Source organism: Rahnella sp. PD12R, from assembly GCF_019200965.1.
GTDB classification, from domain to species: Bacteria; Pseudomonadota; Gammaproteobacteria; order Enterobacterales; family Enterobacteriaceae; genus Rahnella; species Rahnella laticis.
In genome coordinates, this window is record NZ_JAHTMS010000001.1 from 576,716 (window position 1) to 692,058 (window position 115,343).

The 115,343-nt window shown below is 54.3% G+C and carries 109 protein-coding genes, 1 tRNA gene and 1 pseudogene (1 of these 111 cut by a window edge); 42 read left to right on the forward strand and 69 right to left on the reverse strand.

What is annotated here, in order from left to right:
- Positions 1-166: 166 nt before the first annotated feature.
- Positions 167-1,111, reverse strand: a complete 945-nt coding sequence (lrhA, locus tag KWG64_RS02585; protein ID WP_218520828.1) for a transcriptional regulator LrhA — start codon at positions 1,109-1,111, stop codon at positions 167-169.
- A 986-nt stretch (positions 1,112-2,097) separates the two neighbouring features.
- Between lrhA and KWG64_RS02590 the strand changes: the two genes are divergently transcribed.
- Together KWG64_RS02590 and yfbR are read left to right on the forward strand one after the other, a co-directional pair.
- Complete coding sequence (locus KWG64_RS02590; RefSeq protein WP_152324370.1) at positions 2,098-3,312, forward strand: pyridoxal phosphate-dependent aminotransferase; 1,215 nt, start codon at positions 2,098-2,100, stop codon at positions 3,310-3,312.
- A gap of 113 nt (positions 3,313-3,425) precedes the next feature.
- Positions 3,426-4,025: a 5'-deoxynucleotidase gene (gene yfbR, locus KWG64_RS02595; RefSeq protein WP_218520829.1), complete on the forward strand. Its 600-nt coding sequence runs from the start codon at positions 3,426-3,428 to the stop codon at positions 4,023-4,025.
- Between the two features lie 14 nt (positions 4,026-4,039).
- Here the strand turns inward: yfbR and KWG64_RS02600 are convergent, their stop codons facing one another.
- The 4 genes from KWG64_RS02600 to yfbV form a co-directional block, all read right to left on the reverse strand.
- Positions 4,040-5,872, reverse strand: coding sequence for an SLC13 family permease (locus KWG64_RS02600; protein ID WP_195825130.1), 1,833 nt, complete (start codon positions 5,870-5,872; stop codon positions 4,040-4,042).
- A 243-nt stretch (positions 5,873-6,115) separates the two neighbouring features.
- On the reverse strand, positions 6,116-6,769 hold the full coding sequence (locus KWG64_RS02605; protein ID WP_218520830.1) for a sugar phosphatase: 654 nt from the start codon (positions 6,767-6,769) through the stop codon (positions 6,116-6,118).
- A 27-nt stretch (positions 6,770-6,796) separates the two neighbouring features.
- Positions 6,797-7,291, reverse strand: coding sequence for a YfbU family protein (locus tag KWG64_RS02610; RefSeq protein WP_165058299.1), 495 nt, complete (start codon positions 7,289-7,291; stop codon positions 6,797-6,799).
- Positions 7,292-7,469: 178 nt separating this feature from the next.
- A complete protein-coding gene (yfbV, locus tag KWG64_RS02615; protein WP_104921265.1) occupies positions 7,470-7,925 on the reverse strand; it encodes a terminus macrodomain insulation protein YfbV in 456 nt (151 codons plus the stop codon).
- 519 nt (positions 7,926-8,444) lie between these two features.
- Here yfbV and ackA point away from each other — a divergent pair.
- Positions 8,445-9,647 (forward strand): acetate kinase, encoded by a 1,203-nt coding sequence (gene ackA / locus KWG64_RS02620; RefSeq protein WP_195816370.1) that lies wholly within the window; start codon positions 8,445-8,447, stop codon positions 9,645-9,647.
- A gap of 189 nt (positions 9,648-9,836) precedes the next feature.
- Positions 9,837-11,981 carry a phosphate acetyltransferase gene (pta, locus tag KWG64_RS02625; RefSeq protein WP_218520987.1) on the forward strand — a complete coding sequence of 715 codons (2,145 nt, stop codon included), beginning with the start codon at positions 9,837-9,839 and terminating at the stop codon, positions 11,979-11,981.
- Positions 11,982-12,045: 64 nt separating this feature from the next.
- Here pta and KWG64_RS02630 read toward each other — a convergent pair whose 3' ends face one another.
- The 5 genes from KWG64_RS02630 to KWG64_RS02650 all read right to left on the reverse strand — a co-directional run bounded on the left by KWG64_RS02630 (position 12,046) and on the right by KWG64_RS02650 (position 16,221).
- Positions 12,046-12,999, reverse strand: a complete 954-nt coding sequence (locus tag KWG64_RS02630) for a transketolase family protein (RefSeq protein ID WP_195825132.1) — start codon at positions 12,997-12,999, stop codon at positions 12,046-12,048.
- Positions 12,992-13,825 (reverse strand): transketolase, encoded by an 834-nt coding sequence (locus tag KWG64_RS02635; protein WP_218520831.1) that lies wholly within the window; start codon positions 13,823-13,825, stop codon positions 12,992-12,994. The genes KWG64_RS02630 and KWG64_RS02635 overlap by 8 nt, the downstream gene beginning before the upstream one ends.
- A 104-nt stretch (positions 13,826-13,929) precedes the next feature.
- Positions 13,930-15,306 carry a PTS ascorbate transporter subunit IIC gene (locus KWG64_RS02640; protein ID WP_165058307.1) on the reverse strand — a complete coding sequence of 459 codons (1,377 nt, stop codon included), beginning with the start codon at positions 15,304-15,306 and terminating at the stop codon, positions 13,930-13,932.
- Positions 15,307-15,356: 50 nt separating this feature from the next.
- Complete coding sequence (locus tag KWG64_RS02645) at positions 15,357-15,638, reverse strand: PTS sugar transporter subunit IIB (protein WP_013574575.1); 282 nt, start codon at positions 15,636-15,638, stop codon at positions 15,357-15,359.
- Positions 15,639-15,777: 139 nt separating this feature from the next.
- Positions 15,778-16,221, reverse strand: coding sequence for a PTS sugar transporter subunit IIA (locus KWG64_RS02650; RefSeq protein WP_218520832.1), 444 nt, complete (start codon positions 16,219-16,221; stop codon positions 15,778-15,780).
- A 351-nt stretch (positions 16,222-16,572) separates the two neighbouring features.
- On the opposite strand from KWG64_RS02650, the gene KWG64_RS02655 reads away from it, so the two are divergent.
- Positions 16,573-17,589, forward strand: a complete 1,017-nt coding sequence (locus KWG64_RS02655) for a LacI family DNA-binding transcriptional regulator (protein ID WP_152324381.1) — start codon at positions 16,573-16,575, stop codon at positions 17,587-17,589.
- A gap of 38 nt (positions 17,590-17,627) precedes the next feature.
- Here KWG64_RS02655 and yfcD read toward each other — a convergent pair whose 3' ends face one another.
- A complete protein-coding gene (gene yfcD / locus KWG64_RS02660) occupies positions 17,628-18,245 on the reverse strand; it encodes an NUDIX hydrolase YfcD (protein WP_218520833.1) in 618 nt (205 codons plus the stop codon).
- A gap of 315 nt (positions 18,246-18,560) precedes the next feature.
- Between yfcD and yfcG the strand changes: the two genes are divergently transcribed.
- Complete coding sequence (gene yfcG, locus KWG64_RS02665) at positions 18,561-19,190, forward strand: GSH-dependent disulfide bond oxidoreductase (protein ID WP_218520834.1); 630 nt, start codon at positions 18,561-18,563, stop codon at positions 19,188-19,190.
- Between the two features lie 150 nt (positions 19,191-19,340).
- Positions 19,341-20,237 carry a TIGR01777 family oxidoreductase gene (locus KWG64_RS02670; RefSeq protein WP_195825134.1) on the forward strand — a complete coding sequence of 299 codons (897 nt, stop codon included), beginning with the start codon at positions 19,341-19,343 and terminating at the stop codon, positions 20,235-20,237.
- Positions 20,238-20,928: 691 nt separating this feature from the next.
- On the opposite strand, the gene KWG64_RS02675 is transcribed toward KWG64_RS02670, so the two are convergent.
- Positions 20,929-22,524 carry an ABC transporter substrate-binding protein gene (locus tag KWG64_RS02675; protein WP_218520835.1) on the reverse strand — a complete coding sequence of 532 codons (1,596 nt, stop codon included), beginning with the start codon at positions 22,522-22,524 and terminating at the stop codon, positions 20,929-20,931.
- 159 nt (positions 22,525-22,683) lie between these two features.
- Here KWG64_RS02675 and pepT point away from each other — a divergent pair, with 159 nt between their 5' ends.
- The gene (gene pepT, locus KWG64_RS02680; RefSeq protein ID WP_218520836.1) at positions 22,684-23,916 is read left to right on the forward strand and encodes a peptidase T; all 1,233 of its coding nucleotides are present in this window, start codon (positions 22,684-22,686) and stop codon (positions 23,914-23,916) included.
- A gap of 69 nt (positions 23,917-23,985) precedes the next feature.
- On the opposite strand, the gene hisP is transcribed toward pepT, so the two are convergent.
- The 15 genes from hisP to KWG64_RS02755 all read right to left on the reverse strand — a co-directional run bounded on the left by hisP (position 23,986) and on the right by KWG64_RS02755 (position 38,668).
- Positions 23,986-24,759: a histidine ABC transporter ATP-binding protein HisP gene (hisP, locus tag KWG64_RS02685; RefSeq protein WP_152324387.1), complete on the reverse strand. Its 774-nt coding sequence runs from the start codon at positions 24,757-24,759 to the stop codon at positions 23,986-23,988.
- A 28-nt stretch (positions 24,760-24,787) separates the two neighbouring features.
- Entirely contained in the window at positions 24,788-25,504 is a 717-nt protein-coding gene (locus KWG64_RS02690) for an ABC transporter permease (RefSeq protein ID WP_218520837.1), read from the reverse strand.
- Complete coding sequence (locus tag KWG64_RS02695) at positions 25,501-26,187, reverse strand: histidine ABC transporter permease HisQ (RefSeq protein ID WP_152324389.1); 687 nt, start codon at positions 26,185-26,187, stop codon at positions 25,501-25,503. Before KWG64_RS02695 ends, KWG64_RS02690 begins: the two co-directional genes overlap by 4 nt.
- A 105-nt stretch (positions 26,188-26,292) precedes the next feature.
- A complete protein-coding gene (gene argT / locus KWG64_RS02700; RefSeq protein WP_101076128.1) occupies positions 26,293-27,075 on the reverse strand; it encodes a lysine/arginine/ornithine ABC transporter substrate-binding protein ArgT in 783 nt (260 codons plus the stop codon).
- Between the two features lie 322 nt (positions 27,076-27,397).
- Entirely contained in the window at positions 27,398-27,970 is a 573-nt protein-coding gene (locus tag KWG64_RS02705) for a UbiX family flavin prenyltransferase (protein ID WP_218520838.1), read from the reverse strand.
- Between the two features lie 214 nt (positions 27,971-28,184).
- Entirely contained in the window at positions 28,185-29,702 is a 1,518-nt protein-coding gene (purF, locus tag KWG64_RS02710) for an amidophosphoribosyltransferase (protein WP_152324391.1), read from the reverse strand.
- Positions 29,703-29,732: 30 nt separating this feature from the next.
- The gene (cvpA, locus tag KWG64_RS02715; protein ID WP_104921249.1) at positions 29,733-30,224 is read right to left on the reverse strand and encodes a colicin V production protein; all 492 of its coding nucleotides are present in this window, start codon (positions 30,222-30,224) and stop codon (positions 29,733-29,735) included.
- A 271-nt stretch (positions 30,225-30,495) separates the two neighbouring features.
- The gene (dedD, locus tag KWG64_RS02720) at positions 30,496-31,317 is read right to left on the reverse strand and encodes a cell division protein DedD (RefSeq protein ID WP_195825138.1); all 822 of its coding nucleotides are present in this window, start codon (positions 31,315-31,317) and stop codon (positions 30,496-30,498) included.
- Positions 31,307-32,593: a bifunctional tetrahydrofolate synthase/dihydrofolate synthase gene (gene folC / locus KWG64_RS02725; RefSeq protein ID WP_218520840.1), complete on the reverse strand. Its 1,287-nt coding sequence runs from the start codon at positions 32,591-32,593 to the stop codon at positions 31,307-31,309. Before folC ends, dedD begins: the two co-directional genes overlap by 11 nt.
- 172 nt (positions 32,594-32,765) lie before the next feature.
- The gene (accD, locus tag KWG64_RS02730; protein WP_195816383.1) at positions 32,766-33,683 is read right to left on the reverse strand and encodes an acetyl-CoA carboxylase, carboxyltransferase subunit beta; all 918 of its coding nucleotides are present in this window, start codon (positions 33,681-33,683) and stop codon (positions 32,766-32,768) included.
- Positions 33,684-33,945: 262 nt separating this feature from the next.
- Positions 33,946-34,614: a DedA family protein gene (locus KWG64_RS02735; protein WP_195816384.1), complete on the reverse strand. Its 669-nt coding sequence runs from the start codon at positions 34,612-34,614 to the stop codon at positions 33,946-33,948.
- A gap of 59 nt (positions 34,615-34,673) precedes the next feature.
- A complete protein-coding gene (truA, locus tag KWG64_RS02740) occupies positions 34,674-35,504 on the reverse strand; it encodes a tRNA pseudouridine(38-40) synthase TruA (protein WP_195825142.1) in 831 nt (276 codons plus the stop codon).
- A 2-nt stretch (positions 35,505-35,506) separates the two neighbouring features.
- On the reverse strand, positions 35,507-36,517 hold the full coding sequence (locus tag KWG64_RS02745; protein ID WP_195816386.1) for an aspartate-semialdehyde dehydrogenase: 1,011 nt from the start codon (positions 36,515-36,517) through the stop codon (positions 35,507-35,509).
- Between the two features lie 127 nt (positions 36,518-36,644).
- The gene (gene pdxB / locus KWG64_RS02750; RefSeq protein WP_218520841.1) at positions 36,645-37,772 is read right to left on the reverse strand and encodes a 4-phosphoerythronate dehydrogenase PdxB; all 1,128 of its coding nucleotides are present in this window, start codon (positions 37,770-37,772) and stop codon (positions 36,645-36,647) included.
- Between the two features lie 89 nt (positions 37,773-37,861).
- Positions 37,862-38,668: a helix-turn-helix domain-containing protein gene (locus KWG64_RS02755; protein WP_218520842.1), complete on the reverse strand. Its 807-nt coding sequence runs from the start codon at positions 38,666-38,668 to the stop codon at positions 37,862-37,864.
- A gap of 128 nt (positions 38,669-38,796) precedes the next feature.
- Between KWG64_RS02755 and KWG64_RS02760 the strand changes: the two genes are divergently transcribed.
- Positions 38,797-39,702: a DMT family transporter gene (locus KWG64_RS02760; protein ID WP_218520843.1), complete on the forward strand. Its 906-nt coding sequence runs from the start codon at positions 38,797-38,799 to the stop codon at positions 39,700-39,702.
- A 231-nt stretch (positions 39,703-39,933) separates the two neighbouring features.
- Positions 39,934-40,983 (forward strand): flagella biosynthesis regulator Flk, encoded by a 1,050-nt coding sequence (gene flk / locus KWG64_RS02765; RefSeq protein ID WP_195825146.1) that lies wholly within the window; start codon positions 39,934-39,936, stop codon positions 40,981-40,983.
- 8 nt (positions 40,984-40,991) lie between these two features.
- Here the strand turns inward: flk and KWG64_RS02770 are convergent, their stop codons facing one another.
- Positions 40,992-41,447, reverse strand: a complete 456-nt coding sequence (locus tag KWG64_RS02770) for a rhodanese-like domain-containing protein (protein WP_218520844.1) — start codon at positions 41,445-41,447, stop codon at positions 40,992-40,994.
- Between the two features lie 100 nt (positions 41,448-41,547).
- Between KWG64_RS02770 and KWG64_RS02775 the strand changes: the two genes are divergently transcribed.
- A complete protein-coding gene (locus KWG64_RS02775) occupies positions 41,548-43,023 on the forward strand; it encodes a PLP-dependent aminotransferase family protein (protein ID WP_218520845.1) in 1,476 nt (491 codons plus the stop codon).
- Here the strand turns inward: KWG64_RS02775 and KWG64_RS02780 are convergent.
- The 4 genes from KWG64_RS02780 to fabB form a co-directional block, all read right to left on the reverse strand.
- Positions 43,016-44,140 (reverse strand): SLC13 family permease, encoded by a 1,125-nt coding sequence (locus tag KWG64_RS02780; protein WP_218520846.1) that lies wholly within the window; start codon positions 44,138-44,140, stop codon positions 43,016-43,018. The two genes, KWG64_RS02775 and KWG64_RS02780, sit on opposite strands and share 8 nt — an antisense overlap.
- 166 nt (positions 44,141-44,306) lie before the next feature.
- Entirely contained in the window at positions 44,307-45,785 is a 1,479-nt protein-coding gene (locus tag KWG64_RS02785; RefSeq protein WP_218520847.1) for a PepSY domain-containing protein, read from the reverse strand.
- An 88-nt stretch (positions 45,786-45,873) separates the two neighbouring features.
- Positions 45,874-46,347 carry a DUF2946 domain-containing protein gene (locus tag KWG64_RS02790; RefSeq protein WP_218520848.1) on the reverse strand — a complete coding sequence of 158 codons (474 nt, stop codon included), beginning with the start codon at positions 46,345-46,347 and terminating at the stop codon, positions 45,874-45,876.
- A gap of 228 nt (positions 46,348-46,575) precedes the next feature.
- A complete protein-coding gene (gene fabB, locus KWG64_RS02795) occupies positions 46,576-47,796 on the reverse strand; it encodes a beta-ketoacyl-ACP synthase I (protein ID WP_101076146.1) in 1,221 nt (406 codons plus the stop codon).
- Between the two features lie 169 nt (positions 47,797-47,965).
- Here fabB and mnmC point away from each other — a divergent pair, with 169 nt between their 5' ends.
- Positions 47,966-49,996 (forward strand): bifunctional tRNA (5-methylaminomethyl-2-thiouridine)(34)-methyltransferase MnmD/FAD-dependent 5-carboxymethylaminomethyl-2-thiouridine(34) oxidoreductase MnmC, encoded by a 2,031-nt coding sequence (gene mnmC, locus KWG64_RS02800; protein WP_218520849.1) that lies wholly within the window; start codon positions 47,966-47,968, stop codon positions 49,994-49,996.
- Positions 49,997-50,066: 70 nt separating this feature from the next.
- On the opposite strand, the gene KWG64_RS02805 is transcribed toward mnmC, so the two are convergent.
- From KWG64_RS02805 to prmB, 6 genes are all read right to left on the reverse strand, one after another.
- Positions 50,067-50,345 carry a YfcL family protein gene (locus KWG64_RS02805; RefSeq protein WP_101076148.1) on the reverse strand — a complete coding sequence of 93 codons (279 nt, stop codon included), beginning with the start codon at positions 50,343-50,345 and terminating at the stop codon, positions 50,067-50,069.
- A gap of 30 nt (positions 50,346-50,375) precedes the next feature.
- Positions 50,376-50,933: an elongation factor P hydroxylase gene (locus KWG64_RS02810; RefSeq protein WP_195824727.1), complete on the reverse strand. Its 558-nt coding sequence runs from the start codon at positions 50,931-50,933 to the stop codon at positions 50,376-50,378.
- 94 nt (positions 50,934-51,027) lie between these two features.
- A complete protein-coding gene (locus tag KWG64_RS02815; protein ID WP_195816399.1) occupies positions 51,028-51,828 on the reverse strand; it encodes a sulfite exporter TauE/SafE family protein in 801 nt (266 codons plus the stop codon).
- Positions 51,829-51,875: 47 nt separating this feature from the next.
- Positions 51,876-52,649: a penicillin-insensitive murein endopeptidase gene (mepA, locus tag KWG64_RS02820; RefSeq protein WP_218520988.1), complete on the reverse strand. Its 774-nt coding sequence runs from the start codon at positions 52,647-52,649 to the stop codon at positions 51,876-51,878.
- An 85-nt stretch (positions 52,650-52,734) separates the two neighbouring features.
- Positions 52,735-53,820, reverse strand: coding sequence for a chorismate synthase (gene aroC, locus KWG64_RS02825; protein ID WP_195816400.1), 1,086 nt, complete (start codon positions 53,818-53,820; stop codon positions 52,735-52,737).
- A gap of 74 nt (positions 53,821-53,894) precedes the next feature.
- Positions 53,895-54,827: a 50S ribosomal protein L3 N(5)-glutamine methyltransferase gene (prmB, locus tag KWG64_RS02830; protein WP_152324412.1), complete on the reverse strand. Its 933-nt coding sequence runs from the start codon at positions 54,825-54,827 to the stop codon at positions 53,895-53,897.
- Between the two features lie 202 nt (positions 54,828-55,029).
- Here prmB and smrB point away from each other — a divergent pair, with 202 nt between their 5' ends.
- Entirely contained in the window at positions 55,030-55,569 is a 540-nt protein-coding gene (gene smrB, locus KWG64_RS02835) for an endonuclease SmrB (RefSeq protein ID WP_104924666.1), read from the forward strand.
- An 87-nt stretch (positions 55,570-55,656) separates the two neighbouring features.
- Here the strand turns inward: smrB and sixA are convergent, their stop codons facing one another.
- From sixA to KWG64_RS02855, 4 genes are all read right to left on the reverse strand, one after another.
- Positions 55,657-56,145 carry a phosphohistidine phosphatase SixA gene (gene sixA, locus KWG64_RS02840; protein WP_218520850.1) on the reverse strand — a complete coding sequence of 163 codons (489 nt, stop codon included), beginning with the start codon at positions 56,143-56,145 and terminating at the stop codon, positions 55,657-55,659.
- Between the two features lie 447 nt (positions 56,146-56,592).
- Positions 56,593-58,761 (reverse strand): fatty acid oxidation complex subunit alpha FadJ, encoded by a 2,169-nt coding sequence (gene fadJ / locus KWG64_RS02845; protein ID WP_218520851.1) that lies wholly within the window; start codon positions 58,759-58,761, stop codon positions 56,593-56,595.
- The gene (gene fadI, locus KWG64_RS02850) at positions 58,758-60,071 is read right to left on the reverse strand and encodes an acetyl-CoA C-acyltransferase FadI (protein WP_195816403.1); all 1,314 of its coding nucleotides are present in this window, start codon (positions 60,069-60,071) and stop codon (positions 58,758-58,760) included. The genes fadJ and fadI overlap by 4 nt, the downstream gene beginning before the upstream one ends.
- A gap of 203 nt (positions 60,072-60,274) precedes the next feature.
- The gene (locus KWG64_RS02855; protein ID WP_101076468.1) at positions 60,275-60,607 is read right to left on the reverse strand and encodes a YfcZ/YiiS family protein; all 333 of its coding nucleotides are present in this window, start codon (positions 60,605-60,607) and stop codon (positions 60,275-60,277) included.
- Between the two features lie 416 nt (positions 60,608-61,023).
- On the opposite strand from KWG64_RS02855, the gene fadL reads away from it, so the two are divergent.
- Positions 61,024-62,301, forward strand: a complete 1,278-nt coding sequence (gene fadL, locus KWG64_RS02860; protein WP_195816405.1) for a long-chain fatty acid transporter FadL — start codon at positions 61,024-61,026, stop codon at positions 62,299-62,301.
- A 77-nt stretch (positions 62,302-62,378) separates the two neighbouring features.
- On the opposite strand, the gene mlaA is transcribed toward fadL, so the two are convergent.
- The 10 genes from mlaA to ccmA all read right to left on the reverse strand — a co-directional run bounded on the left by mlaA (position 62,379) and on the right by ccmA (position 70,530).
- Positions 62,379-63,146 (reverse strand): phospholipid-binding lipoprotein MlaA, encoded by a 768-nt coding sequence (gene mlaA / locus KWG64_RS02865; protein WP_218520852.1) that lies wholly within the window; start codon positions 63,144-63,146, stop codon positions 62,379-62,381.
- Between the two features lie 34 nt (positions 63,147-63,180).
- Positions 63,181-64,395, reverse strand: coding sequence for a c-type cytochrome biogenesis protein CcmI (gene ccmI / locus KWG64_RS02870; RefSeq protein WP_218520853.1), 1,215 nt, complete (start codon positions 64,393-64,395; stop codon positions 63,181-63,183).
- Positions 64,392-64,877, reverse strand: coding sequence for a cytochrome c-type biogenesis protein (locus KWG64_RS02875; RefSeq protein ID WP_218520854.1), 486 nt, complete (start codon positions 64,875-64,877; stop codon positions 64,392-64,394). Before KWG64_RS02875 ends, ccmI begins: the two co-directional genes overlap by 4 nt.
- Positions 64,874-65,425 (reverse strand): DsbE family thiol:disulfide interchange protein, encoded by a 552-nt coding sequence (locus KWG64_RS02880; RefSeq protein WP_195816410.1) that lies wholly within the window; start codon positions 65,423-65,425, stop codon positions 64,874-64,876. The genes KWG64_RS02875 and KWG64_RS02880 overlap by 4 nt, the downstream gene beginning before the upstream one ends.
- On the reverse strand, positions 65,422-67,392 hold the full coding sequence (locus KWG64_RS02885; RefSeq protein WP_218520855.1) for a heme lyase CcmF/NrfE family subunit: 1,971 nt from the start codon (positions 67,390-67,392) through the stop codon (positions 65,422-65,424). The genes KWG64_RS02880 and KWG64_RS02885 overlap by 4 nt, the downstream gene beginning before the upstream one ends.
- Positions 67,389-67,883, reverse strand: coding sequence for a cytochrome c maturation protein CcmE (gene ccmE, locus KWG64_RS02890; RefSeq protein ID WP_101076162.1), 495 nt, complete (start codon positions 67,881-67,883; stop codon positions 67,389-67,391). The genes KWG64_RS02885 and ccmE overlap by 4 nt, the downstream gene beginning before the upstream one ends.
- A complete protein-coding gene (gene ccmD / locus KWG64_RS02895; protein WP_218520856.1) occupies positions 67,880-68,140 on the reverse strand; it encodes a heme exporter protein CcmD in 261 nt (86 codons plus the stop codon). The genes ccmE and ccmD overlap by 4 nt, the downstream gene beginning before the upstream one ends.
- Positions 68,137-68,874, reverse strand: a complete 738-nt coding sequence (locus KWG64_RS02900; protein ID WP_195816412.1) for a heme ABC transporter permease — start codon at positions 68,872-68,874, stop codon at positions 68,137-68,139. The genes ccmD and KWG64_RS02900 overlap by 4 nt, the downstream gene beginning before the upstream one ends.
- A 333-nt stretch (positions 68,875-69,207) precedes the next feature.
- Positions 69,208-69,867 carry a heme exporter protein CcmB gene (ccmB, locus tag KWG64_RS02905; RefSeq protein WP_101076165.1) on the reverse strand — a complete coding sequence of 220 codons (660 nt, stop codon included), beginning with the start codon at positions 69,865-69,867 and terminating at the stop codon, positions 69,208-69,210.
- 21 nt (positions 69,868-69,888) lie between these two features.
- Positions 69,889-70,530 (reverse strand): cytochrome c biogenesis heme-transporting ATPase CcmA, encoded by a 642-nt coding sequence (ccmA, locus tag KWG64_RS02910; RefSeq protein WP_218520857.1) that lies wholly within the window; start codon positions 70,528-70,530, stop codon positions 69,889-69,891.
- Between the two features lie 260 nt (positions 70,531-70,790).
- Here ccmA and KWG64_RS02915 point away from each other — a divergent pair, with 260 nt between their 5' ends.
- Together KWG64_RS02915 and KWG64_RS02920 are read left to right on the forward strand one after the other, a co-directional pair.
- Entirely contained in the window at positions 70,791-71,708 is a 918-nt protein-coding gene (locus KWG64_RS02915; protein WP_218520858.1) for a formate/nitrite transporter family protein, read from the forward strand.
- Between the two features lie 110 nt (positions 71,709-71,818).
- Positions 71,819-71,893: transfer RNA gene (locus KWG64_RS02920), tRNA-Arg, on the forward strand.
- 183 nt (positions 71,894-72,076) lie between these two features.
- On the opposite strand, the pseudogene KWG64_RS02925 reads toward KWG64_RS02920, so the two are convergent.
- The 3 genes and pseudogenes from KWG64_RS02925 to KWG64_RS02935 form a co-directional block, all read right to left on the reverse strand.
- Positions 72,077-72,389: pseudogene (locus KWG64_RS02925) on the reverse strand (IS1-like element transposase); the annotation flags it as partial.
- 184 nt (positions 72,390-72,573) lie between these two features.
- A complete protein-coding gene (locus KWG64_RS02930; protein ID WP_218520999.1) occupies positions 72,574-72,969 on the reverse strand; it encodes a hypothetical protein in 396 nt (131 codons plus the stop codon).
- Entirely contained in the window at positions 72,966-74,357 is a 1,392-nt protein-coding gene (locus KWG64_RS02935) for a PAAR domain-containing protein (protein ID WP_218520859.1), read from the reverse strand. The genes KWG64_RS02930 and KWG64_RS02935 overlap by 4 nt, the downstream gene beginning before the upstream one ends.
- A gap of 476 nt (positions 74,358-74,833) precedes the next feature.
- On the opposite strand from KWG64_RS02935, the gene phoC reads away from it, so the two are divergent.
- The gene (gene phoC, locus KWG64_RS02940) at positions 74,834-75,574 is read left to right on the forward strand and encodes an acid phosphatase PhoC (RefSeq protein WP_101076177.1); all 741 of its coding nucleotides are present in this window, start codon (positions 74,834-74,836) and stop codon (positions 75,572-75,574) included.
- A 91-nt stretch (positions 75,575-75,665) separates the two neighbouring features.
- On the opposite strand, the gene nlpA is transcribed toward phoC, so the two are convergent.
- On the reverse strand, positions 75,666-76,484 hold the full coding sequence (gene nlpA / locus KWG64_RS02945; protein ID WP_218520860.1) for a lipoprotein NlpA: 819 nt from the start codon (positions 76,482-76,484) through the stop codon (positions 75,666-75,668).
- 195 nt (positions 76,485-76,679) lie between these two features.
- On the opposite strand from nlpA, the gene KWG64_RS02950 reads away from it, so the two are divergent.
- Entirely contained in the window at positions 76,680-77,198 is a 519-nt protein-coding gene (locus tag KWG64_RS02950; RefSeq protein WP_218520861.1) for a GNAT family N-acetyltransferase, read from the forward strand.
- A 6-nt stretch (positions 77,199-77,204) separates the two neighbouring features.
- On the opposite strand, the gene KWG64_RS02955 is transcribed toward KWG64_RS02950, so the two are convergent.
- From KWG64_RS02955 to KWG64_RS02970, 4 genes are read right to left on the reverse strand one after another with little or no spacing between them, the layout of a single operon-like run.
- Positions 77,205-78,764 (reverse strand): MFS transporter, encoded by a 1,560-nt coding sequence (locus KWG64_RS02955; protein WP_218520862.1) that lies wholly within the window; start codon positions 78,762-78,764, stop codon positions 77,205-77,207.
- Between the two features lie 36 nt (positions 78,765-78,800).
- Positions 78,801-79,844: a Gfo/Idh/MocA family protein gene (locus KWG64_RS02960; RefSeq protein WP_218520989.1), complete on the reverse strand. Its 1,044-nt coding sequence runs from the start codon at positions 79,842-79,844 to the stop codon at positions 78,801-78,803.
- Positions 79,845-79,857: 13 nt separating this feature from the next.
- Entirely contained in the window at positions 79,858-80,925 is a 1,068-nt protein-coding gene (locus tag KWG64_RS02965; protein ID WP_218520863.1) for a Gfo/Idh/MocA family protein, read from the reverse strand.
- A gap of 2 nt (positions 80,926-80,927) precedes the next feature.
- Entirely contained in the window at positions 80,928-82,103 is a 1,176-nt protein-coding gene (locus KWG64_RS02970; RefSeq protein ID WP_218520864.1) for a Gfo/Idh/MocA family protein, read from the reverse strand.
- A 259-nt stretch (positions 82,104-82,362) separates the two neighbouring features.
- On the opposite strand from KWG64_RS02970, the gene KWG64_RS02975 reads away from it, so the two are divergent.
- The 10 genes from KWG64_RS02975 (at position 82,363) to KWG64_RS03020 (ending at position 93,756) form a co-directional block, all read left to right on the forward strand.
- Entirely contained in the window at positions 82,363-83,430 is a 1,068-nt protein-coding gene (locus KWG64_RS02975) for a LacI family DNA-binding transcriptional regulator (protein ID WP_195816423.1), read from the forward strand.
- A gap of 823 nt (positions 83,431-84,253) precedes the next feature.
- Positions 84,254-84,985 carry a FadR/GntR family transcriptional regulator gene (locus KWG64_RS02980; RefSeq protein ID WP_218520865.1) on the forward strand — a complete coding sequence of 244 codons (732 nt, stop codon included), beginning with the start codon at positions 84,254-84,256 and terminating at the stop codon, positions 84,983-84,985.
- 108 nt (positions 84,986-85,093) lie between these two features.
- On the forward strand, positions 85,094-85,999 hold the full coding sequence (locus KWG64_RS02985) for a 2-dehydro-3-deoxygalactonokinase (RefSeq protein ID WP_218520866.1): 906 nt from the start codon (positions 85,094-85,096) through the stop codon (positions 85,997-85,999).
- Positions 85,996-86,646: a 2-dehydro-3-deoxy-6-phosphogalactonate aldolase gene (locus KWG64_RS02990; RefSeq protein WP_218520867.1), complete on the forward strand. Its 651-nt coding sequence runs from the start codon at positions 85,996-85,998 to the stop codon at positions 86,644-86,646. The genes KWG64_RS02985 and KWG64_RS02990 overlap by 4 nt, the downstream gene beginning before the upstream one ends.
- Positions 86,643-87,530: an SMP-30/gluconolactonase/LRE family protein gene (locus KWG64_RS02995; RefSeq protein WP_218520868.1), complete on the forward strand. Its 888-nt coding sequence runs from the start codon at positions 86,643-86,645 to the stop codon at positions 87,528-87,530. The genes KWG64_RS02990 and KWG64_RS02995 overlap by 4 nt, the downstream gene beginning before the upstream one ends.
- 37 nt (positions 87,531-87,567) lie before the next feature.
- Complete coding sequence (locus tag KWG64_RS03000) at positions 87,568-88,968, forward strand: sugar porter family MFS transporter (RefSeq protein WP_218520869.1); 1,401 nt, start codon at positions 87,568-87,570, stop codon at positions 88,966-88,968.
- A 27-nt stretch (positions 88,969-88,995) separates the two neighbouring features.
- The gene (locus tag KWG64_RS03005; protein ID WP_218520870.1) at positions 88,996-90,366 is read left to right on the forward strand and encodes an MFS transporter; all 1,371 of its coding nucleotides are present in this window, start codon (positions 88,996-88,998) and stop codon (positions 90,364-90,366) included.
- Entirely contained in the window at positions 90,363-92,081 is a 1,719-nt protein-coding gene (ilvD, locus tag KWG64_RS03010; protein WP_218520871.1) for a dihydroxy-acid dehydratase, read from the forward strand. The genes KWG64_RS03005 and ilvD overlap by 4 nt, the downstream gene beginning before the upstream one ends.
- A gap of 2 nt (positions 92,082-92,083) precedes the next feature.
- Positions 92,084-92,986 carry a dihydrodipicolinate synthase family protein gene (locus tag KWG64_RS03015; protein ID WP_218520872.1) on the forward strand — a complete coding sequence of 301 codons (903 nt, stop codon included), beginning with the start codon at positions 92,084-92,086 and terminating at the stop codon, positions 92,984-92,986.
- Positions 92,983-93,756 carry an SDR family NAD(P)-dependent oxidoreductase gene (locus KWG64_RS03020; protein WP_218520873.1) on the forward strand — a complete coding sequence of 258 codons (774 nt, stop codon included), beginning with the start codon at positions 92,983-92,985 and terminating at the stop codon, positions 93,754-93,756. Before KWG64_RS03015 ends, KWG64_RS03020 begins: the two co-directional genes overlap by 4 nt.
- A gap of 748 nt (positions 93,757-94,504) precedes the next feature.
- Here KWG64_RS03020 and KWG64_RS03025 read toward each other — a convergent pair.
- On the reverse strand, positions 94,505-95,278 hold the full coding sequence (locus KWG64_RS03025; protein WP_218520874.1) for an SDR family NAD(P)-dependent oxidoreductase: 774 nt from the start codon (positions 95,276-95,278) through the stop codon (positions 94,505-94,507).
- Between the two features lie 174 nt (positions 95,279-95,452).
- On the opposite strand from KWG64_RS03025, the gene KWG64_RS03030 reads away from it, so the two are divergent.
- Both KWG64_RS03030 and yghU read left to right on the forward strand, forming a co-directional pair.
- Positions 95,453-96,394, forward strand: coding sequence for a LysR substrate-binding domain-containing protein (locus KWG64_RS03030; protein WP_218520875.1), 942 nt, complete (start codon positions 95,453-95,455; stop codon positions 96,392-96,394).
- 815 nt (positions 96,395-97,209) lie between these two features.
- Positions 97,210-98,061, forward strand: a complete 852-nt coding sequence (gene yghU / locus KWG64_RS03035; protein WP_218520876.1) for a glutathione-dependent disulfide-bond oxidoreductase — start codon at positions 97,210-97,212, stop codon at positions 98,059-98,061.
- 57 nt (positions 98,062-98,118) lie between these two features.
- Here the strand turns inward: yghU and yghX are convergent, their stop codons facing one another.
- Positions 98,119-99,024 carry a YghX family hydrolase gene (yghX, locus tag KWG64_RS03040; protein ID WP_218520990.1) on the reverse strand — a complete coding sequence of 302 codons (906 nt, stop codon included), beginning with the start codon at positions 99,022-99,024 and terminating at the stop codon, positions 98,119-98,121.
- A gap of 154 nt (positions 99,025-99,178) precedes the next feature.
- Here yghX and KWG64_RS03045 point away from each other — a divergent pair, with 154 nt between their 5' ends.
- Positions 99,179-99,379, forward strand: a complete 201-nt coding sequence (locus KWG64_RS03045; protein WP_195816264.1) for a DNA polymerase III subunit theta — start codon at positions 99,179-99,181, stop codon at positions 99,377-99,379.
- Positions 99,380-99,385: 6 nt separating this feature from the next.
- Here KWG64_RS03045 and KWG64_RS03050 read toward each other — a convergent pair whose 3' ends face one another.
- Positions 99,386-100,267 (reverse strand): LysR substrate-binding domain-containing protein, encoded by an 882-nt coding sequence (locus KWG64_RS03050; RefSeq protein WP_218520877.1) that lies wholly within the window; start codon positions 100,265-100,267, stop codon positions 99,386-99,388.
- A 105-nt stretch (positions 100,268-100,372) separates the two neighbouring features.
- On the opposite strand from KWG64_RS03050, the gene KWG64_RS03055 reads away from it, so the two are divergent.
- Both KWG64_RS03055 and KWG64_RS03060 read left to right on the forward strand, forming a co-directional pair.
- Positions 100,373-100,699, forward strand: coding sequence for a carboxymuconolactone decarboxylase family protein (locus tag KWG64_RS03055; RefSeq protein ID WP_218520878.1), 327 nt, complete (start codon positions 100,373-100,375; stop codon positions 100,697-100,699).
- Between the two features lie 15 nt (positions 100,700-100,714).
- Positions 100,715-101,113, forward strand: coding sequence for a tautomerase family protein (locus tag KWG64_RS03060; RefSeq protein ID WP_218520879.1), 399 nt, complete (start codon positions 100,715-100,717; stop codon positions 101,111-101,113).
- A gap of 96 nt (positions 101,114-101,209) precedes the next feature.
- Here the strand turns inward: KWG64_RS03060 and flhA are convergent, their stop codons facing one another.
- The 6 genes from flhA to hypA all read right to left on the reverse strand — a co-directional run bounded on the left by flhA (position 101,210) and on the right by hypA (position 107,011).
- The gene (gene flhA, locus KWG64_RS03065; protein WP_370628596.1) at positions 101,210-103,288 is read right to left on the reverse strand and encodes a formate hydrogenlyase transcriptional activator FlhA; all 2,079 of its coding nucleotides are present in this window, start codon (positions 103,286-103,288) and stop codon (positions 101,210-101,212) included.
- Between the two features lie 103 nt (positions 103,289-103,391).
- Positions 103,392-104,414, reverse strand: coding sequence for a hydrogenase expression/formation protein HypE (gene hypE, locus KWG64_RS03070; protein WP_218520881.1), 1,023 nt, complete (start codon positions 104,412-104,414; stop codon positions 103,392-103,394).
- Positions 104,411-105,571 (reverse strand): hydrogenase formation protein HypD, encoded by a 1,161-nt coding sequence (hypD, locus tag KWG64_RS03075; RefSeq protein ID WP_218520882.1) that lies wholly within the window; start codon positions 105,569-105,571, stop codon positions 104,411-104,413. The genes hypE and hypD overlap by 4 nt, the downstream gene beginning before the upstream one ends.
- On the reverse strand, positions 105,571-105,855 hold the full coding sequence (locus KWG64_RS03080; protein WP_104921178.1) for a HypC/HybG/HupF family hydrogenase formation chaperone: 285 nt from the start codon (positions 105,853-105,855) through the stop codon (positions 105,571-105,573). Before KWG64_RS03080 ends, hypD begins: the two co-directional genes overlap by 1 nt.
- Positions 105,846-106,637 (reverse strand): hydrogenase nickel incorporation protein HypB, encoded by a 792-nt coding sequence (gene hypB, locus KWG64_RS03085; RefSeq protein WP_218520883.1) that lies wholly within the window; start codon positions 106,635-106,637, stop codon positions 105,846-105,848. The genes KWG64_RS03080 and hypB overlap by 10 nt, the downstream gene beginning before the upstream one ends.
- A gap of 29 nt (positions 106,638-106,666) precedes the next feature.
- Positions 106,667-107,011, reverse strand: coding sequence for a hydrogenase maturation nickel metallochaperone HypA (gene hypA / locus KWG64_RS03090; RefSeq protein WP_218520884.1), 345 nt, complete (start codon positions 107,009-107,011; stop codon positions 106,667-106,669).
- Positions 107,012-107,337: 326 nt separating this feature from the next.
- On the opposite strand from hypA, the gene hycA reads away from it, so the two are divergent.
- The 9 genes from hycA to hycI all read left to right on the forward strand — a co-directional run.
- Positions 107,338-107,805 carry a formate hydrogenlyase regulator HycA gene (gene hycA / locus KWG64_RS03095; protein ID WP_195816255.1) on the forward strand — a complete coding sequence of 156 codons (468 nt, stop codon included), beginning with the start codon at positions 107,338-107,340 and terminating at the stop codon, positions 107,803-107,805.
- 175 nt (positions 107,806-107,980) lie between these two features.
- Positions 107,981-108,589 (forward strand): 4Fe-4S dicluster domain-containing protein, encoded by a 609-nt coding sequence (locus tag KWG64_RS03100; protein ID WP_195816271.1) that lies wholly within the window; start codon positions 107,981-107,983, stop codon positions 108,587-108,589.
- Positions 108,589-110,496, forward strand: a complete 1,908-nt coding sequence (locus KWG64_RS03105) for a proton-conducting transporter membrane subunit (protein WP_218520885.1) — start codon at positions 108,589-108,591, stop codon at positions 110,494-110,496. Before KWG64_RS03100 ends, KWG64_RS03105 begins: the two co-directional genes overlap by 1 nt.
- 10 nt (positions 110,497-110,506) lie before the next feature.
- Positions 110,507-111,460, forward strand: coding sequence for a respiratory chain complex I subunit 1 family protein (locus tag KWG64_RS03110; protein WP_218520886.1), 954 nt, complete (start codon positions 110,507-110,509; stop codon positions 111,458-111,460).
- Between the two features lie 44 nt (positions 111,461-111,504).
- Positions 111,505-113,229 (forward strand): NADH-quinone oxidoreductase subunit C, encoded by a 1,725-nt coding sequence (locus KWG64_RS03115; protein WP_195816252.1) that lies wholly within the window; start codon positions 111,505-111,507, stop codon positions 113,227-113,229.
- A 15-nt stretch (positions 113,230-113,244) separates the two neighbouring features.
- Positions 113,245-113,802 (forward strand): formate hydrogenlyase complex iron-sulfur subunit, encoded by a 558-nt coding sequence (locus KWG64_RS03120; protein WP_195816251.1) that lies wholly within the window; start codon positions 113,245-113,247, stop codon positions 113,800-113,802.
- A complete protein-coding gene (locus KWG64_RS03125) occupies positions 113,799-114,596 on the forward strand; it encodes an NADH-quinone oxidoreductase subunit B family protein (RefSeq protein WP_218520887.1) in 798 nt (265 codons plus the stop codon). The genes KWG64_RS03120 and KWG64_RS03125 overlap by 4 nt, the downstream gene beginning before the upstream one ends.
- A complete protein-coding gene (locus tag KWG64_RS03130) occupies positions 114,596-115,075 on the forward strand; it encodes a formate hydrogenlyase maturation HycH family protein (RefSeq protein WP_152324725.1) in 480 nt (159 codons plus the stop codon). The genes KWG64_RS03125 and KWG64_RS03130 overlap by 1 nt, the downstream gene beginning before the upstream one ends.
- Positions 115,068-115,343 carry the 5' portion of a hydrogenase maturation peptidase HycI gene (gene hycI / locus KWG64_RS03135; protein WP_218520888.1) on the forward strand. 210 nt of this gene lie beyond the right edge of the window, so the window shows 276 of its 486 coding nt (coding positions 1-276); the start codon lies at positions 115,068-115,070; the stop codon falls past the right edge of the window. Before KWG64_RS03130 ends, hycI begins: the two co-directional genes overlap by 8 nt.

The following is a 115,343-nucleotide window of genomic DNA, read 5'->3' on the forward strand; positions in this document are numbered from 1 at the left end:
ATGACAGTCGTAGCGGGAAAGGAAAGGGGTTAATGCAGAAAAAATCAGGTTTGGATGGAGTTATTAAAGTAAACCGGTAAAAAAACAACTTTTGCACCTCTAAAGAGGTAGAAACCTTTACCCCCGCCCCGATGATCGGAGGCGGAAGGTAAAGCCGGGGTTATTTCTAACTTTGAGAGTCTGTCAGGAACTCATGATCGTCATCCACAACCGGACGCGGACCATAGGCACTGAGAGAATAAGGATCATTCCCTTGCTCAACAGCGTTGAAAATCGCCATCGCCAGTTCATTTTCGCAACGGGCGTTTTTGTACAGCACGTACTGAGTATCCGGCAAGCGTGGCAGACCATCCTGCTCACCCAAAACACGCAGTTCAGGGCTCATCATTTCAATCGGCCGCGCAGTTACGCCCAAACCGGCACGAACCGCAGCACGAATAGCAGACAATGTTGATGCCACATACGCAATACGCCACGGGATCCCCGCCTGGTTGAGATGCTCTATCGCCATCATGCGATACGGGCTGGGTTCATCCAGCACCACCAGCGGCACACTGTCCCCTGACGGATAGGCGAAATCAGCCGAGCAATACCATAATGTTGGCGAAGTTCGCAGGACGATATGCGGATGATCGGTGTTGGTCATCGTCGTGATGGCCAAATCGACTTCCTCACTTTCCAGCATCGACAACATAAACGGGCTGCGTTTCACGCGAACATCAATAGACAACTTTGGATATACCGAAGTCACGCGGCTGAGCAGGAAAGGTAAGATGGTGTCAGCCGTATCGTCTGACGCACCAATCGTTATCCCGCCCTGGACGTTGCTGTACATCAAAGAGGTGCACGCTTCGTCGTTAAAACGAAGAATTTTTCGTGCGTACCCCAATAACTGAATACCGTGTTCAGTTAATAATTTATTGCGTCCATGTCTGGCAAACAGTTCTTTTCCAACGAGTTGTTCTAGACGTTGCATTTGTTGGCTGACCGCCGACTGAGTACGACACACGGCAGCAGCAGCCGCAGCGAACGTATTTAAATCGGCAACAGCGACAAATGTCCTCAACAGGTCAAGGTCGAGATTGAGGATTGGACGATTTGCTATTGTCATAGTTTTTCTTCACTTTATAGAATCTAATAACAAGCTACCCTGATGGTGCGTCAAAGTACCCGCAAAAAGCAGAATACCAGATATGGCAGATACTCACTCATTTGATAAGTGAAATTGAGAAATATTTGTGCACGAAAGTTTTCCACTTTGTGAGCATTGAACCATTAAAAGCACGCACAGTAATTCCGCACAAAGCAGGAATGATTAGAGCGTCTTAATTAATATAGTCCGTCCCGTGAAACCCTTCCACATGCCTTACATACCGGCCTGCTGCTGACAAAACCCTGACAATCGCCAATCTGCCGGAGAAAAAACATAAGTTAAATTAACTAATAAAAGTAACGCATGGAAATATAACCCATTAAATTCATTGGCTCAAATGAATAACCATTTAATGCCACTGGTCATTAGTTAATGGATCATTAAGATTTTTCTTGTTTCATCAAATTTTGTTTATAGTGATTTTTATTATATATATGCCAGTAAAGCATTCACTTATTCAAAAAAGAATAGGTTTCAGATATTGCCCCGACATGATCATTTATCCAGCACTCACTATTAATCATTAGATAAATAAAACTAATTCTCATCAGACATTTTTCCTTGTTTATCATCCGCACACGATTTTTTTTCAGAATTTGTCGAGCTTTGGTAAGTTTTCATGATGTTCTGCCCAAAAAGAACACAGCCGCAAAACCGGAGCGGCGATCGTAGTGCAGCAAAAACAGTGAAATTACCGGTTATAAAACCACCATTTACAAAATAAAAAATCACATAAAATCCAATCATAAGAATTAAAAACCATTTAGTGTCCTGCAAGCCATGGGAAAGAACCACCTCCGGCCGCATTACCGCTGTTTTTCACCAAAACGGTGCACAGCCCTTCTCACACCCGCTCCGGGGGAGTAAATTGACCCCTTCGCACTGTTCTACGGTCGCCTGGCGCCAGGGAAGAACAGGCTTTACTGCAAAAGGCTCCTATTTACATGTCCCCGATTGAAAAATCCCACAAACTGGACAACGTCTGTTATGACATTCGCGGCCCGGTGCTTAAAGAAGCAAAACGTCTTGAAGAAGAAGGCAACAAAGTCCTCAAACTGAACATCGGCAACCCTGCCCCGTTCGGTTTCGACGCGCCGGATGAAATCCTGATCGACGTAATCCGCAATTTGCCGACTTCACAGGGCTACTGTGATTCAAAAGGCCTGTTTTCTGCACGTAAAGCGATCATGCAGCATTATCAGGCGCGCGATATGCGCGACATCACGGTTGAAGACATTTACATCGGTAACGGTGTTTCTGAGCTGATCGTTCAGTCAATGCAGGCATTGCTGAACACGGGCGATGAAATGCTGGTGCCTGCGCCCGATTATCCGTTGTGGACCGCCGCAGTTTCCCTGTCTGGCGGTAACGCGGTGCATTACCTGTGTGATGAAGGTGCTGACTGGTTCCCGGATATCGCCGATATTCGTGACAAAATCACGCCGCGCACCCGTGGCATTGTGATCATCAACCCGAACAATCCAACCGGCGCGGTGTACAGCAAGGAATTGCTGATGCAGATCGTCGAGATTGCGCGTGAACACAATCTGATCATCTTTGCCGACGAAATCTACGACAAGATCCTGTACGACGAAGCTCAGCACATTTCCATTGCGTCGCTGGCGCCAGATCTTCTGACCGTAACCTTCAATGGTCTGTCAAAAACCTACCGCGTTGCCGGTTTCCGTCAGGGCTGGATGGTCCTGAACGGCCCGAAAAAGCACGCCAAAGGTTATATAGAAGGTCTGGAAATGCTGGCCTCTATGCGTTTGTGCGCCAACGTTCCGATGCAGCACGCCATTCAGACAGCGCTGGGCGGTTACCAGAGTATCAGCGAATTCATTCAGCCGGGCGGGCGCCTGGTCGAACAGCGTGACCGCGCGTGGGAACTGATTAATCAGATCCCGGGCGTGTCCTGCGTGAAGCCGAAAGGTGCGCTGTATATGTTCCCGCGAATCGATGCCAAGCGTTTCAATATTCAGGATGACCAGAAAATGGTGCTCGATTTGCTGTTACAGCAAAAAGTCCTGCTGGTTCAGGGCTCCGCCTTTAACTGGCCTTATCCTGACCACGTCCGTATCGTGACGCTCCCGCGCGTAGACGAACTGGAAATGGCAGTGAACAAGTTCGGTCGTTTCCTCGAAACCTACCGTCAGTAATGATCAGGGCGCAGACATCTGCGCCCTTTTTTCTTTCTGCGCATTCCGCATTTGCATAACGGTTTCGCACTGCTCACAATGGACTCTCATTCACCGTTGTTATTGAGAGTGCTATGATTCAGAGCCATTTTTTCGCCCACCTTTCCCGTCTTAAACTGATCAGCCGCTGGCCGCTGATGCGCAACGTCCGCACCGAGAATGTGTCCGAACACAGCCTCCAGGTCGCCTTCGTGGCTCATGCCCTGGCCGTGATCAAAAACCGCAAATTTAACGGCAATCTTAGCGCCGAACGCGTCGCCCTTCTGGCGATGTATCACGACGCCAGCGAAGTGCTGACCGGCGATATGCCGACGCCCATCAAGTATTACAATCCGCAGATTGCCCATGAATACAAAAAAATCGAGAAAATTGCTCAGCAAAAACTGATCGAAATGCTGCCGAAAGAATTGCAGGAGGATTTCCGTCCGCTGATTGACGAACACTATTATACGGAAGATGAAAAACTGACGGTAAAACAGGCCGATGCCTTATGCGCGTACCTGAAATGTCTGGAAGAATTGTCCGCGGGGAATAACGAATTTACGCTGGCAAAAGCGCGTCTGGAAAAGACGCTGGCCGACAGAAAAAGCCCGGAAATGGACTACTTCATGGAAGTCTTTATCCCAAGCTTCAGTCTGTCACTGGATGAAATCAGCCTCGATTCTCCGCTCTGATCGCCTGCTGTGCGTCAGAACGGGAAAAGTACCGGCACCAGAAAAATGCTGACGACCATCACCAGCAGCGTAAAAGGCACGCCAATACGGATGAAATCGCCAAACTTGTAGTTGCCGGGCACCATCACAAGCGTATTCACCGGTGATGAAACCGGCGTCATGAACGCCGCCGAGGCCGCAATTGCGATAATCATGGTAAACGGGTAAGGCGAAACGCCCATCTGATGCGCCGCCGCAATGGCGATCGGCGCCATCAGTACGGCCGTTGCAGTATTGGAAATAAATAACCCGATACCGGCGCAGAGCACAAACAAACTCAGCAGCATCATGTACGGGCCGTATCCTCCGCTCACTTCCATCAGGCCTTTCACAATCAGCGCCACGCCGCCGGTTTTTTGCAGTGCCAGCGCGAAAGGCATCATCCCGACGATCAGTAGCAGACTCGGCCAGTGAATGGCCTTATACGCGCCTTCCATCGTGATGCAGCGGAACTTGCCCATCAGCATGCAGGCAATAATGGCCGCGATGGCATTCGGCACGTCGTCGGTAAGCATTAACGCGACCATCAGCGCCAGGCAAAACAGCGCATGGGGAGCCTGGCTGAGTGCGGGCGCGACTTCATCCACTTCTGCGGGCAGATTCAGCACAATGAAATCATGCATCTGCTGTTGTAGCTGGCGGATGAGTTTCCAGTCGCCAATCACCAGCAACATATCGCCCAGCTGTAAAACTTCATCAACCAGCTTGCCGTCGAGCGCTTCGCCCTGCCGGCGAATGCCGACCACGTTCAGGCCGTAAGTTGAGCGGAACGCCACGTCGCGCAGCGTTTTACCCAGCAGCTCGGAGTCTGGGATCAGCGACACTTCCGCCATTCCGACATCCCGTGACTGCTCGGAAAAATACTCACCGCGTAAAACCATCGGCTCAAGCATTTCATCGGTACAAAACTGGCGGACAGAAACGTCAGGATCAGCCATATCCAGCAGCAGCACATCGCGGGCACACAGCTCGGTGTTCCCGGTTGCACTGACCATCACACGACGAAATTTGCGCCAGCGTTCAATACCCACCACGTTTGCGCCATAGCGGGAACGCAGATGCAAATCGTCCAGCGTGCGGCCGACCAGCGGAGATCCGGGACGTACCGTCATCCGCCGCGCACGACCGGTCAGGTGATAATCGCGGATAAGATCACGAAAAGTACGACGCTTCCAGCGCTGTTTATCCTGTAAGGCATCATCGGAAGACAGCCAGCGGCGGGCAAGCAGCATATATCCTACGCCCATTACCAGCACGACCAGCCCCACCGGCGTCACGCCGAAGAAACCAAAACCGTCAAACCCTTCACGGAGTAATTCGCTGTTAACCACCATATTGGGTGGCGTGGCGACCAGCGTCATCATCCCGCTGATAAGCCCGGCAAAACTCAGTGGCATCATCAGGCGGGCGGGAGACGTTTTCATGCGGGCAGAAACGCTGATAACAACGGGGATGAAAATCGCCACTACGCCGGTCGAACTCATAAACGCGCCCAGCCCGGCGACGGTCAGCATCAGTAAAACCAGCATACGGGTTTCGCTGTTACCCGCGACTTTCATCAGCCAGTCGCCCACCTGATAAGCCACGCCGGTTCTGACCAGCCCGTGCCCGACAACAAACAGTGCGGCAATCAGAATCACGTTCGGGTCGCTGAATCCGGCCAGCGCTTCATTGATGGTCAGCGTTCCGCTCAGCACGAAAGCAATGATGACAAGTAACGCCACGATATCCATCCGCAGCGTATTGCGCGCGAACAACACCATGGCGATCACAAGCAGTATCACTACCCAGATTAATTCACCGGTCAAAACAAACTCCTTTTGCGTTGAGATGGCAGGCATAAACTCAGTGAATACCCCAAATAATTCAAATTGCATCAAGGCGGCAACGGAATAAATCTCGGGAGCTTACAAGAGTAAGTGACCGGGATCTGTGAAGGCGGCCAACACAGAGGCAGTTTGAAGTATGACGGGTATTAGGATGGCATAAAAAAACCCCGCTGCTGCGGGGTTTATATCAATTAAAAGGCGTTAATTGTACTTTTTATGCGCTTAGCGCAGGCTGATGGTCACGCCGTTATCGGAAGGATTAAGCAGTAAATCTTTCAGCGAGGAAAGATCGAAATCTACATCTTCGATTCCCGGTGTGTCAGACGGCGCGTTAACCGCAATCACTTTGCAACCGGCCGCAAGACCGGCCATTACGCCCGCCGCGGCATCTTCCACCACGACACAATCTTCCGGCGCCAGGCCCAGACGTTCTGCACCCAGCAGATAAGCATCCGGCTTAGGCTTGCCGTGTTTAACCTGTTCTGCGGTGATGAACACCTCCGGCTCAGGCAAATTCGCAGCTTTATGACGCGCGCTGGCCACCGGCATGGAACCCGAGGTCACAATCGCCCACGGAATGTTCATGCGGTTGAGTTCACTCAGAATAAGATGAGCGCCCGGCAGTGCCGTAACCCCTTCAGTATCAGTGGCTTCGATCTTTTCCAGTTTATCGAACTCTTCCTGAATCTTTTCTTCGCTTGCGCCTTCCATGAAATGACGTAAAGAAGTGATTGCCTGTTTGCCATGAATAAAGGCCAGAACATCCTGCGGGTTAGCCCCCCAGCTGAGTGCCCAGTTAATCCAGGAGCGTTCTACGGCGGGCAGTGAATCCACTAACGTTCCATCAAGGTCGAACAAGAAACCTTTGCACTCCACAGGCAATTCCTCTTTAGTTATCTCAATTTAGGCATTTATGATTTGCGCTATCTCGACGGCGCTCAAATGGTACTGACGAGGACAAGATTGCCAGACGGCCAGCATGCGCTGGTATTTATCCCACATTTTGGTCTGTGCGTTAAAGCCGTGCGTCCCCGCATCAAAATCAGTGTAACGTCCTTCGGTGTTCACCATAAAGCGGACATAGCTTAAATAGCGAGATTCTGTTGCAGCATCAAAACCGAGGAAATCAATACGGCGGCGATCCAAATCCTGAGTGTCTTTCAGGTTAGTCCATGAAACCTGCATCGCATGATGCATTTCCATAATGTTAATTACGGTGCGGCAGGTTTCTTCCGGCAATTCGCCAAAGTCCCTGTCCAGCTCGCGCATTTGCAAACCAAAACCACGTTCGATCACCGTTTGTAACCGGCGATAACGCTCCGCGTTATCGGGGTCCAGCATGGTCATCATTTTATATTGATTCGACAAAATCAGGCGTTGAGCGTTCGTCATTTCCATCGTGAAAATCCTCATGTCTGCATAATGAGCAAAGCATGGCATAGCGCAAAGTTCTGCGAAATCGCAAGCACACCATTCTTTGATTTGGGTCTGGATCTCATCTGAAATAATCACCGGAGGAGACGTTCCTCCGGTCAAAATGCGGTGTAAAACGATGTTAATGACGGGACGGGCAGAATTACAGATCGTCTAAAAAGGTTTTATCAAGCTGCTTGAAAGCCCGCTTGAGAACATCCGCCAGCGACTGATACGTCGGCGTGCCTTCAATCGGGGCTAATGCCTGCCCGGCTTCAACGAGTTTATTGCGCACATCGTGGAACCAGCTCATCAGCGTCGGCGGCAACGGCGTCAGGGAACGACGGCCAAGCCACCACAACCCTTGCATCGGCAGGCTACAGGCAAAAATAGCGGTCGCCACGGCCGGGCCCAGTTGTCCGCCCATGGCAATTTGCCAGCTCAGCGTGAAAACGGCCACGGCGGGCATAACGCGTACGGCAAATCGGGTGGCACTGGAAATCCGGTTCTCAGGAAATACCGGAGCCAGACGCTTATCTGACGGCCATGTCTTCATGTAGTGCTGCCCGCGCTGGAAAACCTGGAACCAGCCTACGGAGCCTGTTGGCTTACTCGTCATAGATGCACCTCAACTTCACGTATAAAATTTAAAAAATATTTGTAAAACACAAACTGGAGTTTACCACGATAAAATATATTTTGTTTTTGCTGGCACCTGTCGGTATTCTATCGCAGCCTTGCATACCTCTCAGCCGACAAGGTTAATATAAAGTTGGGGCGGAAACGCGAAATTGCAATGTTTTCTCCCTACATTAAGCATAGTGCCTTGCGTCGGGTGGTTTTGTAATTAGTTATTGTATTTTTTGTTAGTGTTTTTACTTATTAGCAACATTCTGAAGAAGCATAACAGGAACGTTTTCGTCTGCAAGACGGACGTTTCACCGTTATCCGGGAGATTAAAAAATCTGTTCCCCGCGATTCTTCAGCTTTTTCATCGTCATGCCTGTTATGGCTCTCTGGCATGATGTTAATCATAATTGTCGCCGCCATTATGCGCTACGCTTGATGTCAGACTGACGATTTATTAACCACGTGTATTGTTTTTTTTAAACAGCACCAACAATAAATAGGTACTTCCATGTCGAGTAAGCTTGTACTGGTTCTTAACTGTGGTAGTTCTTCCCTTAAGTTTGCCATCATTGATGCAGCAAACGGTGAAGAACACATTTCAGGTTTAGCCGAATGTTTCCATCTGCCAGAAGCACGCATTAAATGGAAAATGGACGGTGGCAAAGAAGAAGCCGCTTTAGGTGCGGGTGCCGCACACAGCGAAGCGCTGAAATTCATCGTTAACAATATTCTGAGCAAAAAACCTGAACTGTCTGCTGAGCTGGTAGCAATCGGCCACCGCATCGTTCATGGCGGCGAGAAGCTGACTAAATCCATGCTGATCAACGACGCGGTGATCGAAGGTATCAAAGAATCTATCCCGTTTGCACCGCTGCATAACCCGGCTCACCTGATTGGTATCGATGAAGCACTGAAATCTTTCCCTAAACTGGCTGACAAAAACGTTGCTGTCTTCGACACCGCGTTCCATCAGACCATGCCTGAAGAATCTTACCTCTACGCGCTGCCGTACAGCCTGTATAAAGATCACCACATCCGTCGTTACGGCGCACACGGCACCAGCCACTTCTATGTGACTCAGGAAGCCGCGAAAATGCTGAACAAACCAGTGGAAGAAGTGAACCTAATCACTTGCCACCTGGGTAACGGCGGCTCTGTCAGCGCAATCCGTAACGGTAAATGTGTTGATACTTCTATGGGTCTGACCCCGCTGGAAGGTCTGGTCATGGGGACCCGCAGCGGTGACATCGACCCGGCAATCATCTTCCACCTGCATGATTCTCTGGGTATGAGCGTTGATCAAATCAACAAAATGCTGACCAAAGAATCCGGCCTGCTGGGCCTGACTGAAGTCACCAGCGACTGCCGTTATGTTGAAGATAACTACGCCACCAAAGCTGACGCTAAACGTGCAATGGACGTGTTCTGCCACCGTCTGGCGAAATACATCGGTGCATATACTTCACTGATGGAAGGCCGTCTGGACGCTATCGTGTTCACCGGTGGTATCGGCGAAAACGCGGCAATGGTTCGCGAACTGTCTCTGGACAAACTGGCTCTGCTGGGCTTTGAAGTTGACCACGAGCGCAACCTGGCTGCACGCTTTGGCAAATCCGGTGCTATCAACAAAGAAGGCACCCGTACCGCTCTGGTTATCCCAACCAATGAAGAGCTGGTCATTGCACAAGACGCCGCGCGCCTGACCGCATAAAACGACCCTAAACTGCCAGCGAAAGCTGGCAGTCATTTTTCTACTATCATCAAAGGCAAACGCCGCCCGTTTGGACGCACCGCGCAGGATAATCATCGCGCTTATGCTGATCATTATCCCCTCTGCACAGACCTGCGAATGTTCTTGCCTGGCAACCGTCAAAGAGGTTTAGCCGTGTCCCGTACAATTATGTTGATCCCAACAGGCACCAGCGTAGGTCTGACCAGCGTCAGCCTGGGTGTGATCCGTGCAATGGAACAAAAAGGCGTCAGCCTGAGCATCTTCAAGCCTATCGCGCAACCGCGCACCGGCGGTGATGCACCAGATCAGACCACCACCATCATTCGTGCTAACTCCACCGTGACCGCAGCGGAACCGCTGAAAATGAGCCACGTTGAAACCTTGCTGAGTTCAAACCAGCAAGACGTGCTGATGGAAGAAATCATCGCGCGTTACCACGAAAACACCAAAGACGCTGAAGTCGTTCTGGTTGAAGGCCTGGTGCCTACGCGTAAGCACCAGTTCGCGAATGCCCTGAACTATGAAATCGCCAAAACCCTGAACGCAGAAATCGTCTTCGTTCTGGCGCTGGGTAACGATTCTCCGGCACAGCTGAAAGAGCGCATCGAACTGGCGCGCAGCAGCTTCGGCGGCAGCAAAAACAAAAACATCACCGGCGTTATCATCAACAAACTGAACGCACCGGTTGACGATCAGGGCCGTACACGTCCAGACCTGTCTGAAATCTTTGATGATTCCACCAAAGCCAGCGTTGCCAACGTTGACCCGACTCAGCTGTTCGCCAACAGCCCGCTGCCGGTTCTGGGTTGCATTCCGTGGAGCTTCGAGCTGATTGCCACCCGCGCAATCGACATGGCGAAACACCTGAATGCCCGCATCATCAACGAAGGTGATGTCAAAACCCGCCGCGTAAAATCCGTGACTTTCTGCGCACGCAGCATTCCTCATATGCTGGAGCATTTCCGTCCGGGTTCACTGCTGGTGACTTCCGCAGACCGTCCTGATGTGCTGGTTTCAGCCTGTCTGGCCGCGATGAACGGCGTTGAGATTGGCGCAATCCTGCTGACCGGCGGTTATGAAATTGATGACCGCATCAACAAGCTGTGCGAACGTGCTTTCCAGACTGGCCTGCCGGTCTTCATGGTAGACACCAACACCTGGCAGACGTCCCTGAGCCTGCAAAGCTTCAATCTGGAAGTGCCTGCGGACGACCATCAGCGCGTTGAGAAACTGCAACAATACGTGGCTTCTCACATCAACGCTGACTGGATTAACTCCCTGAGCGCGCACTCCGAGCGTTCACGTCGTCTGTCTCCTCCGGCCTTCCGTTATCAGCTGACCGAACTGGCCCGCAAAGCCGGCAAACGTATCGTTCTGCCAGAAGGCGACGAGCCACGTACCGTGAAAGCCGCAGCGCTGTGTGCTGAACGTGGTATCGCGGAATGCGTTCTGTTGGGTAACCCTGACGAGATCAAACGCGTTGCAGCCGCTCAGGGCGTAACGCTGGGTAAAGGCATCGAAATCGTTGATCCAGTTGCTGTACGTGAAGAATACGTTGCCCGTCTGGTTGAGCTGCGTAAAAGCAAAGGCATGACCGAAGTGGTTGCCCGCGAACAGCTGGAAGACAATGTGGTTCTGGGCACACTGATGCTCGAACAGGGTAACGTTGACGGCCTGGTTTCCGGTGCTGTCCACACCACCGCAAACACCATCCGTCCACCGCTACAGCTGATCAAAACTGCACCGGGCAGCTCACTGGTTTCTTCCGTGTTCTTCATGCTGTTGCCTGACCAGGTTCTGGTTTACGGTGACTGCGCGATCAACCCGGATCCAACCGCTGAACAGCTGTCAGAAATCGCAATCCAGTCTGCGGATTCCGCGGCTGCATTCGGTATCGAGCCGCGCGTTGCGATGATCTCCTACTCCACCGGCAACTCCGGTGCAGGCAGCGACGTTGAGAAAGTGCGTGAAGCGACCCGTCTGGCGCAGGAAAAACGTCCTGACCTGATCATCGATGGCCCGCTGCAATACGACGCCGCTATCATGGCTGACGTAGCGAAATCCAAAGCACCAAACTCACCGGTTGCAGGTAAAGCTACCGTGTTCATCTTCCCTGACCTGAACACCGGTAACACCACGTATAAAGCGGTTCAGCGTTCTGCGGACCTGGTCTCTATCGGGCCGATGTTGCAGGGTATGCGCAAACCGGTTAACGACCTGTCCCGTGGCGCACTGGTTGACGATATCGTCTACACCGTTGCCCTGACGGCGATTCAGTCTGCTCAGGCAGAAGCGGCGGTTCCGGCTAAATAAGCCAGCCCCTCTGAACGCAAAACGCCGGTCTTGATGACCGGCGTTTTTTTTGGCGCAAAGGAAATTACAGCAACGCTTTTGCGGCTTCCAGAATATGCTCCGCCGTCAGGCCATATTCCTGCTGTAAAAATTCCTGTGTTCCCACCTGACCGTAACGCTCTTTCACGCCGACACGGCGCATCGGTACAGGGTGATTCTCTACCAGCACTTCAGCTACCGCCGATCCCAGACCGTTATGAATACTGTGGTTCTCACAGGTCACGATTTTGCCCGTTTTCGCGGCGTACTTAATGATGATGTCTTTATCGATAGGTTTGAGTGTAAACATGTCGATCACCGCGGCGCTGACACCTTCGCGCTCCAGCATTTCTGCCGCCTTCAGCGCTTCCGCCACCATAATACCGTTGGCAATCAGCGTTACATCGCTGCCGTCGCGCAGCAGATTCGCCTTACCAATGGTGAATGTGGAACCTTCCTTGTAAACCTGCGTGGCCTGTTTGCGGATAGTCCGCACCCAGTAAAAACCTTTCAGATCCATCAGCTGCAACAGGATATTGCGGAACATCACCGCGTCGGTCACTTCCATCACCACCGAGCTTGCCAGCCCGCGCACAATGCCCATATCTTCAAAAGACATATGCGTGCCGCCGTTGTGACAGGCGCTGACGCCCGCATCCGAGGCGATGATTTTGACGTTATTCTTCTGGTAATCCAGCGACATAAACAGCTGGTCGAAACAGCGGCGGCTGGCAAAAGCGGTAAACGTATGCACAAACGGCACGCGTCCGGTCAGCGATAAACCGGCCGCCACGCCAATCACGTTGGCTTCCATGATGCCGCAGTTAATCACGTGTTCCGGGTGGTCTTTATGCACGCCGTCCATTGCCATCGAGCTCATCAGATCCGCTTCCAGCGCGATAATCGGCGTGTTCTCGACAATCTTCTCGCGCACGGTATTGGCATAGACTTTGCGCATCTCAACCGCATCTTTCTGCAATTCCAGCGTGACTTCAAACATGGGCGGCCTCCAGCTTAGCAATAGCGTTTTCAATTTCCAGTTTTACATCAGGCGTTAAGCGCAGGTGATGGGAGTTCGCCAGTTGTTCGAGATACTTCACGCCCTGCCCTTTTATGCTGTCGAGGATCACCACCAGCGGACGCTGTTCTGCATGGCGAACCGGCGTAACGGCTTCACTGATAGCCTCCACGTCATCACCTTTAATGGTCTGAACATCAAATCCAAATGCACTGAATTTTCCTGCCAGATCAAACGGCTTAATCACTTCGTCCAGCGTGCCGTCGAGTTGCTGTTTGTTGTAATCGATGAACAGCGTCAGGTTGTGCAGATTGTGGTGAGCAATAAACTGGAAGGCTTCCCAGCACTGCCCTTCATTGAGTTCGCCATCGCCAAGGATGCAGAAAACGCGGTTGGAACGGCCTGCCAGTTTATGGGACAGCGCCATGCCCGCCGCGATGGAAACGCCCTGCCCGAGTGATCCGGTTGTGGCATCCACACCCGTGGTGCGCAGACGATCCGGATGGCTCGGCAAACGGGTGCCGTTTTGGTTCAGCGTTTGCAACTCACTGACCGGGAAATAACCTTTCAGCGCCAGCGTGGCGTACAAAGCCGGGCCCGCGTGGCCTTTGGAAAGCACGAAATAATCGCGCTCCTGCCAGTCCGGTTTGTTCGGGTCGATACGCATCACATCACCGTACAAAACAGCCAGCGTTTCCACCACTGACATACTGCCGCCGTAGTGCCCGAACCCCAGACCGGTCAGCATTTTCAGCGTCTCGATGCGGATATGGCGGGCCAGTTCACGAACCTCCTGGACATCTTTCATCTTGATGGGTCCTTATTTTAGTGAGCACTTATCCTGGCCTGTTATTGCTAACAGGCAGGACAGTGTTTCCCGGATGGATTTAAGAAACGTATTGATGCAGGGAATTACTTCTCAGTGACTTCTTTATCAGCCACCGGTTTTTTGCCGAGATAGTTCCAGGCAACCAGTACCGCGAAGATGCCGACAATCAGCGCCATGATGCCTTCCTTCGACATGAAGCGGGCCAGATTACCCAGCAGAATGCCGATAACACCGAAGTCCGCATCAGAGAAGGTCGCGTTGGCAAAGCCCAGCGCGCCAAGCACCGGTAACAGCAGAACAGGCAGGAAAGTAATCAGCACGCCGTTGGCAAATGCACCGACCATCGCGCCGCGGCGACCACCGGTTGCGTTACCGAACACGCCCGCCGTTGCACCGGTGAAGAAGTGCGGTACGACGCCCGGCAGGATCAGCACCAGATGCATCTGGCCTAACAGGAACAGACCGACCAGACCGCCGAGGAAGCTGAACAGAAAACCAATCAGCACGGCGTTCGGGGCGTACGGATACACAACCGGGCAATCCAGCGCCGGGCGGGCATTCGGGACCAGTTTTTCGGAGAAGCCGACGAACGCAGGAACGATTTCCGCCAGAATCAGACGCACACCTTGCAGGATGATGAACACACCAGCCGCAAAGGTAATCGCCATGATGATGGAGTACACCAGATAGTTCTGGCCTGCGCTGTAGGTTTGCTCGACGAAAATCTGCCCGGCAAATACCGCCATAATCAAGTAAATGATGATCATGGTCAGCGAGATGGAAATTGAGCTGTCGCGCAGGAAACTGAGATTTTTAGGCAGGTTCATTTCTTCGGTTGAGCGTGAACCCTTCCCGACTTTGCTGCCGATCCAGCCCGATAACACATAACCGATGGTGCCGAAATGGCCGAATGCCACATCGTCGCTGCCGGTGATTTTGCGCATATAACGCTGCGCCAGTGCCGGGAAGAACGCCATGATCAGACCCAGCGTCAGGGAACCGGTGAAGACCAGTGCAACCCCTTCAAAACCGGCAACGGTCAGGATAACGCTGATCATACAGGCCATGTAAAACGTGTGATGTCCGGTCAGAAACACATATTTCAGACGGGTAAAGCGCGCCACAACCAGGTTTGCCACCATACCGAACGCCATAATTAAGGCCGTCGGCGCACCAAACTTCTCAAGTGCGATGGAAACAATGGCTTCGTTGTTTGGAATAATACCCTGGATATTAAAAGCGTGTTCAAACATGCCGCCGAGTGGATTTAATGCGCCCACTAATACGGTGGCACCGCCGGCCAATACTAAAAAGCCCAGTATTGTTTTAACGGTTCCCTTGACGACATCTGAAAAGTTTTTCTTTTGCGCAACCAGGCCAATTAATGCAATAAGCCCGACCAGCACAGAAGGCACTTTTAATATATCAACCACAAACTTGAGCGTTTCCTGGATAAACATATCCACCTCGTTTGTCTATTCGTTTTATTTGTAGGGTTATTCAGTGCCGGTCAGGACACTGGGTGTTTTTCAAAATGCGCAATCAGTTTGGTTTCAAGTTCATTAATATCAATAATATTCGTAATGACCACGAGCTGGTTTTCCGGAATACTGGCGCTGGCGGCAATGTCCTTCGCCATGACAAACAGATCCGCTTCACCCGGGATAGCGGATGACAGATCGGAGTGCTGAACATCGGCCTGGATGTTTAATTTCTTCAGGACTTTCTTGATATTCATTTCAACCATAAAGCTGCTGCCTAAGCCGGAACCGCAAATCGCCATAATCTTCATAAATTCACCTGATTTTTATCTGTTTTGAAAGGCGTAGGGTACACGTATCCGCTACGCAGGATAATGCATATGAAAAACACTATTTTTCTGAGAATGAAATCGTCAGCCTGATAATAAGTGAAACAACACTTAACCTAAATTAATAACGAGCGATGACTTCCTGTATTTCATCTATGGCTTTGGCCCGGAATATTTTCTGCATATCTTCTTCGCTGGAGAACAATTCCGCCAGTTCGGAAATAAGCTCAATATGACTGTGCTTATCGGGTGCAGATAACATCACGACTGTATACACCGGGTCGTTATCTTCCGAATTAAACTTCACTCCGTGCGGTAATGTCAGTAAAGACAATCCTAATCCGTTAGCGCCCTCTTCCGGCCTGGCATGTGGCATCGCAATGCCGGGTGCCAGAACAAAATACGGTCCCAGTTTTTCACGCTGTGCAAAAATTGCCGTCAGATAGTCGGGGGTAATCGTCCCCTCTTTCAACAACGGTTCAGCGCTCACTTCCACGGCCTCACGCCAGTCAGTGATATCTGTTCTGATCTGAATCCTCTCAGAAGTCAGCCAATCATTCAGCATAGTTATGGCTCCGGTTTATATTTTTAAGATGGCGGATCGAATTTCCCCCAGACACCACCAGCGATCCAGACTCTACTTCAGCGGTAGCGTTAACATCTGTGATACAACTCACAAAGATAGCGCTACCAAACTTCTATCATTGAGATCTGTGATAGCGCTATCAAAAATAGTCCCGTCGCGGAACCATCAGCCCGCTGGCCGCACAAATAACGGTATACTTTGTCTGGAAATTGCCGATAATTTACCGAATTCTGCCGTGGTTCCTGTTCGATACCGGTCCTGCTGCGGCCTGTTTTTTTCGCTATGCCTGCGGGTATAATTTGTGCGCAAGATGCGCAGTCAGGATCGTGAATGTCCATTAACAAAAAAAGACGCAGTACCGGAAGAGTGACGCTGGCCGATGTCGCGCAGCTTGCGGGCGTGGGAAGCATGACCGTTTCCCGCGCGCTGCGAACGCCGGAACAGGTCTCCGATAAGCTGCGGGAAAAGATTGAAGAAGCGGTCAGTCAGCTGGGATATCTGCCCAATCAGGCCGCCAGTTCGCTGGCCTCCGCGTCCTCCAATACTATTGCGATGATTGTGCCAAGCCTTTCTGAATCCGGTTGCGCCGAGATGTTCGCCGGTCTGCAAAAAGTACTTCAACCCGCCGGATATCAGATCATGCTCGCCGAGTCTCAGCACCGGATCGAGCGTGAGGAAAAGCTGCTGGAAACCCTGCTCTCTTATAATCTGGCGGCCGCCATTTTGCTGTCGGTCGAACACTCCGCCAACGTGCGCCAGTGGCTGGATAATCTGACCATTCCGGTTCTTGAAATTGGTGCGCTGACCGACTCCCCGATAGACATGAACATTGGGATTGATTACGTCGAAGCCATGTTCCAGCTCACGCAAACCGTGGTGGCAAAGGGGTATCAGAACATCGGCATGCTGTGTGCCAATCAGGAACAATGGATTTTCCAGCAACACCTGCAAGGCTGGCGTAAGGCTATGCTCAAGGCGCACATGTCGCCGCACCGCGTGATTAACGCCGCCGAACCGGCCTGCTTCTCAACCGGCGCACAACAGTTGCCGGAATTCCTGCTCGCCTGGCCGGAAATTGACGCACTGGTGTGTGTTTCCGACGATCTGGCCTGCGGCGCACTGTACGAATGTCAGCGCCGTCGCATCAAAGTGCCGGACGATCTGGCCGTTGTCGGATTTGGTAACGCAGATGTGAGCAAAGTCTGCCAGCCGCCGCTGACCACGATTGCCATTCCGCACAAAGAAATTGGGATACGCGCCGCGCAGGCACTGCTGGCGAGGATTAATGACGAAGAGTGGGAAGAAGTGACGATCGCATCGTCATTGTGTAAGCGGGACAGTTGCTGAAAAAGCGGCGGACGACTCAACATCGCCCGCCGGCGGCCTTACTCTCCGTCACCTTCAGAGTGCGCGCTGTCTTCATCCTGCACGCTTTCCGGGGCTAACGCAGACGGTTCGCGCGTCAGCGGTTTACCGTGTTCTTTTTCGTTGTTACGCGTCATCCACAGGGACAATGCCTTCAGGGAGTCCGGCGTGAATTCATCGCAACGTGCCGTGATTTCTTCCGGCGTCATCCAGCGAACGGCATCAATCTCTTCTTCCTGCAAAGCAAACGGCCCGTGTGAGACGCAGCTGAACAGCGCGCCCCAGACGCGGCACTTATTCTCTTCTTCGAAGTAGAACTGCCCGTGCTCAGCAAACGGAACACCGGCGATGCCCAGCTCTTCTTCCGCTTCACGGCGTGCAGAATCAAGGATATTTTCACCGCTTTGCACCACGCCACCGGCAGTGGCATCCAGCCAGCCCGGGTAGAAGTCTTTGGTTTCAGTCCGGCGCTGAACCAAAATATTGCCCATGCCGTCATGAACCACAATATAGCTGGCACGGTGACGCAGGACCTGAGCGCGCATTTGTTGTCGGCTGGCCTGGGCAATGACCTCGTTTTCTTCGTTGACGATATCTACCCATTCATCCGTACTGATGTTTTGCTCTTGTTCTGACATCCGATGAACCTTCTCTTTTAAGCGCTGGTCTGTGCGCAATAAGTCTGTGCGCAGTGATTTTGCAACACGTCGATAATGTTCGGAGATTCTATCTGGGTCTGCGGGGTTGCTTCAATAGCTATGGATGCATTGGTGCAAGCTAAAAGCTAAGTTATCGCGCAAAGTTCGCCATCAGACAACTCTGACATAGACTCCTATTTACCCACGTTATGTTACCCTATTAATTCTGATAATAAGCTTGTGATTAGCAGTAACACATAGGCGCATTTCGCCCCGCAAATCGCCAAGAGTGATTAAAACAACGCAGGAGGCAATATGATTGATCTTTATTACGCACCAACACCAAATGGCCATAAAATTTCTCTTTTTCTTGAAGAGAGTGGCCTGCAATACCGGCTCCACCGCATTGATATCAGCGCCGGAGACCAGTTCAAACCTGAATTCCTCGCCATATCCCCGAACAACAAAATCCCGGCCATTGTCGACAGCCAGCCTGTTGACGGCGGCGCGCCCGTCAGCGTTTTTGAATCCGGCGCCATTTTGCAGTATCTGGCAGAAAAAACCGGGAAATTCCTGAGCAAAGAGCTGCGCGAGCGCACATCCACGCTGGAATGGCTCTACTGGCAAGTGGCCGGATTTGGTCCGATGCTTGGTCAGAACCATCACTTCACGCATTACGCCCCGCAGCCGGTGCCTTACGCCATCGAACGTTTCCTTCAGGAAACCCGGCGTCTGTACGGCGTTCTGAACCGCCAGCTGGAAAAAAACGCCTATATCGCCGGTGACCATTACAGCATTGCGGATATCGCCACGTATCCGTGGGTAGTGGCGCACGAGCGTCAGCGCATTGATTTGGCTGAATACCCGGCCGTCCGCAACTGGTTCGAACGTGTTAAAGCGCGCCCGGCCACCCAAAAAGCCTACGCGCTGGCCTCTGTGCAATAAGCCCTCCCGCCTCCGGTATCTGCCGGAGGCTTTCTGATTTCCGCTGAATAAATAATTCCTAATTGTGCTCCATATCGCGCGTTAATGGTGATGACTCATCTATGATTAGAGACAGTTCATCCGCGTATTCAGACAGTTAAGGATCACGATATGAAGATCTTGATTACCGGCGCTACCGGGCTCATTGGCCGTAAACTCACGGAACGGCTTCTCGGGCAATCTCATCAGATTACTGCGCTAAGCCGTGCGCCTGAACGTGCGGCAAAACTGCTGGGGCCACAGGTTCAGATCTGGGAAACCCTCGACGGCAAAACATCGCTGGAAGGTTTTGACGCGGTAATTAATCTGGCGGGCGAGCCGATCGCCGACAAACGCTGGACGAAAGAGCATAAAGCCTTGCTGTGCGAAAGCCGCTGGCAGTTAACTGAAAAGCTGGCGACGCTGATTAACGCCAGCCAGACACCGCCTTCGGTCTTCATTTCCGGCTCCGCCGTGGGTTATTACGGCGATCAGGGTCAGGCGCTGGTGCCGGAGGATGAACCGCCGAATAAGCAATTTACCTGGCAACTGTGCGCCCGCTGGGAAGCGCTGGCGCTGACTGCCGAAAGCCCGCGCACCCGCGTTTGTCTGTTGCGTACCGGTATCGTTCTGGCTGAAAAAGGCGGCGCGCTGGCAAAAATGGTACTGCCTTTCCGCGCCGGTCTGGGCGGTCCGCTGGGCGATGGCCAGCAATATATGCCGTGGATCCATATCGATGACATGATTGATGGCATCATTTTCCTGCTGACGCACGAAACGCTCTCCGGCCCGTTCAATATGGTTTCGCCTTATCCTGCACGCAATGAACAGTTCAGCGCCCTGCTCGGTGAAGTCCTGCACCGCCCGGCATTTATGCGCGCGCCTGCGCCGGTAGTGCGTTTGCTGATGGGAGAGTCGGCGGTGTTAGTTCTCGGCGGGCAACGGGCCGTGCCGAAACAGCTGGAAGCCGCGGGGTTTGCCTACCGGCATAAGGAGCTGAAGGAAGCACTTGAGGATTTGCTTAAGTGAAGGGCTTGCTGCCCTTCGACCCGCCCGGAGGATTTTTCACTTGCAGGGAGGCACGCTAAAGGCTAGACCGAGAAAGTTTCGGTTTCTCAATTGCGGTGATCGCCCGGACATTCTCGCCGAAACCGCCCAAAAGAGGCCAGGACGGGCCTCTCTTGGATCTCTCGCGTCTTTTCACTGCGCGCTGCCGCTTGCTGGCTATGTTTCAGGAACTCCGGCTAGTGCCGCAAACGCCGCCGCTGCGCGGTGCTCTCACTTCGGGTTCGAACCTACGCGAAAAAAGACTCTCGCCGTTTCTCACCGCTCATTCGACGTCGTTTTGAAAGCGGCCAATGGCTTTATAAATTCAAAGGCTGACTGTTTTTATCTTTTAAATAGGTGAGATGGCGCGCTCAGAAATTTTGCTGCCCGAGGGTTCGAGACCGCAAGGCTCGAAGCCCGTTGGGAAGGCACCGCGAAGCGGCAAGATTTCGCGCCACACGTCGGAGCAACAGAACATGTCCGTCGACCCAGCGATAGCGCGCAGTTTAAGAGCCCGGGATTCTCAAGGGTGGTGGCGATAGACCACCCTTGAGGCCGGTTTGGGTGGCAACCCAAGGTTTTGACCTGAGTTAAACAAACACCGCGATTGAAAAACCGAAATATTCTCGATCAAGAACTCAACCGCCCAAGGCTCGGTTAAGCCTTGCAAGGATTACTCCTTTATATCCGTCTGATAAAAGACATGTTTCCCAAACGGATCAATCTCATACCCACTCACTTCTTTCCGCACAGGTTCGAAAATCGTCGAGTGCGCGATCATCACCGCTGGTGCCTGATCATGCATCATCTGCTGAGCCTGCTCATAGAGCGCGACACGCTTCGCATGGTCGGTGGTTTCCTTGGCTTCGGTAATCAGCTGGTCGAATGGCGGGTAACACCATTTCGCGGAGTTTGAACCGCCTTTTGCCGCATTACAGGTAAACAGCGGGCCGAAGAAGTTATCCGGGTCACCGTTAGCCGTTGTCCAGCCCATCAGTGCAGCCATATGTTCGCCGTTTCGGATACGGGTCTGATATTCGCCCCACTCATAGCTGATGATGTGCGCTTTCACGCCAATCTTCGCCCAGTCGGCCTGAATCATCTCCGCCATGCGACGCGCATTCGGGTTGTACGGACGCTGAACCGGCATCGCCCACAGATCGATATCAAAACCGTTTGGCATTCCGGCTTCTGCCAGCAGTGCTTTGGCTTTCTCCGGCGAATAATCGTAATCCACCAGCTTATCGTTATAACTCCAGACACCCGTTGGCAGCAGCGTTTTGGCGACGGTTCCGGTGCCGTGGAAAACAGCGTCGATGATTTGCGGCTTATTGATCGCCATACTCAGCGCCTGACGCACCTTCACATTATCCAGCGGCGGCTTCTGGGTGTTAAACGACAGGAAACCAGTGTTCAGGCCGGATTTACTCATCAGGTTGATGTCTTTGTTAGCACGCAGACGATCGAGATCGGCCGGATTCGGGAACGGCATCACCTGACATTCATTTTTCTCAAGCTTGGCCATGCGCATCGAGGCGTCCGGCGTGATGGTATACACCAGACGATCGATTTTAGATTTGCCCTGCCAGTAATCCGGGAACGCTTTGTACAGCAGACGCGTATCTTTCTGATACTGCACCAGTTCAAACGGACCGGTGCCGATCGGGTTCTGATCCAACTTCTCCGGCGTACCGGCTTTCAGCATTTGATCGGCATATTCTGCCGAGAGGATAGACGCGAAATACCAGGCCAGATCGGCGACAAATGGCGCTTCCGGGCGGGTCAGATTGAAGCGCACGGTGTAATCATCCACCCTGTCGATGCTGCCAATCAGATCACCCAGTTTCAGGCTGTCGAAGTTCAGATACGTGCCGCCGGAAATTTTATGGTAAGGATTATTTTCGTCTTTCTGGCGCATGAACGAGAAGATTACGTCGTCAGCATTAAAGTCGCGGGTCGGCGTGAACAGCTTGCTGCTCTGGAATTTCACGCCTTTGCGCAGATGGAACGTGTAGGTTTTGCCGTCCGGGCTGACATCCCAGCTTTCCGCCAGGCTCGGCACCAGCTCCGTCGTGCCGGTTTTGAAATCCACCAGACGGTTGTAAATCGGCACGGCGCTGGCATCCACCGAGGTGCCCGAGGTGTAAAGTTGCGGGTTGAATTGCTCCGGCGAACCCTCAGAGCAGTAAACCAGCGTTTTCGCCGAAGCGCCGCCGGTGATGGCTAATGCCAGTAAACCTGTGCTTATTTTTAAGATGTTGTGTTTCATTCTTTTCCCTATTTTCCCTGTCCGGAGAGTGTTTAGATCTTCTTCATCGTGGAACATAAAGCAAAAACAGATTAACATCTGGATAACACCTAGTAATGCTTTGTTATATATGAAAATCTTATAACAACACACCTTATTGGCGATCATTCAGAGGTCAAGATGTCGACACAAATCGCAAAACAGCTTACCGAACGTTTCTACCGCTATCTCTCCGTGACGTCACAAAGTGACGCCAGCGCGACCACGCTGCCGAGTACGTCGGGTCAACATGATATGGCGCGTTTACTGGCCGATGAGCTGCACCAGCTCGGTCTGGAAAACATTCAGATTGACGAACACGCGACCGTTACTGCCGTCAAACCGGGCACGAAAAAAGGTGGCCCGCGCATCGGTTTCATTACGCATATTGATACCGTGGATGTGGGCCTGCGCCCGGACATTCACCCGCAAACACTGCGTTTTACCGGCGATGATTTGTGTCTCAATAAAGAACAGGATATCTGGCTGCGTCCTGCGGAAAGGCCTGAGATTTTACCGTATCTGGGCGAAGAGATTATTTTCAGTGACGGCACCAGCGTACTCGGCGCGGACAATAAAGCGGCCGTGACCGTGGTGATGACGCTGCTGGAAAACCTCGGCGCAGACCAGGAATACGGCGATATCGTGGTGGCATTTGTCCCTGATGAAGAGATCGGCCTGCGCGGCGCAAAAGCGCTAGATCTCGCCCGTTTTGACGTGGATTTCGCTTACACCATCGACTGCTGCGAGCTTGGCGAAGTGGTATACGAAAACTTCAACGCCGCCGCCGCTGAAATTACCTTCACCGGCGTCACCGCGCACCCGATGTCCGCCAAAGGCGTGCTGGTAAACCCGCTGCTGATGGCACAGGATTTCATCAGCCATTTCGACCGCGCTGAGACGCCGGAAAACACCGAAGGCCGCGAAGGTTATGTGTGGTTCAACGGCATGAGCGCCTCGCAGCAAGGGGCTAAGCTGAACGCGTCCATCCGCGACTTTGACAGCGCCAGTTTTGCCGCACGTAAGCAGAAGATTCAGGACGTCGCGAAAGACATTGCCGCGCAATATCCGGCGGCAAAAGTGTCAGTTGAAATCAGCGACACCTACAGCAATATCAGCAGCGCCATCGGAGAAGACCGTCGTGCGATTGATTTGATTTTTGCGGGTCTGAAAGAGATTAGCGTTGAGCCAAAAGTGATCCCGATGCGCGGCGGTACCGATGGCGCAGCGCTGTCAGCGAAAGGTTTGCTGACGCCAAACTACTTCACCGGCGCGCATAATTTCCACTCGAAATATGAGTTCCTGCCGGTGAATTCGTTTGTGAAATCCTATGAACTGACCGTGCAGCTTTGCCTGCTGGCTGCGAAAGGCTGATTTTCCTCAGGTAAAACCCACACCCCATCCCAGCCTTCCCCTCGTGAGAGGGGAAGGAGCGTACGGATATTACTTCAACGCACCGGACAGGAACTGCTGTAAACGGGCGCTCTTCGGGTTACCGAATACTTCATCGGGATCACCCTGCTCTTCGATAACGCCCTGATGCAGGAAAATCACATGGCTGGAAACGTGACGGGCAAATTCCATTTCGTGTGTGACCACCACCATGGTTTTCCCCTCTTCCGCCAGTTTTTGCATGATGCGCAAGACTTCACCCACCAGTTCCGGGTCAAGCGCTGACGTCGGTTCATCGAACAGCAGCACTTCCGGTTCCATCGCCAGCGCACGCGCGATAGACACGCGCTGTTGCTGACCACCTGACAGATTTACCGGATATTTCCCCTGAGCCCGGGCGTCGATACCCACTTTATCGAGGTATTTCACCGCACGTTCACGCGCTTCGGCTTTGCTTAATCCCAGCACCTGAACCGGCGCTTCCATAACGTTTTCCAGCACCGTCATGTGGCTCCACAAGTTGAAATGCTGGAAGACCATCGTCAGTTTAGTGCGCAGCAGTTGCAGCTGTTTTTTGTCGAAGACTTTCAGTTGCCCGTCGGTGTCGCGCACCATACGGATATCCTGATTATTGACGCTGATCGAACCTTCGCTCGGTTTCTCCAGGAAGTTAATGCAGCGCAAAAAGGTACTTTTCCCGGAACCGGACGAGCCGATAATGCTGATGACATCGCCCGCATTCGCAGACAAAGATACGCCTTTCAGCACTTCATGATCACCGTAGCGTTTGTGTAAGTCGAGAACCGCTAATTTATTTTCTGGCATAATTTTATATCCGCAATAGTTATTTTTATCAGTGGCTTGACTGAGGTTTCACGTGCGCCAGCCAGCGTTTTTCCGCCTTGCGGAACAGACCAATCAGGACAAAAGAAACACAAAGATAAATCACCGCCGCAATCCCGAACGCGTAGAAAGGCTGATAGGTCGCGGAGTTAATATCACGGGCGATTTTCAGCACATCCGGCACCGTGGCGGTAAAGGCCAGCGCAGTGGAATGCAGCATCAGAATCACTTCGTTGCTGTACGCAGGCAGCGCGGTGCGCAGAGCCGACGGCAAAATAATGCAGGTATACAGTTTAAAGCGTGAGAAACCGTAGGCATTGGCTGCCTCAATTTCACCGTGCGGAACAGAACGGATCGCCCCGGCAAAAATCTCCGTGGTATAAGCACAGGTGTTGAGCGTCAGCGCGAGGATCGTACAGTTCAGGCCGCTGCGGAAAAACGCATTCAGGAAATCCGTACCGCGCACGATTTCCAGGCTGTACATGCCGGAGTAAAACACCAGCAACTGAACGTACAGCGGCGTTCCGCGGAAGACATAGGTATAAAGCCAGATCGGATAGCGAAAGAATTTGTTGGAGGAAACGCGGCCAACCGCCATCGGAACCGCCAGTAATCCGCCCATCACGACGGAGCTGATTAACAGCCACAGCGTTATCGCCAGGCCGGTAAAACGGTAGCCGTCGCTGTACAGCAAGGACATGCCGTATTGTTGTAAAATTTCGATCATAGGTCCGCCCTCTTCACACCCAGCGAATAACGGCGATCAAGCCAGACCAGCACGCCGTTCGACAGCGTGGTGAAAATCAGATAAACCACACCCGCAACAATCGCGAAGTAAAAAGGCTGATACGTGCCTTTGCCTGCAAGCTGCGTCGCTTTCACCACGTCATTGAGGCCGAGCAGGGATACCAGCGCGGTGGCTTTCAAAATAACCTGCCAGTTGTTGGCAATTCCGGGCAGCGCGAAACGCATCATGGCAGGGAATAAAATACGACGAAAAATCTGCGAGCCGCTGAAACCAAACGCCGTCGCTGCTTCAATCTGACCGCGGGGAACCGCCATAAAAGCACCGCGGAACGTCTCGGTAAAATAGGCGCCGTAAATAAAGCCCAGGGTAATAATACCCGCGCTCATAGGATCGATATCAATCTGAGAAAAACCTAATGATTCAGTCAGGCTGTTAAGCGCAATCTGCAATCCGTAGAAAATAAGTAACATTAAAACCAGGTCAGGGACGCCGCGAATAAGCGTGGTGTAACAGCCAAAAATACCCGAAATAACCCGGCTTTTTGACAGTTTCCCGCCAGCCCCGATAAGCCCGATCACCAACGCTAAAATCACTGACGAAATCGCCAGCTCCAGTGTCACCAATGTGCCCTGGATAATTACCTGGGAATACCCATACAGCATGTATTTGTCCTGTCTTCAGTGGATCCCGGCGCAGGTTACGCTAACCCTGCGTCAGAACCGCAAGGAGCGGCGAACCGCTCCCTTTGGCACATCTCACAGCGCAAATCAGCCGCCGTAAACGTCAAAATCGAAGTATTTTTTGGCCAGTTTGTCGTAAGTGCCGTCTTTACGCATGCTGTCGAACGCTTTGTTCAGCGCAGCCTGCAAATCGGTTTCGTTCTTACGCAGACCCATACCTGTGCCCACACCGAAGAATTTATCGTCTTTCACGGAAGGACCCGCGAACGCGTAATCTTTACCGGCAGCCTGTTTCAGGAAACCTTCGCTACCTGCCACTTCATCCTGGAAAGCCACATCCAGACGACCTGAAGCCAGATCGGCGTAGATCAGATCCTGGTTCTGGTAAGCCACCACGTTGATGCCTTTTGGCTGCCACATTGCGTTTGCATAGGCTTCCTGAGTAGAACCTTGCAGAACACCGACGTTTTTGCCTTTCAGCGCGTCCAGCGTTGGCAGAATTTTAGAGCCTTTTGGCGCGATCAGACGGGCGTTAGCTGCGTACAGTTTTTCTGTGAAATCAATTTCCTGCTGACGTTTTTCAGTGATCGACAGGGAAGAGATAATCGCATCAATTTTCTTCGCTTTCAGAGAAGGGATCAGCGCATCAAAGTCACTTTCAACGTAAGTACATTTGATGGCTGCACGTTTACACATCTCGTTAGCCAGGTCGATATCAAAACCTACCAGCTTGCCGCTGGAGTCTTTTGATTCAAATGGGGCGTAAGTCGGATCAGTACCGATATTAATTGCTTTAGGCGCGGCAGCAAATGCACTACCTGCACTGGCTAAGACCAGAACCAGCGGAAGAACCTTGAACAACTTTTTCATACATTAGCCTCAGTGATTATTCATCTGTTGTGGTTGTGTGTGCGTGAATGAACGTCTTTTTATAGTTTGCTGAACGGCGCAAATGGCTTTTTGCCAGGTTTTCTCATGCACGTTCCGTGCCGTTTCTCCGTAAGGTGATTTTCATCTCATGAAGAACGAAAACCGTTCAAAAAAGCATCGGGATAATGAAAGTTTTCAAAGGTCTGAAGGAAGAATAGCTGAAGCGCCCGCGAACACTGCACCTTAATGAATCAAATTGTGATCATTGTTGGTGCAATGTAACGGTATTGCGCAAAAGAGGTGCGTAACGCGGTGAGAAAGTTTAGTGGCTGCCCTGCCATCGAACAAATAAGTCTTCCGGAAGTTCGATATCAAACTGGTCGATCACCCGGTTGACGGTCTGATCGATGATATCTTCCACGGTTGCCGGCCGGTGATAAAACGCCGGAACCGGCGGCATAATAACCGCGCCCAGCTCGGCGGCCTGCGTCATCAGCCGTAAATGCCCCAGATGCAGCGGGGTTTCACGCACGCAAAGTACCAGACGACGCCTTTCCTTGAGAACAACATCCGCCGCACGCGTCAGTAAACCGTCGGTATAACTGTTCACAATGCCGGATAGGGTTTTGACCGAACAAGGCAAAATCACCATGCCCGTGGTTTTAAATGAGCCGGAGGAAATACTGGCGGCGATATCGCGGGAATCATGCACCACATCAGCCAGCGCCTGAACATCGCGCAGTGTCAGGTCCGTTTCCAGCGTCAACGTCTGGCGGGCGGCGTTGCTCATCACCAGATGGGTTTCGATATCCGGCACGCTTTGTAGAACCTGCAATAACCGGACGCCATAAATCGCACCGCTGGCGCCGGAAATACCGACAATAAGTCGTTTCATAAACACTGCCTCTGAAATTTCGCGCGAAACAATCAATATGAATGAACCATCAATATGAATCAGTATACACGCCGGAGAATGGGTCTGACTTTGCCGGAATGCCGGGGAATTGGCAACCTAAAGGCACGGGAATTGGGGCGGGGAAACGGGCGGAGTAAACAATAATAACGCGCCCGCCCGGCCTTTCAGCCTGAGCGGGCGCATTTCAAAGGGATTAGCCTTCGTTATGCATTTCGAGGTTTTCAGCTTCCTGCTGGCCACGCAATGCCTGAGCATCATCGTTGCGCAGCGCTTCGAGGTATTCCAGATAGTTCTGGTCAACGTCTTTGGTGACGTAAACACCGTCGAATACGGAACATTCGAATTTCTCTATGTCGGTATTGTCTTCTTTCACTGCGGCGATAAGGTCGCTCAGGTCCTGGAAGATTAACGCATCGGCGCCAATGATCTGATTGATTTCGCTGACTTCACGACCGTGGGCAATCAGTTCATTTGCGCTTGGCATATCGATGCCGTAAACGTTCGGAAAACGAATTTCCGGCGCCGCAGAGGCCAGATAAACACGTCGCGCACCGGCTTCACGTGCCATCTCAACAATCTGCTGAGAGGTGGTGCCGCGCACGATGGAGTCATCGACCAGCAGAACGTTTTTATCACGGAACTCAGCGCGGTTAGCGTTCAGTTTACGACGTACAGATTTACGGCGTTCCTGCTGGCCCGGCATGATAAAGGTACGGCCTACATAGCGGTTTTTCACAAAACCCTGACGGTACGGTTTATCCAGAATACGCGCGATTTCCAGCGCGATATCGCAGGAGGTTTCCGGGATCGGAATGACCACATCGATATCCAGATCTTCCCATTCACGGGCAATTTTCGCGCCCAGCTTTTCACCCATACGGACACGGGCACTGTAGACGGAAATTTTGTCGATGAACGAGTCAGGACGTGCGAAATACACGTACTCGAACAGGCATGGGTTGTACTGTGGATTCTCAGCACACATGCGGGTAAACAGCTGGCCTTTCTCGGTGATATACACCGCTTCGCCCGGTGCGACATCACGCAGGAACTCAAAGCCCAGCGTATCAAGCGCCACGCTTTCAGACGCGACCATGTACTCGTTGCGGCCATCTTCCAGCGTACGTTTACCGATCACCAGCGGACGGATACCGTGCGGGTCACGGAACGCCAGCATGCCATGGCCGATGATCATCGCCACGCAGGCATAAGCACCACGAATTTTCAGGTTCACGGCAGCCACAGCGGCAAAAATGTTGTCGGCTTCCAGCGGGTAATGCTGGAAACGGTCCAGTTCGCTCGCCAGGATATTGAGCAGAATTTCAGAATCGGAAGTCGTGTTCACATGACGGCGCTGGCCTTCGAACAGGTTGCTTCTCAATTCGTGAGCATTGGTCAGGTTACCGTTGTGGGCGAGTGTGATGCCGAACGGAGAGTTGACGTAGAAAGGTTGAGCTTCTGAGGCACTGGAACTGCCAGCCGTTGGATAGCGAACATGGCCGATACCCATGTTGCCTTGTAAGCGTTGCATATGGCGGGCTTCAAACACATCTTTCACCAGGCCATTGGCTTTCCGTAAACGGAAATTGTTATTGGCATCGATGGTGGTGATGCCAGCAGCATCCTGCCCACGGTGTTGTAACACCGTTAACGCGTCATAAATCGACTGGTTTACCGGCATGAAACCGGCGATACCGACAATACCGCACATGTTGTCTTTTCCTCTTCAGCGCTGCCAGAACTAAATATGTTTTGGCAAGAAACTCGACGTGCTCTGCAGGTAGTCAAAGAACCACCTGATGATATAACTGAACTGTGGGATCAACTGGGATTGTTTCCAGTCGTCACTTTGCGAAAAACTGGTGAAGGTATCCAGGAAGAACAGCATCGCGGAGACGATAAGTACACCGCGCAGTGCGCCGAAGCACACACCTAACACCCTGTCAGTGCCGGACAACCCGGTTTTTTCAACCAGTGAACTGATCACATAGTTGACAATTGCACCTACGATCAACGTCGCGATGAACAAGATGGCAATTGCGATCCCGTTTCGAACTAACTCATCTTCGAAACGCGTGAAGTAGATGGCGAGATACGGGTAATAATGACTGGCTACAAAGAAGGCGCAAGCCCAGGTAACCAGTGATAAAGCCTCGCGAACAAAGCCACGGATTAAACTGACTAAAGCAGAAAATCCGATAACCGCAATGATGACGTAATCAATCCAGACCATTAACAATTCCAGTGTCTAATCTAGTCGCGTCTACCCCGGCATCCAAATCGCTGCGAATTCTAACAGAAAAAGAAAACGTTTGCGTAGCGGAAATCAGCCGGTCAGACAAATTAATAATAGCGATTAAAAAAACCTCAACCGCAGCATAAACCTATAAAATCCCAACCCGGCGATCTTATAGAAAAAGGGCACAAATCGCTTGTGCCCTCCCTGGTATTTTTTGTGTTTTTAGTGCCTTCCGGCTTCCCCGCTCTCACGGGGAACCGCAAGATTAGTGCGCCGAATAAGCACGCACCTGTCCGCCTAACCCGCTGAGCTGTTGCAGCTGAGGGAGTGAAGCTTCCAGTTTTTGTTTTGACGCATCCGGACCCACATAAAGCCGCGTGATTTGTCCCTGCACCGGCGTCGCCGGAACAGAATAAGCACGGAACCCGGAAAGTCGCAGAGTCGCAACAATCTCGGTCGCTTTCGCCGCATTTTTCAATGCACCGAGCTGTACAACATAAGACTGACCCGCTGGTGCTTTTTCTTCCGGCGCAGGCTTAGGCTGTTCCACGGCTTTCGGTTGTTCAACCGGTTTCGGCTGTTCAGCGACGACCTTCGGTTGTTCTGCCGGCTTCGGCTGTTCGACCGGTTTTGGTTTCACCACCGGTTTGGCTTCCGCCAGCGGTTTAGGTTCAATCACTTTCGGTTTCTGAGGCGCAGGTTTGACCTGGGCCGGTTTCGCTGGCGCCGTTTGCACCGGTTTCTTCTGCTCAGGCAGCGTCGTAACCGGCGGTGCTTCGACCGTCGTGTTCCCCGGCGCTACGTTGCCATGATTGGCGGCATTGGTATTGGTCGCCGCACTGTCGATGTCCTGCGCACCGTTCATGGCCTGATTTGCGCCTTCCGGCGGCTGAGCGGGTAATGACTGCGTGACAGGCGGTACAGAATCCTGTTCCTCAACATCACCCGGTTTTGGCACCAATGGAATAGACGCAAATTCGTCTTCGTAATGCTTTTTCTTGCCGTCGAGTAAACCGGGCAAAATGATAACGCCCAGCGCCACCAGAATGACCGTCCCGACCAGACGATTTTGAAACTTACTTGCCACTGGTTTTCCCCGTGTCGATAGCATCCATTACGTGAGCTACGGTGTGGAACGAACCGCAGACAATCACAATATCCTGAGGAGCCGCCTCCTGCATAGCCTGTCTCCAGGCAGACTCCACATCATCAAACCGGCGCGCCTGAGGCAGGTGCGAGGCCAGTTCTTCAACGCTGGCGCCACGTGGCCCTTCCAGCGGTGCGCAATACCATTCATCCACCTGAGGCGAAAGACAAGCCAGCGTACCGGCAATATCTTTGTCTTTCAACATTCCCACCACCGCACGCACTTTCCCGCCCTGGCGCGGCTGTTCAGCCAGCCGTCCGGCCAGATAAGCCGCGGCGTGCGGGTTGTGCGCAACGTCAAGGATCAGGCGTGGCGATTCACTGACCGTCTGGAAACGCCCCGGCAGTGCAGCACGCTGTAAGCCATTGCGTAACGCATCTTCAGGAATATTCAGCGTCGAATAATGCAACGCGGCCAGCGCCGTCGCGGCATTTGGCAACGGAACATTCGGCAGCGGCAATTCGTCCAGTATGGTGACTTCTTCGCCATCCTGCAAAGCCGCCCAGCGCCAGTTTCCGGCGTTTGCCGCGAAATTCCAGCTCTCACCCCGGCGGTATAAATCTGCGTGTTTCTCTTTTGCCACATCGGCAATAGATTGCGGCATATCCGGCTCACCAACGACGGCTGGCGTGTTTGAACGGAAAATACCGGCTTTCTCGCGGCCAATGCTCTCGCGATCGGAACCCAGCCAGTCAGTATGATCCAGCGCGATGCTGGTGACGACTGATACGTCCGCATCAACAATATTCGTCGCATCCAGACGCCCGCCCAGCCCGACTTCGAGGATAACAATATCCAGCTTCGCCTGTTTGAACAGCTGTAACGCGGACAGCGTGCCGTACTCGAAATAGGTCAGGGAGATATCGCCACGTCCGGCTTCCAGCAGCGCAAAAGAGGCACAGTGCGCAGACTCAGGCAACTCTTCGCCCTGAATACGGACGCGCTCGGTATAGCGGACAAGGTGCGGGGAACTGTAAACGCCCACACGGTAACCCGCTGCCATCAGAATGGCTTCCAGTGTCGCACAGGTGGTGCCTTTGCCGTTGGTTCCTGCGACGGTAAAGACGCATGGCGCAGGTGTCAGCAAATTAAGTTTTGTCGCCACCGCTTTGACCCGGTCAAGGCCAAGCTCGATAGCCTGAGAATGGAGGTTTTCAAGATAATAAAGCCACGTGGCCAAAGGCGACGTGGCTTGAGGGATAAGTTGATTTTGCATGAGCCCCGTTCAACCTGAGTTAGGTTCACTTCGACACTACATCACCAGACTGTGATAGCAGGCAATGCCCTCTTTGTCAGAACTGACGAAGAGTAAAAGCACAGCCAGGAGGTGCCGGGCGGCATAAAACAGGTTACCGCCCGAAAAGCTGACCGGCTTTTACCTCGTCCGATCAGGCATCCTGATGATGGTCAGCGGCAGAGCCGTCGACAGCAGAATGGACGTCAGACACATTCGGCTCCGGTTGACCGGTCAGTTTCGCCAGAACGCTGCCGAGTTTGGCGCGCATGTCCGGACGACGCACGATCATATCAATCGCGCCTTTCTCAATCAGGAATTCACTGCGCTGGAAGCCCGGCGGCAGCTTTTCACGAACTGTTTGCTCGATAACACGTGGACCGGCGAAGCCGATCAGCGCTTTCGGCTCAGCGACGTTGATGTCACCCAGCATTGCCAGGCTGGCAGAAACGCCACCCATGGTCGGGTCAGTCAGCACGGAAATGTACGGCAGACCGCGTTCCTGCAATCTCGCCAATGCGGCGCTGGTTTTCGCCATCTGCATCAGCGACATCAGCGCTTCCTGCATACGCGCACCGCCACTGGCAGAGAAGCATACCAGCGGGCAGTTATCTTCCATCGCCTGTTCAACGGCACGCACAAAGCGGGCACCCACCACCGACGCCATTGAACCGCCCATGAAGGCAAATTCAAAAGAAGCCACCACGATTGGCATGCCGAACAGCGTGCCTTTCATGACGATCAGGGCGTCTTTTTCGTTGGTTTCTTTCTGTGCAGCAACCAGACGATCTTTGTATTTTTTGGAATCTTTAAACTTCAGAACATCTTTAGGCTCAAGCTCGCTGCCTAATTCAACCTCACTACCCTCGTCCATGAAAGTGGACAGACGCATACGCGCGGTAAGACGCATATGGTGGTCGCACTTAGGGCAAACCATGAGGTTGCGCTCAAGCTCGGCGCGGTAAAGGACCTGCCCGCAGCTGTCACATTTAGTCCAGACGCCCTCAGGAATACTTGCCTTACGGGTTTGCGAGTCAGTGCTCTTACTAAGAATTCGTTCAATCCAGCTCATCGATAACCTTTCTGTTTGAACCCGGCCGAAGCCAGTCCGCTGTTCATGCTGTAACAAGTCCCCTGAAACCTACCCAAATACGCCTGCGCACGGAGTGTCAAAAAACCTTACACACCGCATCGCAGAAGGGTTGTTCGCAGGAACAGACCATAAATTGTCGCTCATTAAACCATAACGGCCAGACACTGTGGATAAAAAACTGGTCCACCCTCTGGTTTAATGTCTTAAATTTTAAAGCGCTTGCGCAAAAAATCGCCGCAGATTAATCCTGCTGACGCTTTTCTTTCGCCGCTGCGCGTTTGTGCCGCCAGATTTCTACCACGCCCGGCAGAATCGAAACCACGATGATGGCAACAATCAGCAATTTCAGATTTTCCTGAACAATGGGCAGATCGCCAAACAGATAGCCCGCGTAGGTAAACAGCAGCACCCAAATCAGCGCACCAATCACGTTATAGGCCGCAAAGTGGCGGTAGGACATATGCCCCATACCCGCTACAAACGGCGCAAAAGTCCGGACGATTGGCACGAAGCGCGCAAGAATAATCGTTTTGCCGCCATGTTTCTCGTAAAACTTGTGCGTTTTATCTAAATAACTGCGACGGAAAATTTTCGAATCCGGATTGCTGAACAGCCGTTCACCAAACACCCGTCCGATAGTGTAGTTCACCGCATCGCCGAGGATCGCCGCAATTGCCATCAGCAACACCATCACGTGTACGTTAATGTCATTACTCGGCAATGCCGCCAGCGCACCCGCCACAAACAGCAGCGAATCGCCCGGTAAAAACGGTGTCACCACCAGACCCGTTTCACAAAACAGGATCAGGAACAAAATCCCGTAAACCCAGATGCCGTACTGCGCAACCAGCTCCGCTAAATGCACATCAATATGAAGAATAAAATCAATAATAAAGTGGATAAAACTCATTTGATTTACCGTCCCATGTGTTCTTTAAAACGTGGCGTAAAAATCACGTGTACTGTTCCCTAATCTTCCAGGAACAAGGGGCCCATATTGACCTGAGGTAAGGCAAATTTCTCAGGGTAATCAACAGATACCAGATACAACCCTTCAGGTTTTCCTGTCGCCGCCGCCAGATTGCGATCTTTCGCTGCCAGCAATTCTGCCATCCAGCCTACCGGCTGATTTCCGGCACCGATTTCGACCAGACTGCCGACAATATTTCTCACCATATGATGCACAAAGGCATTCGCCTTGATATCCACCACCACGTAATTGCCGTGGCGGCTGACATTCAGGTGCATCACATAGCGCCACGGCGTGCGCGACTGGCACTGGGACGCACGGAACGACGTAAAATCGTTTTCCCCGAGCAATGCCTGCCCGGCGAGCTGCATCTTTTCGACATCAAGCGGCATGTGGACGTGCGTCACACCGGTATGCAAAATCGCCGAACGGTAGCGATTATTGTAAATCACGTAACGATAACGGCGTGCGGTGGCGCTGAAGCGTGCATGAAAATCTTCAGGAACACTGGCACACCAGCGCACGGCAATATCTTTCGGCAGATGAGTATTCACACCCATCGTCCATGCGGCATCTTTGCGCAAAACCGGCGTATCGAAATGCACCACCTGCCCGGTGGCACTGACACCCGCGTCGGTACGTCCGGCGCAGAGCACCACAATCGGCGCATCTGCCACGCGGCTCAGGGCTTTTTCCAGACATTCCTGGACGCTCGCCGCGCCCTGCTGTCTTTGCCAGCCGTAATATTCACTGCCGTTGTACTCAATGCCTAACGCCACGCGCCCCGCAATAACCGGAGCCGCGACGTCAGCAATTACATCATCGGACATTATCAGTACCAGTATTCGTTAATCAGTTTTTCTGCGGTCTCAACCGCCATCAGGGCACCGCCGAAACGCACGTTGTCTGCCACTGACCAGAATTGCAGTAATTCAGGCACACCGTAGTCATTGCGGATACAACCGATGCTCAGGTTCGCGTTACCGGAAGCGTCGCTGACCTGTGTCGGGAAATCATCTTCTTCGCTGAGGCTGATATCATCGATACGTTCGAGTTCAGTACGTGCTTCTTCCGCAGACAGCGGACGCAAACCTTCGAGATGCACAACCTGCGCATGACCGTAAAATACCGGTGACTGCACGCAGCTGACGGAAATTGGCAGGCCGTCATTTTGCAGAACTTTGCGAACCTGATCGACCAGACGACGTTCCTGAAGAACGCTGCCCTCTTCGTCGCTCACCAGCGGCAACAGGTTAAATGCCAGCTGCTTAGTGAAGATGCCTTCTTCTGCCGGGATGCCGTTGAGCAGACGGGCGCTTTGCCCGGCCAGATCGTCCACGGCGGCTTTACCCAGCGCAGAAACGGACAGCAGAGAAGTAACATGCAGACGGGCAAGCCCGGCCTGTTCGGTCAGCGGCTTGATCGCCGTCAGAAGCTGGCTGGTCAGGCTGTCAGCAACTGCCACGATATTACGGTTACGGTAATGGGACAGCGCGTCAGGGTTCACGCCCGGCACCACCAGCGGAATATCGTTTTCGAGGGAGAACAGACCGCTGCTGTCAATCACCAGACACCCCTGATTGGCGGCTTCTTCGGCATATAACGTCGAGGCTTCGGTACCGGCAACAAAGAACGCCAGCTGAACCTGTGACCAGTCAAACTCGGATGCCAGCTGCACGCGCAGGCTTTTGCCATTAAAGCGCACGGTCTGACCCGCACTGCGGTCGCTGGCCAGCGGAAAGAGTTCACCAACCGGGAACTGACGATCAGCCAATAATTCCAGTAACGCATCACCGACTGCGCCCGTCGCGCCAAGCAGCGCAATATTCCAGCCATCAGACATGTTGGTTTTCTCCAGAAAATAAAAGTACAAATACAAGGGGCGATGAATAATCACCGCCCTGCTTTCAAATAGTTATCGCGTCACTGTAGGCTAAAAAGCTTAAGGCCGTGTTAAGACGGGATTTGAATCAGCCTGGCTGGCTGTTAAATCCGAGCTTTTTCAGGACGTCTGCCGTCGCTGCATCATCGCAAATAACACGTAAAGACGACCACTCGCGGCGTTCTTCATAGAACTTGCGCAGCTTATCGAATTCGCCCGGTTTCCCGGCGACACGGCGCAAAGGCCGGTCATCGCGGCGCACATCATACACTAAGTGAATAAGCCGCAGCAGTTTGGCTTCGCTGAGCGCGCCACGTAAGGTCACTTCGGCAAATTCAGGCGCAGGCAGCAGGGATTCCAGCGGCACAGTTTGCGGTTGTCCGATGAACTGGCTGAACGCTTCGAAAACCTGCGTGGTGCCACGTGCTTTCCCTTCCAGACTGTAACCGGCGATATGCGCGGTTCCGATGGCGACTTTATCGAGCAAGGCCAGCGAAAGATCCGGTTCAGGTTCCCAAACATCCAGCACGGCGGTCAGCTTTTTGCTGCCGTTCAGCGCGTCCAGCAGCGCGGCGTTGTCGACAACTTCGCCGCGACAGGCGTTAATCAGAATGCGGTCAGCCGGCAGACGCGCCAGTAAATCCGCATCGACCAGATGATGCGTGGCATATGCGCCTGACATGTTCAGCGGAGTATGGAATGTCAGAATATCGGCTTCGGCGACCAGTTTTTCCAGCGGCCAGAATTCACCGGCATCGCCACGATCGGCGCGCGGCGGATCGCAAAGCAGCGTACGGACACCCAGCGCTTCCAGACGGGCGTTCAGGCGCGAACCCACATTACCGACGCCAATGATCCCGACCGTTTTGTCGCGCAGCTGAAAACCATCGCGCTGCGCAAGGATCAGGAGTGAAGAAAAGACATATTCCACCACCGCAATCGCATTGCAACCCGGCGCCGCCGAGAAGCCAATACCCTGCGTGGCAAGCCATGCGTCATCAACGTGATCGGTACCCGCTGTTGCGGTACCCACAAATTTCACCGGTTTTCCCTCCAGCAAACTTTCGTTCACTTTCGTCACGGACCGCACCATCAGCGCATCAGCATCATTGAGCGCATCTTGTGGAATTGGGCGGCCAGGCACGGCCTGCACGTTTCCCAACCGGCTAAAAAGCTCGACGGCATACGGCATATTTTCATCAACCAGGATTTTCACGTTTGTCTCCGGCAGCAAGGCCTAAGAAAGAATAGAAAATAAAGAGGACACTGATTTTGCCACGATATGAAATGAGATCCCAACCGGGTTTACCTGTCGTTACGAAAACGTTGTGGCGTGGTGCCGGAAATGTGCTGGAACATGGCGATAAACGCCGACGCCGAGCTGTATCCCACATCCAGCGCAATCTCGTTTACGGTTTTACCCTGCTCTAACAACGAGATGGCATGCAGAAAGCGCAACCGCTGACGCCATTCCGCAAATCCCATGCCTAACTCCTGCTGGCAGCGGCGCGAAAGCGTCCGTTCGGTGGTATAAACCTGCGTCGCCCATTGCGCCAGCAGCGTATTATCTGCCGGATTTTTCTCCAGCGCATTCAGCACCGGCGAGAGCAACTTATCTTCGGAAGTGGGCAGATAGGTATTCTGACGCGGTGCCAGACTGATTTGGTCCAGCAGCACGCGGCACATGCGCAGGTCCGTGTCGGTGACCGGCTCCGACATATTGCGCGAAAAGCAGTCATCCGCAATCGCATTGAAAATGGCCGTCGGTGTCAGCAAACACGGCGTGGAAGGCAGATCTTTATCCAGCGCCGGAGCGATATCAATCGCACAAAATCGCGTCGTTTTGCGGTTATAGCTGGAATGCTCCACACCGGCAGGCACCCAGATCGCAAACTCGCGCGGTGCCAGGTAGCGCTTTCCTCCCACCAGCATCGCCAGAACGCCGGACTTCACGCAGATAATCTGGCTCCACGGATGGGAATGCTGCACATACTCGGAATTCCCTTCAACGATCTCGCCGCGAAACAACAGTGTCACCGGTATTTTTTCCGGCAACGGCGGATAATATCGGGGAGAGGAGGGTTGCTGAGATGAAGCACGTGGAGCTGGCATAAAATCCTTTTGTCTGTGAGCGATATTGCGATTGTCTTAATTGCGTGAACAGTTGTCTGATTATCGTTATATCTAACAAATAAGACAATCGTACACTTGCGTTACGATTTACTCAGGGACAATTTCCAATGAATGTACTTTTTCCGCTGCTGGCCGTGCTGATCTGGTCACTGAATGCGGTCGTCAGCAAGGCGGCTTCAAGTGCGATAGATCCGGCCGCAATCTCTTTCTACCGCTGGCTTCTGGCGCTGGTGACGCTGACACCTTTTATCCTGCCCGGCGTTCTGCGTAACCTGCAAGCCGTCAGACAATACTGGTGGAAACTGCTGATCCTCGGCCTGCTCGGAATGGTGCTTTATCAGAGCCTGGCGTATTACGCCGCGCACAGCGTCAGCGCCCTGTTTATGGGGATCCTCAACTCCCTGATCCCACTGCTGACGGTGCTTATCGGCCTGTTTGTGCTGAGCGTGGTACCGACGGTTGGCGTGGCAGTCGGCAGTATTGTTTCTCTTGGCGGACTCATCTGGCTGGTGAGCTCAGGGGATCCGGCGCAGTTGCTGCAACACGGTATTGGCACCGGGGAGCTGATGATGTTTGCCGCGTCGGCGTCCTACGCGCTGTATGGCGTGCTGACCAAGCGCTGGGCGATCCCGCTGCCTAACTGGCAATCGTTGTACGTGCAGATCATCTTCGGCGTCTTACTGCTGCTGCCTAACTTCCTGATGGCGAAAGATGTCAGCCTGACCGTACACAATATTCCGCTGGTGCTTTTCGCAGGGATCCCGGCGTCAATCATTGCGCCTTTTTTGTGGATCCAGGGCGTTATCCGCCTCGGTGCGAACAAAGCCTCTATTTTCATGAACCTGTCACCCATTTTCACAGCAATCATTGCGGTGTTGTTCCTGCATGAACACCTGCAAAGCTACCATCTGATCGGCGGCGGCATCACGCTGGTCGGCGTTATCCTCGCACAACGTCTGCGCAAGCCATTGTTTGGCCGCAAACCGGGCGAACTGCAAAAAGAAACGCGTTAAACCTCACTGCCATCCCCCGTTCAGGTGGATGGCACCTTCCCCTTTTACGCTTTTGCGTACAGTAAGATGTTTTTACCCGCCGTTTTCAGAAACAATATCCTCATGAATGTTCACCGGGCTGCTATTCACGGTGTCGGTTAAAACACTTTGCAGGTATGATGAGGCGCTTCTGCGCTTTGCGCCGCGCTTACACATCAAGCGACGTTTAAATTTCCAGCGAAGGACGGTGATATGCAACCTTTGAGCGGCCCGGGCATGCCGGTTGGCGACAACAGAACACAGCCCCAGGGTCAGACCGTTCCGGTTAAACCGGGAGGCGAATTACCGCTGACACCGGCACAGCGCACCACGCTGGAAAAGCTGATTGTGAAGCTGATGGCGCTGACTCCCATAAAATCTGCTGAGATCTGGGCCAACCTGCGCCACGATCTTTCGCTGCCTCATGGCGCAGAAATCACCTCATCACAATTTCCTCAGGCGCAGACGTTATTGCAGGGGAAACTGACCCAGGCGCAGGACAGCCACGCGACCCGCCAGCTGATGTTGCAGCTAACCGAGCTGTTGCCGCAGGGCAATAACCGTCAGGCCGTCAGCGATTTTATTCGCCAGAACTTTGGTCATACTGTTCTGAGTCAGCTGACACATCCTCAGCTTCAGCAAGTGCTGGATTTGATCCAGACACGCCAGATGAATATTCCGCAACCCCAGCAGACGCCGGTCACCGATCGTCCGTTGCTGCCTGCGGAACATAACAGCCTGCAACAACTGGTCACTCGCCTCAGCGCGGCGACCGGTGAAGCGCCGGTGAAAGTCTGGCAGGAACTGTTCAATCTGGTGGGCGTAAAAGTCGGCGATTCGATCCCGGCGAAGCATTTTCAGCTGTTAAGCCAGTTCATGCAGGTGAAAGCGTCACTCAGCCAGCAAACCACTGCGCCGACGCTGACCACGCTGCTGAGCGTACTGAAACAACCGGCCAGCACGCATGAAATACGGCAGCTCACCGAGTATGTCGAAAACCGTTTCAGCGCGACGTTATCGACGCCGCTGACGCCGGTTCAGGTCAGCGACCTGATTGGCGTATTGTTCAGCCAGCGCGTTGACCGTTCCCCGCGCGCGGAAGACATCGATGACAGCTTTACCACCGTGTCGCGCACCGATCCGCAGCCGATCATGAATCCTTTCGTAGCCATGTTGCCGCCTTCCATGCAGGCGCTCGGCGGCAAGCCGTTAGTGTTTATCGCTTTTGTGGTCGTCGTACTCTTGCTGTGGGCGGTCTTTTAAGCCGCTGCTCACGCACAGCCACAATCTTCAGGGGCGGAGTCCGCCGGATAAACTCCGCGCGCTTCGCCTTTCACGACCGGATGCCGGTCCCGAGTCCAGAAATCCAGCCCGCCGATCATTTCTTTCACGCGGAACCCCAGCTTCGCCAGTTTGTACGCGCCCTGCGTAGAACCGTTACAGCCAATCCCGTCGCAATACGTCACATACACCACGTCTTTATTGAGATCACGGGTGCTTTCTGCTGTCATATTTTTATGCGGAAAACTGACCGCACCGGGCACATGACCGCGCGCATAATGTTCAGCAGAACGGGTATCAATAACCACAATGCCGGTCACGCCATTTTGTAAATCGGCCGCCACATCCGCGGCATCGGTATAAAAGCTCAGCTTTGACTGCAAATAGGCTGCACTGACTTCGGGAGAAGGCGGTTCGTAAGCCAGAACATAAGACGTCTGCGACATAAAATTTTCCTCTGCAATTTACTGTGTTGAAAACAGGTTCATCATCTCTGTTTTTGGCCTTATGATTAATACCAATTATCACCTATCAATAAGACCCATTATGGCTACCCTGCCCCAACCGTCAGCACTGATTACTCTTTTTGAAAACGCGGGCGAAATGTCCGGCCTGCGCGACCGGCTTTGCTCAGTTCTGCGGCAGGCCATTAATACCGGTGCGCTGGTCGTCGGGGAGCGGCTTCCTTCTTCACGAATGCTGGCTGCCGATTTAAAACTCTCACGCATTACCGTAGAAGCGGCCTATGCGCAGATAGAGGCCGAAGGGTATTTGCAGCGCCATACCGGAAAAGGCACGTTTGTCAGCCAGTCGCTTCCCCGCCCTTCCGCACCGCGTGCGAATGGCAGCGCGCCGGTGAAACTTTCCACGCTTTCAGCACGTGGCCGGAATATTGTGGCAACCGGCGGCTGTAACGACCCGCAATTTCCCAGGGCTTTTGCAGCAGGCTCCCCGGATTTACGCGCGTTTCCCCTGAAAATCTGGAAGCAAATCACCGGTAAACAGCTGCGTACACACGGCGAACGTTTGCTGGGATATGGCGATCCGCAGGGATATTTGCCCCTCCGCGAGGCGATTGCCAGTTATCTGCAACAGTCACGCGGTGTACTGTGTTCCGCTGATCACATCATGATCACCACCAGTTCCCAGCAGGCGCTGCAACTGCTGTCGATGTTGCTGATTGATCCCAACGATACAGTCTGGCTTGAGGAACCCGGTTATCCGGGAGCGCGCAATGCGTTTACCAGTGCCGGTGCGCGCCTTTGTGCGATTCCTGTGGATGAACAGGGCATCAATCCTGCTGCCGACTCTCCTTGGCCGCGCCTGATCTATCTCACGCCTTCTCACCATTATCCGACCGGCGTAAGCCTGAGTCTGCCCCGCCGTCTGCATTTGCTGGATTACGCCAGACGTCACGAAAGCTGGATCATCGAGGACGATTACGACAGCGAACTGCATTACGACGGACGCCCGCTTCCGGCCATGCAGGGGCTGGATAAGCATCAGCAGGTTATTTATCTGGGCACCTTCTCGAAGGTTTTATTCCCGTCGCTGCGTCTGGCTTATATCGTGCTGCCTCCGTCACTGGTCGCACCGATGGTGACGCTGCGCACCGTCAGTGACGGCCATTCTTCACAGCTGATGCAGGCGGTGACGGCTGAATTTATGCAAAGCGGTCATTTCGCCTCGCACCTGCGTCTTTCCCGCCAGCTTTATCACAGCCGCCGCGATCATCTGCTGGAGCAAATCCGGCAAAAAATTGACTGGCTGACCCCGCAGGTTGCCGCCGGAGGCTTACAACTTGCGGCGCATTTGCCCGCCGGACAAGAGCAGCGGCTCAGCGCACTGGCCGCAAAAGCGGGTGTTGAAACACCACGCCTTTCACCGCTGTTTCTCAATCATAGCGAACCGCATGCGCTGCATCGTGATGGCTGGCTTCTGGGCTTTTCAGCCCTTACGCCCGCTGAAATCACCTTCGCCGTTAACCGGCTGGCCGCTCTCGATACCGGCGCGCTCAGCTGACAAACGGAAGCAGGAACCAGCCGGCAAGACCGCTGAACAGCAGAAACGGGAAAGAGTAAAAGTGGAATTTCAGCCAGATTTTTCTGTCATTCGCCATACGCAGCGCAATCAGGTTAGCCAGCGATCCCATCGCCAGACCAAAGCCGCCGGCATTCACGGCGTAGGCGAGTAACGGGCCGGAAGGCAGATAGTTGATCATCAGGATCGTCGCCGGAACGTTGCTGATCACCTGAGATAAACCGATGCTCAGCAAATAATGTCCGTAATCCGGCAGCCCGTGAATGCGCGCGAAGACCGGCTGTAAAACGTCTAACCCGACAATCAGGCGTACATCGATAAACATCACGATAAACACCAGAATCAGCGGCCAGTCGATCCGCAACAGGACTTTTCGCGCCAGCAGCAGAAAACACAAAATCACCGCGAGCAATCCGTACAGCGCCAGCCCTAGATCCACGCAGGCTATAAACACGACATACAACACACCGCAGCTGGCTAAAAGGCGTTTCTGAAACGGATAGCCCTGATTGTTCGCCGTTTTTTTAAGGCTGCGCGACGGGAAACAAAAGCCGGTGACAATCAGCAATGCAACCAGCGTTACCAGCGCCAGCGGAGCCATTTGCCCGATAAAATGCAGGAATGACTGGCCGGATTTATTCCATAAAAGGATATTTTGCGGATTGCCAATCGGTGTCAGTAATGAGCCCGCATTCACCGCCAGCGCTTCGAAAATGATCAGCCGCGTAACCGGCAGCGACGTTAGTTTTTTCAACGTAATCGTCAGCGGGATCACGATAAACAGCGCAACATCATTGGTCATAAAGGTGGAAAGCACGGCGGCAGCCGTAACCAGAAACAGCGCCAGCCTGCGTTCGTTGTCGATGGCGTTAATCATCTTGCGGCCAACAAAATCAAAGTAGCCGCTGACCTCAACGCCTTTGGTCAGCATCAGCAGGCCGAGCAAGGTGATGATGGTGTCCCAGTCGACGAACTGCGGAAACTGCATGATTTTCTCAGTCTGGAAGAGCGTCAGAACGACGCCCAGCAACACCAGAAGATGCAAGAATCTGTCGCGAAGAAAGGGTTTAAAAACTGTGCTGAAAGCCGTTGTAAGCATGGTTTTTCTTAATTAAAAAAGCCGGTTATCCGATGCGCTGACGTTACCCGAAGAAATTAATTGCTGCCACTCCAAAAGTGATTTCCCCGAGGCATCGCGCAAATAAAAAACCGGCACTGCAAATATTGCAGTGCCGGAAGGAAATTCACCTCAAAAAAGCCCGAATTCAGCTCAGGGCTGAGGCCGTTTTCAGCGCCTTTTTCTGACGCTGCCAGCGCACAATATCAATGAGCAGGAATATCAGCAGGCTGCCGCCCATGACCGGCAATGAAATGGCTAACCCCAGAGTGACCAGCGCTATCGGGCATTGCAGGGCAAAAGGCACCCGTTTCCAGGTTTGCAACAAGGTGATGGCCGGGCTGCTGCTGCCGGCATCGCCCTGACGGCGCAGCCACCACAACCGGTATCCCCAGGCAATCATCGCGCAAAGCCCGGTGCCAAAGACAACCAGAATGACCTGATTCCAGACACCAAACAGGATGCCCATGTGAGCATCAACGCCCCAGCGCGTGAGTTTCGCCAGCAGCGGGAAGTCCGCAAAACGCACGTGATCGGTAATCTGTAATGAAGCCGGATCCACGGAAACCGCATCAACCCGTGTCGGCCAGCTGCGGTCAACTTCCGTCACCGTCCACGCTTTACCGGCGGTATAAGCCGGGCGGATTTCTATCCGGTGCGCCTCAATACCTGACGCCCTTGCCGCCTGAACAACGGCATCGAAAGTGAGCGCGGAAACCGCCACCGTGGCCGGTGCGGCGGGCATCACATCACCCGACATGTCCATACCAGGCATATCGGGCATGTCAGCCATATGTGCATGATGTTCTGCATGTTCGTCTGCCGGGGCAGCCACTAACTCAGGAGATAAACTGGTTTTGACCGCCGGTGTCATCCAGCCCATGTGGGCACGCAAGACGCCGATATTGTCCCCTGCCCACTGCGACCACGTCAGCCCCGTCGCGGAAAAGAACAACAGTCCGGCCAGCAGAATCACGCCCAGCGTGCTGTGCCAGTGGCGGCTGCGCTGCTGCTTTGCAATTTTTTCGCTCAGCTTGCGTGACGTACGGTTTTTTTTGCGTCCGGTGAACCAGAGAACGACGCCGCCCAGCGCGGCTACCCATAACCACGAGGCGGCCAGTTCACTGTACACGCGACCAATATCGCCCAGTAACAGCCCGCGATGTAAATCATCCAGCCAGGTGCGGAACGGCAGAATCCCACTGGTTCCGTAAACTGTCATGTCGCCTTTTACCGCCAGCGTCACCGGGTCGATGAATATTGCCCGGCTTTTGGACGCGCCCAACTGCGGATCAGAAAACATCACCCGCGTGGTATCTCCGCGTTCCGGCGCGGGTCTGACGGCATAAATTTTTGGATTTACCCCCGCCACGTTTATCGCCGCCTCTGTCTGGCGTGAAAGCGGCTGTGATGCGCCCTGTGAATCGGTAAATAGCGCGTCCGAGTACAGGTAATTTTCGAACTGCGGCGTCAGCACATACAGTGTACCGGTCAGCGCAGCGACGAAAATAAACGGCCCGACAAACAGACCAATATAAAAATGCAGACGCCGCAACAGGGCGAGAAACGCGGTTTGCGCAGACAGTTTTTCCCCCGCGTTTGCACGCAGGTTTGCAGGCTGATTCATAAATCTGATTTCCTGAATTTCAAATAGCACATCGCTAACGGCGAAAAATCGTCGTTAACCTGAAAAGGAATGGCTTAAAAAGGGAAGATCAGAAAACAGGCGGAGCGCGGGGTTGTGAATCAGTAAAGAACAGCGAAGGTACATAACGTTGTTTGAGAGAACGCGGAGGCGCACGGCTGGAAAGCTCCAGCGACCAGAGCATCGGCATGGCCTGTAAACCGAGCAGCGGTAAATGCGCCAGCAGCACACAATAACCGCAGGCAGCATCGCTCATATCGCCGGAAAGCAACCCTTTCCCGGTGTCATGTTGCGCCGTTTTACAGGCTTGCGGATGGCAATGTTCACCTGATGTTTCGGTGTCTGACAACTCCATGTCAGCCATTTCCCCGTCCGGCATGTCCATATCGGACATCACCATTCCGGGCATCATCATGTGCTGCGCACCCTCAGCCACCCGTGATTTAGAAACCACCGGTGCGATAAACAACATCAAAATCGCCACAATACCCAGCCAGGCCGGGAAGTGCCGATGTCGGTGATGGAGGCGTTGGAATGAGAGCATTATGTCAACAAGGTGAAAATAATAAGCGGCGAAATTGTACCTGAAATGTTGGATTAGATATCCAAAATCATTCGAGTTGCATCAAGGCGGCAAGTGAATGAACCTGGGAGCTTACTGAAGTAAGTGACCGGGGTGAACGAACGAAGCCAACGCAGAGGCGGCTTGAAGGATGAAGGATATAAAAAGCCCGCATTAAGCGGGCTTCAATTTATGGCTTAACGACAGGAATTATTTGTCGTTTTTCAGCTTACGCATCACCAGAGTGGCGTTGGTGCCACCGAAGCCGAAGCTGTTGGACATCACAGTCGTCAGCTCGCGCTGAGTCGGTTTAGTGATGATATCCATGCCTTCTGCCTGCTCATCGAGGTTTTCGATGTTGATGCTTGGCGCGATGAAACCGTGTTCAGCCATCAGCAAGGTGTAGATAGCTTCCTGCACGCCCGCGGCACCCAGAGAGTGACCGGTCATGGCTTTGGTGGAAGACAGTGCCGGAGTTTTGGAACCGAACACTTCACGGATTGCACCCAGTTCTTTCACGTCGCCGACAGGGGTAGAAGTCCCGTGAACGTTAACGTAATCGATTGGGGTATCCACGCCGTTCATTGCCATTTTCATGCAACGCACTGCGCCTTCGCCAGATGGAGCTACCATGTCTGCGCCGTCAGACGTTGCGCCGTAGCCAACGATTTCTGCGTAGATATGTGCGCCACGTGCCAGAGCGTGTTCCAGCTCTTCAACCACGACCATACCGCCGCCGCCTGCAATGACGAAACCGTCACGCGCTTTGTCATAGGTACGGGAGGCTTTTTCAGGGGTTTCGTTGTAGCTGGTGGACAATGCGCCCATCGCGTCGAACTCACACGCCATTTCCCAGCACAGTTCTTCACCGCCACCGGCAAAGACAACGTCCTGTTTGCCGAGCTGAATCATTTCTACCGCGTTACCGATGCAGTGAGCAGAGGTTGCGCAAGCAGAGCTGATGGAATAGTTAACGCCACGAATTTTGAACGGGGTTGCGAGGCAGGCAGAAACGCCGGAAGCCATCGCTTTGGTCACCATGTAAGGGCCAACGCCGCGCAGGCCTTTGGCACGCATGCCGTCGGAACCCGCAACCTGGTTGCGTGGAGAACCGCCACCGGAACCTGCAATCAGGCCGGTACGTTCGTTAGAAACCATTTCAGGGGTCAGACCGGAGTCTTCAATCGCCTGTTGCATGGAAAGGTAAGCGTAGATCGAGGCATCACTCATGAAACGCACAATCTTACGATCGATAAGGCCTGCGGTGTCTAATTTGACATCACCCCAGACGTGACTACGCATCCCGGCATCTTTCAGCTCTTGCGAGAAGGTGATCCCAGAGCGACCTTCCTGCAGAGATGCAAGAACTTCCTGCTTGTTGTTACCGATGCTCGAGATGATACCCAGGCCAGTAATCACTGCACGTTTCATTTAATACCTCTTGTACTATTCACCATTTGGGATTTCGTCACGCACTCTAGCGTACAGTTGTACGCCGAACAAGTCCGATCAGCAATTCCTTGTGTAAATCGCGGTAAATTTGCGCGAGGTCAAACGCAGCGTTAAACTCCGGCATCGCCTTGAACTGAGAGAGTTTCACGTGAGCCATAACCCGATCACGCCGGCTGAATTAAGCTGGAACGAACAGGGTACACCTGTTTCCCGACATTTTGATGACGTCTATTTTTCCAATCAGGACGGCTTGTTGGAAACACGTCATGTCTTTCTGAATGGCAACCATTTTCCGGCGCGTTTTTCCGCCCACCCTCGCCCGCTTTGCATCATTGCCGAAACCGGTTTTGGCACCGGGCTGAACTTCCTGACGCTGTGGCAGGCGTTCGATGCTTTCCGTGCTGAAAGCCCCGACGCTACGCTGCAACGCCTGCATTTCATCAGCTACGAAAAATTCCCCTTATCCGCCAGCGATCTGGCTGCTGCCCATGCGCAATGGCCTGAACTGGCCGCGTATTCCGCCGAACTTTGCGAACAATGGCCGATGCCGTTCGCCGGCTGTCACCGCCTTTTACTCGCGGGCGGGCGCATCACGCTCGACCTGTGGTTTGGCGATGTGACTACCCTGCTGCCTGCATGTGACACCAGTATGAATCAGCAGGTCGATGCCTGGTTCCTGGACGGATTTGCGCCATCAAAGAATCCGGACATGTGGACGGAAGAACTCTTCCGTTCGATGGCCAAAATGACCCGCCCGCAGGGAACGTTCGCCACTTTCACGGTCGCCGGTTTTGTGCGTCGCGGCTTGCAGGACGCAGGTTTTGACATCGCAAAAGTGCCCGGATTCGGTGAAAAGCGGCATATGTTATCCGGCGTTTTGCCCGCGGGAATTGATATTCCTCATCCTGCGCCGTGGTATTTCCGCCCGCCTGCTAAAAATGCCACTGAATTTGCGATTCTTGGCGGCGGCGTCGCCAGTGCCGTACTTTCGCTGGCGCTGTTGCGCCGTGGTTATGCCGTAACGCTGTACTGCGCCGATGAAAAACCGGCGCTGGGCGCATCCGGTAACCGTCAGGGCGCGGTTTATCCGCTGCTCAATGGCCGGGGCGACACGCTGGAACAGTTCTTTGCACATGCCTTTACGTTCGCCCGTCGCCAGTATTTCCAGCTGGAAAAGCTGGGCGTGCCTTTTGATCACGGCTGGAGTGGTGTTACCCAACTTGGGTATGACGAAAAAAGTCAGGGCAAAATTGAAGGAATTTTGGGCGGCGACTGGCCGGAAGGGCTGGCGAAAGGGCTGAGTGAAACCGATGTCGAAGCCTTATGCGGATTGCCTTGCGGCAGCGGCGGTATTACCTATCCGCTTGGCGCATGGTTATGCCCTGCGGAGCTGACCGCCTCGCTGCTCGCACTGGCGCAAACGCAGGGATTAGCGGTGCATTATCGCCAGCGGGTCACGGAATTAAGCCGCGACGCAAACGAAAGCTGGACGCTGAAATTTGCCGACGGGCATGAAACCCGCCATCAGGCTGTGGTGCTGGCAAATGGCGCAAATATCACTGATTTCGTGCAAAGTGAAAAACTGCCGGTCTACGCGGTCAGCGGTCAGGTTTCACATATTCCCACCACGCCGGAACTGAGCAAGCTCAGACAAGTGTTGTGCTACGACGGCTACCTGACGCCGGTGAACCCACTCAACCAGCATCATTGCATCGGTGCCAGCTATCATCGCGCCGATAAATGTACGGATTACCGCGAAGATGATCAGCAGGAAAACCGTCAGCGTTTGCTGAACTGTCTGCCGGAGCAACAATGGCCGAAAGATGTGGATGTCAGTGACGCACAGGCGCGGAACGGCGTGCGTTGCGCCACACGCGACCACCTGCCAATGATCGGGTCCGTTTCCGATTACGAGGCGCTATTAGAAAGTTATCAGAAGTTAGATCTCGACGTTCAGCGCCATCGTCCGGTCGCCAATGCGCCGGTGCATGAGAATCTTTTCCTGTTTGGCGCACTCGGCTCGCGTGGTCTGAGTTCTGCACCGCTCGGTGCCGAAGTGCTGGTCGCGCAGATTGCCGGTGAGCCAATGCCGCTGGACAGTGAAACGCTGGCCGCGCTGAATCCGAACCGGATGTGGGTAAGAAAATTACTCAAAGGCCGCCCGGTCGAATCCCGCTGATTGCCCTTTTCAGGCAATAAAAAAGCGCAGCCGTAACACCGTGCTGCGCTTTTTTTTACAGAAATCCCGGCTAGTTTGGTAAAGAAGCCTGATACAAAGTCTCCCACATCCCCTGAACCAGAGCCTGATCGCGCGGTGATAATTCACCGGCTTTGATGGCTTTATCCAGGCCATCCTGAACACGAATTTTCAGCGCTTCGGCGGTATGTTCGCCATTCTCTTCCGCCTCGGCAACCGCGACGGTCAGATGGCCCCGCAGATAACCGCTGGCAAATAATTCATCGTCGCTGGCGCTTTCGACCATGTCGTCGATCAGCGTTAAAATCCGCGTTTCAAATTCTGCGATCATTACTCTTCCTCGTATCCGGACTCTGTTTTTTTATTCAATCGGCTGCAACGCAGGGAAATCTGCAGGCGTTAAAGGGGCGGTATTGTAAAACGATTGTAACGCTTTAATAAAGCGCGCCGGTCTTTCAGGGATGCCCTGATCCAGCATGCGGAGCACTTCCTCACGCACTTTGTTCTGGAAGCCCACGCGGTCTGGCTCGCAATCGCCGCTCAGGTTGTCACAGCTCACGTTGAAATTAAAGCCGGCAGCGACGCAGAACAGCCATTCATAAGACTGAGGTTTGATTTCGACTTTTTCGAATTCGCTTTGGGTTTGCGCATCGCGGCCATCCGGGCAATACCAGTAACCGAAATCCACCAGCTTGCGGCGTTCAGCGCCTGCGACGCACCAGTGGGAAATCTCGTGCATCCCGCTGGCGTAATAGCCGTGTGCAAACACAATGCGGTTAAACGGTTCCTGCTCATCGGCGGGCAGGTAGATCGGTTCGTCGTCGCCTTTCACCAGGCGCACGTTGAATTCCTCAAAGAAACAGGAATCAAAAATGTCCATCAATTGATGATAGTTATGTGTTGCAGTCGAATCAGACATATTTGCTGTGAAACTCTGTAAGTAAGATCAGGGGCGACAATATACCCTTGATTGAATGACCTATTTCATGACTTCGGGCAAGCATTCTGCAGCTTCAAATATGGAGGGCAAGCCACTGGTGGATTTCAGCACCGTGGTTGTCATAAATAAGTTTACAGCTCATCACCACGGAAACCACCACCACCATCGGGCGGATCATCTTCTGGCCTTTGCTGAGTACCATCCGCGCGCCGAGACGTGCGCCGATAAACTGCCCTGCCATCATCACAAATCCTAATCCCCAGACCACTTTGCCGCCCAAAATGAAGAACAGCAGGCCACCAAAGTTTGAGGTGAAGTTCAGAACCTTGGCGTGCGCCGTGGCTTTCGCGAGATTAAATCCGCATAACGTCACAAAGCCAAGTGCGTAAAACGAACCGGCGCCAGGGCCGAAAAAGCCATCATAAAACCCGACGCAGCCGCCACCGACCAGCGCATAAGGCAGCGCAGACAGACGCCGCTGGCGATCGCTTTCGCCCAGTTTCGGGGTTAGCAGGAAATACAGCCCGATGCAGATGATCAGCAGCGGCAGGATCTGGCGCAGCATATCGGCCTGTAAGCGCTGGATCAGGATCGCACCCAGCACAGAACCCACAAACGTGCAGGCAATGTTGAGCTTCTGATCGTTAAGATCCACCACTTTCCGGCGCACGAAATACAGGCTGGCGGAGAAAGAACCGCCTACCGCCGAAAGCTTGTTGGTTGCAATCGCCTGAGCCGGAGAAACCCCGGCTGCCAGCAATGCAGGCAGGCTGATAAGGCCGCCACCGCCTGCGATTGAATCAATAAATCCCGCCACTAACGCGACTAAAAACAGAACACCTACGACCCAGGGGGCAACAATCAACCAGTCCATTTTTCTATCAGTCCCGCTTTACGTGGCGAAGAGTTATTGAAACGTTGTTAAAGAACGTGTTTATCCAGCAGCGCCTGACACGTTGGCGGCAGCGGAGGTGGCTCAGATTTCACCGGTTTACCTGTCGGAGGTTTCGGTGGCAGGAACCAGCTTTGCAGCTCGGCACCACATCCGTCACCCGGAGGCGGCGGAGCCTGATTTTCACATTCGGTACTGCCTGCCGGGCAACGCAGACGCACATGCATATGCGCACGATGGCCAAACCACGGACGCACTTTGTGCAGCCATTCACGGTCAGCGCCCGCATCCTGACAAAGCTGTTGTTTGATCGCCGCATTCACAAAAATGCGCACCACGTCTTTATCCTGCGCTGCCATTTTGATCAGCGTTTCGATACGCGGTTGCCATTGACTCGGCACAATAGACTTGCCGTTAGCACTGACCAGATCGATAGGCTGTGGTTTCAGCAACATCTGCTCGCTCCAGCGCTGACGGGGCAGTTGCAGCCAGATATCCACATCCAGCCCGGACTGATGGCTGGCATGTCCGCTGCTGAAACGCCCGCCCGCAGGCATCGCCATATCGCCGACCAGCATGGTTCCCAGCCCTTTTTGCTGCGCCTGAGTACCGAGTCGCGTGATGAACGCCAGTAAATCCGGCTGGCCGAAATAACGACGCTGATCGGTACGCATTACCTGATAATCCGGTGAATTCAGCGGCAAAGGTTGTGCACCAATCTGACATCCGTTGGCGTAACTTCCTACTGCCTGCGGCGCGCCGGAAATCGGTTGAGTAATTTTCTGCCAGGGCGTTGCCGCCATAGCCGGTGCGCAGAGCGCGAGCGCCAGAAGACTGGCGCAGGCGGTTTTAAACGCAGGAACGTTGCGTAAGAATTTCATCGAAGGCTTACCAGCGTGGCACAGTAGAATGAACGTCGCCGTTCTGGGCACGCTGACGCAGCAGGTGATCCATCAGCACAATCGCCATCATGGCTTCGGCGATTGGCACGGCGCGGATCCCCACGCACGGATCATGACGGCCTTTGGTGATCATCTCGACCTGCTCGCCTTCACGGTTAATGGTGCGTCCCGGAACGGTGATGCTGGACGTTGGTTTCAGCGCCAGATGCGCAACCACCGGCTGACCGCTGCTGATCCCGCCAAGAATGCCGCCCGCGTGATTGCTTTCAAAACCGTTTGGCGTAATTTCGTCACGGTTTTCGCTGCCACGTTTGCTGACCACGGCAAAACCGTCACCGATTTCCACGCCTTTTACGGCATTGATGCTCATCAGCGCATGCGCCAGATCGGCATCGAGACGGTCGAATACCGGCTCGCCAAGGCCAACCGGCACATGCTCGGCAACCACGGTAATTTTGGCACCAATCGAGTCGCCTTCTTTTTTCAGGCTGCGCATCAGTTCGTCCAGCGCTTCGAGTTTGCTTTCATCCGGGCAGAAGAACGGGTTGGTTTCGACCAGATCCCAGTCTTTCAGTTCGCAGGTAATGTCGCCCATCTGGGACATATAGCCGCGCACTTTAACGCCGAATTTTTCGAGCAGGTATTTCTTCGCGACCGCGCCTGCGGCCACGCGCATTGCGGTTTCACGGGCAGAAGAACGGCCGCCACCGCGATAGTCGCGTACGCCGTATTTTTGTTCGTAGGTGTAATCGGCATGGCCCGGACGGAATACGTCTTTGATCGCGCTGTAATCCTGCGAGCGCTGGTCGGTATTCTGGATAATCAGGCCGATGCTGGTTCCCGTCGTTACGCCTTCAAATACGCCGGACAGGATTTTGACTTCATCCGCTTCACGGCGCTGCGTGGTGTAACGCGAGGTTCCCGGACGACGACGGTCGAGGTCGTGTTGCAGGTCTGCTTCTGTCAGCGAGATGCCCGGCGGTACGCCGTCAATGATGCAGCCGAGTGCCACACCGTGAGATTCGCCGAAGGTGGTGACGCGGAAAAACTGCCCAATACTGTTCCCTGCCATCACGGCTCCTTAACCAATTATAAGTTGTTTATTTGCAAAATGACCGGCTGACGCACAGCCGGTCAACAGGGTATTTAGTCGCGGTAAGCGCGGAACTCTTCTGCGCAATCAAGCAGTTGCTGTTTAGTCAGCATGAAGACACCGTCACCGCCGTTTTCAAATTCCAGCCAGGTGAACGGGATCTCAGGATATTGATCCATCAGATGTACCATGCTGTTGCCCACTTCACAAATCAGCACGCCGTCATCGGTCAGGTAATCCGGTGCGCAGGCCAGAATGCGGCGCGTCAGTTTCAGGCCATCGCTGCCGGAGGCCAGACCGAGTACCGGTTCATGGCGGTATTCCTGCGGCAAATCGGACATGTCTTCTTCGTCAACGTACGGCGGGTTCGTGACGATCAGGTCGTATTGCAGCGGCGGCAATTCACGGAACAGGTCAGAACGGATTGGTGTAACCCAGTTCTCGATGCCGTGCGTGTCGATATTGCGCTCAGCCACGGCCAGCGCGTCCGCGGAGATATCCACGGCGTCCACTTCCGTTTCCGGGAAAGCATAAGCACAGGCAATCGCAATGCAGCCGCTGCCGGTACACATGTCGAGGATGTGCTGAGGTTTGTCGTGCAAAATGCCGGAGAAGCGGTGGCTAATCAGTTCACCAATCGGCGAGCGCGGCACCAGAACGCGCTCATCGACATAAAATTCCATGTCGCAGAACCAGGCTTTGTTGGTCAGATAGGCGACCGGAATGCGCTCGTTGACGCGGCGGATAACGCGCTCAACGATACGGTGACGCTCGCTGGAGGTCAGACGCGCCGTGTGCATGTCTTCAGGAATGTCGAGCGGTAAAAACACGCTTGGCAAAACCAGCTGCACGGCTTCGTCCCACGGATTATCGGTGCCATGACCGTAATAAACATTGGCCGCGTTGAGGCGGCTGACGGTCCAGCGCAGCATGTCCTGAATGGTATGCAGTTCACTGACGGCTTCGTCGACGAAAATTTTGTCCAATTTTGTTCTCCAGGCAGTACAGGGTTTTTAACAGACGTTTAACCCGTAATTTTCCGCATAGTTTGCCACGAAGCCCGCCACAAATCAGCAGCTAGTCAACGCACTTGCGCGACGCCTCGAAGAATTTAACCCTGAGTTTTCTTTAAACCGCAGGGTGACGGAAGGTACACTGTCGGAATTGAGCGAAAATGACGATAAAAAAATGAAGAAAAAACACCGGCTGAGCCCGGAGGAAGCGGCCCTGTTTCGTGAAGCCGTACCGGGCGTCAAGCGCCTGAAAAACGACACAATTACTCACCGTCCGCTGCGGAAAAAAGTGTCAGAACTGTCGCCGAAAAAGCTGATTCAGGAGCAGGTGGACGCCAGTTATTATTTTTCTGATGAATTCCAGCCGATGTTGCAGGAAGAAGGCCCGGTTCGTCACATCCGGCCAGACGTCAGCCATTTTGAATTGAAGAAATTGCGCCGCGGAGATTATTCCCCCGAGCTGTTTCTTGATTTGCACGGTTTAACGCAGAAAGAAGCCAAGCAGGAATTAGGGGCGCTGATCGCCGCCTGCCGCCGCGAACACGTTCACTGTGCGTGCGTCATGCACGGCCACGGCAAGCATATCCTCAAGCAGCAAACCCCGTTGTGGCTGGCTCAGCATCCTGACGTTGAAGCCTTCCATCAGGCCCCCAAAGAATTAGGCGGCACTGCGGCGTTGCTGGTGCTTGTCGAGCTGGATGACAAAATCAGCTGACTACATTGGCGAATACCAGAAAGCAGAAAGGCACAGCGCGTTTCCACGACTGTGCCTTTCTTTTGTTTAATATTCCGTCCCGGAAAATTAAACCTTAGCCATCACCTGGCACGGACTGAATTGCCAGTCAAAGCTGCCCTGCCCGGTTTGCGCATTCAGCTCCACGCTTGCCATGGCAGAGGTGGCGAACATCGGCGGGCAAACTCCCGGACACAATTCTGCGACCAGGTAACCGACCAGCGGCAGGTGGGAAACCACCAGCACCGCATTGACGCCCGTCTGCGCCAGATGCTGCAATTCACTGGCAACCAGAGCAGGATCGCCGCCCGGTGTCAGTTCTTTCAGAATATCAATCTCAACGTTTTCAGGCAGAGACAGATACTGACGAACTTTTTCGAGTGTCTGCTGCGCACGCAGGTACGGACTGACCAGAACGCGGTCAATGGTGATACCCCGGCCATTCAGCCATGCCGCCATATGTACTGATTCGTCACATCCGCATTCGCTTAACGGACGAACCGAATCGCTGGCTGCTTCAAGAACCGCATCACCGTGACGCATAATTACAACTTGCATATTGCACCGCTTTTGTTAACAAAAATAGCGCTATACAGAAACGCCTTGCGTGCTGTATTACCCATTGCCCAGCCTTTTTGATCGCCGTTCGGACGACACTTCTCATGACAAGATAACTGTAAGGCAGTACATCCACTTAACACGCTGTGCCCACAAATTCTGTCTGTGCAGCAACAGCGGTCGGGCATTTTGCCTGAAAGTTCGCGTAAAGAAAACGCTGTTTTTTACACCAACCCTTACAGCTTGTAAACTGTTCAGGCGAATATTTAACCACTCGGGTTGTAGATCAACCGCTTGGGATTGTTCGTACACAAAGCCGGCCTCACCATAAAAAAGATCCCGCGCGCTGTCGTCAGGCGGCAAGCAGGATCTGTTCCAGATTGTCGCGAAACTCAGCATTAAGCAGTGACGAGGGTCACACTCTGCCGACCTTTTCGCGCGCCTCTCTCAGGGACAGAAACGTCCGCCCTGCTCCGCCCGCTGGCGCAGACCGTCACACGGCGTGAAATGCTCACCGTAACGCTGCGCCAGTTGTTCCAGCGTTTTCACCACGCTGGCAGCACCGAGCGTATCGATGTAACGGAACGGCCCGCCGCGAAACGGCGGAAAACCAATACCAAAGACTGCACCGAGATCACCATCACGGGCGCTGTGGATAACATTTTCATCCAGGCAGCGGACGGCTTCGTTCAGCATCAACATGACGCAGCGCTGTGCGATCTCTTCGCCAGACTGCTGTGCTTTTGGCGTGACATTCAGCAAACGATAGACCGAAGGATCGACCTGTTTTTTCTTCGCCCCGCGCCCTTTCTGGCCGTAGAGATAGAAACCTTTGCCATTTTTACGGCCTTTGCGGTCGTCTTGCAGGACTGCGTTAAAGCCGGATGGCGCGGCAAAACGCTCGCCAAACGCCTCCACCAGAATCGGGCCGATTTTAGTGCCGACATCAATGCCCACTTCGTCGAGAAGCTGAACTGGCCCGACAGGGAAGCCAAAGTTCACCAGCGCACTATCGATGTGATCGACAGGCTCACCGGCCAGCAGGCAGCGCGCCGCTTCGTTAATATAAGGAGCAAGAATGCGGTTTACGTAGAACCCGGCGCTGTCACCGACCACAATCGCCGTTTTCCCCTGTTTCTTCGCCAGCGTTACCGTGGTCGAAATCGTCTGCGCGCTGGTGCCCGCATGGGGAATAACTTCTACCAGCGGCATTTTGTCTACCGGGCTGAAATAATGCAGGCCGATAACCTGCTCAGGCCTTGTGGCCTTTTCCGCAATCTGATGAATCGGCAAAGAAGAGGTGTTTGAAGCAAATATGGTACGCGGCGCCGCATTTTTCTCGATCTCTGCCACCATCGATTGCTTGAGCGTCAGGTCTTCAAATACCGCTTCCACCACGATATCAATCTGCGAAAAACCGCTGTAATCCGTCGTCCCCGAAATCAGCATCATCTGCCGCTGCTGTTCGTTGCGGGTGAGCCTGCGGCTGCGGACTTTTTTCTCCAGCAGATCCCAGCTGTATTTCAGTGCGTGGCGGATGCCTTCGTGATTGATGTCTTTAATGCGCACCGGCAGCCCGGCGCGGGTCGCGGTGACATTCGCAATACCGCCGCCCATCAGCCCGCCACCGAGGATCCCGACGCGGTGAACCGGCAACGGCTCAGCGTCAGCGCCTTTTTCTTTTTTCAGCGCCGTCGAGGCAAAGAATAAACCGCGAAGCGCGGCAGATTGCGGCGTCATCACCAGTTCGCCAAAAGCTTTGGCTTCGGCCTGATAGCCGTTTCCGCTGCCCTGGTCGAGACCCGTTTTCACCACATCAATAATTTTTTCCGTGGCCGGATAATTACCGTGCGTTTTTGCGCGGGTCTGTTTGCGCACAAAATAAAACAACAGGCTTTTCCCCAGCGGTCCGCCCGCCAGCCGCGCCTGCCACGGTAAAGGTGGCCGGGATTTGCGGCCTTTGGCGACACGTTCCAGCGCGGTTTTCAGCAAAATTGAATAAGGCACGGCGTCGTCCACCAGCCCCATTCTCAGCGCCTGTTTCGCGCGAATGCTGCGCCCGGTGAGCATCATATCCAGCGCTTTAGGCGCGCCTATTAAACGTGGTAAACGCTGCGTGCCGCCGGAACCGGGTAACAGCCCGAGCTGCACTTCCGGCAGGCCGAGCTGCGTCTTGTCATCCAGCGAGCAGACACGCGAATGGCACGCCAGCGCCAGTTCGAGCCCGCCGCCGAGACAGGCACCGTGAATAGCCGCGACGACAGGGACGGAAAACGACGCAATCTGCGACATGACCGTCTGGCCTTTTTGCGCCAGTTCGCTGGCTTCAGCCGCCGTTTTGCAGCCGGAAATCATCGTGATGTCGGCACCGGCAATAAATGAGTCGCTTTTACCGGAAACCAGCACCAGACCTTTCAGATTCGGATATTGCTGCGCTTTTTGCAAAATAGCGCAGATTTGCTGAGCAAATTCAGCCTTCAGGGTATTCACTTTTTCACCGGGAACATCAATGGTGATGATGCCGACATGCTCTGCCGTAAACATCAGTGAGAAAGCGGAAACCGGCTCTGCGGATGACTGTTCTGCCAGCACGGAATTGTCCATGTTGTCCCTCATTGCGCTGCCTCCAGAATCATTGCTGCACCCAGACCACCGGCGGCACAGGCGGTGGTCAGCCCGTATTTTCCGCCGCGGCGGCGTAATTCATGCAGCGTTTGCGTGATCATACGTGCGCCGGTTGCAGCAAACGGATGGCCGTAGGCCAGCGAACCGCCTAAAACGTTGAATTTATCCCAGTCGATTTCGCCAACGGCCTGACTGCGCCCCAGTTTTTCGCGGGCGAATTCGTCACTGGCCAGCATTTTGATATTTGCCAGCGTCTGCGCGGCAAAGGCTTCATGCATATCAATCAGATCCAGATCCGCCAGCGTCAGTCCGGCGCGATCTAACGCCAGTGGCGTGGCGTATGCCGGGCCGAGAAGCATGTCTTCCCAGACGTCAATGGCGGAAAACGCAAAGCTCTTCAGATAGCCCAGTGGCTCAAGCCCTAATTCACGGGCGCGGGATTCGCTCATCATCAGAACCGCAGCGGCGCCGTCGGTGAGCGGCGTACTGGTTGCTGCCGTCACGGTGCCGTGTTTACGGTCAAATGCCGGACGCAGTTTCGCGTACTGCCCGATTTCTGAATTCAGGCGGATGTTGTTGTCTTTTTGCAGCACTTCACGATAAGGCGGAACCTGCGCCGCCATCACCTGTGAATTCAGATAGCCCTGTTCCCAGGCCAGCGCAGCCAGCGTGTGCGAACGGTGCGCCAGCTCATCCTGCTGTTCGCGGGAAATCCCGTGGCTTTTTGCCATCTGTTCAGCGGTATCGCCCATGCGCAGGCCGGTGGAATATTCCGCCACCGCCGGAGGAACCGGCAGCAGATCGCGTAATTTCAGTTTGCTGAAAATCGAAAGGCGCTGCGACAGTGTGCGCGCTTTATTGACATCAACCAGTGCCCGGGCGAGGCGTTTACTGACACCAATCGGCAGTACCGATGAGGAATCGGCTCCGCCCGCAATCCCGACGCGCACTGTGCCGCTGAGAATACTTTCGGCCACGTTCGCCACCGCCTGAAAACTGGTCGCACAGGCGCGGGAAACGCTGTAAGCGTCGGTCGAAACATTCATTCCGGTGCCGAGCACAATTTCGCGCGCAATATTCGGCGCTTCGGGCATCTGGACAACCTGTCCGAATACCAGCTGATCAATGTCTTTCGGATCGATTCCACTTTTCGCCAGCAGCTCGCTGACCACGGTTTTACCTAAATCCACTGCGGGGATCCCGTGATAGGCGGTGGCTTGCTTGGCAAACGGCGTGCGCAAACCATCGACAATCGCAATGCGATCGCCTTCACGCGTAACCAGTGGAATGACTTTGTTCATACAAGCTCCTGAGTAAATAGGGTCTTAAGAGGTCAGACCTGATAACTCAGTGTTAACTATGTATTTACATTTGGCAAAGTGAAAGGTAATGAAGTGCGAGCAACAGCAAATTTTTCTGAAATGAGAGTGAAAAGAAAGAGGCTGGAAAAATAGCAGACAAAAAATACCGCTGTCTGGCAGCGGTATTTTAAAAGCAGGATTAATTAACGTAATCCGAGCTGGAAGATCATGGTCTCTGCCTGGCAGGAGAAAGTGAAATCCACTTTCAGCTCAACGCCACCGTCAACTTTTTCAATCTTGCTGTTAATTTCGCAAGGCTCTGATTCAACGCCGCGTGCGCGTTCGGTCAGGGTTTGCAGCATTTCTTTGGCCTGCGCTTCGGTTTCGAAAACGTGCAGGTAAGAAGCGGTGCAGTCGGTGTTATCCATAATGGTGCCGACATCAACACAACAGCAGGCAGCCGTTTCTTCGGCGCCACATTTGTTGATGGAATGCAGAGGTTGGGTGGATTTAGAGGACATGGTTACGTCAGACATAATTTTCTCCCCGGCATCAACGGCAACGTCTACCGTCTGGCCTGATTGCGAATTAAAGAATTATTTTCAGCCTGTATTTTACGCCAGCGGTTGGGCTACAGCTAGCACTTACTTTTTATGTGCCTTTGAGGTGATCCAGATCACGTAAATGTAATGAATCGATGATTAATACGTCAACGTTCTCACTTTAGCGTTTCTTAATTGAACTTTTATTGTTGGTTTTTTGTTAAGTGGATCCAATTTCTTGCATCAAATAAGAAATATCAATGAAACATCATTGCAACTACACCACAGGTCAGACCTATACTTCGCTCACTGGTCTGATTTGTCAGACTGATAACGAACCCTACAATCCCGCGCTCATTGTTACTTGATGTAACATTGTTTGATAAAAACATAAAATTGAGGTTTTGGTCATGAACCAGAAAAACCTGTTTAAAAGATCAGCTCTGGCAGCTGCAGTGGCAATTGTTTCCTCCAACGTATACGCGGCAGGTTTTCAGCTCAATGAATACACCGCCGCCGGTTTAGGCCGTTCTTTCTCGGGTGAAGGCGCTATCGCTGATACCGCAGCATCCGGAAGCCGTAACCCGGCGACGATGACAATGTTTAATCGTCCGGCGTTTTCCATCGGCGCAATCTATGTCGACCCGGATGTCGATGTTACAGGCAAGTCTCCGGTCACGGGTGCTGATACCAGTGCCAATAACATTGCACCAAACCAGTGGGTGCCGAATATCCACTTTATTATGCCGCTGAATGAGCAATGGGCTTTCGGCGCATCGGCGACCTCAAACTACGGTCTGGCGACAGAGTTTAACGATAATTATCCGGCAGGCCCGATTGGTGGCGAAACCGATCTGACCACCATCAACAATAACTTAAGCGTCGCTTACCGTTTGAACGAGCATTTCAGCTTCGGTCTGGGCTTTGATGCGGTCTATGCGAAAGCGAAAATCCGCCGTACTGCGGGCGAACTGGTGCCGATTAAAACCGGCGGTTTGCTGCCAGCTGATACTGAAGCCGCTAAGCTGAAAGGCAACGAATGGGGCTACGGCTGGAACGCCGGTATCCTGTATGAAGTGGATGACAACAACCGTTACGGCTTCACATATCGTTCAGAAGTGAAAATCGATTTCGATGGCGAATACCGCAACGGCATTCCGCAGGCATTGGGCGGCACAGGCGGCCACACGGTTCCGGGTTCACTGACCCTGAATCTGCCAGAAATGTGGGAATTGTCAGGGTATAACCGCGTCGCACCGAAATGGGCTATTCACTATAGCCTGGCGTACACCAGCTGGAGCCAGTTCCAGGAGCTGAAAGCCACCGGTTCTCAGGGCCAGACGCTGTTCCAGAAAGACGAAGGCTATCATGATGCTTACCGCATCGCGCTGGGTACCACCTATTACTACGACGAAAACTGGACATTCCGTACCGGTATCGCGTTTGATGACAGCCCGGTTCCGGCGGACAACCGCACCATTTCTATCCCGGATCAGGACCGTTTCTGGATTTCAGCCGGTACCACGTATGCGTTTACCAAAGATGCTTCCGTGGACGTCGGTGTCTCCTACATGCATGGCCAGACGGTGAATATCAGCGAGAAAGTAGCTGACGGCGTGCCGAATTATGAGTTCCAGGCTAAAGGCACCGCGATGTTGTACGGCGCGAACTTTAACTACAGCTTCTAATCGTTATTCACGACCGAATACATAAATGAAAAAAGCGCCGGGAGGCGCTTTTTTTTGTACGGAATTCGGCCGGACAGTTACTCCGAATCGATATCCTTCAGATCACCCTGAATCAGTGCCGCATTCGGGTTCACCTGCGGTGTCAGCTGACCGCCTCTCGCCAGGAAGTCATGGCGCTGGAAGTAGGCTTCACGGATCATCAGGTAAGGATCGGAAGAGTTTCGGATCAGGCCGTCAGAATCGAGCAATTCAGCACGCGTTTCTACGCCCTGCAATACCCACTTACCGGCTGACATCCAGAAGGTCAGATAGCTGAGCATCGGATACAGGTCATCGACCAGATCGCCACCTTCATCACGAATGGTCGCACTGCCGTAACCCGGCAACATCACGTACGGGCCGTAACCCACGCCGTAATGTCCCAGCGTACTGCCGAATCCTTGCGCTTCTTCGCGTGCCAGTTTCGGGTTCGCCATCGATGCCACATCAATCAGACCGCCCATCCCCAGAAGGGTATTAAGGAAGAAACGGTTGAAGTGGATCGCCGCGCGGTACGGATCGCCTTTGAGCAAGGAGTTCACCATGCTGGCCGGTTCATCAAGGTTACTCAGGAAATTACTGGTGCCGTTACGCGCCGGTTGCGGCACGTAATCACGCCAGGCAACAGCCACAGGACGCAGTACATACGGGTCCATGTAGTTGAAGTTGAAGTTAAACATCGCGCGGTTGAAACCTTCCAGCGGATCAGATCGTCCCTGCTGTTCGCTGTCCGATGATCCGGACGTGCCGGCACAACCGACCAGCAAAACTGTCGCAAACGCCAGCCCAGTCAGGCGTAAGTTCATGGATATCTCCCTGTTTTTGATCTTCGGCTCGTGATTAAGGAACCTGCTGATTAATTTCAATGCTGACCTGGCCGTTACCGGCAAAATCGGTCAGCGAACTGTCGCCGTACCAGTCACCCGAGGCTGGCGTCGCCAGACCATTTTGTGAAATACGAACGCGTACTTTTAATTTTTGCAACGAAGAAAGCAAGCGTTCCGGCATCATTGCATTGCTGTCATCAACGGTAATCGCCAGCGGGAAGCGGCTCAGCGGCAGTTTTTTCACTGCAACCGGCACCGGACTGCTGCCATCAGTCACCGAGATAAAGACCGTGCCATCCTGCGGAAGTTTCCTTTGTGCATCAGCAGAAAGCGTCACGTTTACCGCCAGTTTAACCTGATCGATTCCCGCCTTCTGTTTTGCCTGTGCAATGCTTGCCTGAACCATCTCAAGCCGTTTATCACCCGCCGGCAGAATTTTCAGCATAACTTCCCACGCGCCAATGGCTTGCGGATAGTGACCCTGTTCATATTCATTATAGGCCAGCAAGCTTAATACACGCAGATCGCCCTGAGATTTTTCCAGCATACTGCGTAAGAGATTTCCGCCGGTAAGGTTATCTTGCGGATCAGATGAACGGGTTAACACCTCGGCATAACCGAGTTTCACTGACATATCATTCGAGGCCAGTTCATACGCATGGGCGTAAGCCTGTGTGGCCGTAGCGGCGTTATTGAGCGCCATACCCACGCGGCCCAGCATAACCCAGTCCTGCACATTTTCCGGATCGGCCTGCAAATCAGTCCGTAATCCCAGCCCTAAATCCTGCACATCTCTTGCGGTCAGCGGCGTACCGTGGTCATCCGCGATACGATGACGCAAATCAGGCATATGCTGCATCACCTGTTTCCACGCACTCACCTGCCCTAATCCGCCCGCATATAAATAGAGGCCCAGCGTGATGATCACCAGCAAAATCGCGCCCGGCACCAGCGTCCAGCGGCCGATCGGTTGTACCGCTGCCGGTGCGTGGCCGTCAGGGATATCGGTCAGCAAATTTTCCTGCAATTCCTGAATATGCGCCGGGCGTTCATCTACTACACCCTGCGATTCGTCCTGCTCCAGCTCACGTAAGCGGTGATGGTAAAACGCTTTATTGAGCGCATCGCGCGACGTATGTTCTGCGCGGTCGCCACGGATCACCGGCACGACAAACAGCGCCAGCGCGATCACCAGCATCACTCCAATACACAGCCAAAAAATACTCATGATCCTGTCCTGTCGCTGTCTTTAAGTAATTGCGCCAGGCGCTGTTTCTCTTGTTCTGACATTTCTTCTGTACCGGTTTCACTGACCACGGCACGGCGTCGGGAACGCATGAAAATCATTCCTGCGCCGATAATCACCACCAGCACCGGACCAAGCCACAGAATAATGGTCGATGGCGTCACCGGCGGTTCGTAAGTAACGAAGTTGCCGTAACGCGCCACCATATAGGCGACGATTTGCTGGCGATCCTGCCCTTCATTGAGCAGTTGGAACACCTTGTTGCGCATATCGGCGGCGATAATTGAATCGGACGCCGCAATATTGGTGTTCTGGCATTTCGGGCAGCGCAGCTGCCCGGTGATCTCGCGGTAATCCTGCTCCTGCTGCGGCGATTTAAACTGATAGGTATCGATAGCCGCGAAAGCGCTGAAACTCAGTGCCACGCCGAGCATTAACGCAGGCAATGCGCGTAAGATTTTCATGCGTTGCCTCCGTATTTTTTGTACAGCGGCAACACTTCGCTCTGCCAGACTTTCTCATTCAAATCGCCCGCATGGCGATAGCGGATAATGCCCTGCCCGTCGATCAGGAAAGTTTCCGGCGCGCCGTACACACCGAGATCTAAACCGAGCATTCCGTCGCCGTCGTACAGGCTCAGCATGTACGGATTGCCCAGCGTATTCAGCCAGCTGACCGCTTTCTGACGGTCATCTTTGTAATTGAGCCCGACCACGCGTACGCCTTTGGCGGCCAGTGTGTTCAGGTAATCATGTTCGGCACGGCACGTCGGGCACCACGTCGCCCAGACGTTCAGCAGCATCGGCTTGCCGTCGCGCAGCACTGACTGATCGTAAGTTTTTCCGGCCTGCGCCAGCGATTCCAGCTTGAACACCGGCACCGGTTTGCCGATCAGGGCGGATTCGAGCAACGTCGGATCATCGCCGTTGGCGTTGCGCGTCAGCTGGACTAAAAATGCCGCCGCCAGCGCCAGAAACAGAACCAGCGGAATAAAAAGAAGTTTACGGTTCATGCTTCAGCCTCCGCATTGCCCTGTTTCTTCAGTTTTTTGCTCATGCGGTAGCGCGGATCGAGAATACACAACACGCCGCCGGCAGCCATAAAGAGGCCGCCCAGCCAGATCCAGCGGACAAACGGTTTGTAGTACAAACGCACCGCCCACGAGCCGTCATCCAGCTCTTCGCCCAGCGCGGCGTACAGGTCGCGCGCCAGATTGCCGTCGATGGCGGCTTCGGTCATCATGCTGCGCGCCACGCTGTAGAAGCGTTTTTCCGCGTGCAGCGTGGTGACTTTTTTGCCGTTCTGCGTGACGTCGATGTTCGCTTCGCCGCCGGCATAGTTCGGGCCGGTAATGTCGCGAACGTCACGGAAGACAAAGTGATAATCATGGATATCCACGGTATCACCGGCTTTCATGCGCACATCGCGCTCAACGCTGTAATTCTGGCTGAACGCAATACCAATCACCGTGACTGCCACGCCCAGATGACCAAGCACCATGCCCCAGTGGCTGCGGGAAAGTTTGGTCAGGCCGCGCCAGAACGAATGACGGTGCGTGGCGCGTTCATGCAGCTCCATCAGCGTCAGCACAATCACCCACACCGACATCAGCAGGCCGACAACGGTCATGCCAACAATTTTGTCCTGCAACAACCACGGCAGAAGAATCGACAGAACCAGCGTCACCACCAGCGCAACGCCAAGACGACGCCACAGTTTGCTGGGCTCGTCTCGACGCCAGCGCACCAGCGGGCCGATACCTAACAACAGCGCCAGCGGTGCCATCAGCCAGGTAAACATCGTATTAAAGAACGGTTCGCCGATGGAAATACTGCCCAGCCCGAGCTGTTTATGAATCAGCGGTAACAGCGTGCCGAGGAGCACCACCAGCATGGCGGCGACCAGCAGCACGTTATTGCCAAGCAGATAACTTTCACGCGAATGCAGTTCATGACGGCTCGGCGCACGCACCGAGTTGCCTTTAAAGGCGTACAACAGCAAGGAACCGCCGATAACAATCACTAAGTACGCGAGGATAAACATGCCGCGCGCCGGATCTGAGGCGAATGAGTGAACCGATACCAGCACGCCGGAACGCACCAGGAAAGTCCCGAGCAGACACAGCGAGAACGCGGTGATCGCCAGCAGAACCGTCCAGGCTTTGAATGTCCCGCGTTTTTCGGTCACGGCGAGCGAGTGAATAAGCGCGGTTCCCGCCAGCCACGGCATAAATGACGCGTTCTCGACTGGATCCCAGAACCACCAGCCGCCCCAGCCTAATTCGTAATACGCCCACGCAGAGCCGAGCACGATGCCAATGGTCAGAAACACCCAAGCCGCCGTGGTCCACGGACGCGACCAGCGCGCCCACACGGTATCAAGCCGTCCGGCCATCAGCGAGGCAATCGCAAACGCGAATGCCACCGAGAAACCGACGTAACCCATGTACAGCAATGGCGGATGGAAAATCAGGCCGATGTCCTGAAGCACCGGATTCAGGTCACTGCCGTCCACCGGGAAATTCGGCAAAGAGCGGATAAACGGATTCGACGTCAGCAGAATAAACAACAGGAAACCGCCGGTGATCATGCCCATGACGGCAAGCACGCGCGCCACGGCATCCTGCGGCATCTGACGGCTGAACAGCGCAACGGCCAGCGTCCAGCAACTCAGCAGCAACACCCATAACAGCAGCGATCCTTCGTGCGCGCCCCAGGTTGCCGCCACGCGGTAATACACCGGCAAATGGGTATTGGAATTGTTAGCGACATACGCGACGGTAAAATCATTCACCACAAACGCGTGAACCAGAATCGCAAACGCCAGCACGATGCAGGCAAACATGCCGTACGCCAGCGGACGCGCCATCGCCATCATCCGGTTATCCTGCCGCGCCGCGCCCCATTGCGGGTAAATACTCAGTAAAACCGCCAGCCCTAACGCCAGACAGAGTGCAAATGTTCCCAGTTCCGGCATCATGAGCGGTTGTTTCCTTTATCGTTACCCACGTAGGCAGATGCGGGTCCTTTGTGGTTTTCTTTCATGGCGTCGGCAACTTCCGGCGGCACATATTTTTCATCGTGTTTGGCCAGAACCTGAATCGCATTCACGACATTCCCCGGTTCCATCACACCCTGCGCCACCACACCCTGCCCTTCACGGAACAGGTCCGGCAGAATACCGTTGTACGTCACCGCAATCGCGCCGCGTGCATCATAAATCTTGAAACTCACCTGCAGGCTTTTCGGATCCCGTTTTACCGAACCGGGCATCACCATGCCGCCGATGCGCAGGCGCTGGCCGACTTCCGGCATTTCGTGGTTTTCGCCTTTGCCCTGCAAGATTTCACTCGGGGTATAAAACAAATCAATGTTGGAACGCAGCGCATACATCACCAGTGAAATGCTCAGGCCAAGGCCGATCAGCACCACCAGCGCCAGCGACAGGCGCTTCTTACGACGTGGATTCACAATAACTTCTCCCCGGATGTGTCCGGTTCCAGCGGTGACGTCTGTGCGCCTTGCTGTTTTTTAGACGTGGACTGATTAATGCGTTTTTCGCGAGCCTGACGGCGTTTTACATCGTCCAGAATCTGACGATGCTGCACGAGGGTATGCACCACCAGCGCAATCAGGGAAATCAGGGTTGCCGCCACCGACAGCCAGACATAAAAAGCATAACCGCCCATGGCGAAAAAATCGGGCCAGCTTGAGAATGCAGGGCTCATCCGCGACGCTCCTTATTCAGCAGGCCAGCCACCCACGGACGCAGACGTTCCTGATTCAGGATCAGGTTGCGTAAACGCATCAGCGTGAGGGTAATAAAGAAGAACAGATAACCGAAAATCGCCCAGCGCAGCGGATAACGCATACTCGGGTCGATGGTTTGCTGCATGTTGGTGGAACCCTGATGCAGCGTGTTCCACCACTGAACGGAGTAATGAATGATAGGAATATTGACCACGCCGACCAGCACCAGAATCCCCGCGGCGCGCCCCGCCAGACGACGATCGTCGAAGGCGTTATACAGCGCAATCACCCCGAGATAGAGGAACAGCAACACCAGTTCGGACGTCAGACGCGCATCCCAGACCCACCATGTGCCCCACATCGGTTTGCCCCAGGCTGAGCCGGTGACCAGTGCGATAAACGTGAAAACGGCACCGACCGGCGCCATCGCCGCAACGGCCAGATCCGACATCTTCATCTGCCACACCAGGCCGATGAACGCCGCGATTGCCATTGCGCTGTAAATCCCCATCGACCAGATCGCCGCAGGGACGTGAATGTACATAATCCGGTAGCTGTTCCCTTGCTGATAGTCGGGCGGCGCATAGCCAAAACCCCAAACCCAGCCGATCACCAGACAGGCAATACCGATAAGCCCGAGCCACGGAATGAACCGGCCACAGACGTGGTAAAGCCGTTCAGGCCGCGCGAGTTGATGTAACCATTTCCACATTGTTATCGTTGCTCACTTTAAAAAGTCACTGTGTGGGTTGCCGTGGAACCTCGGTGGGCTCTTGTGCGGTCGGAAGGCAATTCCCCGCACTTATTGTTGGCATGTCTATTGTTCACTATAGAGAAGTGTGATGTTAGTCAAAGGTTGCGTTTTTTCTTCTCTATTGTAACGGCACGTAAAATAATTCAGTGTTTAGTGCCAGCGTCAAAACTAACCCTAAATAATTCGGGTTGCAGGAAGGCGGCAAACGACGCCATCCCGATGAGCTGACACAAGTCAGTGATTCGGGTGGCGAAGAGCAGCCAACGCATCTGCAGCCCGAAGTATGACGGGTTAGTGAACGCTGACTCGCAGGGCGGCTGCTGTAGCAAACGGCGCTAATGTCGCACTGCCCGCTAACATCGCGCCGAGAATGGCCAGATACCCGCCGACGGGCATCGACATCGACGCGGCATCAATGGCGCCGGTGGCAAAAATCAGCACCGGAATGTACAGCGGCAGAACCAGCAGGCTCAGCAACACGCCGCCCTTGCGCAGCCCGACCGTCAGCGCCACGCCGATGGCGCCGATAAAACTCAGCGTCGGCGTCCCCAGTAAAATCGTCAGCGCGACGGCTTTCCAGGTTTCAAAATCCAGTGAAAGTAACAGGGCAATCAGCGGAGAGAGGATCAGTAACGGCAAACCGGTCACCACCCAGTGAGCACATACTTTCCCCAGAACCGTGAGTGCCAGCGGCGAAGGCAATAACAACAGCTGCTCTAGCGTGCCGTCGAGATAGTCATCGCGGAACAACCTTTCCAGCGCCAGCAAAGACGATAACAGCGCCGCAACCCAGACAATACCGGGCGCAATCCGCGCCAGCAGTTTTGGCTCAGGGCCAATTCCTAACGGAAACAGCGTAATAACAATCAGGAAAAACCACAGCGGGTTGATAATTTCGGCGCTTTTTCGAAAAGCAATTTTCAGTTCGCGGCTCAGAACCTTAGTAAACATTCCGTCTCTTTCCCTTTCGCGTCACGCCAGCTCTGCGCCGGTCAGACGGATTTTCCGCACGTCGCGGTTAACGCCCTGCAAATCCTGATGCGTGGTCAGCAGCACCATTCCGCCCTGCTGCGCATGCTGTTCGAACAGCGCAATCAGCGTCGCAACACCCTGCTTATCAATGGCCGTCAGCGGTTCATCAAGGATCCACAGTGGCGCCTTGCTCAGCCATAAACGCGCCAGCGCCACGCGCCGTTGCTGCCCGGCGGACATCTGCGCGACCGTGACATCTTCGTAGCCCAGCAGGCCAACATTTTCGAGTGCCTGATAAATAGCTTCCGCTGCGGCGTCACCGCGAACAGACGCACTGCTGACAGACAGATAGAAGGCAAGGTTTTCAAACGCAGTAAGCACTGACTTTATGCCGGGCTGATGCCCGAGATACAGAAGTTCCTGGTGAAAAACATCGCGCTGACGGCGGGTACTGACGCCCTGCCAGCGGACTTCACCGACGTCCGGAGAGGACAGCCCGGCCAGAATACGCAGCAAACTGGTTTTACCGGCACCGTTCCGGCCTTCAATCTGCACCATTTCGCCCGGTAAGACCGTGAAACTCAAGCCACTAAACAAGGTCCGCTCATCGCGAACGCAGCTCAGGTTAAGGGCTTCAAACATGGAAATGTCTCTTATTTTTCACAAGTCCGCATCATATCACAGGCGTCCGGCACGACGCAGCTTAGGGAGCGGTACGTTATTACATATAAACGCCCGCCAGAAAAGTCTGATATCGCAGACATTGCCCCAAAAATGACCCATAAGGTTCATGGGTTAACGGTTTGTAACTTATTTGTATATCTGCTCATAAATTCCCGGCCTCGCCTATGCTTATGCATGACGGACTTTTTTATCACTTTGATTTTTTTGGGGGGAGAACGATGAGCGACGATAAAAAGCAGGAGAGCAGTACCGACGTTGACAGCGAGGAGCATTCGCAGGGTAAGAAAATCGAAACCGGTGAAGAGAATCTGCCCTCAAAGGCGGCCGCCGTGCACGAAGTTATCCGCATGGAAGGCGAGAAAGAGCTGGAACGTGACGGCCAGGCGTTGCTCTGGTCAGCGATTGCCGCCGGGCTTTCGATCAGCGCCTCGCTGATGGCGAAAGGCATTCTTCACGCCCGCCTGCCCGACTCGCCCGAACGGTTCTTTATCGAAAACATCGGTTATACCGTCGGGTTCATTATTGTCATCATGGCGCGCCAGCAGCTGTTTACGGAAAACACCGTCACCGCCGTGTTGCCCGTCATGCAAAAACTGACCGGCAAAAACGTCGCGCTCTTGCTGCGGTTGTGGGGGCTGGTGCTGATCGGAAATATCATCGGCGGCGGCTTTGCAGCGCTGGCGTTCCATCTGGTGCCATTTTTTGATCCGGAGACCGACAAAGCCTTTCACGAGATCAGCATGGAAATTATGGAAAAAGGGCCCGGCGCGATGTTTGTCGGCGGCATGGTTTCCGGCTGGCTGATTGCGACGATGGTCTGGATGATCCCTTCCGCAGGTGCCGCCAAACTGTGGGTAATTATGCTGATGACCTACATGGTGGCAATCGGCGACCTGACACACATCGTGGTCGGCTCGGTGGAAGTCCTCTATCTGGTCTTCTCCGGCGCAATCCCGTGGACTGACTTCATCTGGCCTTTTGCCCTGCCGACGCTGGCCGGAAACATCGCGGGCGGTACCTTTATCTTTGCGCTGATCAGCCACGCACAAATCCGTAACGACATGAGCAATCAGAAGAAAGCCAAAGTCAAAAAGGCAGAACAGGAAGCCGCGAAGAAGGAAGCGGCGAAACCGTGAAGAGGAATAAAAGCGCAGAACTGGCGACGAAACGACCAAACGACAGGCTAACGCCTTATTATTGAGAGAAAAACGGGTATACTACGCGGGCGCTTTCCACTGGCGTCCGTGTCTCCTTAGTTAAACGGATATAACAAGCCCCTCCTAAGGGCTAGTTACAGGTTCGATTCCTGTAGGGGACACCAACACAACTCTTTTTACCCCCCAATAAAACCCACCAAGCCCACACAACACAAGGCATGAGCGCCATTTTCATTTCCAATCAAAACCATCAAAAAGCATGGGTAGCGATAGAATAAAGTATCTCTTTTAGTTACTCTCAGTGAGTTGGAACTTCGAGAGAGATACTCCCTATGCCGCTTACAAACGTCGAGTTCGCAGATAAGTGCCACATCTGCATGAGCGACCGGAGATGATGTTATTCGCTTCGGTGAGAGTTTTTTAAGGTGCGGATGACGGTGTTAATACCGATTTTGAGCGTCCTTGCAGTATCCCGGACACCAGCACCGTTGAAGGCCATTTCGGTAATTTGCTCTCTGACGCCAGGCTTACGGGCTTCATAGGTATAGGTGAGCAATGGCAGTCACGACAGCGAAATCGGTCGTGGCCTTTATGGTTCTGCCCATGGCGATAAACCTGAGCAGACTGACAACGGGGATAATGAACATTAACGCTTGCCATGCGGAAACCTCAAAAGCGGGCATTATACATCAATTCAACTAATTAGAGGCATCACCAAATTTTCCTTTACGTAGGAATGTTTAGTTCACAGATAAATGGCGATTCTGTTCAAAATTAATTAGAAAAAAACACCACAGATAACTAGCCACACATTTTAATTAAAAAAGTCATTCAAAAATATTCATTACTTAAAATAAAAACAAACACCAGAAATAGCGAGTAAAGCAAGACCAGTGACTGATAAAAGATACTCAACAACAAACCATTTTTTTATATTACTGGGAAGAGCCCGCATAAACTCAACATCATTGAATTTACTATGTGCCGATTTCTTACCAAAAATTATAGGATTAATTATGAATTGAATTTTCATAGCATATCCCTCACTAAAACCCACCATATCTGATTCATAAAACTCCTGAACACTTAGAGGTAAAGAACCAAATTCCTTTTCATACAAAGCACATACCTTAATGAATCTTTTTTTATTTAAATATGACAGGGCAATGGTAATAAAACCTAAGGCGATCCCCAAAGCTGTAACTATAGATATAGTAAGATCAATAACAGATATCGTCATTTAGTGACCTCATATATTGTCTCTCCTAACAACTCGCCGCCTTTGCCCCCTAACTCACTAATACCATATCCAGCAGCGCCCGAGACAATAACTCCACAGGCTAAAGCCCCGGCACCACCAACCTCAGCGGTTAGAGCACCAAGGACAACGGCACACACCGCAGTTGATGCACTAGCAACAGCAGGAGCTGTATAAATCGGAGCCAGAACGGCACCACTAAAACTACCAACTTCGGTGAAAGACGTTTTTGCACAATCACTTCCTACCGTACAAGCTTCATATACTTTATCTAACCGATTAACGCCATCTAAGACAATACCAACATAGCCGGCTTTTTTCATCAATTTCACATATTTGGCAGCGTTCTCCATATACGTGGCATAGCCCTCAATATCTGACACGCCAGTTTGATTCCAACGATGTGTTATTGCGCTTGATGACAAACCAAGTGAGCGACGAATATCAGGGTAATCTTTCAAACCTATTTTATACTTGGTGAAATCTGTTAATACACCGTCCAACTCTTTAAATAATTTCCTTCGTTCAACAAAAAATTGTTCACCAATTAATGTCCCACTGGTGATGTATTGGTTTTTATACGTGGCTTGTATTTTCGCTAAGATAATTTCGACTTTCTCGAAATACTTGCCAGCAGCATCCGCAGCTACTCCACCATACAAACTGGTATGTGAGGTAAACAAATCAATAGTATCTTTGTTACGGTGTAAAAAACTGGCCTCTTGAGGCGTTAGAGGGGCCAACGCGGTATCAATTCGCGCCTTAGCCGTCTTCATGTGTATGATCTGTTCGCTGTTCTGCTTCAACGGATCGACCAGTAGCAAAATTGAGCCTGCTTTAAATTGCTCGCTGCCGTTCAGAGAATGATAAAGCTCTTTAGCTCCTTCTGGTGGTGCAGACATAAATAACCACGGTTCAAATGCTTCTGCTGTTGCCCCGTATGGCAATACACAGAACCCCGGCTCCACGGGTTCACGATGTAAAATCTTGGGTTCATTCCGAGTCGTTACTTTCTCTGGCACTTTCGCAGACTGAGCATGTTGTTCCGGCTCAGCTACAGGTACGGGAGCTTCAGCGGCCGTTGGCCCACCTTGCAGCTCGTAGGTATCGTTCATCTGTGAGGGAATAAACCGCGCTTTGCAGGGGCAACTGCTGTAGCTGTGCAACGTCCCCGCAAACTTACGCCCAAGTATCGAATCCCCCGGAATATGCCCCACGATGATGTACATGCCCGGATGCTGGACGCAGGTCACTCTGTCCTGCTCCCGCGCAACAGCCTTACCTATTATCGTATGGGTCGGTTCCCCTTCGATAATAATGCCGCCACAGGTAGTTTTATCCTGTATGACCAGATAATAACCTTTGGTCATGACATCATTTCCCTGCGCGCTCTTGGGGCTGACTCGCAACTGTACTGTATCTCCATGACATTTCCTTGTACTTGCTATGGGTAATCCCGGCATCATACTCGCCGTTACTCTTAACCTAAATTATTTTTGAATACGGGCACGTATAAAAGCCAAACCTTGATAGAGATATTGCATGATTGCTGTCTGGCTAGTCATGCGGTCTCTCGAAGTATCTCTCCTAACAATTGAATTGTTAGTTTATCAATATAAATCAGATAAATAATTTAACTTTATATTCCTGTAGGGGACACCAAGCATCTCCAACAAAATCCTGTGAATTTATCTCTCTTACTGCAAATCCCCCGATACCCACAAATTCCCAATTTTGAGATCTCGCGCATTTTTTTTGATGAAGAATTTGTTTTACTTACACATGTTAACAAATGTTACGAAAATGAGTTCGTAATGAAAACTCTAATGTCCGTAAGGAAACCTTCATGAAAATTGTTGCTACTTTTTGTCTTGCGGGACTTTTCTCTGTCAATGCCTTTGCCCTCACCGGCAATGATGCAACCACCAAACCAGACTTGTACTATCTGAAAAACGACCAGGCAATCAACAGCCTGGCGCTGCTTCCGCCGCCACCGGCTGTGGGCAGCATTGCGTTTCTCAACGATCAGGCGATGTACGAACAAGGGCGTCTTTTGCGTTCGACGGAACGCGGCAAGCTGGCGGCTGAAGATGCCAACCTGAGCGCGGGCGGCGTTGCGAATGCGTTCTCCACGGCGTTTGGTTCACCGATTACGGCGAAAGATACGCCGGAGCTGCATAAGCTGCTGACCAATATGATTGAAGATGCGGGCGATCTCGCGACCCGTTCGGCGAAAGAGAAGTACATGCGCATTCGTCCGTTCGCCTTCTACGGCGTGCCGACGTGCAACACGACCGAGCAGGATAAGCTGTCTAAGAATGGATCTTATCCGTCAGGTCACACCTCCATCGGCTGGGCAACGGCGCTGGTATTGACGGAAATTAATCCGCAACGTCAGGATCAAATCCTTCAGCGCGGTTTCGATTTAGGCCAGAGCCGCGTGATTTGCGGATATCACTGGCAGAGCGATGTCGATGCGGCGCGTATTGTCGGCTCGGCGGTCGTCGCCACGTTGCACACCAACACCGCTTTCCAGCAACAATTGCAGAAAGCCAAAGACGAGTTTGCGAAACAGCATAAGTCGTAAAATTGTTATCTTGTGAAATGAAGAAACGCTTTTGCCTGACGATAATCTGTCAGGCAAAAGCGTCAAATTTTATTCATCCCGTTACAGCCTTTTACCAGCCCGGAACCGCGCCACCGTTGAAGATTTTCTCTGCGGCTTTTGCCACTTCCGGCGACTGATAGGATTTCAGAAACTCCTTCACGTTCTCCGCGTCTTTATTGTCTTCGCGCGCCACTAGCAGGTTCACGTAAGGCGAGTTCTTGTCTTCGATGAACACACTGTCGTGCACTGGCGATAACCCGGTTTGCTGAATGTAAGTGGTACTGATGATCGCCACATCGACTTTCGGATCGTCGAGCACACGCGGTAACTGCGCGCCTTCCAGCTCCATTATGTTCAGATGATGCGGGTTCTCAACGATATCCGGCGCCGTCGGCAACAGACCTTTACCCTCTTTCAGAGTGATCAGTTTCTCTTTTTGCAGCAGCAAAAGCGCACGCCCCAGATTAGTCGGATCGTTGGGGATCGCCACCGTCGCGCCGTCTTTCAGCTGACCGACCGTTTTAATTTTTTTCGAATAACCGGCCATCGGGAACACAAATGTATTGCCGACGGCGACGAGATTGTAGCCATGTGCTTTATTGTCCTGATCGAGGAACGGGCGATGCTGGAAAACGTTGGCATCCAGCTCGCCGTGCTGCGTGGCATCGTTCGGCAACAATGAACCGCTGAACCCGACCAGCTCGACATCCAGCCCGTATTTCTCTTTCGCGACTTTTTTGGCGACTTCGGCGACATCCTGCTCCGCGCCGTTAATCACACCGACCTTGATGTGCTTCGCATCGCTGCCCTTTTGATCACAACCCGCCAGCAACAATCCTGCGAGTAATACGAAAGCGCCTGTCCGAAAATGCGGCATTGTCAGTTTCACGTTTTTTCCTTAAAAAATAAGCCCTAATCCAAAGTGAAGCTGACTATAACAGGGTCAGGGTGGCGGCTTAAAAAACGAAAAAAGCATCAATAAGAAGAAAAAAGCATAACCCGGAAATAATGCGCAGCACTCCCCTGCCCGATTCTTTCCGAAACGTGTAGGCTGGATAAAACTGACTGACGAGAGCCCGGAAGAATGGAAATTATTGAAGCAGATGAACAGCACGTTCCCGAAATGCAGAAAATTTATGCCTGGCACGTTTTGCACGGCACCGCGTCCTTTGAAACGGAGCCGCCTTCTGTAGATGAGATGACCGCGCGCCTGAAGAAAATCAAAGACGCCGGGCTGCTCTGGCTGGTGGTTCTGCATGAAGGGGAAGTGAAAGGGTATTGCTACCTCGGACGATATCGCGAGCGTTACGCCTACCGGCATACGCTGGAGGATTCTATTTATATTGATCCCGGTTTTCAGAAACGCGGGGCGGGAAAAGCCTTGCTGCGCCGGGCGGTAGACTGGGCAGAAATGCACGGCTATCGCCAGCTGATTGGCAACGTTGGCGACAGCCAGAATCAGGCGTCCATTCACCTGCATCTGGCGGCCGGTTTCAGCGTGACCGGCACCCTGAAATCCGTCGGTTTTAAACACGGGCGCTGGCTGGATACCGTCTTTATGCAGCGCCCGTTAGGCGGCGGCGACCAGACGCCACCGGAATAACGCCTTTTACAGCCCGACCGCGTCACCCGGCGCGGGGGCTAATTTTCCTCCGGCGGTTTTGCGCGTCGCACTGCCGCCCCACACTTCCTGATAGTCGTAACCGGTCAGATCTTTGATCACTTTCTGGCACTCCGGCGTGCAGTCATTCAGGTCGCCGCCAAGTTTCAGGCGCGCGACTTCTTTGATCAGCGTTTTATGCGTGTCCCGCGTCAGCTTAAATTTAAAAGTCATATAGAAACTGACGGCCAGCAAAATGCCGGTCGCAAAGACCATTAGCCCGATAATCGCGTGCAGCGCGCTTTCCGGCTGCATACCCTGCCCTTTAACGAAACCGCTTTCCTCCAGCACCACGCCAATCAGCATAATCGCCAGCGCGACCGTGCTTTTTCGCGTTAACACCATCACACCGGCAAATATCCCTTCGCGGCGTTTTTTGGTGACGATTTCATCCACATCCGGAATAAAGCTGTAGATATTCCACGGAATATAATAAAGCCCGGCGCGCGCGAAACCGAATATGGCAAAGACCGCCGAGAACAGCAGCAGGGAAACCGCCATTTCGGTGATATAGACATAAAACAGGAAAGCCAGGACGCAGAATATAATGCCGTACGCCAGCCGCAGCGCACCCGACGGCGACATATTTAATTTTTCAAGCAACATCATAAATATAAACGTCGAAGGTACAGAAGCCAGCGCCGCCACGCTTAAATATCCTGAAACCGACGAGGCATGCTGATGTAACCCGTAAACCACATAATAGGTGAATACGGCCCCAAAAACGTCCAGCGCGGTAAACGAGAAAATATAGATAATAATATGCTGGCGGAACATGCGTATTCTGAACGAGGAAAAGAGGTCTGATACCAGGCTTTTTAAATGATGCCATAAACTGCCGCCACCGGCGGTGACTGGCTCCGGTTCAAACTCTTCCCGCACGTCTTTCGCTTCCCAGGTACACATCCAGGTGGTGAATACCGCCACGCAGAAAATACAGGCGAAAATGATACCGGTGTAGGTGTACGTCAGGGAATTATCTTTACCGGTGAACTGCATGAGGATGCCCGGAATCGACACCGCCAGCAGGCCGCCGAGCTGGGAACATATCATTCGCACGCCCGAAAGACGGGTGCGTTCGCTGAACCTGTTGGTCATTTCCGCCGACAACGTTTCCCACGGTACCAGCACCATCGCGGACAGCAATTCGATAGAAAGATAGGTACCGAGGTAGTACCAGTAGCTCATATCGGTGACCCAGACCAGCGCGTAAAGAAACATCAGAGGAGCGCTGATCAGCAGGAAAAACCGTCGCCTGCCGAATTTTTTCCCCAACCAGGTATTCCCAAAGTTATCGGTGATATATCCCATAATCGGGCTTAATACCGCATCGATAACGCGGGCAATGGCAAAAATAGAACCGGCTTCAAAAACAGATAATCCGCAGTAGGTGGTATAAAAGAATAATAGCCAGGTCCCAATAACGGCAAATGCGCCGCCACCAAATAAATCAGTTACGCCATAACCTATAGCAGTGCCATAACCGACTCTTCGTTCAGTTGGTTTCATTTTTATTATCCTGTGGATGTAGGGTGATTATTACTGTTATTTTTCGGTAAGCATTATCCATTTCCGCAACTGAGATGACCGGTAAATCGCCCCGACAATATTCAGGGAGATTTCAGCGTCATAAATATCGGTATAGTTTTTATTTTGGGTATTAAGGGTATTCCCCGAATCACGAACTGACTGGTAAAAATTAAACACCGCCTGACGATGGCTGTCGCCCCAGTAGCTTTTAGCATTGCCCGACGGGTTTTCATCGCTGATTAACGGCGTTTTATTTTCCCCGTCAATCAGCCAGAGCCTGTTGTGATGTAGCTGCAAAAGCCCTTTTTCGCAATGGATTTCCAGCAGCAGCGGGGAATCCGTGCTGTGGCAGTTGGTCGCATAAAACAGCCCGCGCGCGCCGTTGCCGAGTTTAAAACTGGCCATCGCGGTATCTTCATTTTCGGTGAGTTCGCTGAGGAAACTGCTCTCCACCACACCTTTCACCGCCAGCACGCCGCCGCCAAACCACTGCATAAGATCCAGCGTATGAATGGCCTGGTTGATCAGCAAACTGCCGCCTTCTGTTTCGAAACGCCCGCGCCACGGGCTTTCGGTGTAATACGCACCGCCGCGTGACCATGTCAGCACGGCTTTGATACTGAGCATTTTGCCGAGCTGCCCGTTGTCGAGCAGCGCTTTAATTTCCCGGCTCGACGGATTCAGCCGGTTCTGATAACAGACGCCCAGCCGGGCGTCCGTTTCCGTCAAGCCCTGCCTGATGGCGGCGACTTCCCCGGAATTCAGTGCCACCGGTTTTTCGGTGAACACATGTTTTCCGGCGGCCAGTGCGGCAAGAATCGCAGCCTGATGCAGATGATGCGGCAGACAAATATGCACAACATCAATCTGCGGATCGCGCAGCATTTCATGATAATCGGCATAAAAATCACAGTCATACCGCTTGGCCAGCGCACGCCCTTTTTCAACATCAATTTCTGCAATCGCCCGCAGCGTGCTCGCAGGCTCCTGCTCTATCGCCGCCACGTGGCAGGAATGGATGGCGCCGCAGCCAATGACGGCGGCATTAATCATGTTCATCATGCCTCCCGTTTCAGCGTGTCCCGTTCGCCAGCATCTGAGCCCGCACGCAAAGCTCGGCGGCTTTAAACGCATGCTCCTGCGTCATGGCGTTTTCAGTGCGGTTCAGACAATCGAGGATCAGTTGCCCGAAGAACGGGAAACCGACCTTTCCGGAAACCGGGTAACGGAATTCACCGTCCTGATTCACCAGATACACCACGTCCTGTTCGCCGCGTGTGATATCAACATATTTGCGCACCTCAATGTAACCTTCGGTGCCCAGCAGCGTCAGACGCCCGTCGCCCCAGGTGCTGAGCCCTTCCGGCGTAAACCAGTCGCAGCGAAAATACCCGCGCGCGCCGTTTTCACCTTCCAGCATCGTGTCGCCAAAATCTTCAAAGTTCGGGTATTGCGGATGGTTGAAATTCAGCGCCTGCGCCGCGACCACGCGGGCATTGCTGTTGCCGGTATAAAACAGAAACTGCTCAATCTGATGACTGCCGATGTCGCACAGGATCCCGCCAAATTTTTCCCTTTCGTAAAACCAGTCAGGCCGCCCTTCGCCCTCGCGGTGCGGGCCGGTCCCGAGCGTCTGAACCACGCGCCCGATCGCCCCTTCCTGCACCAGTTGACCGGCAAATACTGCGCTTTCCACATGCAGACGTTCGCTGTAATACACCGCATATATGCGTCCGGTTTTCACCGCCTTTTCTTTTGCTGCCGCCAGCTGTTCGAGCGTGGTGAGCGGCGCTTTGTCGGTGAAATAATCCTTTCCGGCGTCCATCACTTTCAGTCCGAGCGCGCAGCGTTCCGACGGAATTCCCGCGCCAGCCACCAGTTGCACTTCTTTATCGTCGAGGATAGCGCTCAGCGATGGCGCGACCGTCACCTGCGGATACTGGCTGACGAACTTCGCCACTTTTGCCGGATCCGGATCGTAAACCCATTTCAGGCTGGCACCGGCTTCAATCAGCCCGTTGCACATGCCGTAAATATGCCCGTGATCGAGCGCGGCGGCGGCAATCACGAATTCGCCCGGTTTCACCACCGGCTGCGGTTTCCCGACCGGTGCATAGTTCATTCCGTCTTTGTTGCTCATGTTTACGCTCCAATATCCATGTCTTTGCCCAGCGGGATGGCGTCTTCGTTAGCGAAATTCTCCACGGAAGCCGATTTCTCATAAAAGTGCGGTGCCAGAGAAACCAGCCCGCCGGTTTGATAAAACGGATCCGACGGCGCAATCGGCAGCGCAACCACGCTGCGGGTGATGGCCGATTTATAAATGGCGGCGATAAGCTCCAGTGAACGCTTGCCCTGAACGCCGTCAATAAGCGGCACGGAGTGCGTTTCGAGCGCAGTGAGGAAGTTGTCGATCTGGCCGGTGTGCAACGTGTGCGTCAGTTTGGGCACTGAGCGGTAAATATCGTCAAGACGGCTTTCGCGGGCGGTGTCGCGCTCTTCTACCGGAAAACCGTTCGGGGCAGAAATGCTGGCGAATTTATCCCACGGCGCGGAAACCCGGGCTTTTTCGCCCTGAATGACAATTTTCTGATCTTCCCCGTGATGCACCACGGAGGCCGTCAGCTGGGTCAGTGCACCGGAGTCATATTTGAAAATCGCCGCCGAAAGGTCTTCCACTTCGGCATTATCGTGGGCGGCGTTGGTGATCATCGACACCACTTCGGAAGGGAAACCGAGCATCCACTGAATGGCGTCAATGTGGTGAACCGCGTGATTGAGCGTGCAGCCGCCCGCCTCTTTTTCCCAGGTTCCGCGCCACCATAAATCGTAATAGGAATGGCCACGCCACCAGAATGAATCCACCTGCGCGTGGCAAACTTTGCCCGCCTCGCCGGAATCAAGCACCTGTTTCAGCCGCCAGAACGCATCGGTAAAACGGTTTTGCGCAATAATAGAAAGCGTTTTTCCGCTCTCCTGCGCGGCGCGGATCATCGCGTCGCACTCCTGTAAGGAAGCGGCCATCGGCTTTTCGCACAGCACATGCTTTCCGGCGTTCAGCGCATCAATGGAGATTTCAGCATGCACATACGGCGGCGTGCAGATGTCAAAAACGTCAATGCTGGCATCATTGAGAATGTCCTGATGACTGGCGTAAACCTTCGCGTCAGCCAGCCCGTAATGCCGTTTTTTCTCTTCCGCTTTCTCCGGATAAATATCCACCAGCGCGACCACCTGGCAGCGATCGGCAAACTGCAAATATCCCTGAATATGGTTATGTGAAATATTACCCGTACCAATAATGGCTATTTTAAGCATTATCCTACTCCCGATAAAAACCGAAGGGCGACCGTCACCTTGCTGAATTTATTAATAATTCAGGGCAGGCAAATACGATATTTTTTCTCTGACGTTGTTATTCAGGAGAGTAGTAACGACTTTTTTTTCCAACAACTGCTATTTGTGACAGGAATTGCAGTGCGCTATTTGTTATTTGCTATGATGATGAATAGCTCATTAATTACAAACAGTTAACCGTGGCAATAAGTCCATCACCCAATGAGGCGTTGATCACAAAATGACGGGAAAATTAAAAATCAGGCAAATTGCGGAGCTCACCGGGCTTTCTCCGAGCACTGTTTCCCGTGTCCTTGCTGGTAAAGCGAATGTCAGCCCGCAGGCAAAAGAAAAGGTATTTACCCACGCAAGAACCATGGGTATTTTGCGCGACATTCCCGCCAGCCGTTTGTTAATGAATACCCTGTTAATTTGCGCGCCGCCTGCGGCATTTTCCCCGCATGAAGATCTCTATTATTACGAAGCCATTCAGGAAATCACAGCCGAAGTGGCGCGCTTTGATATTCACATCCGAAAATGCGCATTATCGGTAAACGATCCCGATATCGCGGTTTTTATGCAGGCGCTGAATCAGTCCGACGTGGACGGCGTCGTTATCATCGGAATTGATGACGTGATGCTTTACCGTCTGGCAGCGGAATCGAATAAACCGGTGGTGATGCTGAACGCGAAAGACAGCGAAATGCGCCTTGATTGTGTGTCCGCAGATCATTACTCCATCGGTTATTGCGCGGCGAATTTCCTTTTCCAGAAAGGCCACCGGCCGGTAATGCTCTTCACCGATCTGCGCCGTGAAACCATGATGCAAAGGCTGGACGGCTTCAAACGCGCCTGTCTTGAGCATCACGTCATTTTTGACGAAGCGACACATCTGCTGATCAATCACGGCAACGGCAAAGAACAGGCGCGCAAATGCTTCGATAAATACCTGAAAGAGCGCAAACGCGAATGCCTGCCGTCGGCCATTATCTGCGGCAGCACACCGATTGCGCACGCCACCGTGGAAGCCTTGCGGGATCAGGGCATCCAGGTGCCGGAAGACATTTCCGTCATGAGTATGGATTTCGAGCACGACATGAAACTCACCTCGCCGATGAATTTCACCTCCGTCCTTCTCCCCTGCCGTGAGCTGGGCAGCGAAGCCGTGTACATCCTGCAAAGCCGCCTGACGCGGCCTTCCGGCGCGAAATTTAACCTGCTGTTGCAGGGGAAAATTCACACCGGGTTGTCGGTGGCTGACGTGAAGTGGAAACGGAAGGGGTTGTATCCTCAGCCGGTAGGATCATGAATTTTTTCTCACTCGCCGTGAGGGGCAGACCGAGAAAATTTCGGTTTCTCACTCGCCGTGAGGGGCTGATCGAGAAAATTTCGGTTTTTCATGTGCAGTGATCACTCAGCGGCTCGCGCCGAAACCGACCAAAGAGGGGCTGGACGGCTCCCTCTTTGGAATCTCCGCGTCTTTTTTACTGCGCGCTGCCGCTGGCTGGCTATGTTTCAGCAGCCACAATTATTGCCGCGAAAACTTGCCGCTGCGCGGTTCCCTTACTCGGTTTCGAGCCATTCGTCTCGAAACACTTCGCTCGGCAAGCTTTCTGAAAGCGGCCGGAGGCTTTCTAAATGTGCAAACATTTGCGAACAGTTGGTTTGCTCCTCCCCCTGCTAAGGGGGAGACTGGGAGGGGGTTTAGCAGGCCACTGAGCCGCTAAAACCAACACCCCATCCCGGCCTTCCCCTCGTGAGAGGGGAAGGAGTAAATCAAAACCAGCCAGCATCAATCTTTCGAATTACATAGCCTCTGGCCGCTTTCAAAACGACGTTGAGCGAGCGGTGAGAAACGGCGAGAGTCTGTTTTCGAGCTGGTTCGAACCCGAGACGAAAGTACCGCGCAGCGGCGGCGTTTGCGGCACTCGCCGGAGTGGCTGAAACATAGCCAGCCAGCGGCAGCGCGCAGTTAAAAAAGCGCGGGTGTCCAGAGGGCGCGCGCTTACGCGCCCTTTGGGCCCGTTTGGGCGGCGAGCCCAAGGTTTTGACCTAAAAAACCGTCTTACTGGAACAAACCCATTAAAATGTTACGATTACCGCCGTCACCGGCCCCTACCCCCGAGATCTTCATGAACAAACTCACTGCTTCTGTTTCAGAATCCATTACCCGCGATTTGGCCCTGCGCATTATTCGCGGCGAACTGGCCGTCGGGTTACCGATCCCGGGGGAAAATGAGCTGGCACAGCAGTATGAGGCGTCACGTACGTCGGTGCGAAATGCGCTTCAGGTGCTTGGGGCGAAAGGCATGTTACTGATCCAGGCCAAGCGACGCAGTATCGTTACGCCGCGCGAACAGTGGAGTTTTCTGGATGCCGAAGTGTTGTCGTGGCTCGAAGATGTCGGTATCGAATCGGAACTGGTGGAACAACTGATGCTCACGCGCCTGATTTTTGAGCCAGATGTCGCGGCCATGGCGGCGCTCAATGCGACCGGTCATGACCTGGCCGCGATTGAAGATGCGCTGGCGACCATGCAGTCCGGCCAAAAAAACAATTCTGCCGCAGAATTCGAACAAGGCGATCTGGCGTTTCACACCGCCGTTTTGCAGTCCTGCCATAACCCGTTTCTGGCATCGGTTGGGAACGCGCTGTCGGCGGCCATGCTCCTGTCATTCAAACAAACCCTCGAAGCTGACCTGCAACTCACGCAGGAAGCCGTGCAGCAGCACCGCGATTTGCTGGAAGCCATCCGCCTTAAACAGGCTGATTCCGCGCGTAAATGTATGCGTCACATCCTGCTGAGCGCTGCCCATAAACACATCTGGCGCGAAATCCCCGAAAAGTATCAGCACTTCTTTTAACGATCTTTTTTATCCCCGTTAGCTAACTTTCGATCTCCCTCACAGTTATAAGGTCATTTTTTCCTCATCATTCTTGTCATACAAGATTTTACTGGTTGTAACTCAAGAATGAAAAATCACTGGATTGCCATCGACTGGGGAACCTCGAATTTTCGGGCGTTCCTGATGAAAGAACATCAATGCCTCGACACAGTCAGTGCACCTTGCGGCCTGCTGCATGTGCCTGACCGTCAGTTTGCCGCCGCGCTTAAACCGCTGATCGGCCACTGGCTGGCGGCGTATCCGCAACTGCCTCTGCTGATGGCGGGCATGGTTGGCTCGCAGCAAGGCTGGCAGGAAGTGCCGTATGTCACGCTGCCCGCCGGTTCGCGGCAGCTGGCGCAATGTACCGCCTCGCTGGAAACACCCTGGGGAAGCCCGTGCCAGATTGTTGCGGGCGTCAGCGGGATGAATGAATTCGGTTTACCCGACGTCATGCGCGGCGAAGAAATCCAGTTAATCGGGCTGGCGGCGCTGCATCCCGAACCGCAAAACAGCCAGTACGTGATCCTGCCCGGCACGCACAGCAAACACGCCGAACTGCATAACGGTGAGATCCGGCAGTTCAGCACGTTCATGACCGGCGAGATTTATTCGGTGATGCTCAGCCATTCACTGCTTGGGCGTGAGGTACAGGAATCGCCAGAAGATCCCCGGGCTTTTGCTCTTGGCGTCACTCACGCACAGCGCGCGCCACACCTGAGTAACGCACTGTTTTCGGCCCGCACTTTACGGCTGAACGGCGTGCTCACTCCCGCGCAGGTCGCCAGCTATCTTTCCGGTTTACTGATTGGCTCGGAATTACACGCCGTTGCGCGCAAAGAAGCGTGGATCGTTGGTTCGCCCGCCTTAACGGAACGCTATACCCGCGCCGCAAAACAGCTCGGGATCACCCTCACTTCTGCCGACGGCAATGCGTGCTTCATTCAGGGCATGACGCAGATTTATCAGTGTCTTCACGGAGAATCGTCATGAATTATCTGAATTTTTCCCGCCGCTGGCAGGAATGCACGTTGCCGCTGATTGCTATTTTGCGCGGCATCACACCGGAGGAAGCGCAGGGCGTGGCGCAAACGCTGCTCGAATGCGGGTTTACCTATCTGGAAGTGCCGCTCAACAGTCCGCGCCCGCTGGAATCCATCGCCATCATGGCGAAAACCACCGGCCAGCGCGGCTTTGTCGGCGCAGGAACTGTGCTGACAGAACATCAGGTGCATCAGGTCGCGGAGGCTGGCGGGCAGCTGATTATCTCCCCGAACATGGAGCCGTCGGTGATCCGCGCCACGACAGAACTCGGGCTGCTGAGTTTGCCGGGCATCGCCACGCCGGGTGAAGCTTTTACGGCGCTGCGGGCGGGTGCCAGCGCGCTGAAATTTTTCCCTGCCGAATTAATTACGCCCGCCGTCACCAGGGCGATGCGCGCGGTTTTACCGGCGGAAGCGGTTTGCCTGCCGGTTGGCGGCGTGAATGCCGATGCCGGGCAAATGCGCGCCTGGCTGCAAGCGGGCGCAAACGGATTTGGTCTGGGCGGCGGACTGTATCAGCCGGGCATCACGCTTTCCGCCCTGCGCGAACGGGCGCTGGCGTATCAGGCTGCATGGCAGAAAGCGGCGCAAAAATGAAAAACTCTCTGTCGGAAAACTCTGCGCTGAAAAATTTATCGGTTATCGGTGATTACCGTGCTGAGCTGGGCGAAACGCCGGTCTGGTGTTTCAGCTCTCAGTCGCTGATTTGGGTCGATATCGTGCAGCGGCGGTTACTGCGTTACTGGCCGGATCAGGACGACCGTTTTGAAATCCACACCTTACCTTCCGTGTGCAGCGCGGTATTGCTGACCGACCGGCCAGAGCATTTTCTACTCGTCACCGGCGAAGGCATCCTGCTGTATGACTATCACAGCATGACCCACTACCCGCTGTGCGGCTGGCCGGAAACCGCCGCCACGCGCCCGAACGAAGCGGCGGTCGCGCCGGACGGTTCCGTGTGGTTCAGCACAATGGACATCACCGCCAGAAACGCCCTCGGCAGCTGGTATCGCTTCGCCACCGGCGACGCGCAGCCGGTGAAAATGCTCGGCGATCAGCATGTGCCTAACACGCTGGTCTGGCACGGCGGCCACGCCTGGTTCATCGATACGTTTGCGCACTGCTTTTACCAAAGTCCGGCCAGCCTTATCACACATCCGACGCTGCGCACCTGGCCGCTGCCGGACGATGTTCTTGCCGACGGCTCTGCCGTGACCCCTACAGGCCTGTTGCTCAATGCCCGCTGGGGCGGAGCTTGTCTGGCGGCTTATCAGCTTAATGATTATGCCCCGCAATTTCTCACGACGTTCCCTTTGCCTGTCATACAGCCGTCGGGCTGCGCTTTCGGCGGCAGGAATTTTCAGGATTTGTACATCACTTCGGCGCGCGACGGGCTCAGAACGCCGTCCGCCACGGATGGCGCTTTGCTGCGCTACGAAACGCCCTACACAGGACAGCGGGCCTCCCTGTTCACCCTGTAAAAACCCATAAAAATCAAAACAACCTCAAAGGTGACTTATGACGACGAATATCATTCCCCGGGCAGTGCCGCATACCAACCGGCAGACCCTGCTGGTCTGTTTATTGGCCGCGCTGGCGGGCCTGCTGTTCGGGCTGGACATGGGCGTGATCGCCGGCGCATTACCGTTTCTGGCGCAGGAATTTGGCCTGAGCAGTCATCAGCAGGAAATGGTGGTCAGCGTGATGATGCTCGGCGCGGCGCTCGGAGCGCTGTGCAGCGGCCCGTTGTGTACGCGCATTGGTCGCAAAAAAACGTTACTGATCGGCGCCGCGCTGTTCGTCGCGGGCTCCGTCGGCTGTGCCTTTGCGCCTGATTTGCAGATCCTGATCGTCTCGCGTTTCCTGCTGGGCGCAGCGGTTGGCGTGGCCTCATTTGTGGCACCGCTTTATCTTTCTGAAATCGCGCCCGAACACATCCGTGGCAGCATGATTTCCCTTTATCAGCTGATGATTACCATCGGCATTCTGGCGGCATTTCTTTCTGATACGGCGTTCAGCCAGAGCGGAAACTGGCGCTGGATGCTGGGCATCATTACGTTCCCCGCGCTGATTCTGTTCGCCGGTGTTTTAACGCTGCCCGAAAGCCCGCGCTGGCTGATGATGAAAAACAAAAGTGAGCTGGCGGAAAAAGTGCTGCTGTTGCTGCGCTCAACAAAATCCGAAGCGCACATCGAACTGGAAGCCATCCGCCAGAGCGTGCAGATGAAACAACGCGGCTGGCACTTGTTCCGCGCTAACAGTAATTTTCGTCGCACCACCTGTCTCGGCGTGCTGTTGCAGTTCATGCAGCAGTTCACCGGCATGACCGTCATCATGTATTACGCCCCGAAAATCTTCGCGATTGCCGGTTTCGCTTCCACGCAGCAGCAAATGTGGGGAACGGTAATTGCCGGATTAACCAACGTGCTGGCGACCTTTATCGCCATCGGTCTGGTGGACCGCTGGGGGCGCAAACCGATTCTCAAACTCGGTTTCAGCGTAATGGCAATTTGTATGGCGCTGATGGGCTGGATGTTCTTCACCGGCATCACCAGCCTGACCCAGCAATATATCGCCGTCACCTTACTGCTGATTTTCATCGTCGGATTTGCCATGAGCGCCGGGCCGCTGATCTGGGTGTTGTGCTCTGAAATCCAGCCGCTGGCAGGCCGCGATTTTGGCGTCACCTGCTCCACGATGGCGAACTGGATTGCCAACATGATCATCGGCGCGACATTCCTGACGCTCATCGACACCGTCGGCAGCGCGGGCACGTTCTGGCTTTATGCCGCACTTAACGTCGTCTGCATCGTCCTGACCCTGATCTTCGTTCCTGAAACCAAAAATATCTCACTGGAAAACATCGAAAAAAATCTCATGGCCGGTTTACCGCTGAGAAGTATCGGCAATCAGCGCTGATCCCATAACCAGATGACGAGGTAAAACATGGCAATCCCAGACTCTGACAAAGCGACCGGCGCGGTTTACCGCAAAATCACGCGCCGCCTGATCCCGTTTTTAATCTTGTGTTATTTCTTCGCCTATCTCGATCGCGTCAACATCGGGTTCGCCAAGTTACATATGCAGGATGCGCTCAATTTCAGCGACACCGTCTATGGCGTCGGCGCGGGGATCTTCTTCATCGGCTATTTCCTGTTTGAATTGCCGAGCAACCTGATGATGCAACGTTTTGGTCCGCGTTTCTGGATCGCGCGGATCATGATCAGCTGGGCGGTTCTCTCGGCGGCGATGATCTTCGTGACCACGCCAACGCAGTTTTACGTGCTGCGCTTCCTGCTCGGCGTGGCGGAAGCGGGGTTCTTTCCGGGCATCGTGTTTTATCTCACGCTGTGGTTTCCGTCCTGGCGGTCGGCGCGCACCCTCGGCCTGTTTATTCTGGTCACGCCGCTTTCCACCATCATCGGCAGCCCGTTGTCCGGTTTTATTCTGAAAGCTTTCGAAGGTGTCGACGGCCTGCACAACTGGCAATGGCTGTTTCTGGTGGAAGCCGTTCCGTCCTTCCTGCTGGCGTTTGTGGTGCTGCGTTATCTCGATAACGACGTCAAATCTGCCCGCTGGCTGACGGAAAGCGAGAAGCAAATCGTGGCCCGTGACCTGAACACCGACCGGCAGCGCAGCCTGGCCGCCAACGCCGGTAAGCCGCCGCAAAGCCTGAAACGGATGTTCCGCAACGGGTATGTCTGGCTGCTGGCGCTGATTTTCTTCAGCTTCAACATCGGCTATTACGGCATCAACTTCTGGCTGCCGTCGATCATCAAAACCTCCGGCGTCAGTGACGACTTCCATATCGGGCTGCTGGCCGCCCTGCCTTACGTTTTCGGCGCGGTGTTTATGGTCTGGAACAGCCGTCACTCTGATTTACACAGCGAAAGACGCTGGCACATCGCCATTCCTGCCATTATCGGCGCGGTCGGGCTGACGCTAAGCGCCTATTGCAGCGGTTCCACGTTCTGGATGATGACCTGGATTTGCCTCGCTATGTCCGGAACGCTGGCGCTGATCCCCACTTATATCAGCCTGCCCGGCACCCTGCTTTCGGGCACGGCCGCGGCGGCGGGCATTGCGCTGGTCAATTCCGTCGGCAATCTGGCGGGATTCTTCGGGCCGACCGTGCTCGGCTGGCTGAAAGACAACACCGGCAGCACCAATACCGGCCTGTATATCCTCGCCGCGTTTTTGCTGCTGTGCGCCCCCCTGATTTTTTTATTGCCAGCCCGGCTGGTCAATCCCCGCCGCTGTGCTGAAGAGCCGGCTGAAACAGATGAAATATCGTCATTAAAAAGAGGCAGAGTATGAGCGGATGTACAACGTGCGGCACCTGTGGTGACGCGCAGGATGACCATTTTAACCCGGTATTACGCGGAGACGACGGCGCGCTAAAACGTGCGCTGTACAAATCGATGGGACACACCGACGGCCAGCTGCGCCGCCCGGTGATTGCCGTGGTAAACAGCTACACCAACGCCACCGCCGGACACGTCAATCTCAACGAACTGACCGCGCAAGTGCTCAAAGGGATTGATGAAGCGGGCGGCGTCGGCATGGTTTTCGGCACCATCGCGCCGTGTGACGGCATCGCCGAAGGCCATCTGGGCATGCGCTATATTCTGGCCGCGCGCGAAGTCATCGCCAGCTCGATTGAAGTCATGATGCGCGCCCACCGTTTCGACGGCATGGTCATGCTCGGCTCGTGCGACAAAATTGTTCCCGCCATGCTGATGGCCGCCGCACGGCTGGACATTCCGGCGATTCTGGTCAACGGCGGGCCGATGTACCCCGCGCATTATCACGGCAAAGACTGGGACGGCAATATCGTCACCGAGGCCATCGGCTGGAAACGCCGCGGCGAAATCGACGAGGCAGAATTCCGTCGCATCGAAGATCTCGCCGAACCCGGCCCCGGCTCCTGCACCATGTATGGTACAGCCAATACCATGTGCTGCATTTCCGAAGTGCTCGGCATGAGTTTACCCGGCAGCAGTACCCTGCCCGCAATTTCTCAGGAGCGCCGCGACTGCGCGTTCCGCACCGGCCAGACGGCGGTGGATCTGGTGAAACGCGGCGTCAATGCGCGCCAGATCATCACGCCCGCGTCAATCCGCAACGCCATGATTTACCTGCTGGCGACCGGCGGCTCGACCAACGCGATCCTGCATTTGCAGGCCATTCATTACGAAGCCGAATACGGTCATCTGCCGCTGTCGGATTTCGACAAACTGAGCCATCACGTTCCGCTGGTGGCCTCGCTGTATCCGGCATCGGAATACGACATGATTGATTTCTGGGAAGCCGGTGGCGTGGCCGCCGTCGAGAAAGAAATCAGCGCGCTGATGGACATTTCTGCGCTGACCGTCAGCGGGCAAACCAAAGCGCAATGGCTGGAAATCACGCCAAAATCGCGCCGCCCTGAAGTTATTCATACGCTGGCCATTCCGGTGCGGAACGAAGCCGGTGTTGCCGTGCTGCACGGCAATCTTTCTCCGCTCGGCTGCGTGGTAAAACCTGCGGCCGTACCGGAAAATCTCATGACGTTCAGCGGCCCGGCGGTGGTTTTTAACAGCGAACAAGAATCCGTTGACGCCATTCTTTCCGGCGAAATTGCGCCCGGCAGCACGCTGGTTCTGCGCTATGAAGGGCCGAAAGGCGGGCCGGGCATGCCGGAAATGTACAAACCGATGAAATGCCTCGAAGGCATGGGCTTGTCGGACAGCTGCGCGCTGATCACTGACGGACGTTTTTCCGGCTCCAACCGCGGCTTATTCGTCGGGCATATTTCGCCGGAAGCCAGCGACGGCGGCGATCTGGCGCTGGTGGAAAACGGCGACATCATCACCATCAATATTCCCACCCGCGAACTGACGCTCAACGTCAGCGCGGAAATTCTGGCCGAACGCCGCACCCGCTGGGTGCCGGTCGAAAAACAGGTGCCGCGCGGATTCCTGCGTTTATACCGCCGCTGGGCATTACCGGCCGCACAGGGTGCGGTTTTAGCTGACAGGGACGAGGAGTAACCATGGTTCAGTCTTCCGATATTTTTGGCGTCAACCCGATTGCCGCCCTGCCGTTTACCCGGTTGGGTGAACCGGATTACGCCAGTTTCAGCCGCCTGCTGGAACACCTGGCGGCTACCGGCATTCAGGGGCTGACGCTGTTTGGCATCGCCAGCGAATTCCCCAAACTCGACGACAGCGAACGGCTGTTGCTGGCCGATTGTTTTCTCTCAGACCTGAAAGGCAGCGGTATTTTTCGCGCGATGTCTGTGACCGATCACAGCACCGAAGTGGCGGTGAAACGTGCGCGGGATTATCAGAAACGCGGCGCCGATGCGCTGATGCTGTTGCCGCCGTTCTTCCTGCAACCCGACGCCGCCGCAATTTCTCACCACATTTTCTCAGTACTGGAAGCGGTCGATATTCCGGTGATGGTGCAATACGCACCGGGGGAAACGGGGCTTTCGATCACGCCCGGACAGCTCAGCGACGTGGCGACGCGCTACCCGCACGCGGTCTTCAAAATCGAATGTAATCCGCCGGTCAGCTATACCCGCGAATTCCTGCAACGCGCGCCGCAGGCCAGCGTGCTCAACGGTTACGCCGGTTTGTACATGCTGGAAATGCTGGAAGCCGGCGGCAAAGGCGTCATGCCTGGCTGCTCGTTCAGCGAAATCTACGTACAGATTTACCGGCTATGGCAGGCAGGAAAAACGGACGCGGCGCAGGCGCTGCATCAGCAACTTCTGCCGTGGATCCGGCAGTGGATGACGCACTGTGAATACATCATTCAGGTAGAAAAAACGATTCTGCACCGGCGCGGGATCATCGCGACAGATTACTGCCGCCATCCGGGCCGGACGCTGACGGAGCAAGATCATCTGACTATCGGCAATTTCCTCACCACTTTTTCGGAGTTCTTATGAACACACCGTCCCGCACGCCACGCGTCGTGATTGTCACGGGTGCCAGCCAGGGCATCGGCAACGCCATCGCTCAAACCTTTCTGAATCAGGGCGACATCGTGGTCGGCTGCGCCTTTTCTTCCCCGGACAAAGCGCCCCATGCGCAGGATCTCAGCAAAAGATATCCTGATAAATTTTTCTATTACTCCGTCGATATGACCAAAACGGAAAGCATCGAAGAATTCATCAGCCACGTTACAACCCGTTTTGGCCGCCTTGATGTGCTGGTGTCTAACGCCGGAAAAAATGTTTTCAAAGGCATCGATTGTGAGCTGGAAGACTGGCATCACAACCTCGATCTGAACCTGCGCTCGCACTGGTACATTGCCAAATGCTGCCGTGAGATGCTGGAGAAATCCAAAGGGGTCATTCTGGTGATGACCTCCAACCACGCCTTTTCCACCATGCCGGGCTGCGCGCCGTATAACATCACCAAACGCGCCCTGCTCTCGCTGGTACAAAGCCTGACCATCGAATGGGGCCCGGCCATCCGCACTGTCGGCATTGCTCCCGGTTTTATCGATACCGCCGGAAATCAGGTGTGGTTTGACTCACACGAAGACGGCGAAAAATCGCGGCAGGAAACCATCCGTAAGCATCCGGTCGGACGCATCGGCACATCAGAAGAAGTGGGTGAACTTTGCTTGTATCTCGCCAGCCCGGCAGCGGGATTTATCGCCGGTACCACGATTGTGATGGATGGAGGGAGGAGTGCGTTAATGCAGGACTGATGGGGCAGAGACCGCTGCCCGCGCGGTTTCTCACTCGCCGTGAGGGCTGACAGCGGATCGAGAAAATTTCGGTTTCTCACTCGCCGTGAGGGGCTGATCGAGAAAGTTTCGGTTTTTCAATCACAGTGGTCACTTAACGCGCTGCGCCGAAACCGACCAAAGAGGGGCTGGACGGCCCCCTCTTTGGAATCTCCGCGTCTTTTTTACTCCGCGCTGCCGCTGGGACGATGGACATGTTCTGTAACTTTCGCGTGTGACGCAAATCCAGGCACTTCGTGCTGCCTTCACTCGGTCTTCGAGCCATAGGTCTCGAAGCCGCTCCGTTCAGCTGGATTTTGAGCGCGCCATCTCACCATTCAAAAGAATCTATTCTGATGCTTCTTCGTTTTTCAAAATAATGAATGGCATGGCAAGGTTGTGAACTATTAGCCTCTGGCCGCTTTCAAAACGACGTTGAGCGAGCGGTGAGAAACGGCGAGAGTTTGTTTTCGAGCTGGTTCGAACCCGAAGCGAAAGTACCGCGTAGCGGCGGCGTTTGCGGCAATAGCCGGAGTGGCTGAAACATAGCCAGCCAGCGACAGCGCGCAGTTAAAAAAGCGCGGGTGTCCAGAGGGCGCGCGCAGTTAAAAAAGCGCGGGTGTCCAGAGGGCGCGCGCTTACGCGCCCTTTGGGCCCGTTTGGGCGGCGAGCCCAAGGTTTTGACCCAAAGACCAGTTTGGGTGCCAACCCAAGGTTTTACCCCAAGGTTTTAATTCCTCCCTGCCATCACACCGCCGTCAACATCCCATATTGCGCCGGTCACCCAGCCCGCTTTTTCCGACAGCAGGAATGCGACGGTTTCCGCCACATCGCGCGGCGTTCCGACACTGCCAATCGGGTGGAAGCTGTTAAAACTCTTCATCACACCTTCAACCTCTTCTTTCGGAATGAATCCTTCGTAAATCGGGGTTTGCACAACCGCCGGTGATACGGCATTTACGCGGATGCCATGGACACCCAGCTCAATGGCCAGATTTTTGGTCATCGCATGCAGCCCTGCTTTTGCCATGGAATAGGCAGAAGACGGCGTTGCTCCGATGGCCTGTTGCGCCCACATCGACCCGATGTTGACGATGGATCCCCGGATACCGGCAGCCAGCATATTTTTTGTGACATCGCGGGTGATGAAGAAGGTGGCACGGTTAATGTTCATGTACATGTCGTAATCCGTTTCTTCGTGATCCACGAAAGGTTTCGGGAAGAACACGCCCGCCGCATTGACCATCAGGCTGATATCCGGATGCTCAGCATTAATCGCATCACGGATCTGCTTCGTGCCCTGCTCCGTCATCAGATCGCCCACCAGCGTAGAAACCGGGCCAAGCACTGACAACGTCTGACGTGCAGCGTCTGCTTTTTCCTGACGGTTACCGACCAGCACAACACTGCCGCCCTGCTCAAGGATCAGGCGCGCTGTTTCCAACCCCATCCCGCTGGTACCACCGACGACGAGTAATTTCTTTCCGCTAAATGCATGGCTCATTATTTTTTTCTCCGCAATAATTTCTTTGTCTGAGACTCCGCTATACGGCATCCCTTCGGTTGATGAGCACATCATGCCTGCCTCACCCCGCTGGTACGAATCATAAGAAATTGCACATCGACAAAGAAAAACTATCTCGCTAGGCTATGCGTACATCCCCCCGAAGACAAAAAAATGCGCATACTAAACCGTCTGAAATGGTTACAGGCTTTTGAAGCCACCGCCCGTCACGGCAGTTTTACCGGCGCGGCGGACGAGCTCGGCGTCACCCCTGCCGCCGTCGGCCAGCTGGTCCGTGCGCTGGAAGAATGGGTGGGTCATCCGCTGCTGACGCGCAGCCGCTCCGGAAGTGAACGCCTGCGGCTTGTCAGCGACGTACATGACGCACTGGACGACATCACGCTCGGGCTGGACAAACTGGAAAGCGGCCTCAAAAAACTTCGTGGCCGCAACGCGCGTTCTGTCGTGGTGGTCACCGCGTCGCAGGTTCTGGTGATGAACTGGCTGATGCCGCGGCTGAATCGCTTTTCAGAACACCACAGTAACGTGGATATCCGGCTGGATGTCGCTGACCGTCTGACCGATCTCGCTCACGGTGAAGCCGATATCGGTATCCGCTGCGGCCCCGGAAACTGGCCCGGTTTACAGACAACGTGGCTGATGGATGAAGAAGTGGTGATGGTGTGCAGCCCGTCGCTGCTGTCCACTGCGCCGGAAATCAACAGTGCATGGCTGTATGAACAAAAGTTGATTCAGGATGACACACCGCATCCCGGTGCGAACTTCCCGGCATGGGAAAGCGTGCTGCAAAAGCTCGGACTGGACGCTGTCCGCCAGTCGCATCAGCACATCAACTCAACCGCTGCGGTCATTCAGGCAGTGTTAAGCGGTCAGGGAATTACGCTGGTACGCAAAGCACTTGTTCAGCAGGATTTGGATATTCAGCGTCTGGTACAGCTGTTCCCGGAAATTAAGCTGCCGATCGCCTGGTCTTATTATCTGGTCTGTTCTGCAAAATCGCAGCAACGCCCGGAGGTGCAGGCGTTTCACGACTGGATCAGAGGGGAAGTTGAGGGGGCAGAGACCGCTGCCCGAGCGGTTTCTCACTTGCCGTGAGGGGCTGACAGCGGATCGAGTCGGTTTCGGTTCCCCACTCGCCGTGAGGGGCAGACCGAGAAAATTTCGGTTTTTCATGTGCAGTGATCACTCAGCGGCTCGCGCCGAAACCGACCAAAGAGGGGCTGGACGGCCCCCTCTTTGGAATCTCCGCGTCTTTTTTACTCCGCGCTGCCGCTGGGACGATGGACATGTTCTGTGACTTTCGCGTGTGACGCAAATCCAGGCACTTCGTGCTGCCTTCACTCGGTCTTCGAGCCATAGGTCTCGAAGCTGCTCCGTTCAGCTGGATTTTGAGCGCGCCATCTCACCATTCAGAAGAATCGATTCTGATGCTTCTTCGTTTTTCAAAATAATAAATGGCATGGCAAGGTTGCGAACTAAAAAGCTAGTGGCCGCTTTCAAAAATCGCGCCGTATGGAGAGGTGGAAAACCGCGTATCTTTTCGCGCGGTTTGTAACCCGACTGAAGGGAACCGCGCAGCGGCGAGATTTTGCGGCAATAGCCGGAGTGGCTGAAACATAGCCAGCCAGCGGCAGCGCGCAGTTAAAAAAGCGCGGGTGTCCAGAGGGCGCGCGCTTACGCGCCCTTTGGGCCAGTTTGGGTGGCAACCCAAGGTCTTGATTTTGAACTGAAGCCCGTTTGGGCGGCGAGCCCAAGGTTTTGACCGTAAGGCCAGGTTGGCTGGCAACCCAAGGTCTCACCCCAAAGGCATCGCCTTAACTCCTCCAGGGCACATTCTCAGCGTCACGCTGCATTTTCTCCTGCTAGACTTTTGAGTCTTAAACACCCTTAAATGCAGACGGAGCATCCTCATGTCAGAACAATACCAACCGCCTAAAGTCTGGACCTGGAATAAAGACGAAGTCAGCAAGTTCTCAAACATCAACCGCCCGGTTGCAGGCCCGACTCACGAGAAAACGCTGCCGGTCGGCAAACACCCGTTGCAGCTGTATTCTCTGGGTACACCAAACGGCCAGAAAGTGACGATCCTACTGGAAGAGTTGCTGGCGCTGGGCGAAAGCGGTGCGGAGTACGATGCGCATTTGATCCGCATTAATGAAGGCGATCAGTTCTCCAGCGGCTTTGTCGATGTGAACCCGAATTCGAAGATCCCCGCACTGCTGGACAACTCGGCCAAACCGCCCATCCGCGTATTTGAATCCGGCAATATCCTGCTGTATCTGGCGGAGAAGTTCGGTCAGTTCCTGCCGAAAGACCTCGCGGGACGCACTGAAACCCTGAACTGGCTGTTCTGGTTGCAAGGCTCCGCGCCGTATCTCGGCGGCGGTTTCGGGCACTTTTATCACTACGCGCCGGTCAAAATCGAATACGCAATCAACCGTTTTACGATGGAAGCCAAGCGTCAGCTCGACGTGCTGGACAGACAACTGGCCGATCACCGCTTTATTGCCGGTGAAGAATACACGATTGCTGATATCGCCATTTTCACCTGGTACGGCAGCCTCGCGCAGGGCGGCCTGTACGAATCCGCTGAGTTCCTGGATATCCAGTCCTACAAAAACTTCCAGCGCTGGGCGGCGGAGGTGGCAGATCGTCCGGCAGTCAAACGCGGCCGTATCGTTAACCGCACCTGGGGCGAGCCGGATCAGCAACTGGCAGAACGCCATGACGCATCAGATTTTGATGACAAACTGAAATCCTGATCCATAGTGGTTGAGTCAGAATGCAAAAAGGGCAGGATCCAATCCTGCCCTTTTCATTTATGCCGTTTCAGTCTGCGGGTCGAGATACTTTTTAAACCAGGCGATGGTGCGTTCCCACGCCAGATCGGCTGCCGCTTTGTCATAGCGCGGGGTCGAATCATTGTGGAATCCGTGGTTTACGCCGGGATACACATACCCTTCATACACTTTATCGTTCGCCTTGAGCGCAGCCTCATAAGCTGGCCAGCCGTCGGTAACCGGCTTATCCAGCTCGGCGTAGTGCAGCAATAACGGCGCTTTGATGCGCGGCACGTCTTCGGCTTTTGGCTGACGTCCGTAAAACGGCACCGCCGCCGCCAGCTCCGGGTATGCCACCGCAGCCGCATTCGCCACGCCACCGCCATAACAGAAACCGGTAATACCCACTTTTCCGGTGCCCGTTTCGTGGTGCATCAGAAATTCCACGGCGGCAAAAAAGTCATTCATCAGTTTGGCCGGATCCACTTTCTGCTGAAGCTCGCGGCCTTTCTCATCATTCCCCGGATAACCGCCGACAGAACTCAGGCCGTCCGGTGCCAGCGCCACAAATCCGGCTTTCGCCACGCGGCGCGCGACATCTTCGATGTACGGATTCAGGCCCCGGTTTTCATGCACCACCACCACACCCGGCACTTTCCCCGAGGCTTTGGCCGGACGCACAAGATAGGCTTTGACGCTGCCGTGCCCCTGCGGAGACGGATACTGAATATATTCAGCCACAATATCGGGGTCGGTAAATTGCACCTGTTCAGCGTAGGCATAGTTGGGCGTCATCAGCGTGGAGAGCGCCGCCAGCGACAGGCCACCCGCCACAAATTTTGCCGAGAGATCGAGAAACTCGCGTTTGGTCATTTTGCCGTGAACATAAAAATCAAAGTATTCGAGCAGTTCTGGCGGAAAATCTTTAGCTGTCATTCGCGTCATCATCAGGCTCCTTTCCGGAAAATTTAAGACTAAATAATGGTCTGATTTTGACTGTTTTGTAAACTGATTGTGAAATTGGATTTCAATCCGACACCCCACCACCGCCTTTTGCCCGCCGACAGTGCTAAACTGCGTTCAGTCAAAAGGAGACACTATGAACAACAATCTCGCAGGTCTTACCCAGGAAGAAATGGAAAAAGTGAGCGCAGGGCTGGCGGCCGGAACCGTCGCCGTGCGCGAGCGCAATAACCTTCCCGTCAACGCACAAGAAGTTGAGATGGAACAGCCGGAACATCTGCGTGAATACTTTCGCGAGCGGCTGGAACACTACCGCAGCCAGCCCGCTAAAAAGTAAAATCCGTTACTGCCCGGTGGCGAAAAAACCGGTGATGGCATCAGTCAGATACCTCGCCGGTTCGCCCGGCTGCATCTGGCTCTGATGCAGAGTGATGCCGATTTCGCCCGGCGCGGGCAAATCCTCCAGAACCTTCAGGGCTGCCGGTCTGCCAAAGTCCGTTCGTAAAGTAATCCCCAAACCGGCGGACAACGCCGCCCAAATCCCGCCCAGACTGCGGCTGGTAAACGCAATCCGCCACGGGATCCCCGCTTTATCCAGCGCCGCCGTTGCGGCACTTCGCATCAGACACGGCGCTTCAAAAACCAGTAAAGGCAGCGGTTCACCGGTTTCCAGATAATGCGCCAGTGAGAAATTTTTCGGCCCAATCCAGCGCAGCGGAATGCGGCCCAGCGCCCGGCTGGTCGGGAAAAGCGGGACGTCATCCGCCTGCCAGCACACCGCCAGATCGAATTCGTTATGCCGGATCCCGTCGAGTAATTGCTGATTGCGCGTGATGCTGGCGGAGAGCTGCACCTGCGGATGCGCGCGTGTAAACGTGCCGAGAATGGACGGTAACAGCGCCTCGCCGAAATCTTCCTGCATACCGAGATGAATACTGCCACTCAGCGTGCTGGCCGATAACGCCGCGCTGGCTTCGTCGTTGAGGCTCAGGATCCGCCGCGCATAACTGAGCATAACTTCACCCTGCGCAGTCAGAATCAGATGCCTTCCGGCTTTTTGCACCAGCTCCGTACCTGCCTGCTGTTCCAGTTTTTTCAGCTGTGCGCTGACCGCCGACGTCGAGCGCCCGAGGCGATCAGCCGCCAGCACAAAACTACCCAGTTCGATGCCGGTGACAAAACTGCGCAGCGCTTCTGCATCAAAAGTTACCGGTCGTTTAGCCACGTTTAATCATCCCGTTTTTATGGATTAATACTGCTGATATTTTCGATATTAAGGATAATCATAACGCCTTATGCTCCTTTTCACACCCGCGAAAAGGAACCTGACATGAGCATCAAGACCCCCTCCCCTATGCTGCCACCTGAAACCATGACGCGCCTGACGCCAAAATTCGCGCAGGTGACTGAACAGGTTTTATTTGGTGACCTGTGGCAACGAAGCGAGCTGACTGCACGCGACCGCAGCCTGATTACCGTCGCCGCACTGATTGCGCTGAACCGCAACGAACAGCTGCCGTTTCATCTGGATCTGGCGGTTAAAAATGGTGTGACGTACAGCGAGCTGAGCGAAGTGATCACGCATCTGGCGTTTTATGCCGGATGGCCTGCCGCCGCTTCCGCGCTGACCCGTTTCGCAGCGCTCGACCCGCAATAACAGAGGAAAATCATCATGCCGTTTACCCGAATTTCAATCCCTGAACACCGCCTTGAAGGCTGGCAAAACACGATTTCTACTGTCTTGCAGGACGCGCTGGTCACTACGTTTTCCGTTCCCAAAGACGACTGTTTCCAGCTGTTTGAACCGGCAAGCCACGGCCAGCGGGTTATCAACCCGACGTATCTGGCAGGCCCGGACAGCCGTCGTTCAGAGGATTTCCTGCTGTTCCACATCACGGCCGGGAAGCCCCGAAATATCGAACAAAAAGGCGCGCTGTACCGTTACCTGAATGAAAGATTGCACGCGGAAATCGGCATCGATCCGGCGGATATCATGATTGTGGTGAATTTCACCCAGCCGGAAGACTGGTCTTTCAGCCACGGTGATGTCTTTCGCGTAACAGACAGATAAGTGACTGAGGTTATTTGCAGAAATAAAAAAGCCCTGAATCTGTCTCAGGGCTTTGTTCTTTATTTCACTCAATGACTTTATGTCATTCAGAAAGGATCAGTGTGCCGCGATGCCTAACTTTTTCATGCGTGACAGTAAGGTGGTGCGCTTTAACCCCAGACGCTGCGCGGCTCCGCGCGGCCCGGCGACCACACCGTTGGTTTCTTTCAGGACAGCAATAATACGCTCGCGCTCGTCATCTTCGTTCAGCTGCGGCGCAGGTTCAGAGAATGCTGGCGCGGCAACCGGTGCCACCGGCAGCGGATAATTCAGCTCGGGAAGTTGCAGATCCAGCACCGTTCCGCGCGTCAGAAGCACGGCACGTTCGATGACGTTTTCCAGCTCACGGACATTCCCCGGCCACGGCATGCGGCTCAGCAGACGCAGCGTTTCCGCCGGAATGCTGTCGATGGTACGCTTCATTCGCTTGGCAATTTTGTAGGTCAGGAATTTCACCAGTTGCGGAATATCTTCCGGCCGCTCGCGCAACGGCGGGATCACAATCGGGAAAACGTTCAGCCGGTAATACAGGTCACTGCGGAATTCTTTGTCGGCCACCATTTGCCGCAGGTCGCGGTTGGTCGCGGCAATCATGCGCACGTTCACCGAGATCAGCTTGTTGCCGCCTACCCTTTCAAATTCACGCTCCTGCAAAATACGCAGCAATTTAGGTTGCAGCTCCAGCGGGATTTCCCCGACTTCATCGAGGAACAGCGTGCCCTGATCGGCCAGCTCAAAACGCCCCATACGCTGGGCGGTCGCGCCGGTGAACGAGCCTTTTTCATGACCAAACAGGTCACTTTCCATCAGCCCGGCGGGCATTGCCGCGCAGTTCATTTTGACCATCCGCTGATCGCGGCGATCCCCGAGGTTATGAATCGCTCTGGCGATCAGTTCTTTGCCGGTGCCCGTTTCACCGAGGATCAGCACGGAACAGTCGCTTTTCGCCACGATCTCAACCTGTTTAAGCACCGCTGACATGCCCGGACTGCGCCCGACGATGTCGCTGAAATCCGGGTTATTGCTGTTTATCTGCTCGGTCAGATACAGGTTTTCGTGTTGCAGTTTTTCCTTCAGGCTTTTGATTTCCTGATAGGCCAGCGCGTTGTCCACCGCTATGGCAATACGCTCGGCGATTTGCTGTAAAACCCGCAGGTTGGCGGAATTGAAATTATCCGGCTGGCACTGCGCCAGTTTGAGAACACCCAGCGTTTTATGCCCGAAACGCAGCGGCAGAATGCACAACGTTTTGGTCTGATCGCGCCACAACAGCTGGAACAGCGTGCTTTCGTCGTCCTCCGGTTCGTCGGAAGGCCGCACGTTGGTCATCAACATTTCGCCGTTTTTCATCACCTGCTGTTCCAGCGATCCCGCCAGCGTCATGCGCGTTTGTTCGCGCTCGGCGACATGCGTTTGCACATAATGCGTAGCGTAAACGCTGGCCTGTTCACTGTCTTTGTCGGCGTCGCACAGCACGATGCTGATGGCGTTGATGTGGAAAAAGTGATGAATGGTTTTGGCGATTTCGCCGGTCAGTTCGTCGAGATCAAGCTTGGAAAGCACCGCATTGGTGATGTCCACCAGAATGCGGAAATCGTCACGTTCGTGGCGCAGCAGCGATTGCTGAAGCAGCGCGTTTTCGCGCAGTTTAATCTGTTCAACCGCAATCGCCGCCAGCATGCAAAGTTCGTGCAGCCCGTTTTTATCTTCTTCGCTGAACGGTGCCGCGTGCTGACGGGTAAATTCACAACCGCCCAGCAGGCCGGAAGCCGCCAGCAGCGGCACCAGACAGTAATCGGTAAACGCCGGATACAGGTTGAGCGCGGCCAGCTGCGGGTAGCGCAAATGCAGCGCATCGCTGCGCCAGACCTGCGTTTTCGGATTGCTGAGCAGCGCATGCACCGGCCCGGTGGCGAGCAGGGTTTCGTCTTCGTAACTTACCGGCTGATGATGCGGATCGATACCGTAAAAACTGACGCGTTCGCTGCTGCTGTCAAACAGCACCAGCGTCACCGATTCTGCGATACCGGCACTCTGCACCACCTGGGTCAGGATTTCCAGCAGCGAGGTCATGGTCTGTTGCAGCAGCAGTGTGCGCGTCAGTTCCAGCAATCCTTTGTGTTTTGTCGTGCTCATGGTTGCACTCTGCATAGCGTTAGCTCTGGATAACGTAGTTTCTGAAAAAAGGGCAATACCGAAAAGTCTACCCCTTTCGTGGGACTCAGCCCCCCTGATGAGATCAACAAATGCGGGGTAAAGGTTCGGTATGTGGCAGCATCAGCTGTCGGGAAACGCCCAGCGCGCCGCGCAGACAGACCTGCGGATTTTCGGTGACCTCGCCGATCGTCGCGGCGTCCGCGCCCAGCGGATGCTTTCGCAATAAATTCAGTACCCTTTCTTCCGCCTGCGCAGAAACCACCGCCACCAGTTTGCCTTCATTGGCAAAATTCAGCGGTTCCAGCCCCAGCAGTTCGCAAATTCCCCGTACCGCAGGTTTGACCGGTAGCGCATTTTCATCAATGGAAATACCGAAACCGCTGGCTTCGCTGAACTCATGCAAAATCGCATTCACCCCGCCGCGTGTCGCATCGCGCAGGGCGTGGACGCCGGAAACGGCGCGCAGCGGCGCAACCATTGGCGCCAGCACGGCGCAGTCGCTCTGGATACCGAGATCCATTCCCAGCTGCTCGCGGAGATTGAGAATGGTGGCGCCGTGATCCCCCAGCGTACCGCTGACGATCACTTTGTCTCCGCACTGAATCTGCCCTGCGCCCCACGCCACATCGCCGGGGATCACGCCGATCCCGGCGGTGTTAATGAAAATCTTGTCGGCTGCGCCGCGCTGCACGACTTTGGTGTCGCCGGTGACAATGGCGATCCCCGCCTCGCGCGCGGTTTGCGCCATCAGGCTGACAATTTTCTGCAAATCCTCCATCGGCAAACCCTCTTCCAGAATGAATCCGCAGGAGAGATACGCCGGTGTTGCGCCGCTGACGGACAAATCGTTTGCCGTGCCGCACACCGCCAGTTTGCCGATATTTCCGCCGGGAAAGAAAATCGGATCAATGACATAGCTATCGGTGGTGAAAGCCAGACGATCACCCTGCTGGCTCAGCGCGGCCAGCGATAACCGCGCGCCGTCTTCGCGTTCGTTGAGCCACGGGTTATCAAATGCGCTGAGAAACATTCGTTCAATCATCTGCTGCATCGCGCGGCCACCGCTGCCGTGCGCCATCGTCACTACGTCATTGCGCTCGCTCATCCTGCCACCTTCTGTTTCATCTCTTGCTGTTCTTGTGCGGGTTCATTTTCCTGATACCGGTACTGATACCAGGCGGCGCAGGCTCCTTCGGAGGAGACCATCAGCGCGCCAAAGGCGTTATGCGGCGTGCAGCCGGTGCCAAACAACGGGCATTCATGCGGCTTGCAGCGCCCTGTCAGCACGTCGCCGCAGCGCGAACGCGGGTCATCGGCCACCGATTGAACCTGCGGGCTGAAACGGCGTTCGGCGTCGAAGGCCGAATAGGTTTCCGTCAGGGAAATCCCCGACGCTTCGATAAGCCCCAGCCCGCGCCATTCGCTGCTGCCGGAAAGCTGAAAGACTTCGCGGATCGCGTTTTGTGCCAGCACATTACCCTCTTCGGGTACGATGCGCCGGTATTGGTTTTCGGTTTTACACGATGCCTCGCAAACTTGTGCCACCAGCATTAAAACGCTTTGCAGCATATCCAGTGGTTCAAACCCGCTGACCACCAGCGGTTTACCGAATTGCGTATTGATGAAATGGTACGGCGCAGTGCCGATCACCATGCTGACGTGGCCGGGCGCGAGAAAAGCGTCGATACGGACATCGTCTTGTTGCAGTAAACTGCGTAACGTCGGGATCAGGCTGATGTGCTGGCAAAAAACGCTGAAATTGGTCAGCCCTTCGCGCCGCGCCTGTTGCAGCGTGACCGCCGTCACCGGCAGCGTGGTTTCAAAACCGAGCGCGAAAAATACCACCTGCCGCTGCGGGTTTTCCCGCGCCAGTTTCAGGGCATCGAGCGGCGAATAGACCACCCGCACATCCGCGCCGCGTTCGCGCGCATTCAGCAGCGAACCCTGTTTTCCCGGCACCCGCAGCGCATCGCCAAAGGTGCAGAAAATCACGTCCGGGTGCGCCGCAATTTCGCAGCAGGCATCAATCCGCCCCATCGGCAACACGCACACCGGGCAGCCAGGGCCGTGGATAAATTCCAGCTGCGGGGGCAGCAGTTTATCCAGACCAAATTTGAAAATAGCGTGCGTATGACCGCCGCAGACTTCCATAATTTGCATCGGCTTTTCAGCGGTATACGGCAGTTGTGCTGCCCGTTTATGCAGGCGTTCAATCAGCGTTTTCGCCAGCTTCGGGTCGCGGAATTCATCGACAAAACGCATTATCTGGCCTCCCCCGCGCCGAGAAACAGCGCGACGTCGGCTTCCACTTCTTCCATGGCGTGCAGCGCCGCCAGCGTTTCCTGCGCTTCGTGCTCATCGAGACGGCTCAGCGCAAAACCGACGTGAATTAACACCCAGCCGCCAATCAGCTGTTCGCGTTCGCTGATGCCTTCACAGACCAGGGCGATATTCACCTCACGCCTTAAGCCGCAAACTTCCGCCCACGCGTGATCGGGCTGTTGCTCATGCAGCGCAACGATTTGCCCCGGAATGCCTATGCACATCGCTGCTGCTCCAGCCACGCCAGCCACTCGTCCATGCCTTCGCCAGTGGTGGCGGAAAGGCGGATCACTTCAATTTCCGGGTTCACCTGCCGCGCATTGGCGATGCAGGTTTCGACGTCAAAACTGACGTACGGCAGCAGGTCGATTTTATTGAGGATCATCAGGCGCGAGGCCGCAAACATATGCGGATACTTCAGCGGTTTGTCTTCGCCTTCAGTGACGGAAAGCACCGCCACTTTATGCCGTTCGCCGAGATCAAAACTGGCCGGACACACCAGATTGCCGACGTTTTCAATAAACAGCAGGCTGTTATTGTTCGGCGACAGCTGATGTATCGCGTCATGCACCATTTGCGCATCCAGATGGCAACCTTTGCCGGTATTCACCTGAATCGCCGAAACGCCGGTCGCGCGGATACGATCCGCATCGTTGGTGGTTTGCTGATCGCCTTCCACCACCGCGCAGTCGAAATACGGCGAGAGACGGGTCAGCGTGCTGGTCAGCAGCGTCGTTTTGCCGGAACCGGGGCTGGACACCAGATTCAGCGCCAGAATGGCGGCCTGCGCAAAATGCTCGCGGTTATGCGCGGCAATATGATTGTTCTTCGCCAGCACATCCATTTCGATATCCACCATCCGACGCGGCGCAAACGGCAAACCGTGCGAATGGCCGTGTTCGTGTGGATGCGAATGATCGTGGTGAGAATGATCGTGGTGAGAATGTTCACTGCTGACGCCTTCAATCCGAAGCTCGCCGCTGGCACAACCGCAGGTACTGCACATAGTTTTCTCCCCGGGTTTACGGATACCCGTTATTCGATTTCAATACGTTTGATTTTCATGCCGTCGTCAGCGATCACCCGCACATTGCGGCCGCCGCATTCCGGGCAAAGCAGCACGTCGGGGCGGAGCAGACGGATATCTTTCTGGCAATCGTGACACCAGCTTTGCGCCGCGGGCGTATCGAGATGCAACGCACAGCCTTCGGCCAGTGTTTCCCGACACGCCAGCTCAAAACAAAATTGCAGCGCTTCCGGCTCGACGCAGGAAAACGCGCCAATTTCCATCCATACCGCGGTTATTCTCCGCGCATTATTTTGCTGGCCAAATTCCTGCATTATTTCCACGGCATTCTGGCACAGCGTTATTTCGTGCATGATTCCCCCTCCCGATGGAGTCAGATAAAAGGACTTCTGCAATATTAATGCCAGAGTTCATCACGCTTATTAAAAGGCCGGATTTTCCCGGTGACGGAATTAATGCGTCATAACTGTCGAAATAAGGTGTCATCGACACATCCTTTATTCGTCCGCGTTGAGCCATGAACGGGTGAAAAACACCTAACTCAATGATTTAAAATCATTAATAAAATAAATATCGAAACTGGCACGCTTTATGCCCTTAGAGGGTTATGCGCCATTTTTTTGTCGTCACGGGGCGATGAAAAATGACACTCACGCACAACACAATAACAGGGTATGACATGAGCACTCTCAGCGAACTGACCACGAAGGCCGATTATATCGCCAGCAAAAACAGCCATCTGAAATCACAGTGGCGTACTTACCAGAACAGCCTGATCCAGGCGGTAACCCATTCAAATAAGAAGATTAATCACGAGTTCTCCTGTGGGGAAGATCAGGATATCCGCTTCACGCTGTTCAACTATTTCACCGTCAGCATTCACCTGAGCGATGACTTCTACAGTCAGGACATCGTCTACAGCCTGAACATGGCGCACAACGGTGAAGAGCCTGATTTCAAAACCTTTGCCCACGCCGCGCTGAGCGAAGAAGGTAAGATCGACGGCACCGTGGATATCCACGATAAAAACGCCGTTCTGGAACATTATCTCAATAAGATTTCCGCGATTTATCAGTGTATTTACGACTCCCTGCACAGCAATCAGCCTATTGCGGCGCAATTAGAAAAATTACTGAGCCACGCCTGATTCCTATTCAGAAATACATTATTACGCCGGTCTGACGGAAATATTTTCCCGCGTCATTTGATTACCGGTTTTTACGGGGATTAATTCCGACATAAATGTCGAAATGTCAATTTAAGTGCCGATTTCGTCACCTTTGACGAAATGAAAAGGAGACTTCATGAGTCGCGTCGCCGCCATGAATCAATATGTGATAGCCGATCCGAAATTGTGTATCGGCTGCAACACCTGTATGGCCAGCTGTTCGCAGGAACATCAGCTGCACGGCTTGCAGTCTGCGCCCCGTTTGCAGGTGATGCGCAACCGGCTGGATTCCGCGCCGGTCATGTGCCACCAGTGTGAAGATGCCCCGTGCGCGCAGGTCTGCCCGGTCAATGCCATCACCCGCCAGGACGAGGCCATTCACCTCAACGAAAGCCTGTGCGTGAGCTGCAAACTGTGCGGAATTGCCTGCCCGTTTGGCGCGATCACCTTTTCCGGCAGTTCTCCGCTGGATATTCCGCGCAACTGTAATACCTCAAAAGCGCTGCCCGCCCCGCAAGCGCCGCGCGCCGTCAGCCCGTTCCTGGATTGCGTACCCGGATTGCGCGCCGTGGCGGTGAAATGCGATTTATGCAGTTTTAGCCCGGACGGGCCGGCGTGCATCAAAACCTGCCCGACGCAGGCCATCACGCTGGTTACCGCCAGTCTGGCCGAACACAGCAGCCAGCAAAAACGCCTGAATGCGATGAACGCTTTCCCTGCCGGTTATTCCACCTTCACCACGCCTGACGCGGGGGCCAAATAATGACGGCTTTGTTTGCTTTAGAACCCGCCTCTTTGCTGGCGCTGGCGCTGCTTATCTGGCTGGTGAGCGGCGTGGCGGGCTGGATATTTTCTGCCGCCGCACGGCTCAGCAGCCTGATTTCCGGGCTGGGAGGCATGCTGGCTTCTGCGGCGGTCATCGTCGCGGCTTTTGAGACCGTTCACCGCGGCGGCGCAGTACAGACAGTGGCGTTGCCCGCGCTGCCTTTCACCGCTGAACTCAGCCCGCTGAACGGATTGTTATTGCTGGCAATGTCAGTCACGGCGCTGTTTTGCAGCCTGTACGCCTGGGCGTGGCTGGCGGAAACGACGTCACGTAAACGCGGTCGCACCGGCTTGTTATGCAACTTCCTGATGGCGGCGCTGACAGCGGCGGCGGTCGCAAATAACGCCATTGAACTGCTGGTGATGATGGAACTGGCCGCGCTGTGCGCCTACTTCCTGATCGTACAAACCGACGATGTGAAAAGCCGCCGTGCGGGTCTGAATCAGTTTTTATCCGGCCGCCTCGGCACCGTTTGCCTGATTCTGGCGTTCACGGTTTTACATCACGTCAGCGGCAGTCTGAATTTTGACGTTCTGCGCCACACCGCCTTCCCGGCGGGCACAAAATCGCTGGCCTTCCTGCTGGCGCTGGCGGGTTTCGGGCTTTACGCCGGGATTATTCCGCTGCACGCCTGGGTGCCGCAGTCGCATTCCAGCGCACCGGCGCATGCCGCAGCGCTGTTCTCTTCCGTGCTGATGAAAATCGGCATTCTTGGCATCGTAAAAGTCGGTCTGGATTTGCTCGGCGCACCGCCACTCTGGTGGGGCCTGCTGGTGTTGTTGCTGGCAATCCTGACCGCGTTTATCGGCGGGCTGTACGCGCTGATGGAACACGATATCCGCCGCCTGCTGGCCTATCACACGCTGGAAAACGTCGGGATTATTCTGCTTGGCGTCGGCGGTGCGATGACCGGCGTGGCGCTGAATATGCCGGAACTGGCGGCGCTGGCGCTGCTGGCCGGATTGTTCCATCTGTTCAACCACGGTCTGTTTAAAACCGCGCTGTTCCTCGGTGCCGGTGAAATTGAAATGCAGACCGGCATAAAGGATATGGAAAAGCTCGGCGGTATCGCCCGTCTGATGCCGTGGACCGCCGTGGCGATGCTTGTCGCGCTGATGTCGATGGCCGCGCTGCCGCCGCTTAACGGCTTTGCCAGCGAATGGCTGCTGTATCAGTCACTGTTCCAGCTGAGCGCCGCGCCGCTGTTTATCGCACGTCTGCTCGGCCCGCTGCTGGCCGTCGGGCTGGCACTCACCGGTGCGCTGGCGCTGATGTGCGTGGCGAAAGTTTTCGGTGTGACGTTTCTTGGCGCGCCGCGCAGTAAGGCGGCAGAAGATGCGACGCCTGCCCCGCTGGCTATGACGCTGAGCAGCGTTTTGCTGGCGCTGTTGTGCGTCATTTTTGGTGTCGCCTCACCGTGGATTATTCCGCACTTCGCCGCCGTTGCCGCTTCCGTTCTGAACGCGCCTGTTTTGCAAACCGCGCAGCACGGCGCGGTGTTCTCCCCGACCTCCGCCGTTTCAGCCCCGATGGTGGCGCTCCTGCTTTTGGGGATGCCGTTATTGCCGTGGATTATTGCCGCCGTTCTGCGCGGTACCCGCATGCCTAACCGTCTGCGCGGCGACGCCTGGGCCTGTGGCTACGGGCATTCCGCTGACATGGTGGTCACCGCGACCGGTTTTACCCAGCCCCTGCGCGTGATGTTTGGCCCGCTGTACCGCCTGCGCCAGTACGTCATGCCCGCAAAACTGGTGAGCACGCTGCATCAGGGCTGGCTCGGGGCTTTCTGCCGTCGTCTGGCTTTCATCGAACTGGCCGTGTTGCTGGTCGTGGCTTTTGCCTGAGGAACTGACTATGAATTTTCCCTTTTTGCTGAACAGTTCTCTGTGGCCGCTGGCGCTGATCCAGGCCATCGCGCTGCTGGCGGTGGCTCCGCTGTTCGCCGGATTCAGCCGCGTCATGCGCGCCCGGATGCACAACCGCCGCGGGCCGGGGGTATTACAGGAATACCGTGATATCGCCAAATTACTCAAACGCCAGAGTGTGGCACCGGCGGCGTCCGGCCCGGCGTTTCGCAGCATGCCGTATCTGCTCACCGGCGGGTTGCTGGTTATCGCCACCGCCCTGCCGGTGGTTACGCTGTCTTCGCCGATGGGCGCAGCAGGCGACCTGATTACCGTGATTTATTTGTTTGCCGTGGTGCGCTTTGTGTTTGCCATCGCCGGGCTGGATACCGGCAGCACGTTCACCGGCATCGGCGCCAGCCGTGAAGCGGTTTTGGGCGTGCTGGTCGAACCGATCCTGTTGCTCGGCCTGTGGATCGCCGCGCTGGTGGCCGGTTCCACCTCGCTGGGCGCGATTGCTGCCCGCGTGCTGCACTGGCCGGTGTCGTCTTCCCTGACGCTCATTCTGGCCGGTCTGGCCTGTGCGTTTGCCACGTATATCGAAATGGGCAAATTGCCGTTTGATATGGCCGAAGCCGAGCAGGAATTACAGGAAGGCCCGCTGACCGAATATTCCGGTGCCGCGCTGGGCGTGCTGAAAATCGGCATCAGCCTGAAACAGCTGGTGGTGTTGCAGCTGTTTCTTGGCCTGTTCTTCCCGTTCGGGCAGGTGGATCACATCACGCCGGTGGCATTGCTGACTGCCGGGGTGCTGAGCCTGTTGAAGCTGCTGATCGCCGTTTTTCTGGTGGCGCTTATCGAAAACAGCGTCGCCCGTCTGCGTTTTCTCAAAACGTCCCGCACCACATGGGCGGGCTTCGGGCTGGCATTTCTGGCGCTGGTTTCCTGGCTGGTCGCAGGCTGACCTGACATTTTTCTTATCCCGCCACGGCGGGAAGAGGCTTTGTAATGAGTGAGTTCAATACCGCATTAAATCAAAACCCGGTCGGCAAACATTATCTTGCCGCGCTGGCGAAGCAGTTCCCGGCGGCCATTTTAGGCAGCGAATGGCAGACCGATACGCAGGCGACGGTGACCATTAAGCTGAACGCGCTGCCGGAAGTGGTCGAGTGGTTGTATTACCAGCAAGGCGGCTGGCTTTCCGTGTTGTTCGGCAATGACGAACGTACGCTGTGCGGCAACTATGCGCTGTATTACGTGCTGTCGATGGAAAAAGGCGTGAAGTGTTGGATCACCGTGCGCGCCGAAGTAGATCCGGTTTCACTGGAGTTCCCGTCCGTGACGCCGCGCGTGCCCGCAGCAGTCTGGGGTGAACGCGAAGTCCGCGATATGTACGGTTTGCGCCCGGTCGGGTTGCCGGACGAGCGTCGTCTGGTGCTGCCGGACGACTGGCCGGATGATTTGTATCCGCTGCGCAAAGATTCAATGGATTACCGTCAGCGCCCGGCGCCGACCACCGACGACGAAACCTATCCGTTTATTTCGCAAGCTAAAGAAGGCAGCAAAATTGTGCCGATTGGCCCGCTGCACGTCACTTCTGACGAACCCGGACATTTTCGTCTGTTTGTCGATGGCGAAGACATTATCGACGCGGATTACCGTCTGTTTTACGTCCACCGCGGCATGGAAAAACTGGCCGAAACCCGCATGGGCTATAACGAAGTCACGTTCCTTTCTGACCGCGTGTGCGGCATCTGCGGCTTTACCCACAGCGTGGCGTATACCTCATCGGTGGAAAATGCGATGGGGATTGTGGTGCCGGAACGCGCCCAGATGATCCGCTCAATACTGCTGGAAGTGGAACGTCTGCACAGCCATTTGCTGAACCTCGGGCTGGCCTGCCATTTCGTCGGTTTCGACTCCGGCTTTATGCAGTTTTTCCGCATCCGCGAGCAGTCGATGAAGATGGCCGAAATCCTGACCGGCGCACGTAAAACCTACGGCATGAACCTGATCGGCGGGATCCGCCGCGACATCTTAAAAGACGACATGATCCAGACCATTGCGCTGGCGGGCAGCATGCGTCGTGACCTCGGTGAGCTGGTGGATATTCTGCTTAGCACGCCGAATACCGAACAGCGCAGCGTCGGCGTCGGCATTCTGGATCCGCAGGTCGCGCGTGATTTCAGTAACGTCGGCCCGATGGTGCGCGGCAGCGGCCACCGCCGCGATATGCGTCAGGATCACCCTTACGCCGGTTACGCCAAACTGCCGTTTGAGATTTGCAGCGAAACCGGCAACGACGTCTATTCCCGTCTTAAAGTCCGCATCCACGAAGTTTATAACGCCCTGAATATGATTGAGTTTGGCCTGCAAAGCCTGCCGGGCGGCCCGCTGGCGGTGGAAGGGTTTACCTATATTCCGCACCGCTTTGCCCTCGGTTTTGCCGAAGCCCCGCGCGGCGATGACATCCACTGGAGCATGACCGGCGACAACCAGAAGCTGTTCCGCTGGCGCTGCCGTGCGGCGACGTACGCCAACTGGCCGACGCTGCGCTACATGCTGCGTGGCAATACGGTGTCCGACGCACCGCTGATCATCGGCAGTCTCGATCCTTGTTATTCCTGCACCGACCGTATGACCGTGGTCGATGTGCGTAAGAAAACGACTATCGTCGTGCCTTACAAAGAGATCGAACGTTACGGCATCGAACGCAAAAATTCGCCGCTTTGAGGAATCACTTAAATCATGCTGAAACTGATTAAAAAAGTGCTGAAAACGGGCACAGCCACCGTGGGTTATCCGTTCACGCCGCTGGATCTGGCGCCGAATTTTCGCGGCAAGCCGCAGTACACCGCGCAGCAATGTATTGCCTGCGGGGCCTGCGCCAACGCCTGCCCGTCTAACGCGCTGACCATGACCACGGCGGAAGACGGCGAAACCCTGCGCTGGCAGCTGTTTTTAGGCCGCTGCATTTTCTGCGCCCGCTGCGAGGAAGTCTGCCCGACGGCGGCCATCAAACTGTCGCAGGAATTTGAACTGGCGGTATGGCGCAAAGAAGATTTGTACGAAACGGCGGATTTCCCCGTCTGCCATTGTCGTGAATGCGGAAAACCTTACGCCGTGCAAAAGGAAATCGACTTCGCGCTCAGCCTGTTGCAGGAAAGCGCCGCGCTGAGTGACCGGCAAATTAGCGATCGCCGCGTGCAGTACGAAACCTGTCCGTCATGCAAAAAGATGCACAGTCTTTCTTCCACCGACCGTATTGATATCGGCCGCCATATGACCACGGAGGCCCGTTCATGAGTCATAACCCGATTGCACCGCGCGACGAAAATGGCCTGCCGGTGCCCGTCACGCTTGACGAAAGCATCGCAAAACTGAAATCCACCCTGCTGCACAGCATCCGCCGCTCCGCCTACGTTTACCGCGTGGACTGCGGCGGCTGTAACGGCTGCGAGATTGAGATTTTCGCGGCGATTTCACCGCTGTTCGACGCCGAACGTTTTGGCATCAAAGTAGTGCCGTCGCCGCGCCACGCCGACATTCTGCTGTTCACCGGCGCGGTCACCCGCGCCATGCGCATGCCCGCACTGCGCGCCTGGGATTCCGCACCGGATCCGAAAATCTGCATTTCTTACGGGGCTTGTGGCAACAGCGGCGGTATTTTCCACGACCTGTACTGCGTCTGGGGCGGCACCGACAAAATCGTGCCGGTCGACGTGTATATTCCGGGCTGCCCGCCGACACCGGCGGCCACCATTTACGGCTTCGCGATGGCGCTCGGTTTGCTGGATCAGAAAATCAAAGGCCAGCAGCACGACGACGCCGCAGCGACTCCGGCGGAATTACTGCATCCGGAACTGCCGCAGCCGTTGCGCGTGTTACTCGACCGTGAAGCGCGCCGCATGGCCGGTTACCGTTATGGCCGTCAGATTGCCGATGAGTTTATGAATATCGTGGCCGCACCCGGCCTGCAACCGGTGGAGCAGCGCGTTTCAACCTACCTCAGCGAACGCGGCGACCTGCGTCTCACAGAAATTGTCGGCAACCTGCAACAGATTTATCAGCAGGTTCTGCGCGGGGAGGTGCGTCTGTGATGACGTCAGGAAACGACCAGCGCTACGCGCAGCATCAGCCTTTTTCCGGTCATCAGGCGGAAAAGAACAAAGTGATTTTTTACTCGCTGAGCAGCAAATTTGTCGACGAGAAAAGTGCGCAAAAGCGCAGCTCGCAGAAAGTGCAGGAAGTGGTGTATTACAGCCTGGCGATCGGCCACCACCTCGGGGTGATCGACTGCCTGAAATCCCGCCTCGAATGCCCGCTTACCGGTTACCAGCAATGGGTCAGTTGCCTGCCAGAACAGGGCGAAGCTTACCGAAAACTGGCGGGCGTACAGCGTTTTGGCGAAATCAATATCGACAGCAGCCACACCCATTTACTGGCGCTGGCGCTGCGCGATGCCCGCCCGCAGATGAATGAAGAACAGCAGGGCTGGAGCGACCAGCTCATCGCCCTGCTCGGACAAATCGAAAGCGACCCCGCGATGTACCTGATGGTCAGGAGATACGATGCCTGATTCCACTTCCCGCTACGCGCTGCTGTGCGTGGGCAACAGCATGATGGGCGATGACGGCGCCGGGCCCCGGCTGGCAGAACTGTGCGCAGAAAAACCGCTCAGCGGCTGGACAGTCGTTGACGGCGGTGCCGCGCCGGAAAACGACATCGGCTATTTACGCGAGCTGCGCCCGGCGCATCTGGTGATCGTGGACGCAACCGACATGGGGCTGATGCCCGGTGAGATGCGCATTCTCGAAGAAAGCGACATCGGCGAAATGTTCATGATG

Excerpts from the sequence above, each read along its gene's own strand:
- KWG64_RS02785 (WP_218520847.1), bottom strand. The coding sequence starts at position 45,785 with ATGAATCAGCCTGCAAACCTGCGTGCAAACGCGGGGGAAAAACTGTCT.
- KWG64_RS02970 (WP_218520864.1), bottom strand. The coding sequence starts at position 82,103 with ATGCTTAAAATAGCCATTATTGGTACGGGTAATATTTCACATAACCAT.
- KWG64_RS02885 (WP_218520855.1), bottom strand. The coding sequence starts at position 67,392 with ATGATGCCGGAACTGGGAACATTTGCACTCTGTCTGGCGTTAGGGCTG.
- KWG64_RS03120 (WP_195816251.1), top strand. The coding sequence starts at position 113,245 with ATGCTGAAACTGATTAAAAAAGTGCTGAAAACGGGCACAGCCACCGTG.
- hypE (WP_218520881.1), bottom strand. The coding sequence starts at position 104,414 with ATGAGCGAGCGCAATGACGTAGTGACGATGGCGCACGGCAGCGGTGGC.
- KWG64_RS02630 (WP_195825132.1), bottom strand. The coding sequence starts at position 12,999 with ATGTTTGAAGTCACGCTGGAATTGCAGAAAGATGCGGTTGAGATGCGC.
- KWG64_RS02610 (WP_165058299.1), bottom strand. The coding sequence starts at position 7,291 with ATGGAAATGACGAACGCTCAACGCCTGATTTTGTCGAATCAATATAAA.
- folC (WP_218520840.1), bottom strand. The coding sequence starts at position 32,593 with ATGCAAAATCAACTTATCCCTCAAGCCACGTCGCCTTTGGCCACGTGG.
- KWG64_RS02875 (WP_218520854.1), bottom strand. The coding sequence starts at position 64,877 with ATGAAAATCTTACGCGCATTGCCTGCGTTAATGCTCGGCGTGGCACTG.
- KWG64_RS02635 (WP_218520831.1), bottom strand. The coding sequence starts at position 13,825 with ATGAAAGATGTCCAGGAGGTTCGTGAACTGGCCCGCCATATCCGCATC.
- KWG64_RS02690 (WP_218520837.1), bottom strand. The coding sequence starts at position 25,504 with ATGATCGAAATTTTACAACAATACGGCATGTCCTTGCTGTACAGCGAC.
- KWG64_RS02965 (WP_218520863.1), bottom strand. The coding sequence starts at position 80,925 with ATGAGCAACAAAGACGGAATGAACTATGCACCGGTCGGGAAACCGCAG.
- hisP (WP_152324387.1), bottom strand. The coding sequence starts at position 24,759 with ATGCCAGAAAATAAATTAGCGGTTCTCGACTTACACAAACGCTACGGT.
- KWG64_RS03110 (WP_218520886.1), top strand. The coding sequence starts at position 110,507 with ATGAATTTTCCCTTTTTGCTGAACAGTTCTCTGTGGCCGCTGGCGCTG.
- mlaA (WP_218520852.1), bottom strand. The coding sequence starts at position 63,146 with ATGAACTTACGCCTGACTGGGCTGGCGTTTGCGACAGTTTTGCTGGTC.
- KWG64_RS02960 (WP_218520989.1), bottom strand. The coding sequence starts at position 79,844 with ATGAACATGATTAATGCCGCCGTCATTGGCTGCGGCGCCATCCATTCC.
- KWG64_RS02985 (WP_218520866.1), top strand. The coding sequence starts at position 85,094 with ATGAAAAATCACTGGATTGCCATCGACTGGGGAACCTCGAATTTTCGG.
- yghU (WP_218520876.1), top strand. The coding sequence starts at position 97,210 with ATGTCAGAACAATACCAACCGCCTAAAGTCTGGACCTGGAATAAAGAC.
- KWG64_RS03005 (WP_218520870.1), top strand. The coding sequence starts at position 88,996 with ATGGCAATCCCAGACTCTGACAAAGCGACCGGCGCGGTTTACCGCAAA.
- KWG64_RS03105 (WP_218520885.1), top strand. The coding sequence starts at position 108,589 with ATGACGGCTTTGTTTGCTTTAGAACCCGCCTCTTTGCTGGCGCTGGCG.
- hypA (WP_218520884.1), bottom strand. The coding sequence starts at position 107,011 with ATGCACGAAATAACGCTGTGCCAGAATGCCGTGGAAATAATGCAGGAA.
- KWG64_RS03045 (WP_195816264.1), top strand. The coding sequence starts at position 99,179 with ATGAACAACAATCTCGCAGGTCTTACCCAGGAAGAAATGGAAAAAGTG.
- KWG64_RS03100 (WP_195816271.1), top strand. The coding sequence starts at position 107,981 with ATGAATCAATATGTGATAGCCGATCCGAAATTGTGTATCGGCTGCAAC.
- flk (WP_195825146.1), top strand. The coding sequence starts at position 39,934 with ATGCAACCTTTGAGCGGCCCGGGCATGCCGGTTGGCGACAACAGAACA.
- pta (WP_218520987.1), top strand. The coding sequence starts at position 9,837 with ATGTTGATCCCAACAGGCACCAGCGTAGGTCTGACCAGCGTCAGCCTG.
- KWG64_RS02745 (WP_195816386.1), bottom strand. The coding sequence starts at position 36,517 with ATGTCTGATGGCTGGAATATTGCGCTGCTTGGCGCGACGGGCGCAGTC.
- KWG64_RS02855 (WP_101076468.1), bottom strand. The coding sequence starts at position 60,607 with ATGTCTGACGTAACCATGTCCTCTAAATCCACCCAACCTCTGCATTCC.
- phoC (WP_101076177.1), top strand. The coding sequence starts at position 74,834 with ATGAAAATTGTTGCTACTTTTTGTCTTGCGGGACTTTTCTCTGTCAAT.
- KWG64_RS02980 (WP_218520865.1), top strand. The coding sequence starts at position 84,254 with ATGAACAAACTCACTGCTTCTGTTTCAGAATCCATTACCCGCGATTTG.
- purF (WP_152324391.1), bottom strand. The coding sequence starts at position 29,702 with ATGTGCGGTATTGTCGGTATCGCCGGTTTCATGCCGGTAAACCAGTCG.
- KWG64_RS02930 (WP_218520999.1), bottom strand. The coding sequence starts at position 72,969 with ATGACGATATCTGTTATTGATCTTACTATATCTATAGTTACAGCTTTG.
- fadJ (WP_218520851.1), bottom strand. The coding sequence starts at position 58,761 with ATGAGGGACAACATGGACAATTCCGTGCTGGCAGAACAGTCATCCGCA.
- truA (WP_195825142.1), bottom strand. The coding sequence starts at position 35,504 with ATGTCCGATGATGTAATTGCTGACGTCGCGGCTCCGGTTATTGCGGGG.
- KWG64_RS02640 (WP_165058307.1), bottom strand. The coding sequence starts at position 15,306 with ATGTTTATCCAGGAAACGCTCAAGTTTGTGGTTGATATATTAAAAGTG.
- hypB (WP_218520883.1), bottom strand. The coding sequence starts at position 106,637 with ATGTGCAGTACCTGCGGTTGTGCCAGCGGCGAGCTTCGGATTGAAGGC.
- KWG64_RS02655 (WP_152324381.1), top strand. The coding sequence starts at position 16,573 with ATGTCCATTAACAAAAAAAGACGCAGTACCGGAAGAGTGACGCTGGCC.
- yfbR (WP_218520829.1), top strand. The coding sequence starts at position 3,426 with ATGATTCAGAGCCATTTTTTCGCCCACCTTTCCCGTCTTAAACTGATC.
- smrB (WP_104924666.1), top strand. The coding sequence starts at position 55,030 with ATGAAGAAAAAACACCGGCTGAGCCCGGAGGAAGCGGCCCTGTTTCGT.
- KWG64_RS02590 (WP_152324370.1), top strand. The coding sequence starts at position 2,098 with ATGTCCCCGATTGAAAAATCCCACAAACTGGACAACGTCTGTTATGAC.
- argT (WP_101076128.1), bottom strand. The coding sequence starts at position 27,075 with ATGAAAAAGTTGTTCAAGGTTCTTCCGCTGGTTCTGGTCTTAGCCAGT.
- KWG64_RS03000 (WP_218520869.1), top strand. The coding sequence starts at position 87,568 with ATGACGACGAATATCATTCCCCGGGCAGTGCCGCATACCAACCGGCAG.
- yfcD (WP_218520833.1), bottom strand. The coding sequence starts at position 18,245 with ATGTCAGAACAAGAGCAAAACATCAGTACGGATGAATGGGTAGATATC.
- aroC (WP_195816400.1), bottom strand. The coding sequence starts at position 53,820 with ATGGCAGGGAACAGTATTGGGCAGTTTTTCCGCGTCACCACCTTCGGC.
- KWG64_RS02990 (WP_218520867.1), top strand. The coding sequence starts at position 85,996 with ATGAATTATCTGAATTTTTCCCGCCGCTGGCAGGAATGCACGTTGCCG.
- KWG64_RS02805 (WP_101076148.1), bottom strand. The coding sequence starts at position 50,345 with ATGATCGCAGAATTTGAAACGCGGATTTTAACGCTGATCGACGACATG.
- KWG64_RS02790 (WP_218520848.1), bottom strand. The coding sequence starts at position 46,347 with ATGCTCTCATTCCAACGCCTCCATCACCGACATCGGCACTTCCCGGCC.
- KWG64_RS02975 (WP_195816423.1), top strand. The coding sequence starts at position 82,363 with ATGACGGGAAAATTAAAAATCAGGCAAATTGCGGAGCTCACCGGGCTT.
- lrhA (WP_218520828.1), bottom strand. The coding sequence starts at position 1,111 with ATGACAATAGCAAATCGTCCAATCCTCAATCTCGACCTTGACCTGTTG.
- hypD (WP_218520882.1), bottom strand. The coding sequence starts at position 105,571 with ATGCGTTTTGTCGATGAATTCCGCGACCCGAAGCTGGCGAAAACGCTG.
- KWG64_RS02670 (WP_195825134.1), top strand. The coding sequence starts at position 19,341 with ATGAAGATCTTGATTACCGGCGCTACCGGGCTCATTGGCCGTAAACTC.
- pepT (WP_218520836.1), top strand. The coding sequence starts at position 22,684 with ATGTCGACACAAATCGCAAAACAGCTTACCGAACGTTTCTACCGCTAT.
- sixA (WP_218520850.1), bottom strand. The coding sequence starts at position 56,145 with ATGCAAGTTGTAATTATGCGTCACGGTGATGCGGTTCTTGAAGCAGCC.
- KWG64_RS03130 (WP_152324725.1), top strand. The coding sequence starts at position 114,596 with ATGACGTCAGGAAACGACCAGCGCTACGCGCAGCATCAGCCTTTTTCC.
- KWG64_RS02810 (WP_195824727.1), bottom strand. The coding sequence starts at position 50,933 with ATGTCTGATTCGACTGCAACACATAACTATCATCAATTGATGGACATT.
- KWG64_RS03030 (WP_218520875.1), top strand. The coding sequence starts at position 95,453 with ATGCGCATACTAAACCGTCTGAAATGGTTACAGGCTTTTGAAGCCACC.
- ilvD (WP_218520871.1), top strand. The coding sequence starts at position 90,363 with ATGAGCGGATGTACAACGTGCGGCACCTGTGGTGACGCGCAGGATGAC.
- KWG64_RS03060 (WP_218520879.1), top strand. The coding sequence starts at position 100,715 with ATGCCGTTTACCCGAATTTCAATCCCTGAACACCGCCTTGAAGGCTGG.
- KWG64_RS03020 (WP_218520873.1), top strand. The coding sequence starts at position 92,983 with ATGAACACACCGTCCCGCACGCCACGCGTCGTGATTGTCACGGGTGCC.
- KWG64_RS02695 (WP_152324389.1), bottom strand. The coding sequence starts at position 26,187 with ATGCTGTATGGGTATTCCCAGGTAATTATCCAGGGCACATTGGTGACA.
- KWG64_RS02645 (WP_013574575.1), bottom strand. The coding sequence starts at position 15,638 with ATGAAGATTATGGCGATTTGCGGTTCCGGCTTAGGCAGCAGCTTTATG.
- KWG64_RS02760 (WP_218520843.1), top strand. The coding sequence starts at position 38,797 with ATGAATGTACTTTTTCCGCTGCTGGCCGTGCTGATCTGGTCACTGAAT.
- KWG64_RS02950 (WP_218520861.1), top strand. The coding sequence starts at position 76,680 with ATGGAAATTATTGAAGCAGATGAACAGCACGTTCCCGAAATGCAGAAA.
- yfcG (WP_218520834.1), top strand. The coding sequence starts at position 18,561 with ATGATTGATCTTTATTACGCACCAACACCAAATGGCCATAAAATTTCT.
- KWG64_RS02915 (WP_218520858.1), top strand. The coding sequence starts at position 70,791 with ATGAGCGACGATAAAAAGCAGGAGAGCAGTACCGACGTTGACAGCGAG.
- KWG64_RS03125 (WP_218520887.1), top strand. The coding sequence starts at position 113,799 with ATGAGTCATAACCCGATTGCACCGCGCGACGAAAATGGCCTGCCGGTG.
- KWG64_RS02995 (WP_218520868.1), top strand. The coding sequence starts at position 86,643 with ATGAAAAACTCTCTGTCGGAAAACTCTGCGCTGAAAAATTTATCGGTT.
- KWG64_RS02815 (WP_195816399.1), bottom strand. The coding sequence starts at position 51,828 with ATGGACTGGTTGATTGTTGCCCCCTGGGTCGTAGGTGTTCTGTTTTTA.
- yfbV (WP_104921265.1), bottom strand. The coding sequence starts at position 7,925 with ATGACGAGTAAGCCAACAGGCTCCGTAGGCTGGTTCCAGGTTTTCCAG.
- KWG64_RS02650 (WP_218520832.1), bottom strand. The coding sequence starts at position 16,221 with ATGCTGAATGATTGGCTGACTTCTGAGAGGATTCAGATCAGAACAGAT.
- KWG64_RS02775 (WP_218520845.1), top strand. The coding sequence starts at position 41,548 with ATGGCTACCCTGCCCCAACCGTCAGCACTGATTACTCTTTTTGAAAAC.
- yghX (WP_218520990.1), bottom strand. The coding sequence starts at position 99,024 with ATGACGCGAATGACAGCTAAAGATTTTCCGCCAGAACTGCTCGAATAC.
- KWG64_RS02770 (WP_218520844.1), bottom strand. The coding sequence starts at position 41,447 with ATGTCGCAGACGTCTTATGTTCTGGCTTACGAACCGCCTTCTCCCGAA.
- KWG64_RS02900 (WP_195816412.1), bottom strand. The coding sequence starts at position 68,874 with ATGTGGAAATGGTTACATCAACTCGCGCGGCCTGAACGGCTTTACCAC.
- KWG64_RS03025 (WP_218520874.1), bottom strand. The coding sequence starts at position 95,278 with ATGAGCCATGCATTTAGCGGAAAGAAATTACTCGTCGTCGGTGGTACC.
- fadL (WP_195816405.1), top strand. The coding sequence starts at position 61,024 with ATGAACCAGAAAAACCTGTTTAAAAGATCAGCTCTGGCAGCTGCAGTG.
- ccmA (WP_218520857.1), bottom strand. The coding sequence starts at position 70,530 with ATGTTTGAAGCCCTTAACCTGAGCTGCGTTCGCGATGAGCGGACCTTG.
- ackA (WP_195816370.1), top strand. The coding sequence starts at position 8,445 with ATGTCGAGTAAGCTTGTACTGGTTCTTAACTGTGGTAGTTCTTCCCTT.
- accD (WP_195816383.1), bottom strand. The coding sequence starts at position 33,683 with ATGAGCTGGATTGAACGAATTCTTAGTAAGAGCACTGACTCGCAAACC.
- KWG64_RS02880 (WP_195816410.1), bottom strand. The coding sequence starts at position 65,425 with ATGAACCGTAAACTTCTTTTTATTCCGCTGGTTCTGTTTCTGGCGCTG.
- fadI (WP_195816403.1), bottom strand. The coding sequence starts at position 60,071 with ATGAACAAAGTCATTCCACTGGTTACGCGTGAAGGCGATCGCATTGCG.
- KWG64_RS03055 (WP_218520878.1), top strand. The coding sequence starts at position 100,373 with ATGAGCATCAAGACCCCCTCCCCTATGCTGCCACCTGAAACCATGACG.
- KWG64_RS02755 (WP_218520842.1), bottom strand. The coding sequence starts at position 38,668 with ATGCCAGCTCCACGTGCTTCATCTCAGCAACCCTCCTCTCCCCGATAT.
- hycA (WP_195816255.1), top strand. The coding sequence starts at position 107,338 with ATGAGCACTCTCAGCGAACTGACCACGAAGGCCGATTATATCGCCAGC.
- KWG64_RS02735 (WP_195816384.1), bottom strand. The coding sequence starts at position 34,614 with ATGAGTTTTATCCACTTTATTATTGATTTTATTCTTCATATTGATGTG.
- KWG64_RS02955 (WP_218520862.1), bottom strand. The coding sequence starts at position 78,764 with ATGAAACCAACTGAACGAAGAGTCGGTTATGGCACTGCTATAGGTTAT.
- ccmB (WP_101076165.1), bottom strand. The coding sequence starts at position 69,867 with ATGTTTACTAAGGTTCTGAGCCGCGAACTGAAAATTGCTTTTCGAAAA.
- KWG64_RS02780 (WP_218520846.1), bottom strand. The coding sequence starts at position 44,140 with ATGCTTACAACGGCTTTCAGCACAGTTTTTAAACCCTTTCTTCGCGAC.
- KWG64_RS02705 (WP_218520838.1), bottom strand. The coding sequence starts at position 27,970 with ATGAAACGACTTATTGTCGGTATTTCCGGCGCCAGCGGTGCGATTTAT.
- mepA (WP_218520988.1), bottom strand. The coding sequence starts at position 52,649 with ATGGCGGCAACGCCCTGGCAGAAAATTACTCAACCGATTTCCGGCGCG.
- ccmI (WP_218520853.1), bottom strand. The coding sequence starts at position 64,395 with ATGAGTATTTTTTGGCTGTGTATTGGAGTGATGCTGGTGATCGCGCTG.
- cvpA (WP_104921249.1), bottom strand. The coding sequence starts at position 30,224 with ATGGTCTGGATTGATTACGTCATCATTGCGGTTATCGGATTTTCTGCT.
- KWG64_RS03115 (WP_195816252.1), top strand. The coding sequence starts at position 111,505 with ATGAGTGAGTTCAATACCGCATTAAATCAAAACCCGGTCGGCAAACAT.
- flhA (WP_370628596.1), bottom strand. The coding sequence starts at position 103,288 with ATGAGCACGACAAAACACAAAGGATTGCTGGAACTGACGCGCACACTG.
- KWG64_RS02675 (WP_218520835.1), bottom strand. The coding sequence starts at position 22,524 with ATGAAACACAACATCTTAAAAATAAGCACAGGTTTACTGGCATTAGCC.
- fabB (WP_101076146.1), bottom strand. The coding sequence starts at position 47,796 with ATGAAACGTGCAGTGATTACTGGCCTGGGTATCATCTCGAGCATCGGT.
- KWG64_RS03015 (WP_218520872.1), top strand. The coding sequence starts at position 92,084 with ATGGTTCAGTCTTCCGATATTTTTGGCGTCAACCCGATTGCCGCCCTG.
- KWG64_RS03080 (WP_104921178.1), bottom strand. The coding sequence starts at position 105,855 with ATGTGCATAGGCATTCCGGGGCAAATCGTTGCGCTGCATGAGCAACAG.
- KWG64_RS02935 (WP_218520859.1), bottom strand. The coding sequence starts at position 74,357 with ATGACCAAAGGTTATTATCTGGTCATACAGGATAAAACTACCTGTGGC.
- ccmD (WP_218520856.1), bottom strand. The coding sequence starts at position 68,140 with ATGAGCCCTGCATTCTCAAGCTGGCCCGATTTTTTCGCCATGGGCGGT.